The following is a 113,090-nucleotide window of genomic DNA, read 5'->3' as shown; positions in this document are numbered from 1 at the left end:
CCCCGGATTCAGCCGTTGGCTGGAGGGGTTGTCCGACGATGTTCTGGCCGGTTTGCCCGGCGGCGCGGTATGGCGGGACACCGGCAGCGCCGGGGCTCTGCTGGATCCTGAGCGGCTGGATCCCTTGCGTGCCGAGGCGCTGCGGCGGCTGATGGCCTGGTACCTGTGCCGTGAACAACGCCGGGGCCGCTACGCCCTGGATCCGGTGGCCCACTTCCATCTCAGTAACGGCGCTCAGGTGGCCCGGCTGAATTGGGCCGCGGACCTGTCCGAAAAAGGCCGGCGCCAGTCCGCCGGCATGATGGTCAATTATCGCTATGAGCTGCCGCGTATCGAAGCGCGCAGCCAGAGTTACACCGTCGATGGGGCCGTGGCCACGTCGGCATCCATGAAAAAACTGTTGAAGGCGTAAAGTTATGAGCGAGAAACGATTGGCGGTGGTGACCGGCGCCACCGGCGGCTTGGGCGTGGCCATGTGTCAGGCTCTGTGTGATCAGGGCCGCACCGTGGTGGGGACCTACTATCCGGACCCGCAACAGGAACAACAGGCGCGGCAATGGCAGGAAAGCATGGAGCAGCAGGGCTATTCCGTGCACGTCCGTCCCCTGGATGTCACCGACTATGACGCCTGCGCCGTCTTCGCCGCTGATGTGGAAGCGGAGCTCGGCCCCATCGATGTGCTGGTGAATAACGCCGGTATCACCCGGGACGCGCCGATCAAGCGCATGGAGCCGCACTTCTGGCAGGATGTGATCAACACCAACCTGACCTCCATGTACAACCTGTGCCGGGCGGTGTTCGATGGCATGTGCCAACGGGGCTTCGGCCGTATCGTCAACATCTCTTCCCTGAATGGGGAAAAGGGCCAGTTCGGCCAGTGCAACTACGCCGCCGCCAAGGCCGGTGTTTATGGATTCACCCGCTCCATCGCCCAGGAAGGCGCGCGCAAGGGCGTCACCGTCAATGCCGTCTCGCCGGGTTATATTGACACCCCGATGGTGCGGCAGGTGCCGGAGAACATTCTTGAAGGTATCATCGCCGGTATTCCCGTGGGCCGGTTGGGCCAGCCCGACGACATCGCCCGGGCGGTGGCCTTCCTGGCCGCCGACGAGGCGGGTTTCATCACCGGCACGAATCTGTCGGTGAATGGCGGTCAGTACATGAGCTGACGGCACCGCGAACCCCTTACGCGAACAACAAAGACAGAGGATGCCCCATGCCGGAATATAAAGCGCCGCTGCAGGACATGGCTTTCGTGCTCGGCGAGCTGACCGATATCGATGGTCTGGCGGCATTGCCGCCGTTTACCGAAGTGTCCCGTGATTTGGCCGAAGCCGTGCTGGACGAGGCCGGTAAATTGGCTTCGTCGGTGATCGCGCCGCTCAATGCCGACGGCGATCGCCATGGCGTGCGTCTGCAAGAGGATGGCGTGGTTGCCGCGCCCGGTTTCCGTGACGCTTACCAGCGCTACGTGGAAGGCGGCTGGGGCAGTCTGCAGTTCGATCCCGAGTACGGCGGCCAGGGGCTGCCTTTCTCGCTGGCGGTGGCGGTGCAGGAGATGTGGCACGCCGCCAACATGTCCTGGGGGCTTTGCCCTCTGTTGTCCCAGGGCGCGGTGGAAGCCATCGCCGCCAATGCCGACGAGTCTCTCAAGGCCCGCTATTTGCCTGCCATGGTCAGCGGTGCCTGGAGTGGCACGATGAATCTGACCGAGCCGCAGGCCGGTTCCGATCTGGCCGCGGTGAAGGCACGGGCGGTCCCGGAAGGCGATCACTTCCGCGTTACCGGGCAGAAAATTTTCATCACCTGGGGCGATCACGACATGGCCGATAACATCGTCCATCTGGTGCTGGCCCGTTTGCCCGATGCGCCGGAGGGCGTGAAGGGCATTTCCCTGTTCCTGGTGCCCAAGTATTTGCTCAACGAGGACGGCTCCCCGGGCGAACGCAATGATTGCCGGGCCATCTCGCTGGAACATAAGATCGGCATTCACGCCAGTCCCACCTGCGTCATGAGCTACGGCGACAATGGCGGCGCCATCGGTTACCTGGTCGGCAAGCCCAATCAGGGACTGGCCTGTATGTTCACGATGATGAACAACGCCCGTCTCACGGTGGGATTGCAGGGCGTGGCCGTCGCTGAACGGGCCTGTCAGCAGGCACGCGAATACTGCCGCGAAAGGGTGCAGGGTGTGGCTCCCGGACAACGTGAGGCGGGGCCGATCGTCGGTCACCCGGACGTGCGTCGTATGCTGATGACCATGAATGCGCTCACCGAGGCGGGGCGCGCGCTGGCCTACGTGGGCTGCGCCGAAGTGGATCGGGTGCACGGTGAAAGCGATCCGCAACGCCGGGCCCGTCATCAGCGGCGCCTGGATTTGCTCACGCCGCTGGTGAAAGGCTGGTGCACGGAGATGGCCCAGGAAGTCACGTCCCTGAACGTGCAGTGTCATGGCGGTATGGGGTTCATCGAGGAAACCGGTGCCGGGCAGTTGTTCCGGGATGCGCGCATCCTGCCGATCTACGAAGGCACCAACGGCATTCAGGCGATGGACCTGGTGGGGCGCAAGACCTTGCGTGATCGCGGTACCGCCATGTTTGAGATGCTGGAGGAGATGGATGCGTTTCTGGCCGAGCCGCACCTGGAGAGTGTGTTGGGCTCTGAACGCAAAGCGCTGTTGACGGATGCGGTGGTGGCGGTAGCCGACGCCACGGAATTCTTGCTGGGCGCCAGCGACAGTGCCACGCTGCCCGGCGCTATCGCTTTCCACTATTTGATGCTGAGCGCCACCGTGGTGGCTGCCTGGCAAATGGGCCGCGCGGCGCTGAGCGTGGCGGAAGACGATTCCCCGTTCGCTCGCCGCAAACGGCATCACGTCCACTTTTACCTTGAGCAGATATTGCCCCGTTATCTGCATCACGCCCGGGCTTTGCGTTTCGGTGACGATACACTGATGGCACTGCCCGAAGAGCTGCTATAGGGCCAGTTCACACTATTTCCATCGCGCCCGTTGCGGCTAAAACGTCACCAATCCAGGCCCCAGGAGAAAACCATGTACATCAACGGTGAATGGATCAACAAGGACAACACCTTCGCGGTGTTCAACCCCGCCACCAACGAGCAGATCGGTACCGTCGCCGACGCTGACGACGCTGATATCTCGGCGGCCATCGAAGCGGCCAATACCGCCTTCGCGTCCTGGTCCGCCACCACCGCCTATGAACGGGCGGCGCTGTTGTACAAGGCCCACGGGCTGATGCTGGCGCGCAAACGGGAGCTGGCGGAATTGATGACCCGCGAGCAGGGCAAACCCCTCAAGGCGGCGCTCAACGAAGTGGGTTACGGTGCCGACTTTCTGCTGTGGTTCGCCGAGGAAGCCAAGCGCATGTACGGCGAAACCATTCCATCCGCCCGCGCTAACCAGCGTTTCTGGGTACAGCAGCATCCGGTGGGCGTGGTCGGCGCGATCACGCCGTGGAATTACCCGATCTCGATGATCACCCGCAAGCTGGCGCCGGCGGTGGCGGCGGGCTGCACCATCGTGTTGAAACCGGCGGAAGCGACGCCGCTGTGCGCCCGGGCCATGTTCGAGATTTTCCACGAGGCCGGTTTCCCGCCAGGCGTGGTGAACCTGATCACCAAACAGGATCCGAAGCCGGTGGGCGAGGCATTCTGCACCCATCCGCTGGTGAAAAAAATTACTTTCACTGGTTCCACTCCCGTGGGCAAGTACCTGTCCGGGCTGGCCGGCGGCCATCTCAAACGGGTTTCCATGGAGCTGGGTGGTCATGCACCGGCCATTGTCTTCAATGATGTGGATCCGGTGCATGCGGCCAAAGGGTTGTCCCTGGTGAAATTCCTCAACACCGGGCAGGCCTGCATCAGTCCCAATCGCATCTTCGTTCAGCGCGACATCATCGAACCGTTCCTGGCGGAGATGAGCAACCGCATCGCCAAACTGAAGGCCGGCAACGGCATGGAAGAAGGTATCAGCATCGGCCCGTTGATCAATCAGGCGGCCATCGACAAGGTGGCCGGTCAGGTGGACGACGCGGTGGCCAAGGGCGCCCGCCTGATGCAGGGCGGCGAGCGTCTGTTCGCCGGTGAGGCGGATCGCGGCCATTTCTATGCGCCGACCCTGCTGGCGGACGTGACCCCGGACATGCGTATTTACCGCGAGGAGACGTTCGGCCCGGTGGCGCCGGTGATTCCCTTCGACAACGAAGAGGAAGTGCTGGCCATGGCCAACGACACCCATTACGGGCTGGCGGCCTACGTGTACACCGAGAAGCTGTCCCGGGCGATTCGCATGTTCGAAGGTCTGCGGTTCGGCATCATCGGCATCAATGACATCAATCCCACCAGCGCGGCGGCGCCGTTCGGTGGTATGAACGAAAGCGGTCTGGGGCGCGAGGGGGCCCGCGAAGGCTTGCTGGAATATCTGGAAACCAAGCTCGGTGGCGTGGCGGTCTGACCGCCGGACAGCTCCGGCTCCGTTGAAAGGCCCGCTTTGGCGGGCCTTTTTATTTTGGGTATTTTCGCTTGATTAAAAAGGTATATATACCTAGTATTCAGGGGAAAACCCCTGATTCAAAAAAACGGCATTGCCGCCGCATCGATAACGCCAATAAAACCGGATAACGGAGAACAACATGAGTCTGCGAAAGAGAGCGGACGGGGGCGAACAGCCCTCGACGCTGGGTTTCCTCAAGCTGCGCATTCCTTTTGTCCACTACAAGCTGGAATTGCCGGACATCCTGCAAGGGGCGATTCTGTGTGTGGTGCCCCTGAGTATTTCCGGCCTGATGACTTCGGTGCTGGGCATCCCCTTCGAAGTCGCCGTGGCCTTCGTGGTGATCAACAATTTTCTGTTCATGCTGCATGGCCATTTCGGCGACCCGGCGGTATCCGGCTGGATCACCGCGGGTATCCCTTTGTATGTGGCTTTTCTGTCCGGTTACCCGGAAGGCGACGCCCGGATTCTCGCCCTGGTGGCGTTACAACTGACTGTGGCGGCGGTGTTCTTCGCCATGGGGCTGTTCAAAGGGGCCGATGTGCTGGTGCGCAAGATGCCCATGTCGCTGAAAGCGGGGATTCTGATTGGCGCCGGTTTCTCCGCGGTGATGACCGAGTTTTCCGATACCGGCCGGGTCTGGTCCATGCCGATCACCATTCTGCTCGGGGCCACGCTCGGGTTTTTCATGCTGTTCTCCAGAACCGCGGCGCCGTTGCGCGAGCGCTACCCGATGTTTCGTTTCATTGCCCAGTACGGTATCGCCGTGCCATTCCTGATTGCCTATGTGTTCGGCATTCTGATTGGTGAGGTGCAGGCGCCGAGTCTGCAATGGGGCTGGGTCTCGCTGCCGTTTGGCGAGATGCTCGACAGCTATACCGTGTTTGGTCTCGGCTGGCCGTCTTATCAATACTTCCTGGATGCTCTGCCACTGGCGCTGGCCGCTTATGTGATCGCGTTTGGTGATGTGCTGGTGATCGATTCGCTGTTCAAGAACGCGGATAAGGTACGCAAGGACGAGAAGCTGGTATTCAGCCCGCGCCGCAACAGCATCATCGCCGGTATCCGTAATCTGTTTCACGGGCTGTGCGCGCCTTTCATCAGTCTGTCCGGGCCGTCCTGGACCGGTGGCCAGGCACTGGTGGTCAATCGCTACATGAACAACGATCGCAAGGCCATGGACAGCTATTGGGGTGGGGCCAACAGCATTTACTGGGGCATGAGCATCGCGCTGTTATTGCTGCCGGTGGTGTCCCTGTTCAAGCCGGGCTTGAACATCGGTCTGGCGCTGACGCTGCTGATCCAGGGCTATCTGTGCGGATACCTGGCGGTGGAGATGCTCGGCAAGGGCTCCAATCTGCAACGTGGCGTGGCGGTGATCGTCGGCGCCATTCTGGCCACTAAAGGCGCGGCCTGGGGGCTGGGTGCGGGTCTGATTCTGTGGCTGGTACTGGAACGTGATTGGCTCGCCGGTGACAGCCGCACGGCTTCCGGTGCCGCCGAGCCCGCCGGCTCCGAGTAAGCGTAATAATCCCGCGAAAACAACAAAGTGACACAACCATCCGGCGCCCCGTGAACGGCATGGGGCGCCCTCAATTCAGGAGATTCCGATCATGTCCAGCACCCTTGCTTTCGATGCGGACCTGACGCCCAATGCCGCCAATTTCTCGGCTCTGACGCCGCTCACCTTTCTGACCCGTACCGCGCTGGCGCATCCTTATCGCACCGCGGTGATTCATGGCCCGGTACGGCGCACCTGGGGCGAGACCCATCGGCGCTGCTTGCGGTTGGCCTCGGCGCTGCGAGCCATGGGGGTGGGGCCCGGTGACACGGTGGCGGCGTTGCTGCCCAATGTGCCGGAAATGCTGGAGCTGCATTTCGCCGTACCGATGCTGGGGGCGGTGCTCAACACCCAGAACACCCGCCTGGATGCGGCATCCATGGCGTTCATGCTGGATCACGGGCAAGCCAAGGTGTTCTTCACCGATCCGGAATTCCATGACCGCAGCCGGGAGGCATTGTCTCGCTGTTCGGTCTCCCCTCTGGTGGTGGATGTGGAAGACCCGACTTTCGAGGGCGGTGAACGGGTTGGGGAACTGACCTTCGATGAATTGATGGCGCGCGGAAGTGACGATTTCACTTGGCGGGAGCCGGCGGATGAATGGCAGGCAATCACGCTGAACTACACCTCCGGCACCACCGGCGATCCCAAAGGCGTGGTCTACCACCACCGCGGCGCCTACCTGAATGCCTTGAGCAACATCATCGGTCTGGGGCTGCCTCAGGGCGCGGCCTACCTTTGGACACTGCCCATGTTCCACTGCAATGGCTGGTGTTTTCCCTGGGCGGTGACCGCCGTGGCCGGCACCCACGTGTGTCTGCGCCAGCCGCACCCGGAGCCGATTTTCCGTGCCATCAGCGAGCACAAGGTGACCCATTTCTGTGCCGCCCCGGTGGTACTGAACATGATGATCAACGCGCCGGAAGAGCAACGACAGCCCTTCGATCACACCGTGACCGTGGCCACCGGCGGCGCCGCGCCGCCGGCCGCCACCATCGCCGCCATGGAAAAGCTGGGGATCAACATCGTCCATCTGTACGGGCTCACCGAAACCTATGGGCCCAGTCTGGTGTGTGAATTCCAGGACCCGTGGGCGACGCTGTCCCTGGAAGACAAGGCCGACAAGGTGGCGCGGCAGGGGATTCTGTCGCTGTCGATGACCGACATGATGGTGGCTGATCCGGAGACGATGACACCGGTACCCCGCAACGGCGTCAGCCTGGGTGAGCTGTTCGTGCGCGGGCACAGCGTCATGAAAGGCTATCTGAACAACCCCGGAGGCACTGAAAAAGCCTTCGCCGGCGGCTGGTTCCATACCGGTGACCTGGGAGTGTGGCATGAGGACGGTTACGTGGAGATCAAGGACCGCTCCAAGGACATTATCATCTCCGGTGGCGAGAACATTTCCACCCTGGAAGTGGAGAGCGTGCTGTACGCCCACCCCGCGGTGCTGGAAGCCGCGGTGGTGGCCGGCCCTGATCCGCATTGGGGAGAAATTCCCTGCGCCTTCATCGCCTTGAAGGGCGGGCTTTCGGTCAGCGAGGAGGACATCGTCAGCCATTGCCGAGAAGGGCTGGCCGGTTTCAAGTGCCCGAAAAAAGTGTTCTTCGTCGACGAGTTGCCGAAAACCTCCACCGGAAAATTCCAGAAACACGTGTTGCGCGAGCAACTCAGCGCCTGATTTTCCCTGCGTTCTTCCGGGGGGCGCTCCCCCGGAAGCTTTTTTGCCGCTCATCCTTTGGTCAGGCCATTGAAGGCCAAGGCCTCCAGTGCGTCTCTCCAAAGAACCCCGTCAGTCCGACTGAAACCTGTCCGCGAGCAATTCCTTATCCCCAATTTGGGGGATGCGGATGGATGGGGGCTAATGGTTTCCTGATGCCATAGAACGATTTCAATAGTACTGGAGGGGTTATGAAAGCATTCAAATATGGATCATTGGCACTGACGGTGATGCTCGCCGCTTGTGGAGGAGGAGGTTCGTCATCCAGCGGCGACGGTGGTGGTGAGCCCGACCCTTCCGTACAAACTGAAACCGGTGTATTCACCGATAGCGCGGTGGCTGGCATCAACTACCAGACCTCTCCCGGAAACAAGAGTGGCAAGACCAATGCTCAGGGGGAGTACGATTATGTCGAGGGAGACACTGTCACCTTCAGTATTGGTGACACCGAACTGCCCGCGGTAACGGCAACCGGGCGTGTGACACCGGCGGATATGGCCGATGGTAACGATCCGGACGTCGTGACCAATATATTGCGCTTATTGCAGACTCTGGACAGTGACGGCAATCCAGACAATGGCATTACCATTAGTCAGCAAACCCTTGATGACTTTATTGGCAAGGATGTGGAGGTTAATCAACCTGCTGCTGCCTTTGAAGCTGAGGCGGAAACCGCTATTGGGAAAACTCTGGTAACGGCGGAGGAGGCCGAGGCGCATTTCGCCGCTTCCCAGCAGGCCGATCTGCGTGGTAGCTGGTTGGTACTGGAAAATGGAGAAGCGTCAAAACGCAATGTCCTGACCTTCCTGGATTACAATCGTTACATCGTCTCTCATTCCTATAGCAATGAAGATCAGGGTGCCGCCACGGCTGAATGGGGCTCTTATGACTGGAATCCTGGCACCGGGAAAATCACCTTTGCCCTGGAAGAGGAATCCGATGGACAGGGCGGCCTCACCTGGGCTGGCGACGGGGTCGAGGACGATCAGGTTGTCACCGCTGATCTGGTATGGGCTGGTGATCAACTGCACTTTGATCTTGGTGACGGCGACTCGTTCAGTGCTTCCCCCATCAAGGATGCGGATAACCCCCTTGTCGGGGCCTGGTATCTGCCGGAAGAATACGGCTTCAATGTACTGACCATCCTGGACGATTCCCACTACACCGTTTCTCACAACAGGAATGAAGTGAATATTAACGGTGGTTCTCTGGTTTCCTCGGAATGGGGCACTTACAGTATCAGCGAAGACGTATTTCAGGTAACCGGCGTGGAGGTGGAAACTGATGGCCGTGGAGGTTTTTCCGATGCGGATTCAGATTCCGGAGCTCTGTCGACTCCCATTGAAGTAACGCCTTATGGCGATCTTCGGATGGAAATGGATATAGAAGCCTCCGCGTTTACCCGTATCGGTCGTTTCGCGGTCGATCTGGAGGACCTCGACGGGAATGTCAGCACTGTTGTTGTCGAGCGTGAGGAAGAAGGCTTCTTCGAAGGGATGGAAGTTGGTTTCAGCATTGATCTGGTTGGCGAAGATGACACGGCCAATATTTATCTCAACGCGGATGGTACAGGTACGGTCACCTTCTCTCCTGGTACCGAGGACGAAGAATCAAGCACCATTGATGCACCCTGGACAGCCACGGCAGGCGGCACTCTGATGTTTACTGAAACCATGTTGGACGATTCCACAGGCAGTTGGACGCTTGCGCCCATCAAGAATAGTGACTCGAGTTCTGTGCTCGTCGATTTCCGCCATATTGATGGTGGCAGCGAGAGCTTGCTCGGGTTTTTCATCAGTGACGTGGCAAATCCCGCCGCAGAAAATACTCCTCAGTAATGCCTTGTAATCAATAGCGTGGAAAGGGGAGCAATGTCTCCCCTTTCTTCCGTTGGCAGAGCATCAGGAAAAGCCGCGATGGTCTGATGGAGACTCGGGGGCAAGCCCAAGATGACGTGAGTTGGGGGCAAGACCGGAGTGACGGAGAGGCGTGTTAACGCAACAACGCCGCCAGAATCCGGCTGATCAGTTCCCCCTGCCGGGAGCAGCCGGTTTTCTGGAAGATATGTTTGATCTGCGTGCGTACGGTGGAGACCCCGCGGCCCAGTTGCCCGGCGATGGTCTGCACGTCATGCCCCGCCACTAACCGTTCACAAACCTGCGCTTCAGCCCGGGTCAAATCGAAATAGGTCGCGATATGTTCCGCGCTGGGAAGAAGGCGGTTGTCCGGTTCATAGACGCTGACCAGGGCACCTCCGGCAAGCAGTTCGCTGCTTTCGATGGGACGGATCACGAAGATCAGCGGCGTTCGCCCTGCACGTTTGAGAAACAGGGTCTCGCTGTAGTAGCCCTCCTTGCCCATGCTGGAGCGAACCACCTGGGCTGAGGTGCGAAAGAAGGCGGCCTGCACGTCCTCTTCGGCAAAGTTGAAGCGTTCGTCGCGGATGCGAAGGCAGCGCTCTCGGTTGATCAAAGCGCGGGCGGCCTTGTTGGAATACAGCACGGTGGCCAGGCTGTCGAGTACAAAGGTGGCATCGGGGAGAACATCAATGACCGCTGACAGGGATGACGCTGCCTTGCTGCGGGTTTCCAGTTGCCGATATAGCTGCACGGTCTGGCGGATATGAGGAACCAGCCGGTTGAGGGCACTCAGTTCCGCCTGCTGATAAGGTCCCTGACCCACTGTGCGCTGAATGGTCAGGACAAAGGTGTGGGTGCGGGTGCTGTCAACCACCAGCCAGGCGGAGTCCAGCATGTCTTGCTCGTTCTCCCATTTGGAGTAATCGGCGTCGGGTTGAAAATCCGGCAGCAGCGGCAGGGCTGACTGGAAGAGCCCTGGTGCCTGTTTGATTGCCTGATTGCTCACCACATCCTGGGCGATCATGTTGTTTTCCAGATACCAGTCAAGGAACTCTTCCGACAGGCCGTGATACCAAAGATGTTCCATGCGCAGGGGCTGACGGTGAATCACCAATAGCTGGGCGGCACAGCCGTTGATGGCGCCAGTCAGTTTTTCCAGAAAGGCGTGAAAGCCTTCCTGGTGAGTCAGCGAGCGGTACAGTGTTTGAAGCAGATCAGGCTCATTCTGTAGTACTGGTGCCATGGTTTTTCCTGGTTGTCATTGGGACATCCCCTACACAAATTCAGCTCTGCCATCCCGGGTCCGGTTCGCGATGACAGTGCGCGGGATGACATTGTCTTGTTTTCCGATTGGTGTGTATTTTTATCCCAACGCCCGCACCAGCATGGCCACCAGTTCGGTTTGCTTGCGATAGCCGTTTTTGGCCAGCAGGTTCTTGATGTGCTGGCGGGCGGTATGGATGGATATTTGTTTTTCTTCGGCGATCGCGCCGGCACCCAGGCCCTGGATCAATGCCGCCGCCACGGCGGCTTCCGCCGGGGTGCATTGAAACAGGGTTTGTATCCGTTCCAGGTCCGGCACCGGCTCTATATCGAAACTGAACAGTTCCGCGAGAACACCGTTGTTTTCGACACTTTCGGCGACCAGCGGTGTCAGGCAGATGGCAAGGCGCTCAGGTCCGTTGTGGATAAACAGGGTGGGGGTGTCCAGATGGCCCTTGTGGGAATGCACAATGCAGGTGCTGATGGCGTCGTGCAATTTGCGACTCAGGCGTTTGTCACTGCTGTGCAGACGCTGGTCTTCACCTATGAAGAGGTTGCCGGTGTGGGTCAGCAGGTTTCGGGCGGCATCATTGGCCTGGGCAATGCTGCCCAGCGCGTTGAATACCACCAGCGGCTTGTTTACATGGTTAAGCGCCATGGCCAGGTTTTCGTTGTCGCTGTTTGATTGGTACAGCTTCAGGTGCAGGGCAACGGCATTCTCGATATGCGGGGCCAGCAGGTTCATCTGCAGGAGTTCGTCATCGGTATAAGGCCCGAAATCCTGGTGGCGGTTGGCCATGAAGACCACATTGGTGCCGTTTTCCCGGGTCACCAGCATGCCGGCGCTGTCGCCCATGCCCACTGCTTCCGCCCAGGCCCTGCTTTCCGGGCCGAGGATATCGAGGATGGTGCGGCTGCTATCGCCGCCCAGAAAAGAATCGAACTGTCGCGGGGGGAGCTGCGCATAGCGGGTCAGGGCTTCGTCTTTTTCCGGCAAGTCGCTGTTGATATACCACTCCTCGAACCCTTCCGGGTAGCCGAAGGTCCAGCCGTACACCATGCGCTGCGGATTGGAGGTAACCCCGAGAACCCCTCCCTGTAAAGCCTTGAAGTGTTGTTGAAAGGCATCGAAGAAAGACTGAAAGCCGGTATTGTCGTGCAGGCATCGGTACAGGGTGCTTACCAATTTGTTGTACGCCTGAAGTGTGTTCCCATCCAGTGATGGAAAAGGCAGGCTGGCGTCCTGGTCCGACCGGGGAACCATCGTCAGGTCTTGCGTTTTCACTGTTTTAACTCCTGGCTAGCTGATCTGCACGACCCCGGACAACAGAGTGCGGATCACATCCTGCTGCTTATTAACACCCATTTTCAGGTAAATGCTTTTCAGTTGGCTGCGAATGGTCTCCACACTGACTCCATGCTGCTCACTGATCTGCATGGTGGACAGGCCGTTGACCAACCCCATGGCGACACTGGCTTCGGTGGGCGTCATGTCATACAGAGAGCGCAACGCCTCGGCCGGCAGATTGAAGGTGGAATCCGGGTCGCACAGGTACAATGCCACGCCGCCGGCGGACTGGTCCTCATGGTCCGGGGAGTTTTCCAGTGGCGCGAGCATCAGGTTGAGGGCGTGTTCCCGGTCAGGATGATGGAGACCAATAGCCTGATTACGAGTGGTGACGTCCCGTCGGTCGGTCGTGACCAGTTGGGCCAGCAAGGCCTGAAAGTGCTGGTTTTCCTGCGGATAGTGGGCATGTATCTGACCATTGCTATTGATGGTCAATGCCTTGTGCTGCGAGAGCAGGGCTTCGGCGACCGGATTGCGGTAGTTCACAAGACCATCCGGCCCGAGGATGATCAATCCGGTCATGAAACGCCCCAAAGCGGACTCGAGAGTCTGCTGCCGACAGCGCAGGCGGTGGAATTCCTTGTGAATGCGCAGTGCTCTTTTGAAATGGGGATAGAGTTGCTGCAAGGTCAGGCAGTCATCGTCGGAGAACGGCGCGGCCTGAAATGAGCGGTGCAGGCCGATCCCCACATGCCATTCATCGTCGTTGTAGACATTCATGGCAGCCAGAAAACCGATGTCATTGGGTTTGAGCACCAGCCGGTAATAGAAGGGATGCTCGGTGCGTACATCTTCCGCCCGGATAAGCTGGCGGGCTTTGCCCAGCGGCGCGCGGCGTTGCAGTTGAAACGTGTAGTCGTATCGGGATATGCCGAAGCGATAGGCCGCTCGTACCGGTTTGGGCAGGCCGTGGGCACCGATCATGCCGCGGGTTCGGCCCTCATGATCTTCCAGAAAGATGGCTCCGGAGCGGGCATTGAGCAGTTGGCACAGGCCAGTAGCCACTGCGTCCCAGTGCCCCGGATTGTAGGAGGCTTCGTAGATTTCCCCAACAAAACCAAGTAGCTCGTTGGTCAATGAACAATTCTCCGTGGTGCCGGCTTCAGTTGAGCTGGAAGCGCGGAGGTCGACGATACGTTTGGCCCTGATCGGAGATTCTTCTCTTATGAAAAGGGCGTGTTTTAAACAATATAGGCGACCAGATAAAAATGTGAAATATGTCACATGTTTCGTTCGGAGAGGCGGTCCCGGTAAACCGTCCGCGAAAGGGGCTGGGTTCTTGGCATTATCTCTAATGGAGATGTTACTCTCTTCAGTCATTGCGAAAAGAGATTTAAGGCATGCTGATCCGATCCTTGGAAATCTTTCAGGCCGTGGTGGAGAGCGGCAGTTTCAGTGCCGCCGCCGAGCGCCTGCACACGGTGCAGTCCAATGTCACCGCCCACATCAAGAAGCTGGAAAGCGAGTTGGGAGTGCGCGTGTTGGAGCGCCGCAATCCGGTGGCGCTCACTTCCGCGGGGCACCAGCTGCTGGGATACGCTCGCCGAATCGGCGATTTGCACAGTGAGGCGCTGAATCACTTCAAGGGAGGTGGCGAACCCACCGGAGAATTGCGCCTGGGCAGCATGGAAACCACCGCCGCCGTGCATTTGCCGAAAGTGCTGCCCGCCTTCAGCCGGCGCTGGCCGGCGGTCTCCTTGAATTTGCGCACCAGTCCTTCCGCCTGCTTGCTGGACGAACTTCGCGAGGGGCGCCTGGACGCCGCGTTCGTAATTGCCGGTAACGTCGGCGACGGTCTGATCATGAGGCCGGTGTTCCGTGAACGGTTGGTACTGGTGAGTGGGCGGCCGCTCGATGGCGTGCCGGGCGCGGCGGAGTTGTCTCGCACTTCCTTTTTGTCCTTCCGCCAGGGCTGTGGTTACCGGCAGACGGTGTCGGTGCTGCTGGCGGAGCAGGGCGCGCCCCCTGCGCCGATCCATGAATTGGGCAGCCTGGACGCCATTCTGGGCTGTGTCAGCTCGGGTATGGGGCTGGCGGTATTGCCGGAATCCACGGTGCGCCAGTACCGCCATCGCTATCCGTTGCACTCGGTGGCCCTGCCGGAAGCGTTGTCGGCGGTGACCACCGCCATCGCCACCGCCGAGGAGAATACCTGGAGCCGGCCGTTGCGGGCCTTCATGGAAGGGCCCTGGTTACCGGATCTGGACGAGCCGTCGCGGCCAGCGTTGGCTTCGGTATAGTCCGGTAATGATCGGTTTGGCCATGACAAAATAGTCGGTTCTGACGAATACCCGCCGTCTTCTCCCAGGCAACATCAAGGGTTGACGCCTGCCGGGCGACATCCAAAAAACAACAACACTAGGAGAGGTTCATGAACACGGAAGCCAGTCTGCGCCATCCGGGTCTGCACGCGCGGGTGAAACCCGATCATCCCGCCGTGATTCTGGCGGATACCGGTCGCAGTATGAGTTATGCGGAGCTGGACGCCTTCGCCAACCGCCTGGCCCGGGTGCTGCAGAACGAGGGGCTGGATTACGGCGATCACATCGCCTGTTTGCTGGAAAACCGCCTGGAGTGTCCGGCTGTCCAGTGGGGCGGCCATTATGCCGGTCTGTATTACACCTTCGTCAGCACCCGGCTGAAACCGGAAGAAGTGCTCTATATCCTTGAGGATTGCGAGGCCCGGGTGGTGATCCTCAGTGCGCAAACCGCCACCCCGGAACTGGTTGAAGCCATTGGTGAGCTGCCATTGGCGCCGAAGATCTTCATGCTGGATGAGCCGTTACCGGGATGTGAGTCCCTGGAACAGGCCATGGAAACGCAATCTCCGGAGGCGCTGCCCGGCGCCCGGGAAGGCAGCGACATGCTCTATTCTTCCGGCACCACCGGCCGTCCCAAGGGCGTGAAACCGGAAATCAGCGGCTTGCCGGTGGGCAGCACCGAAACCCTTGCGGGACTGATCGAGCTGGCGTTCGGTGGCAATGGTGACATGGTCTACCTGTCGCCGGCGCCGTATTACCATGCCGCGCCGCTGAAATGGACCCGTGGCGTGCTGGTGCTCGGCGGCACCGCGGTGATCATGGAGAAATTCGATCCTGAGCGGGCGCTGGAGAACATCCAGAAGTACAAGGTCACCCATAGTCAGTGGGTGCCGACCATGTTCCACCGCATGCTGCACCTGCCCGAGGAGGTGCGTAACCGCTATGACGTTTCCAGCCTGAAAATGGCGGTGCACGCGGCGGCGCCCTGTCCGGTGACCACCAAGCAGGCGATGATCGACTGGTGGGGCCCGGTGATTTATGAGTACTACGGCAGCACCGAGGGCGCCGGTCTGACCATGACCAACAGCGAGGACTGGAAGAGACACACCGGCACCGTGGGCAAGGCGATCTACGGTACCCTGCATATCGTCGACGAGGAAACCGGCGAGGAACTGCCCGTTGGCCAGGAAGGTGCCATCTACTTCTCCGGCGGCCATCCGTTCGAATACCACAAGGATCCGTCCAAGACCGCCGAGGCGCACAATGACAGGGGCTGGGCCTGTGTCGGTGATATCGGCTGGTTGGATGAGGACGGCTATCTGTATCTCACCGACCGCAAGAGCAACATGATCATTTCCGGCGGCGTCAACATCTACCCGCAGGAGGTGGAAAACACCCTGATGGGACATCGCGCCGTATTCGATGTGGCGGTGATCGGTATCCCCAATGAGGAGATGGGGGAATCCGTGCACGCCATCGTGCAGTCCCGGGAGGACAGGCCTGGCACCGCGGAACTGGCCGCGGAGCTGCTGAGTTTCTGCCGTGAGAAACTGTCGTCAATCAAGTGTCCGCGCACGCTGGAATTCCGTGACGCGCTGCCGCGTGAACCCAACGGCAAGCTGCTGAAGCGGTTGCTCAGGGATGAGTATCGAGAGGGTAAGAGGAAAGCGGAGGGCTTCTTCAGTCTTTAGATAAAGCGCGCAGGCGTGCCCGCGTGTCGCGGGCACGCCAAAAACGAGCAATAGGCGACTTAGTGGTCGTGGCCGTCCGGCCCGTGCACGTGGCCGTGCTGTTGCTCTTCTTCGCTGGATTCGCGGATATCGGTGATTTCCACGGCGAAGTTCAGGGTTTCCCCGGCCAGCGGATGGTTGCCGTCGATGGTGACCTGATCGCCATTCACCTCGGTGATGGTGAAGATGCGCGGGCCGGCTTCCGTTTGTGCCTGGAATTGCATGCCCGGTTGCAGCTCATCGCCGGCGCCTTCGAAGGCGGAGGCCGGAACCTGCTGAATCAGGCCGTCGTGACGCTCGCCGTAGCCTTCTTCCGGCGCCACGGTCACGTCCAGCTTGTCGCCCACTTCCTTGCCCACCAACGCCTTTTCCAGACCGGGGATGATGTTGCCGTGACCGTGCAGATAGGTCAGCGGCTCCTGCCGTTGGTGGGAGGAGTCGATGGTCTGACCGGCGTTGTTGGTCAGGGTGTAGTGGAACGCCACCACCTTGTTGTCTGCAATTTGCATGGGTGCCCTTTTCGGGTTGATGAATTTTGGGCGGGAACCGTTCCCGCGCCCGCATACCGGCATGGTAACAGGGCAGCGACGGCCGTGACCAATCGCCGGCTGGCTGCGTGCCAGCGCCCCGGACGTTATAATCGGCTCCGCTTGCCGTGTCACCGGCCTGTGCCATTGGTGCCTTGCCCCCGGGACCGGACGGGTCCGATACACTTTGAAAGGGTTTTCGCCGTTTCTTTACGGAGCTGTTCCGGCATCATGGGGGTCGGATATGGAGAATGCCCGACCATGAAAACCCTGCCGCAGCTTTTCACCAACAACGAACAGTGGCGCCATCAGGTGGAGGAAGAACACCCCGGTTTCTTCCGTACCCTGGTGGGCCAGCAAAACCCGGAATTCCTGTGGATCGGCTGTGCCGATTCCCGCGTCCCCGCCAATGAAATCGTCGGTCTGATGCCTGGCGAATTGTTCGTGCACCGCAATGTGGCCAATCTGGTGCATCACACCGATTTCAATCTGCTCTCGGTGCTGCAATTCGCCGTGGAAGTACTCAAGGTCAAGCATGTGATGGTGGTGGGCCATTACGGTTGTGGTGGCGTGCGTGCCGCCATGGAAGACCAGCCTCACGGGTTGATCGACAACTGGATCCGCCAAGTGCGGGAGCTGTATCTGCGCCACCGCAAACAGCTGGCGGACCTGGACCCCACCGCCCGCCTTGACCGCATGTGCGAGCTGAACGTGGCCCGTCAGGTGATCAACGTTTCCAATACCACGGTGGTGCAGGAAGCCTGGCGCCGCGAGCAGCCCCTGACCATCCACGGCTGGATTTACGGCATCGGTGATGGTCGTCTCGGTGATCTGGGCATCGAGGTGGACAACAATGCCCACCTGCGTGAATTGGAAAGCCAGGAATTCGAGGTATAGGAAATGGTGGCCCCATGCGGGGCCACTTCCCTTCTTAATGGTGATGGGTGTGACCGGTCTCCTCCGCTTGTTGCAGCAACGTCCGCCATTCCTCCTGGCTCAGTTCCGGCAAGACGCTGAGCAAAGCGACCTGGTCCCACAGGGCCTCGTCGTCATGACTTTGTCCCCAGGCCGGCATGCCGCTCATTTTTAGGCCATGTTTGATCACCCAGAACGCACCACCGGGATCGTGAATGCCGTGCCGGGTGAAATCCGGTGGCACGGGATAGAGCCCATCCCTCAAGGCGGTGCCCCCGGTTCCGGGAGCCAGATGGCAGCCACTGCACATCTCGTCATAGGAAGGTGCCGCTCGAAGCAGGCGTTCGCGGGACGACAGGTCGTCCGGAACGGTGATGTCGGCGCCGCGCCGTTCCACCGCTTGATGGCGGGCGACTGAAATCACCTTTTCCGTGAGCGACCAATGGGGTTGGTCCGCGGCGAAGTTATAGAACCCGCCGAAGACCATCAGGGCCACCGTGAAGGAAACGATGGCAATGGCCGCTAGGAGTGTATAAAGAACCGTTTTCATGGCGCCTCCTGGTGCCAGACCTGAATTAGTACCAGACCCGGATACCGGCCACCAGCATGGTATCACTGGTGTCCTCGCCGTGGTCACGGGCGAAGTCGGCGGTGTCGCCGAATTTCTTCTCCCAATGTACGCCAATGTAAGGGGCGAACTCGCGGCGGATTTCATAGCGCAACCGCAATCCCGCTTCCACCGTGGCGAGCCCCTGGCCGATACCGAGGTCCCGATCCTCCTTGCCGTACAGGCTGGCTTCCACTTCCGGAGTCAGGATCAGCCGCTGCGTGAACAGCAACTCGTATTCCGCTTCCAGACGCAGTTCGCTGTGGCCGGATTCGCCCAGGAACAGGTTGGCCTCGGTCTCGAAGAAGTAGGGAGCAACACCCATCACCCCGACACTGACCCAGTCCTGGTTGGGATCGTCCGGTTGCCAGTCCCGGCGTACACCCAGTTGCCAGTCCCAGTAAGGCGCGAAGGCACGGCTCCAGGCCAGCCGGGTTTCCAGACTCTCGGTTTCGCCGCCCCGGTCCATGAGCCGCTCGCCCTCGGTGGCGAAATACAGCTTGTTGATGTCACCGCCGTACCAGGCGTTGGCGGACCAGGCCGCCACCGTGCCGTCGTCGGCGTCGCGGGCTTCCAACTGGTCCACCAGGATTTGACCGAAGCGGGCGGGCACGCCCTCCATGGCCTGGGCGGAGGTGGTGGTAAACAGGGCGAAGAGGGCGAGCAGGGCGGAGAGGGCGCCGTTGGTGATTGTCAGTGATTTCATGAGTGGCCCTCCTGGTGCTGGTGCCGCGATTGCGGTGGCGGTACTACTCGAACCTCCCGGAACATGCCCGCCTCCATGTGATAGAGCAGGTGGCAATGGTAGGCCCAGCGTCCCAGGGCATCGGCGCGCACCAGATAGCTGAGTTTTTCTCCGGGTTTCACCAACAGGGTGTGTTTGCGCAGCAGGCGCCCGTCTCCCAGTTCCAGATCGCTCCACAGACCGTGCAGGTGGATCGGGTGGTGCATCATGGTGTCGTTCACCAGGGTCAGCCGCACCCGCTCGTTGTGATACAGCTCGAGCGGCTCGGCATCGGCGAACGGGATGCCGTTGAAACTCCACATGTAGCGTTCCATGTTGCCGGTGAGGTGCAACACGATTTCCCGCTCCGGCCGCGTGCTGTCGGGCAAACCGTGGGCGTATTCCAGGTCGGCGTAGGTGAGTACTTTCCAGTCCCGGTCGCGCAGGCCGATGCCGGGATCGTCGAGCATCGGCGCCGGAGACATGGCACGCATGTCCACGCCAGGACCGTATTCGCTGTCTGCGTGTTCCGTGGCGCTTTGTCGGGCCGGCAGATCCGGGTTGTCCGCCGAGACCGCGAAGGGCACGGCGGCGTTGGTGTCGTGGTTGGCGTGCCCCATGGCCGAGTGGTCCATCCCGCTCTGCGTGCCGTGGCTCATCCCTTGATGGTTCATGCTTCCATGATCCATGCCGCCGGACATATCGCCATGGTTCATATCCCCATGGTCCATGCCGCCATGATTCATGCGAGAGTGGTCCATGGTCTTCATGGCGCCACTGTCGTGTCCCATGACTCCGTGATCCATGGCGCCCATGCCCATTTCCCGGTGCCCGAGCAGCGGCACCGGGTCCAGCTCCGGCACTTCGGCACTGAGAGAGGGATCCGGCGTCAGGGTGCCGCGGGCGTAGCCGGACCGGTCGATGGTTTGCGCGAACAGGGTATAGGCGCGGTGATCCTTCGGCTCGACGATTACGTCCAGGGTTTCCGCCACGCCCAGGCGGCACTCGTGGAAGCGCACCGGTTTCACCGGTTGGCCGTCCATGGCCACCACGGTCATGTCCAGACCGGGGATGCGCAAGTCGAAGATGGTCATGGCGCTGGCGTTGATGAAGCGCAGCTTGATGCGCTCGCCGGGCTCGAAGCGGGCCTGCCAGTTGGCGGCCGGGGTATGGCCGTTGACCAGGAAGCTGTAGGTGTAACCGGTCACATCCGCCAGATCGGTCTCGCTCATGCGCATCCGGTTCCACATGTGGCGATCCTTGAGCGTCCGCACCACGCCTTTCTCACGGAAATCCCTCAGCGTGTCGAACAGCGTCCGTTCGCTGAAATTGTAGTAGTGGCTGAGTTTTTTCAGCGTGGCATAGATGCGCTTGGGGTCCTGGTCACTCCAGTCGGAAAGCACCACCGCGTAATCGCGATCCACCGTATGCGGGTCCGGTTCCGCCGGATCAATAATCAGGCCGCCGTACAGGCCGGTCTGCTCCTGAAAACCGGAATGGCTGTGATACCAGTAGGTTCCGCTCTGCCGCAGCGGAAACTGATAGGTGAAGGTCTCGCCGGGGGCGATGCCGTCGAAGGACAACCCCGGCACGCCGTCCATCTGGAACGGCAGCAGCAGGCCGTGCCAGTGGATCGAAGTGGTTTCCGGCAGATGGTTGGTTACTCTCAATGTCACCGTCTCGCCTTCGCGCCAGCGCAGGGTCGGCGCCGGCAGGCTGCCGTTGACCAGGGTGGCGGGCCGGTTGCGGCCGGTCAGATTCACATCGGCGGCGCCGATGTTCAGTTGGAATTGGTTGCCACGCAGCTCCGGCGCGCCGGTCTGGCCCTGGCGGGCGAACAATTGTGTCGGGGTTAGCCCCAGGCCCAGAGCGGTGCCGCCCAGGGCCAGCCCCTGCACGAAGCGACGGCGGGGCAGGGAAAAAGACGTCGTCATAAGACGTTCTCCTCAATAGAAAACTAAAGACGCCACCCGTATGCGGGGGCGTGTGTTTCGATGGGAAAACAGTCTAGATGGACGGCGGGCGCCACGGTGGCGTGGGGAAACCGGCGAACCGCTGGCCGGGGGAGGCGAGGCGATCCGAGGCGGGTCGTTGAGGTGCTCGGACCGAACTGGCCTCGGTGGTCAAGGCACCGCCCTGACAGGCCTGCAGGCAAGTGCAGCCTTCCGCGTCGCCGGCGTGGTGAGGGCAGGGATGATGCTCCCGCATCTCGCCGCTGGCGCAGGGGTGATCGCCGCCATGGTGGGAAGCCATGGCGGGGGCCGGGCTCAGCAGAACCCAGGCCATCAATAATCCGGCGAGCAGCGTTGCCACGGGCCGGAAGGCGGCGGAAACGGGAATCATGGTGTGCTTATACAACCCCGGGGTCACCCCCGGGTCAAGCCTTATTCAAGCCGGCGCAGGAACCGCTTTTTCGCTCTGGAGCAGGTCGTGATCGTCCGCTGTCCCGGTCCGTGGCGGGGTCTTGACCTGAAAGCGGGCCACATACAGGCGCAGTTGCTGGCTCTGGTCCGCCAGGCGCTGGGCGGCGGAGAAGCTTTCCTGCACCAGCCGGGCGTTTTGCTGGGTCATCATGTCCATTTGCGTGATGGCTTCGTTGGCCTGGCCGATGCCCTGGCTTTGCTCATTGGAGGCGGTGGAGATTTCGCTCACCAGGGTGCTGAGACGGCCAATGTCCGCCACCATGCCGGTGATGATCTCGCCGGTGCCGCGCACCTGCTGGCTGCCGGTGGCGACCAGGGCGCCGGCGCTTTCGATCAAGGTCTTGATCTCGCCGGCGGCCTCGGCACTGCGGCTGGCCAGATTGCGCACTTCTTCCGCCACCACCGCGAACCCGCGGCCCTGCTCGCCGGCGCGGGCCGCTTCCACGGAAGCGTTGAGAGCAAGAATATTGGTCTGGAACGCGATCTCGTCGATGGCATCGACGATGGTGCTCATCTGCTCGGCACTGTCGTGGATGCTGCCCATAGTCTGGATCACGGTATCCATGGCCTCGCTGCCGCGGCGGGCATCGCCGGCGGTACTGTTGGCCAGTTGCCGCGCCTGTTCGGCGTGGTCCGCGTTCTGCTGCACGGTGGTGGTGAGCTGTTCCATGCTGGCGGCGGTTTCGGTGAGTGAGGCGGCTTGCTGTTCGGTGCGAGTGGCCAACTCATCGTTGCCGGCCTTGATGTCTTCCACGGCGGTATTGACGATGTCGGCGCTGCGGTGAATGTCGCCCACGGTGGCGCCAAGGGACTGACGCATCCGTTCGATGTCGAACAGCAGGCTGCCGGTGTCACCGTCTTTCAACCGCGTGGGTTGGCTCAGGTCCCCTTCGCTGATATAGCGCACCGCTTCGGCGGCGTAACCGGGTTCGCCACCAAGCCGGCGCAGCACGCCGCGAATGATCGCGCCCATCAGCAGTGTCAGCGGAATCCCCAGGGCCAACAGGAACAGCAGCGATTGAGTGAGGCTGGCGTAGAAAGCGTCGTTGATGTCGTTGATGTAGACGCCGGCGCCCAGGTACCAGTCCCAGCGCGGGTAATGCACATGCAGGGACGACTTTTTCGCCAGGCCTTCCTGGCCGGGATGCACCCACAGGTAATCGACGAACCCGTCTCCGTTTTTCACCGCCTCCATGAACTCCCGGAACAGATAGCGCCCTTCCTCGTTCTGGTAGTCCCACATGTTGGTACCCTTGGCGAGACTGGGGTGGGTCAACATCCGGTGATTCTCATCGAAGGCGTACAGATAACCACGCCCTTCGTCATAGGTCATATCGCGAATCAGTTCCTCGGCGCGCTGCCGGGCCTCGGTTTCGCTGATGGCGCCGGAAGCGGCCAGCCGGGCCTGTCCGTCAATGGCATTGAGGGCTGAATCCACGTACTGGGACAGCCCGGTCTTGCGCTCGGTCAGAATGGTCTGGCGGTTTTCCCAGGCGGTCCAGCCCGCCAGGAGCAGCATCGCCAGCCATAGTAACCCGAGCATGCCCCACAGTTGTCGGGTCATGGTCCACTGCTTCATATCTGAGCCTCTTTATTGTTGTCTCCAAGAGAACTATCGGCAGAAGAGGCCGCAGGTTGATAGGCGCTATCCGGTCAAGGCGGTACCTCGCGAAACGCGCTGGCTGAGCAGCCAGCGCAGATCCTCGAAGCCGCGCCGCCACTCGCCGATACCGGAGGCACTGTTGATGTGACCCAGATCGCCGCCATTGCGAAACGCGCAGCCCCAATCCCGGGCCAGGCGGCGGGCTTCATCCAGGCTCATCCAGGGGTCGCTGGTGCTGGCCACCAGACGGGCCGGGACGGTCAGGGGGGCGGGCAGGCGTCGCGGCGAAGTCTCCGGCAGGGCCGGAGCCACCAACAACAATCCGGATACCCGCCGTGGCCGGGTTACGCTCCAGTGAGCCGCGGCCACACAGCCGAAGCCATGGGCAATAAGCACGAAGGGGGACGGTAAAGCGTCGGCGGCCAGGTCGAGGCGATCCAGCCAGAAGGCCAGCTCGGTGTTTTGCCAGTCCGGCAGGGTCAGGCTGTGCAGCCAGGGTAAATGGGTTTGCCAGCGCTGCTGCCAATGATCCGGATCGCTGCCATGCAGTCCGGGCACCAACAGTCCATGGAAGGGGGCGCTATCGCGGGCGGACATCGTCAATGCTCCCAGTGATAAGGAGAGGGAGCGTCAGCATAGGCAGGGGAGTTGTCGCTTTCTTTACCGGTGCGGGAAGAGGTGATGACAACCGCCCTTTCCAGTGTCGCCGGTGGGTGGAGGCGCCTTCAAGGGAAGGCGCCCCGCCGCCAGGTGGGGCCGGTTAGGCCTTCCGCTGGCGGTGCCAGCGCGCGCGCCTGCACGTGGCTGAGCCCGTGCCGCAGGGCGAGGTCAGTGGCCAGGCCCAGTTGCAGGGTGAACGGCGTGCCGAATCGTGCGGCGGCATCAAGCACGATGTCACGCCGTGACGCCTCCAGTTCGGGGGCCAGTTTCACCATGTTCGGGGCCAATGCGTCCCAAAGCGTGGCGGTCGGTGCCGAGGTCACGTTATCCAGGGCGATGCGATAGCCGTGGCGGCGATAGCTCTCCACTGCCTGGCGCGGGTCTCCGGTACCGGTGGGATCGTGACGGATCTCCAGGATCACCTGTTCCGGCGTCAGCCCGCACTGGCGCAGAATCTGTTCGAAGGCGAGGCCGTGATCCTGCCGTACGCTGGCCAGGTGGCGCGGGTGGATATTCAACGAGAGCAGGCCGCCCGTGTCCGGCTGCAGCAGAAAGTTCAACGCGTGCACCGTGCGGCACAGGCGGTCCAGATAGACAATCTCGTCGGCGCTGGTGGGAATCATGAACAGCGCCTGCGGTGATAACGGACCGCCCTTGCCGTGTACCGACAGCAACGCCTCATGACCGTAAACCCCTTCCTGGCAGAGAGGCAGGATCGGCTGGAAGCGGCTGCTCAGAACCAGGCCGGCGTAGTCGGCCACCACCGCATCACCCTGCATGCGCAGAGTGTCTCTAGGGGCAATGGCATCACCGTATTGGCGGCGTTGTTCACGATTGAAATAATCGACGAGGTCGTTCAAGGGCATGGCGGATCGATCCATGAAACGTCAATGGAATCGCCAGGATAAGGGGAAATCTTTTATGTTTAAAAAGAATAAATAAATAGAAATATATTACTTTTTGATCTTTTCGGTTTGTCGTTAGCATCGTCCCCATCATCGACAAAGGATGCCCACCCGACCTCGGGAGGCGTTGCTTTTCACTTCTGCGCAACGCTGTTTTGGAGAACACCGAATGAAACTCGGGAACGCACTGGGGATCGGCCTGTTGGGGGCACTGCCTTTGGTCGCGGGAGCCAACGGCCCGGCTTTGTACGGCAAGATCAATGTTTCGCTGGAGAACGTGGATTTCGAAGGCGCCAGCCTGGCCAGCGCTGGCGACAACGACCAGTGGGAACTGAATTCCAACGCCTCGCGCCTGGGGATCAAAGGGGATTTTGATCTTGAGGTGGGCGGCCTTAAAGCCCTCTACCTGGCGGAGTACGGCATCGACGTGGACGGCGACGATGACGACACCTTCAGCAAACGTAACATTTACGCCGGCCTGGCCGGGGCTTTCGGCACTCTGCGTGCCGGCAACATCGACAGCCCGCTGAAAAGCATCGAGGGCAAGGTCGATCAGTTCAATGACCTGTACGGTGACATTGACCATTTCCTTGGCGGGCAGACCCGTAACAAGAACAGCATCCAGTATCTGAGCCCGACGCTGCTGGGAGGCTTGTCGGTGCACGGCGCGTTCTCCCCGGGGGAACAGGAGGACACCGATGACGATGGCGAGCTGGACGATGATCTCGCCGATGTGGTGTCCCTGGCCCTGGCCTGGGAACGTAAAGGGTTCTATGCCGCTCTTGCCTACGAAAAAGATCAGGCGGCGCGGCGGGCGGTGGACGGGTTCAACCGGGCGGACATTCTGCGGGCGGTGACCACCTATCGCTGGCGGGCCCTGGAGCTGGGCGCGCTTTATCAGCAGGCCAAAGACACCGCGCCGGGCAGTGACCTGGAAGATCGTGGCTACCTGATCAGCGCCGCCTGGCATGTGGATGAGCGGCTTACGCTGAAAGCCCAGGGTGGTGAAAACCGTGGTGAAGAGACCGACGAAAAGCTGACGCTCTGGGCTCTCGGTGCCGACTACAGCCTGGGACGCAATACCGTGGCTTATCTGTATCTGTCGAATCTGGAGCGGGATGAGGCCGGCACCGAGGACCGTGCCGTTGGCACCGGTCTGGCCTTTAAATTCTGACATTCATTAACGAACGGAACCGAGGAGTACGCGACATGGCTCGGCCTGACACGCATCGCAACCCGGCGTCGGAAGAGGTGGATCTGGCCACACTGGTGACGTCGCTGATCAAGGATCTGCGCTTTGGCGCCGTGGAAATCATTGTCCACGAGGGCCGGGTAGTGCAGGTGGAACGCAAGGAAAAATACCGTTTCGACAAGCCGCGTTGAGCGGTTGAAACAACGCAATCCGGCTTGCGGCCGACCGGACCACCGGAGGTCTCCAACGCATTCGTGACACCCGATTTTTGTGGAGACTGCATCGTGAAGTTGACTCGCTTTTTTGCCGCGGCCGCGCTCGGCCTGGCTCTGTCCTCTCCGGCCCTGGCGGACCGGGAAATTCTCAACGTGTCCTACGACCCCACCCGGGAGTTGTACGAAGCGTTCAATAAAGAGTTTATCAATCACTGGAAGGAAGAAACCGGCGAAACGCTGGTGGTGCGCCAGTCCCACGGTGGCGCTGGCAAACAGACCCGCGCGGTCATCGATGGCCTGGAAGCGGACGTGGTGACCCTGGCGCTGGCCTACGACATTGACGCCATCGCCGAGAAGACCGGCAGGATTCCCGCCGACTGGCAGAAACGGTTGCCCAATAACAGCTCGCCTTATACGTCCACCATTGTGTTTCTGGTACGCAAGGGCAACCCGAAGGACCTCAAGGATTGGGACGACCTGGTGAAGCCAGGGGTCGAGGTGATCACGCCGAATCCGAAGACCTCCGGCGGCGCACGCTGGAATTACCTGGCCGGTTGGGCCTACGCCAAGGAGAAGTACGGTTCCGAGGACGCCGCCAGGGACTTCGTCACTAAACTCTACCAGCAGGTCCCGGTGCTGGACTCCGGCGCCCGTGGCTCCACCACCACCTTCGTGCAGCGGGGGATTGGCGATGTGCTGCTGGCCTGGGAAAACGAAGCACTGTTGGCGATCAACGAACTGGGCAAGGGTGAGTTCGAGATCGTGGTGCCTTCGGTGTCCATTCTGGCCGAACCGCCGGTGACGGTGGTCGACAAGAACGCCGAAAAGCATGGCACCACCGACGTGGCCAAAGCCTATTTGGAGTACCTCTATACCCCGGTTGGCCAGAAGCTGGCGGCGGAACACTACTACCGCCCCAGCGATCCGGAAGTGGCTCGTGAGTACGCCGACGCCTTCCCTGAAGTGAATCTGATCACCGTGGACAGCGCCTTTGGCGGCTGGCAGAAGGCGCAAGAGGCGCACTTCAACGACGGTGGCGTATTCGATCACATTTACCAACCCCGGTGAGCGGATAACCTCATGTCACGAAACCGAGTCATACCCGGCTTCGGGTTGTCCTTGGGATACGCCACGCTCTACACCAGTCTGATCGTGTTCATCCCGCTGGCGGCGCTGGCCGCCAGCGGGATCTCCCTGGGCGCGGAAACGTTCTGGGCGGTGGTCAGTCATCCGCAGGCGGTGGCGAGTTACAAACTGAGTTTTGGCGCTTCCCTGGTGGCGGCGCTGATCAACCTGGTGTTCGGTCTGCTGGTGGCCTGGGTGCTGGTGCGTTACACCTTTCCAGGCAAACGCATCGCCGACGCCCTGGTGGACTTGCCGTTTGCCTTGCCCACGGCGGTGGCCGGCATCGCCCTGACCGCGCTGTATGGCCGCAACGGCTGGTTCGGCCAGTACCTGGAAGGCTGGTGGGGATTCAAAGTGGCCTATGCCCCCGCCGGCATTGTCGTGGCGCTGACCTTCATCGGTCTGCCGTTCGTGGTGCGCACGGTGCAGCCGGTGCTCGAAGGGCTGGAGCGGGAGCTGGAAGAAGCCGCCGCCAGCCTCGGTGCCAACCGTTGGCAGACGTTCCGGCGGGTCCTGCTGCCGGCGCTGGTGCCGGCCTTGCTCACCGGGTTCGCGCTGTCCTTCGCCCGGGCCGTGGGGGAGTACGGCTCGGTGGTGTTCATCAGCGGCAACATGCCGTACCGCACCGAAATCACCCCGCTGCTGATCTACAGCAAACTGGAGCAGTACGATTATGCCGGTGCTTCGGCGCTGGGTGTGACGATGCTGGTGTTCTCGTTCATTCTGCTGCTCGCCATCAACGCATTGCAGTACTGGAATCTGCGCCGGCAGGGGGGAGGTTGAAATGAGTGGTGCGGTGTCTTCCCTGTCCACGCCGGCCAACGCGGCGGTCACCCGTCGGGCGGTGACCGAGGCCGCCTGGTTGCGAATCTTGCTGACCGCCCTGGCGCTGGCGTTTCTTGGTGTGTTTCTGGTGGTGCCTCTGGTTCTGGTGTTCCAGGAGGCGTTCTCCAAAGGCTGGCGGGCTTATCTGGCGGCGTTGACCGAGCCGGACGCCTGGCACGCGGTGAAGCTGACGTTGATCGCCGCCGGTCTGGCGGTACCTTTGAACGTGGTGTTCGGCCTCGCCGCCGCCTGGAGCCTGACCAAGTTCCAGTTTCGCGGCAAGCAGGTGCTGATCACCCTGGTCGACCTGCCGTTCGCGGTGTCGCCGGTGATCGCCGGTTTGATTTACGTGCTGGTGTTCGGCTCGCGGGGCTGGCTCGGCCCCTGGCTGGAAGAACACAACCTGTCGATCATTTACGCGGTGCCGGGCATCGTGCTGGCCACGGTGTTCGTGACCTTTCCGTTCGTGGCCCGGGAGCTGATCCCGTTGATGCAGGAGCAGGGCGTCAGTCAGGAGGAAGCGGCGTTGACGCTTGGGGCCAGCGGTTGGCAAACGTTCCGCCGCGTCACCCTGCCGTCGATCAAGTGGGGGCTGCTGTACGGCATCATTCTGTGTAATGCCCGCGCCATGGGCGAATTCGGTGCGGTCAGCGTGGTGTCGGGGCATATCCGCGGCAAGACCAATACGCTGCCCTTGCATGTGGAGATTCTCTACAACGAGTACCAGTTCGCCGCTGCGTTCGCCGTGGCGTCGCTGTTGGCGTTGCTGGCGGTGATCACTCTGGTGGCGAAATCCTTCCTTGAATTCAAGCATCAACGGGACCGCGAGCGTGCCGCGCGCGCCGCCGCCCGTCAGGAGGTCTCATGAGCATTCAGGTCCGTGATTTGCGGAAAACCTTTGGTCACTTCAAGGCGCTGGACGATGTCTCGCTGACTTTCAACAGCGGCGAGCTGGTGGCGCTGCTGGGGCCGTCCGGGTGCGGCAAGACCACCCTGCTGCGGATCATCGCCGGGCTTGAATACCCGGACAGCGGCGCGGTGCTGTTTTCCGGTGAGGACGCCACTTTCACCCATGTGCGCGAACGGGGCGTCGGCTTCGTATTTCAGCATTATGCGCTGTTCCGTCATATGACCGTGTTCGACAACGTCGCCTTCGGCCTGACCGTGCGCCCGCGCCGGCAAAGGCCTTCTCGGGGGGAGATCGCCGAACGCGTGCATCGGTTGCTGGAACTGGTGCAACTGGACTGGCTGGCGGACCGTTACCCGGATCAGTTATCCGGCGGGCAACGCCAGCGCATCGCTCTGGCCCGGGCGCTGGCGGTGGAGCCACAGGTGCTGTTACTTGACGAGCCGTTCGGGGCCCTGGATGCGCGCGTGCGCAAGGACCTGCGGGGCTGGTTACGGCGGTTGCACGATGAACTGCACGTGACCTCGATCTTCGTCACCCACGATCAGGAAGAGGCGATGGAAGTGGCGGACCGTATCGTGGTGATCAACCAGGGGCGGGTCGAGCAGGTGGGCACACCCCAGGAAATCTATAACGCGCCGGCGTCCCCGTTCGTATACGGCTTTATCGGTGATGCCAACCGGCTGTCCGGCCACGCCGCCGACGGCTGGGCGGAACTGGCCGGCCTGCGGGTGCCCGCTCCCGAGTTCGGTCAATCGGAACCGCGCCAGGTGACCGGCTATATCCGCCCCCACGATATCCAGTTGCAGGCCGGTGACCAGGGGGAAGGGGTGGCCGTACGGGTGGAAAGTGTGTCCCAGGTCGGCGCGGCGTTACGGGTCAGCGTACGGATACCGGACGGTGACACCTCGTTGCAGGTGGAATTGCCTCACAGTGGTGGTCGCTGGCCGTTTCAGGTTGGCGAGCCGGTGAAGGCACTGCCGCGTGCCGCGAGGGTGTTTGCGGGGTAACGCGTGAACTGAGCGCGAGCTGGCGCAATGCCTGCGCGCTCCATCGGCCATTGCTGTCCCGCCTTGCTCGGGCAGCAATGGCCGTTTAGCACTAAAAGACCTCGATTTGACGCTTACCAGCGCCACCCGGGACCTGCCCTGGTCCAATGGCGGATTCAGTGCTCACTTCTTCCTTGATTCAGGGCATCGTCTTGCCATTGTCACTGATGGTAATGAAGATGAAGCACGGACGACCGCTCATGGAGACCGTCTGCCCCAGGGGAGACCCGGGAGCCGGCGGTTATTTATATGAATAGGAAAAACCAATCGCGGCCATTCTGCCTATCCATTATGAATATCGCGTCGCCGGCGTTATGCTTCTCTCCGTCAAGTTGACAACCCTTCGAAAGGAGTAAGACATGTCTGTAATCAATACCGAAATCAAGCCGTTCAAAGCCCAGGCGTTCAAGGACGGTAAATTCATCGAAGTGACCGAAGCCGACCTGAAAGGCAAGTGGGGAGTGTTCTTCTTCTACCCGGCCGATTTCACCTTCGTTTGCCCCACCGAGCTGGGCGACGTGGCCGATCACTACGAAGAGTTCCAGAAAATGGGCGTGGAAATCTACTCCGTCTCCACCGACACCCACTTCACCCACAAAGCATGGCACGACAGCTCCGAGACCATCGCCAAGATCAAGTACACCATGATCGGCGATCCGACCATGCAGATCAGCCGTAACTTCGAAGTGCTGCGCGAAAACGAAGGCCTGGCCAACCGTGGCACCTTCATCGTTGACCCGGACGGCATCATTCAAGCCGTTGAAATCACCGCCGAAGGCATCGGCCGTGACGCCGAAGATCTGCTGCGCAAGGTGAAAGCCGCTCAGTACGTGCGTGCCCATCCTGGCGAAGTGTGCCCGGCCAAATGGAAAGAAGGCGAAGCCACCCTGGCTCCGTCCCTGGATCTGGTCGGCAAAATCTGATCCCGCCACGGGCATGGATCAATCCCGGGCCCACGGGCCCGGGTTTTAATCGACATCCTGTTAATCGTTCATGGAGACCGCCAGCATGCTGGACGCCAACCTGAAAACCCAATTGCAATCCTACATGGAGCGCATCGCGCAACCGTTTGAAATGGTCGCGTCCCTGGATGATGGCGACAAATCCCGGGAGCTGTCGGAGCTGCTGCGCGAAATCGAGGCGATGTCCGACAAGATCACCCTGCGTGAAGACGGCGATGACGAGCGCCGGCCCTCATTCAGTCTGAACCGCGTTGGTGGTGATATCAGCCTGCGATTCGCCGGTATTCCCATGGGCCATGAATTCACCTCGCTGGTGCTGGCGCTGTTGCAAGTGGGTGGCCATCCGCCCAAGGTCAGCGACGAGGTGATCGAGCAAGTGCAAGCGCTGCAAGGCGACTTTCGCTTCGAAACCTATTTTTCCCTGTCCTGCCAGAACTGCCCGGACGTGGTCCAGGCGTTGAACCTGATGGCGGTACTGAACCCGAACATCAAACACGTGGCCATCGACGGCGCCCTGTTCCAGGACGAAGTCGATCAGCGCCAGGTGATGGCGGTGCCCAGTGTGTTCCTGAACGGCGAAGAATTCGGCCAGGGCCGTATGGGGCTGGAGGAAATCCTCGCCAAACTGGATACCGGCGCCGCCGAGCGTGATGCCGAGAAACTGAACGCCAAGGAGGCCTTCGATGTGCTGGTGGTGGGCGGTGGACCCGCCGGTGCCGCCAGCGCCATCTACGCCGCCCGTAAAGGTATCCGCACCGGTGTCGCCGCCGAGCGCTTTGGCGGCCAGGTGCTGGACACCATGGCCATCGAGAACTTCATTTCGGTGAAGGAAACCGAGGGGCCGAAACTGGCCACGGCGCTGGAGCAGCATGTCCGTGAATACGACGTGGACATCATGAATCTGCAGCGCGCGGAGCAGCTGATTCCGGCGGACAGCGAAGGCGGCTTGCATGAAGTCCGTTTCGCCTCCGGTGCCAGCCTCAAAACGAAGACGCTGATTCTGGCCACTGGCGCCCGCTGGCGCGAAGTGAACGTGCCCGGAGAGAAAGAGTACCGGGGACGCGGCGTGGCCTACTGCCCGCACTGTGACGGCCCGCTGTTCAAAGGCAAGAGCGTGGCGGTGATCGGCGGCGGTAACTCCGGCGTGGAAGCGGCCATCGATCTGGCCGGCATCGTCGAGCATGTGACGCTGCTGGAATTCGACACCAAGTTGCGCGCCGATGCCGTGCTGCAGAAGAAACTGCACAGCCTGGCCAACGTCACCGTGCACGTGAATGCTCAGACCACCGAGATCACCGGTGACGGCGCCAAGGTGAACGGCCTGCTGTACAAGGACCGCGACAGTGGTGAAGAGCACCGCGTGGAGCTGGCTGGCGTGTTCGTGCAGATCGGTCTGGTGCCCAACACCGACTGGCTCAAGGGCACGGTGGAGTTGTCCCGCCACGGCGAGATCATCACCGACGCTCGCGGCGAGACGTCCATTCCCGGCATCTACGCCGCCGGTGACGTCACCACGGTGCCGTACAAGCAGATCGTCATCGCCATGGGCGAAGGGGCCAAGGCCGCGTTGAGCGCCTTCGACCACCTGATCCGCACCTCGGTGAGTGACGCCGCCTGATCCTTGGCGGGATAAAAGCTGCCCCACAATCGTGGGGCAGCCCCAGCCCTGTCCACACAACTGATATGCCCTATTCGCGGCCAAGGCCGCTTCCCACAGCGCTTAAGAGACTTCTGTGGGAAGCGGCCTTGGCCGCGAATGTAGTTGCCAATTCATCGCCCCTGGACCGCGATCCATCAATACGCCTGGGAGACAGCGGAAGGAGTGATGCGCGGCGCCGTCGGCATCGCAGGACGCTCCGCGGTCAGCCGCCGCAGATAACGGCGGCCCTCGTCCCAGTGGTGGTGACCGGAAGCCACGTTGATGTGCCCCACGCCTTCCAATAACTCGAAGTCACTGCCCCATTCCTCGGCGAAGTGCTCCGCCCGGGCGGCGCTGGCGGCACGGTCGTTGCTGGAACCGATCAGGATCGATCGGAACGGCAGCGGCTCCATGGGCACTGGGGCAAAACCGCGCAACGCCGCTGGTGCGGTATCCCGTTCCACGTCCGCTGGCGCCACCAGCAACGCCCCGGCCACTCGATGGGCCCATTGTTGGCCATGGCGGCGGGCCCAATGCGCGACGGTGACGCAGCCGAGACTGTGGGCGATCAGAATCACGCGGTCAGCAGTACTGGTACTGACCAGATGGTGCAGGGCTTCGATCCAGTCTTCCCGGTCCGGCAATTGCCAGTCGCGCACGCGGGTGCGGCGGCTCGTGGGTAATCGGGCCTGCCAATGGCTTTGCCAATGGTCCTGACCGGAGCCATGCCAACCGGGGATGATCAGATGTTCGAGGGACATGGATGGGTTCCTGCCGGAATGGATGTCCACACAGGGTATCGTTTGCTGAAAAACTTAAAAGTAATAAATAATTGAATACATATTCAAAATTGAAATATATGGGCGGGCCTGTCGAATGATCCGCGTGTCCATGCGGGCGCCGCCATTCTGGGGCGAATTTCATTAGTGTTTGCGATCGAGTATCATTTGCGGCATTCCATCAACCCGCGAACAGGATGCCCCCGGTGTCCCGGACAGGAAGACCATGAGCACCGCAATCGTGTCCCACGCGCAACGGCTTTCCCGCATTGCCGCCGCCCTGCTTGGCGGCTATGTGTTCGCCTGGGGCTTCATCGCGCTGGGCGTGGCCGCCGCCTTCGCCGCCGGCATGCCTTTCCATGACGCCGAGCATCTGTTCAGCCTGTTGGCCTTTATGCTCTACCTGGTGACCTTCTTGTGGAGCTTCGCCGCCCGTGATTCGCGCCGGGTATGGCTGGTTCTGGCCGGTGGTGGCGCCTTGATGGCGGCGCTGGCGTCTCTCATTCAACACGCGCTGGTGTGACCGGAAGAGGAGCTCCCCATGTTTCAGAATTTCCGTCTCGCCATGGCCTGGGTCCACACCTGGTTCGGGCTGTTCCTGGGCTTCGTGCTGATGATGGTGTTCTTCTTCGGTTCGCTGTCGGTGTTCGATCGGGAAATCGACCGCTGGGCGATTCCGGAGAGCCGCTTCGAGCCGCAGCCGATGCCGTCCTTTGACGAGATCCTGAAACCGGTGTTCGAGGACATGCAGCCCTCCAGGGAAAGCGTCGACCAGATGCGCTCCCGGGTGGATGGGCCGATGCCGGAACATTTCGACACGCCGGTGCGCTGGGGGGCCTACACCACGCACCGGGACCCGGTGCTGGGACTGTTCGCCGGCTACCAGGTGCCCAACGCCCACAACCCGGACGAGCTGGTGTGGGGCACCCGCACCATCGATCCGCGCACCGGCGAGTCCCTGCCGGACGATCAACTGAAGATCGGCAGCCGCTTCTTCTATCCGCTGCACTACAGCCTCAATCTGCATTGGAAGGATCTGGGCTACTGGATTGTCGGGCTGGCGGCGCTGATCATGCTGGTGGCACTGGTCACTGGAGTGATCATGCACCGCAAGCTGTTCCGCGAGCTGTTCACCTTCCGGCCGAACAAAAGCAATCAGCGCAGTATTCTCGATCTGCACAACCTGACCGGTGTGGTGGCGCTGCCATTCCATTTTATGTTCGCGTTCACCGGGCTGGTGATTTTCGCGGGCATCTATTTCCCGGTCACTCATACGCAGTTGGAACCTCTGCATGATCTGCACGAAGTGATGGAGTCCCAGGAAACCGGCTTACCCCACGAACGGGCCGGCGTCGCCGCGCCAATCGCTTCGGTGGACGCGATGGTGGCGGAGGCCCAGCGCCGCTGGGCGGCCAGGGACATGGCCGGTGATGTGGGCTTTCTGGCGTTGCAGCACGTTGGTGACGCCAATGGTTACGTGAGCATTTACCGCGCCGGTACCGACCGCATTGCCCTCACCGGGGAAGGCATTCACTTCAACGCCTCCACCGGTGAAGTGCTGCGCGAGGACCCGCCGCCATCGGCGGTGGAACGGATCGATGAGTTCCTCACCGGTCTGCATTTGCAGCATTTCCGCCATTGGTTGTTGCGCTGGCTTTACGTGCTTGGCGGTCTTACCGGCTGCGCCTGTATCGCCACCGGTTTCCTGTTCTTCGTGGAGAAACGCAAGCGCCAGCATGCCAAACGCGGCCAGATCGGTTCGCGGGTGGTGGACGCCCTGGCGGTGACCACGGTTACCGGCATGCTGATCGCCACGCTTGGCATTTTGATTGCCAACCGATTGCTGCCGGTGAGCCTGCCGGCCCGGGGCACCTGGGAACAGTATTGCTTCTGGGGCATATGGGGGCTGGCGATGGTGCACGCGTTCTGGCGCACAGCGCCGGTGGCCCGGGCCAGGCTGGCGCCGGCCTGGGGCGAGCAGTGCTGGGCCATCGCCGTGCTGGCGGTGAGCGCGGTGGTGCTCAACTGGATCACCACCGGCGACCATCTGTTGAAAACCCTGAGTGCCGGTTATTGGCCGGTGGCGGGGGTGGATCTGTTCATGTTGGTGAGTGCGCTGGTGGCGGTGCTTACCGCGCGGCGTCTGCAGCGCCGTGCCCGTCCGCAGCCGGCGGACAGCGGCGAGCTGTCCGGGGAGGCCGCCCATGCCTGAGAATGTTCTGTTGCTGGCGGCCTTGCTGCTCAGCGTGATTGGCCTGGGCTGGTTTGCCCTGGCGTTGGATGTGCATTGGAAACAGGCCTGCGGCAAGCAGGCCCGTGGCGTGGCTTCCGCCCGCGGGTTGAGGCTGTTTGGCGGTGTCGCGCTGGCGCTGTCGCTGATCCTGTGCCTGCAAGTGGATCATCCGACCATGGCGGCCCTGGTGTGGATCATGTCCCTGGCCGGCGCGGCCCTGATCGTGGCGTTCGCACTGTCCTGGCGTCCGCACTGGCTGGCGCTGCTGGCGGCACGGCCGCCACGGCGGCAGACCGGTTGATCGGCACCGGAAAGGCCGCGTAGGCCAGCAGTCCCAGACCGGGTTCCCTAGCGTTTTACGCCGCTGGCGTTGAGATGGCTGCCGCCGTCCACCAGCAATGCTTCGCCGGTGCTCAGGTCGCCGCCGATGACCAGGCCCAGTACCGCCTGCGCCACGGTTTCCGGTGACGCGGCGTCATTCAGCGCGGCGCCCCTTTTGGTTTGCTCCAACAGCGCGTCATAGCGCTCCTGGCCCAGGCCCTGGGCCAGCCATTCCCCTTGCACGAAGCCCGGACAGATGGCATTGACGCGCACCTGCGGGCCCATCACCCGCGCCAGGGATTTGGTCATGGTCAGCAGCGCGCCCTTGGAGGCGGCGTAGGCGATGGAGCTGCCGACCCCGGCCAGCCCGGCGATGGAGGCCATGTTGACGACGTGGGCAACGCCGCTGTCGCGCAGTGCTTTTTCCGCCGCCCGCACCATCTGATACGGGCCGACGGTGTTGACCCGGTAAATGTTGAGGAAGTCGTCGGCGCTGAGACCGTCCAGGTTTTCATGAGCGCAGAACAGGGTGGTGCCGGCGTTGTTGACGAGAATGTTGAGACGGCCGAACTGATCCAGCGTGGCCTGCACCAGTGCCCGGCAATCCTCATCGCGGCTGACGTCCGCCTGCACCACCAGGGCTTCCACGCCGAGGGCGCGGCAATCGTCGGCCACTTTCTGCGCCCCCGCCTCGTTACGGCTGTAGTTGATGACCACGTTGCAGCCGTATTCGGCGAACAGGCGGGCGGTGGCGGCGCCGATGCCGGAGGACGAGCCGGTGATCAGAGCGACGGCGTTTTTTATTTGCATGTGGAGCTCCCGAGTCAGGGCCGCCGGTGGCCCCGAAACGGGCTCACTCAGGCGGCGTCATGAAAGATCAGCCCGAGAGTATAGCGTTCACCACGGCGAAGTTCGCTGACGCCGTGGCGCAGAGTGACCCGGTAATCCCCACGTTGCCCGGCCACCGGTCTTTGATTGACCGCGAACACCAGGGCGTCGCCCTGTCGCAGCGGCGGCACTATGGCCCGGGATTGGCGGCGCGGACGCTGTTCGGTGAGCACGAACTCGCCGCCTTCGAACTGTTCGCCCGGTGCCGACAGCAACACCGCCACTTGCAGTGGAAACCAGTTCTCGCCGTAGAGATCCTGATGCAGACAGTTGTAATCGCCGGGCCGGTAACGCAGCAGCAGGGGCGTGGGGCGGCATTGGCCGCCGTCATGGCATTGAGCCAGGTAAGCGCGGTGCTGCGCTGGAAACCGCCGGGCCTTGCCCAGGCGGGCCTGCCAGCGATTGGCTATCGGTACCAGCCGTGGATAGAGGTCCTGACGCAAGGTGTCGACCAGCGTCGGCAGCGGATAGGCGAAGTACTGGTACTCGCCCCTGCCAAAGCCGTGACGGGCCATCACCACCCGCGAGCGGAAACGGTCCGTTTCCGCGTACAGCGCCGCCAGCCCGGTGCACTCGCCGGCGTCGAGCAGGCCGGGGATAACCGCGTGGCCCTGATCATCGAGGTGCTGTTCCAGTGCCGGCCAATCTACTTGTTCCAGACGTTGCCGTGGTGTCATGAACGGGCCTCTTGTGCACCGGTCTCCCGCTCCAGCAGCGCGCGTTTACGCTCCACGCCCCAGCGGTAGCCGGACACGTCGCCGTCGCTGCGCACCACGCGGTGACAGGGGATCACCACCGCCAGCGGATTATTGGCGCAGGCGCCGGCCACCGCGCGCACCGCCTTCGGCGAACCGATGCGTCTGGCCAGTTCGGCGTAGCTCAGGGTTTCTCCGGCCGGCACCCGGCGCAACGCTTGCCACACCTTTTGCTGGAAGGCGGTGCCGCGAATATCCAGCGGCAGGTCCGGTTCTTGTTCCGGGTGCTCCATCAAGGCCGCCACCCTGGCCACCAGGGCGTCGAACCGGTCGCCGCCGGGCCGCAGGTCGGCCTTGGGAAAATGATCCTGACATTCGCGCAGCAAGGTGTCGGCGTCATCGCCGAGGGCGATGGCGCAAATGCCCTGGCCACTGCGTGCCACCAGCAGGGCCCCGAGTGAGCACTGCCCCAAGGCCACCTCGATACGTTCACCGTTGCCGCCATCGCGGAAGCGGGCCGGCTCCATGCCCAGCAGAGCCCGGGCCTGGGTGTAAAAACGGCCGCTGCTGTTGTAGCCGGCGTCGAAGATGGCATCGGTGATACGGCCATCCCGTTGCAGACCCTCGCGCAGCTGGCGTGCCCGTATGGCGCTGGCGTAGCCCTTGGGAGTGACGCCGAGGATCCGTTTGAACACCCGATGAAAGTGATGGGGGCTGAGACCGGCCTGTTCCGCCAGCTGATTCAGGGTCGGCGGTGTTTCCGCCTGTTCCATATGGCGGCAGGCGTCGATGATCGCCGTCAGATGCGCCGGTGCCGTCTGATCCGGGCGGCAGCGCGCGCAGGGGCGAAAGCCGGCGGACTCGGCCTGCTCGCGGTTGTCGAAGAAGCGCACATTCTCCGGCCGCGCCCGCCGTGCCGCGCAGGACGGCAGGCAGTAAACCCCGGTGGTGATGACGGCGTAGTAGAAATGGCCGTCGGCGTTGGCATCGCGTGCTACCAGGGCCTGCCAGCGCGGATCGGCAAGGGTGGCCTCGGCCTGTTGCTGTTTGCTTGCTGCTCTGTTCATGGCTGCCTCCTGGGAAACCGGATCGCCGGGCATGCCGGCATGGACAGAGCCAGAGTAGGGCGGCGGGAGCGGCGTGACGCTCCGTTCCTTGCTTTCGAATCCGCCGCCCGGGAGAGGGTCAGAGGATCGGCAAACCGAAAGCCTTTTTCAGATCCTGCAGCACTACTCCGGTTTCTTCCCGTGCCGCCTGCGTGCCGGCCTGGAGGATACGCATCAATTCCCCCTTGTCGGCGATGAAACGTTCCCGGCGTTCGCGGATCGGCGCCAGCAGCTCCTGCAGACATTCTTCCAGAACTTTCTTCACCTGTCCGTCGCCCAGGCCACCGCGCTGATAGTGTTCCTTGAGGCCCGCCACCAGGGCTTCATCCGGATGGAAGGCGTCCAGATAGGTGAACACCACATTGCCTTCCACCTTACCCGGGTCCTCGATGCGCAGATGGCCGGGGTCGGTGTACATCTTCTTCACCGCCTTGGCGATGTCCTTTTCGCTGGCGCCCAGCACCAGCGCGTTGCCTAGTGATTTGGACATCTTCGCCTTGCCATCGACGCCGGGCAAACGGGAAGCCTTGCCGATCAGCGCGCGGCACTCCACCAGCAACTCCTGGCCGGCCACGTTATTGACCTTGCGTACCACCTCGTTGGTCTGCTCGATCATCGGCAACTGGTCATCGCCCACCGGTACCAGGGTGGCGCGGAAGGCGGTGATGTCGGCGGCCTGGCTGATCGGGTAGGTCAGGAAGCCGGCCGGAATGGAGGCGCCGAACTCCTTGCTGGCGATCTCCGCTTTCACCGTCGGGTTGCGTTCCAGCCGTGATACCGTCACCAGGTTGGCGTAGAACTGGGTCAGTTCGGCCAGCGCTGGCAGGCCGGATTGCAGGCACAGGGTGGTGCGTTGCGGATCGATGCCCACCGCCAGATAGTCGGCCAGCACATTGAGAATGTTCTCGGCCACCTTGGCCGGATTGTGGCCGTTGTCGGTGAGGCCCTGCATGTCGGCGATCAAAATGGTCTGCGGGTGTTGGTTCTGCAGTTCCACCCGGGTGCGCAGGGAGCCCACGTAATGGCCGAGATGCAATTGGCCGGTGGGGCGGTCGCCGGTGAGAATCTTGTCGGTCATCGGGTTTCCTCTGTATGGATATCAGCCTTTGGCCACCACCGCCTTGGTTACCGAGCCGGTGGCAATCAGCTTTTCGGTGCCGTCCGCGGCCTGGAAGAAGGCTTCGCCACGCATCGACGCCAGGGTACGGCCGAGCCGGTCCACACGCGTGCGGATCACGATCCTTCCTTCGCCGCTGGCGCCGCGCAGCAAGCTGGTATGGGTCTCGATGGATACCGCGTAGCGGTCCTCCGGCAACACCGAAAGCAGGGCGAGAAAACTGGCTACGTCAAAAAAGGCGTAGAGTATGCCGCCGTGCAGATCGCCGGTGGGGCCCAGCGTGAATTCATTCAGCTCCAGGGTGACCTCGCTCTCGCCATCGGCGCTGCGCACCAGGTTCAGGCCGCAGGCGCGGTGCAGAGGGCGGGCCAGGATAGTATCAATCAGGGTGCTTGTGTCCATGGTGACGGTGACCTCTCAGGCTCTCAACATGGCGGCTCACTATGCCGTGCCGGAAGGAAACTGCAAGAGGGCCAGGGAACTTGTCATGGTACACCGGTTCCAAGCATACTCAGGCGCGACCGCGCCTCGTGCGTGAATCGTGTTTCTTTGCCGGTATGGATCCGCCATGGTACTTCGACGTTATATGGCTTTGCTGCTGCTGTGCGTGACCAGCTTTCATGTGCTGGTGACGGACGTGGCCAGTCATGAGCGGGTGCCAGTGAGGGACGGCCAAGAACTGACCGCGGCCCTGGATCAACCGGACCAGAATGCCGGCGCCGAGCACCATGGTGGCGCCCAGCACTGCTGTCAGTGTCACGGCTTCATGGCCTCCCCCGCCGTCGAGCAGAGCGCCCGGGCGCCCTTGCCGGTACTGGCGGACAGCCGGGCACCTGCTCTGCCGGTGCCGCCCCCTTCCTCACCGTACCGGCCTCCCATCGTCTGACTCCTGACATCGCTTTTGTCCACGGGAACCGCTACCGGCGTTAAGCCGGAGGCTGCCCGTGTCCATTGATTCGGGCCCGCGAACCGATTCCGGCGGGCCCTGATTCGGAGTCATGATGATGCCTATCCTTTCTGCAAGGGCGCGGCCTCTGCGCGCCATGGGCGTTGCCTGCCTGGCGGTGCTGCTGGTGGCGCCCGCTGCCGCGGATACCCGCACCTGGGCGCGCTGGGTCAACCGCGAGATGGCGGAGCTGCCCGCCAGCCGCGCCATTGAAGCCCGCCTGCAGCGTGATCGGGCCGAGGCCCGCGCCCAGTCGCAGCCTCTGTACAACCCGGAACTGAATATCGGCTACGAAAACAGCGCCGAAACCACCCGCACCGTCGGTTTGGGGCAGACCCTGGACTGGTCCGGTAAGGGGCGCAGTAGTGCCCGCCTTGGTGACGTGCAGGCGCAGCTGGCGGAAGTCCGCGCCGAAAAGGCGCGGGCACGATTGGCGGTGGATGTGCTTTCCGCTTTGGCCGCCTATGACGCCGCCCAGGCCCGCCTGCAAGGCGTTCGCGAGCAGGAGCAGCGCCTGTCGGATCTGCTGGCGCTGGTACGCAAGCGCGAGCGCGCCGGTGATCTGGGGCGCATGAGCGCGCAGTTGTCGTATCTGGCCCTGGGCCGGACCCAGCAAGCTCTGGCCGACGCGGAAAGTGAAGCCACCGCCGCCGAGACCCGCTTGCGCGCCGTATTCAACCAGAACGTGCCGGACTACCCGTTGCCGGATGCCGGGCTATGGGAGGCGGACGGTTCCGTGGTGATGGATGCCGGCCGTGCGAAGGACAGTTATGACCTGCGTCTGGCTCGTCTGCAGGTGATGGCGGCGGAACGCCAAGTGGAACTGGCCGGCAAGCAACGCCGCACTGATCCCACTCTCGGTGTCACCGTCGGCCGGGAAGGTGAGGACAATCTGTGGGGGCTGGATTTCAGCCTGCCACTGCCGCTGTTCAATACCGGCAAGGCGGAGTACCAGGCGGCGCTGGCTGACGGCGACGCGCAACAGGCCCTGCTGGATCAGCAGCAGCGGGCGTTGAGCGCCGAAGTCGAAGGCGCGCTGATTGATTACCGGCAACGCCGCGCCCGCTGGTTGTCCTGGCGGGAACTGTCCGGCACTCGCCTGGCGGATTCCGCCGACTTGTTGCAGCGCACCTGGCAACTGGGAGAAATCACCACCCAGGACTATCTGCAAGGCCTCAACCAGCGTCAGGACGCGCTATTGGCCGGCATCGCTCTGCGCGAGTCGATGCAAAAGGCGTGGCTGGAATGGCTTTATCAAAGCGCGCAATTGGATAGCTGGATCGAGATGTTGGCCGCCGGTAACCGGGGGCAGGGAGGACAATCATGAAAAATGTGATCACGAGAAAAAGAGTGGGACTTTGCCTGTTGCTGCTGGCCTTTTCGTCGGTTTGGGCGGATCAAGGCGAAGGGCATGACGATGGTGCCGGTGCCGCCGAGCATGAGCATGGCCAGGAAGAGTCCGCCGGCGAAGCAAATGGGCATGGTGATGATCTGACGCTGACCGAGGCGCAGCGGCGCATGCTCGGGCTGCAAGTGATCACCCTGCAACCTGCCGCCAGCGCGACCCGTTCGCTGCGTTTGCCGGCGGAAATCACCAGTAATCTGTATCGCACCTGGGAAGTACCGGTGCGGGTGGATTCCCAGGTGCTGTCGCGCTCCGCCACCCTGGGTCAGCACCTGGAGAAAGGCGACCCTGTCGCCACCCTGTTTAGCGCCGAGATGGCTACCCTGCAGGCCGAGTTGCGAGCGGTGTCCGACGAATGGCGCCGGGTTCGTAGTCTTGGCCGTGCCACGGTGGGCAATCAGCGTTACCTGGATGTACAGGGCCGTTACCAGGACCTGAAGGCACGGGGGCGTGGTTACGGGCTTGCCGATGCGGATCTGGCGGACATCGAGAAGGGTAAAGGAGACGCCGGTGTTTATACGTTGCGTGCACCGGATGCCGGGCTGGTTCTCAGCGATGCCTTCCAGCAAGGCCAGTGGCTCGCCGCCGGCAGTCCGCTGATTACGCTGGTGGACGAGGCTGAATTGTGGGCGGAAGCGGCGTTGCCGCCGCAGCCGGGGCTCAGAGTCGATACCGGTACGCCGGCCCGGGTACGAGTCGGTGAGACCCTGGTGGACGGCGAGGTGATTCTCTCCGGTCACCGGCTCGATCCCGTGACCCGAACCATGGAAGTCCGTATTCGCGTTCCCAACGAAAACCATCTGCTCCATCCGGGGATGTTCGCTGATGTGGAATTGGTACTGCCGCTATCGGACAACGCCTTGGTGGTGCCGGAAGAGGCCCTGACCCGTGGTGGCGATGGCGACTGGCAAGTCTTCGTGGAGGAGAAGCCGGGTATTTACGAGGCCCGTGAAGTCTCTCCGGGACAAGCGCTGGAAGGGGCCCGTGTGGTCGAGGGGCTGCCGGCGGGCACCAGGATCGTTACCCGGGGGGCCTTCTTCCTCGCCAGCGAACAGGCCAAATCAGGCTTCGATGTGCACGCCCACTAACGGCCGCTCGGATCCAGCAAGGAGAACATGATGTTGAATCGCTGTATCGACTGGGCGGTGAACAACCGCCTGGTGGTGCTGCTTCTGCTGGTGATCACCGTGGGGGTGATTGCCTGGCAAATGCCGCGCCTGAAACTGGATGCCTTTCCCGACGTCACCAATGTGCAGGTGCAAGTGAACACCGAGGCCCCCGGGTTGGCGGCGGAGGAGGTGGAACAACTGATCAGCTATCCGATTGAAGCGGTGATGTATGCATTGCCACAGGTGGCGGAAGTCCGCTCGATCTCCAAGACCGGCTTGTCCATTGTCACCGTGGTGTTCGAGGACGACACCGACATCTACTTCGCCCGGCAACTGGTCTTTGAGCGCTTGCAGGCGGCGCGGGAAGATATTCCCGAAGGTGTGGGCACTCCGGAAATGGGCCCGAATACCTCCGGCCTCGGGCAGGTTTACCAATACCTGCTCACCGCTGAACCCGGCTCCGGTGTAGATGCCATGCAATTGCGCAGTCTTAACGACTGGGTGGTGAAACTGCTGCTGATGCCGGTGGGCGGCGTCACCGACGTGCTCAGTTACGGGGGCGAAGTGCGGCAGTATCAGGTCAACGTCAATCCGTCCCGCCTGCTGGCCTACGATCTGACGTTGCAACAGGTGATGGATGCCATCGCCGGCAATAATCGTAATGCCGGTGGCTGGTACCTGGATCGCGGCGCCGAGCAATTGGTGATCCGTGGCATGGGCTGGGTCGGTAACGGCGAGCAGGGTCTCCGGGACATCGCCGCCATTCCTCTCAGGGAAGTCAACGGCACCCAGGTTCGGGTGCGTGATGTGGCACGGGTGGAATTCGGCGGTGAGATCCGCCAGGGGGCCTTGACCATGACCCGTCGCGATGCCGAGGGAAACCCGGAATTTCTCGGTGAGGTGGTGGCGGGCATCGTCCTCAAACGCATGGGCGCCAACACCAAGGCCACCATTGATGGCATCGAAGAAAGGGTGGAACGCATTCAGCAGGCGTTGCCGGACGGGGTGCGCTTCGAGGTGTTCTACGATCAGGCGGATCTGGTGGAAAAGGCGGTGAGCACGGTGGTCAGCGCGTTGCTGCTGGCGTTCCTGTTTATCGTCATCGTTCTGGCCCTGTTTTTGATGAACCTGCGGGCCACCGTGCTGGTGCTGTTGTCGATTCCCCTGTCCATTGGCCTTGCGCTGCTGGTGATGGCGAGCCTGGGGATGTCCGCCAATCTGATGTCCCTGGGCGGCCTGGCGGTGGCCATCGGCATGCTGGTGGACGGTTCGGTGGTGATGGTGGAAAACATCTTCAAGCACCTGAGCCGCGGGGAAGGCGCTGATGACCCGGCCGGTGGCATTGCGTTGCGGGTCAAGGACGCGGCCCAGGAAGTGGCCCGGCCGGTGTTTTTCGCCGCCAGCATTATTCTGGTGGTGTTCATGCCGTTGTTCGCTTTCGAAGGCGTTGAAGCGAAGATGTTCGTGCCGATGGCGATCAGCATCATGCTGGCCATGGCCGCCGCCGTGCTGGTGGCGTTGATCGTGGTGCCTTCGCTGGCGTCTTTCCTGTTCCGGCATGGTGTGGAAGAAAAACCCAATAAACTGGTCGGCTGGCTGGAAGTTCGCTATCGCGCGCTACTGGCGAGGGCGCTGGCCGCGCGCAAGGCAGTGATCGGCGGCGCGGTTGGCCTGTTGGTATTGGCGGCGGCCACGGTGCCGTTTATCGGTACCGAGTTCGTGCCGGTATTGGAGGAAGGCACTCTGGCATTACGGGTCACGCTGGCGCCGTCTTCCAGCCTGGATACGGCGCTGGAAGTGGGAGAAAAACTGGAACGGGAAATCATGACCTTTCCGGAAGTGACCTACGCGCTGAGCCGGGTTGGCCGAGCGGAGATCGGCGGTGATCCGGAACCGGTAAGCAATGTGGAGATTTATATCGGCCTGAAACCGGTGGACGAATGGACCAGCGCCGGCAATCGGCTGGAGCTGCAGGAAAAAATCGAGAAGAAACTGCAGGTTCATCCCGGCCTGTTGCTCAACTTCTCGCAACCCATCGCCATGCGCGTTGACGAATTGCTGTCCGGTGTCAAAGCGCAATTGGCGATTAAGCTGTTTGGCCCGGATCTGAACGTATTGCAGGAGAAAGGCGATGCCATCACCCGGGCGGTACGGCAGGTCGAGGGCGCCACGGATGTGCAGTTGGAGCAGATCGCCGGAGAAGCGCAGCTGGTGGTGGAGCCTGACCGCAATGCACTGAGCCGCTATGGGCTCAGCGTTGATCAGGTGATGAGCCTGGTCAGCAACGGACTCGGCGGCGGTGCCGCCGGACAGGTGATCAACGGCAATGAACGCTACGATATCTATGTGCGTTTCGAACAGGATGCCCGCCGCGATGCGGAAGCCATCCGTAACCTGCGCCTGCAGGCCGCCAATGGCGCCTGGGTACGCCTGGCCGACGTGGCGCGGGTGGAGCTGGTCACCGGGCCGCCGCAGATCAGCCGCGATGATGTGCAGAGGAGAGTGGTGATCCAGGCCAATGTGGCCGGCCGTGACATGGGCTCGGTGGTGGCCGATATCCGCAGGGCGATCGCTACCGAAGTGGATCTGCCCGCTGGCTACAACGTCGATATCGGCGGTCAGTACGAGAACCAGCAAAGGGCGCAGCAACGACTGTCCATGGTGGTCCCGGTGGCCGTGGGCCTGATCGCTCTGTTGTTGTATTTCGCTTTCGGTTCCGTCGCTCAGGCGCTGTTGATCCTGGTCAATGTGCCATTGGCGTTGATCGGCGGCATCCTCTCCCTGGCGATCAGTGGCCAATACCTGTCGGTGCCGAGCTCGGTGGGCTTCATCACTCTGTTCGGGGTGGCGGTACTTAATGGCGTGGTCATGGTGGAGGCGATCAACGCACGCCTGCGTGATGGTGAAAGCGTTGACCGGGCTGTCTTCGAAGGCGCGGTATCGCGGCTGCGTCCGGTCCTGATGACCGCGTTGACCTCCATGCTCGGGTTGATGCCGATGCTGTTGGCCACTGGCGTCGGCAGCGAAGTGCAGCGACCGCTGGCGGTTGTGATCGTCGGTGGTTTGATCTCGGCGACGGGGCTGACGTTGCTGGTGTTGCCAAGTCTGTATCCGCTGTTCTCGAAGCGAAAAGTCGAAGAACTGCAACGTTAACCGGAAGCCTCGGCATCTCGTGCCGAGGCTTTTTTTATGAGGAATGTCTAATGCTTTATGAGACGCTTTGCGAGCAGGGCGAACGCGCCTTCCGATGGCGCGGTGCGGCGCCAGCTCTTCTGTTGGTGCCGGCGGTGTTGCTCACGCTGTTTGATACTCGCTATCTGTTTAACGACCATGATCTGGACTAGCTCTGGGACTGCTTTGCCTTGCTGTTGATGCTGGCTGGTCTCGGCATACGGGTCTGGACCACGGGGCATACACCCCGCCGCACCTCCGGTCGCAATACCAAAGGTCAGGTGGCCGACACACTCAATACCTCCGGCGCGTACTCGCTGGTTAGGAATCCCCTTTATGTCGGCAATTTTATCGGTGGTTTGGGGGCAGTGCTGTTACTGCATTCGTTTGGGTTGACGTTGTACTACGTGCTGGCGTTCGCAATCTACTTCGAGAGAGTGGTGTTGGCGGAAGAACGTTTCCTGACTGCGCGGTTTGGTGACGCCTATACGCGTTGGGCGCGAAAGACACCGGCCTTCCTGCCGGAATTTTCCGGTTACCTCCCCGCTGTCTTGCCATTCTCGTGGCGGGCGGTGGTTCGGCGGGAATACCTCACCGTGTTCATGGCCGTGTTTATCATCTTCATTATCGAGGTAGGTGAGGATACGGTTAATCAAGGGACTGTGGTGATCGACCAGCACTGGCTTTTGATCGCGGCGATCAATAGCGTACTGTTCATGGCGATTCGCTGGATTCGCAAGCGGACCCGATGGCTGTCGGCACAAGGGCGGTAGCGTTGAACAAAGACGGCCTCCATGTCATTAACTGCGTCCTCGCGGCTTCTCATCAAATGCAAGGCCTTGCAGCAGGGCTTCCAGCCTCGCGAATCCTTCCTCGCGGCTGAACGGGGCTTCCCGGGGAGGGTCGTACACTTCCGGGTTGGTACCCTGGAGGACCAGATCAATGGCGTAACAGGTGCCATGGTGTACGGCACGATAGGCGCGCAGATTTTGAAAGTGGTTCATGGCGGCGTCACCTCCCCGATAGGTGGTGAAGAGCGCGCCGTCCAGCTCGGTGGTGCCGGTCTTGCTTGATGTCGCCAGGGGGCCGGGCCGGGTGCAACGTTCCAGCTGGCCCGGATCCCGGCTGACACCGAGGCGCAGCTCGCCAGTGAGGATCTCGTCGGAATCGTTAAGGCGCAATACCAGCAACCGATCGCCAGGGGCATCCGTTTCGGCATCCAGCCGCCAGGCCGGGTCGCCGAAATAACCGCCGGTTTCCGTTACGGCGTGGGCCTGGTGGTTGTCATAGGCCAGGCCGATGCCGTACTCGTCGCTGTGAAAAGCGTTGGGAGACGCCTGGTCGCCGGTTTCTCCGGTGCTGTTGTCACAGCCGGCGAGAATGAGCAGCGCGAATAAGAGGGGGGTGGCTACCCGCCTGATCTTGTCCATGTCTTTTCCCTTCTTGATGTGCTGGCCCATGTCAGTGTGTGGTGCCCGGTTTGCCGGTGTGCCCCAAGCGGCGATCAGGTGCCGCAGAAGGTTTGCAGTACCCGCTCCGTCGGTTTCGGCGGTTGCCGATAGTCATCGATGTCATCGCGATCCTGGTAAGGGTGGGACAGCGCATCGAGCAGCCGGTGCGTGGGGCCCAAATCATCATCCCGCACCGCCGCGTTCAGGGCTTCCTCCACTTTGTGGTTGCGGGGGATCACCGCTGGATTGTTGTTGCGCATCAGACAGAACGAGGACTTGAGCGGTTTGGCGTTGCGGCTCAAGCGCGCTTGCCAGCGCTGATGCCAGTTTTCGAAGGCTTCGTCCTGATAGATCCCTTCCACCGGCGCGGTTTCGCCGATCAGATCGCGGAAAGTATTGGTGTAATCCGCCTGGCGTCGCTGCATCCAGTCCAGCAGATCCTGAATCAGCGTGGCGTCCACCGGGTCATCTCCGAACAGGCCCAGCTTGGCACGCATCATCGCCAGCCATTTGGCGTCATAGCGTCCGCTGAAGGACCTGATCACGTTGGTGGCTTTTTGCACCGCGGTGTCGGTGTCCGTGTCGATCAGCGGTAACAGGGTTTCAGCGAAGCGGGTCAGGTTCCACTGGGTAATCGCCGGCTGGTTGCCATAGGCGTAACGCCCCTGCTGGTCGATGGAACTGAATACCGTGTCCGGGTGGTACTGGTCCATGAAGGCGCAGGGGCCGTAGTCAATGGTCTCGCCGGAGAGCGTCACGTTATCGGTATTCATCACGCCGTGAATAAAACCGACTCGCATCCAGTGGACGATCAGATCCAGTTGCCGTTCCATTACCGAGTCCAGCAGCGCCAGGGCTTGGTTGTCGCTCTCCCTGAGTTCCGGATAATGGCGCTGCAGCGTGTAGTCCACCAGTGTTTCCAGTAGCTCGGGATCCCGCTGGCCGGCGGCGAACTGGAAGGTGCCCACGCGCAAATGCGAGGCCGCGACGCGGGTCAGGATGGCGCCGGGTAACGCGGTTTCGCGGTATACCGGCTCTCCGGTGGCAACCACCGCGAGGCTGCGGGTAGTGGCAATGCCGAGAGCGTGCATTGCTTCGCTGATCAGATATTCCCGCAGCATTGGCCCGAGAGCGGCACGCCCGTCGCCACCACGGGAGAAGGGCGTCCGGCCGGCGCCTTTGAGTTGGATGTCGCGACGCTGGCCATCGGGAGTAAGCTGCTCGCCGAGCAGGATGGCGCGGCCATCGCCGAGCATGTTCGGGTAGCCGAATTGGTGGCCGGCGTAAGCCTGGGCGATTGGCTCGCTGCCTTCGGCCAGAGTATTGCCCGCCAGCAGAGCGGCGCCGTCCGGACTGTCCAGAGTGGAGGCGTCCAGGCCCAACTGCCCGGCCAGCGCGGTGTTGAACAGGACCCCAACAGGGGCGGCCACCGGTGTCGGTTCACAGCGGGCGAACAGGCGCTCGGGCAGGCGGGCGTAGCCGTTGTCAAAATGGAAGCCGTGAGGACTGCTCATCGAATACTCCAGTCGGGAACTCCGGTGCGGGTTCTGACAGAGTAACAGACTGCGGCGGAGGAAAAGAGGCATGACCAAGTGGTCGAAAAGAGCGAATACCGGACTATCGCAATGCGCCGGCTTCCATGAAAAGATTAATGAATCCGGCCGGGGAGGTCCGTTTGACGTTCCTGCATGGGCCGATAATAACAAAATGGGGCTCTCCTTTTCAGGGACGGCCCTCCATGGGGTATTCCCCGGGAGTAGCGGAACATGAACAAAAAACCTCTATATCTGTTCTTCGTCATTTTCGCGCTGATGTTTTTCGCCAGCATGGCGCTGATGCTGTTCGCCGACCGTACTCTCTATCTGGCGCCGATCATCGGACTGGCGGGTATGATCTGGGCATTGTTACGCCTGCGCGGCGTGACCCGGATCGGTGGCATCACTATCGGCCGCAACGATTGATATCGTGGCCTCAAAAATCGCTGGGAGGCTTTGCTGTCCCACAATTCGCTTGCAGGCAAGCTCCCACAGCGGCTTCGTGATCTGGTCTGTGGGAAGTTGGCCAGGAGCCGTTTTTGACGTCGCTTGCGACGTCCCGGAGGGTGGCCGCCATGGACGGCAGGCCACAAAGAATCGTCGGGAACGATTTTTGACGTCGCTTGCGACGTCCCGGAGGGTGGCCGCCATGGACGGCAGGCCACAAAGAATCGTCGGGAACGATTTTTGACGTCGCTTGCGACGTCCCGGAGGGTGGCCGCCATGGACGGCAGGCCACAAAAAATCTGATCTAATCGCACCAATCGCTGAATCCCTTGCCTGGCGCCGATGCCGTACTCTGAACACAGTCCGTGTTGGGAGTGATCCATGTCATTCGTTGCTTATGTTACTCATGGTGGTGGCCCGCTGCCGTTGCTCGGCGATCCGGGGCACCGGGAACTGATCGCGTCGTTGCGTGAACTGGCCGGGGCGGCGCCGCGTCCCCAGGCGATCCTGTTGATCAGCGCTCATTGGGAGGCGCCGGTAGCGTCGTTTACCGGTGGTGCCCATCCACCACTGATCTACGACTATTACGGCTTTGCCGAGCCCGCCTACCACCTGCAATACCCTGCTCCCGGCGATCCGGCCCTGGCGGCCCGTGCCGCCAGCCTGCTGCACGAGGCGGGTATCGAGGCACGGGTGGATAGTGAGCGTGGCTTCGACCATGGCCTGTTCGTGCCGTTGTCGCTGATGTATCCGGAGGCGGATGTGCCGGTGGTGGAAATGTCGCTGTTGGATTCCCTGGACGCCGGGGCGCACTGGCGCCTGGGACGTGCTCTGGCGCCGCTGGTGGCCCGGGGCGTGGCGGTGATCGGCTCCGGCTCCTCGTTCCATAACATGGCGGTGTTGATGGGGCGTGGCGATCCGCCGGGGGCATTGAATGCCAACCGGGATTTCGAGCAGTGGCTGTGGCGGACCTGTCAGAACGGAGACTGGGATGAGGAAGAGCGGGGAAAACGGTTGTGTGCCTGGCGTCAGGCTCCCGGTGGAACGTTCAGTCACCCGCGCGAGGAGCATCTGCTCCCGGCACTGGTGTGCGCCGGCGCCGCCGGCAAGCCGGCGGACCGGGTGTTCTCGGGACGCATGGGCGAGATGAGCGTCAGTTCCCTGCTGTGGCAGCCAGGGAACTGATCGGACTCAAAGCATGACGCCGATGGCCAGTACGCCGAAGAAACCGACGGTGTAGGCGACGAACAGATAGCCGGCGTAGCGCAGGTAGCTGGCGAAGGTCAGCTCCTCGACCTTGCTCATGGCGACCACTCCGGCGGCGGAACCGATGATCAGCAGAGAGCCGCCCACGCCCACGGAGTAGGTCAGGGTCAGCCATTGCGGCAAGGTCATCTCGATACCGGATTTCAGCAGGGCGGCGGTCAACGGCACGTTGTCGAACAGCGCGGAGACCATGCCCACCACGTAGTTGGCGGCGAGGGTCGGCATGATGTCGTACAGTTTCGGGAAATAGGCAAGGATGCCCAGTTCCTTGAGCATGCCCACCAGCAGCAGCACACCGAGGAAGAACAGCAGAGTGTCGAACTCGATCTTGCGGATGTAATCGAGGACCGGCTCGTCCTTGTTCATGAACTGCACCACCATGAACATCAGTGACAGCCCGAACAGGAAGGTCAGCACCGGCGGAATACCAAAGGCCACGTTGGCGCCGATGGTGGTCAGGATGGTCATGAAGAACAGTGCCGCCACCGCTTTGTCGCCGTGACCGAAGGTGATGTCCCGTTTTTCCAGCTCCAGGTCGCCCTTGAGCCCCAGGGAGAGCATGAACGCCAGACTCATGACCGCGACGAAGGCCGGCAGACTCAGTACCAGCAGATCGACGATCTCCACCTTGTCGGCGAGGAAGATCATCAGCGTGGTAACGTCACCGGTGATCAGCGCGGTTCCGCCGGCGTTGACCGAGAACACCACCAGCACCACATAGCGCAGCAACTTCTTAGCCGGCAGCCGCAGGTTCATCAACACCGCGATGCACACCAGAGTAGCGGTGATGTTGTCGGCCATGGAGGAGAACAGGAAGGCGAACAGCCCGGTCATGATCATCAGCTTGCGCTCGGACATGCGCGAGGGCATCAGCTTGTTGACGATGCCGTCGATAATGCCTTTCCCGGACAGGTAAGCGACAAACGTCATCGCCGCCATCAGGAACAGCCACAGGGTGGCAATATCGAGGAGCTGGTCGTTCAACTGCTCCATCAGGGCGTCATGGGAGAGATGAGAGGGCGGGGCAATAAAGAACAGAACCCAAACCAGGGATCCGAAAAACAGAGTGGTCTTGGCCTTGTCGATGTGAACCACGTCTTCGACGACGATGGACAGGAAGCCGAGAGCCACCAGGATAAGTAGCAATGCGGTCATAGGGGACTTCCAAGGCAGGAATCAGCGGGGCGGATTCTAGCGCTTTTGGGTCAAGCATGCGACCTTTTGGCCAAGGCCGTGGTGCGGGCCTGGACTGTCCTCATCCGCCGGGGGGAAATCGGCGTGTTCAGGCCAACGGATGCCCGCTCTCACACAACCGGTGGTCGCGCAGAACCTCGATGATCCGGCACTGTCCCACCTCGCCGCCGCCGCATTCGCCGATCATCCGGTCCAGCTCCCGGCGTAACGTCATCAGTGACTCGATGCGGGCGGTGACCGCGTCCCGGTGGCGGCGGGCCAGGGCATCCACGGCGGAACAATCCCGATGCTCATCGTCGGACAGTGACAGCAACTCGCGGATATCATCAATGGTGAAACCGAGCGACCGGGCGTGGCGGATGAAATGCAGCCGGTCCCGGTGCCGCTGCGTGTAGCGTCGCTGGTTACCGGCGCTGCGGGCCGGTGCGGGCATCAGCCCGATCTGTTCGTAGTAACGGATGGTTTCCGCCTTGCAGCCGGTGTCCCGGGCCAAATCGCCGATGGAAAACATACTGTCTCCTCTTGAAGCTGTAGCCACTACAGGTATTCAAATAGGGGGACATCGCAGCCGTCAAGGACGGAACCGCAAGAATCGCGGTCTTGTAGCCCCGCCGGGGGATAACATGACCGCCACAAGCCAGAGGAGACGCGGATGCACGCGCACCATGGTCACGAACACGGCCACTCACACCAGGCGCCGGCCAGTTTCGGCAAGGCATTCGTCATTGCCATTTCACTGAACGTGGGCTTCACCGTGGTGGAGTTCATCTACGGGTTTCTGGCGCAATCCTCCGCGCTGATGGCGGACGCCGGCCACAATTTGTCCGATGTGCTGGGCCTGGTGGTGGCTTGGGTGGGCATGTTGCTGGCCCGCAAGATACCGGATCAGCGGTTTACCTACGGCCTGCGCGGCAGCTCGATTCTGGCCGCCCTGGCCAATGCCATGTTCCTGATGATCGCCTGTGGCGCCATCAGTTGGGATGCCATTCGTCGTCTTGCTGATCCGCCGGAAGTGTCGTCGATGACGGTGATCGTGGTCGCCGCCATCGGTATTCTGATCAACGCCGCTTCGGCCTGGTTGTTCGTCAAGGGCAGCAAGGGCGATCTCAATATTCGCGGCGCGTTTCTCCATTTGGTGGCGGATGCGGCGGTGTCCCTGGGCGTGGTGATCGCCGGCGTGGCGATCCTGATGACCGACTGGAACTGGCTGGATCCGGTGGTCAGCCTGCTGATCGTGGTGGTGATCGTGATCGGTACCTGGGGGCTGCTCAGGGAGTCGCTGAAACTGGCGTTGAACGCGGTGCCGGCGCACATCGATTTGAATGAAGTGGAGGCCTGGCTGCGCGATCAGCCCGGAGTGCTGGATATTCACGATCTGCACGTGTGGGGCATGAGCACCACGGAAAGCGCTCTCACCGCCCATCTGGTGATGCCCGGCGGTGCCGATGATGCCTTTGTCGATGGCGTGGCCGATGAATTGCACCATCGTTTCGGTATTGAGCACACGACGTTGCAGGTGGAGCGCGGCGACAGTGAGCACGTCTGCGTGCTGCATCGCTGACAGGGGGCGGTTTCATGGCATGTTGCGAACCGGAATTGAAAGCGGAGGCCCCGCCGGCTTACCGCCGCGTACTGATAGCGGTGCTGCTGATCAATATCACCCTGTTTCTGGTGGAAGCGCTGGTGGGGTGGTTCTCCGGTTCCCGGGCATTACGCGCCGACGCGCTGGATTTCCTTGGTGACAGCGCGACTTATGCTTTGACGTTGTGGGCACTGGGGCAGTCTCTGGCCTGGCGGTTGCGGGCGGCGCGGATCAAGGGGGCGTCGTTATTATTGCTGGGGTTACTGGTGCTGGCGGACAGTCTGCTGGCGATGACCAATGGCGCACCGCCGCCGGGGCACACCATGACCGGCATCGGCTTGCTGGCGCTGGCGGCCAACCTGACCAGTCTGGTGTTGTTGATGCGCTATCGCCAGGGAGACGCCAATATCCGTTCGGTATGGTTGTGTTCCCGCAATGACGCCATCGCCAATGTGGCGGTGATCGGCGCCGGTCTGGCGGTAATGGCCAGTGGCAGCCGCTGGCCGGATCTGGCGGTGGCGGTGGCGATCGCCGCGTTGTTTTGTCACAGCGCCATGGCGATCCTGCGTCAGGCCAACGCCGAGGGCCGGGGAGAAGGCAGCGGTTGTTCCTCGTGCTAGCCGGGGCCGGTATGTATGCTACCGGCACGGTTGGAACAGAGGGCGTCATGGAATTCAAACCCGAGGATCTCAAAGCGGTGTGCCAACGCACCATGCCGTTTGGTAAATACCAGAATTGTCCGGTCATCGATCTGCCGGAACCCTACTTGCTGTGGTTCGCCGACAAAGGCTTTCCCAAGGGCGAGCTGGGGCGGCTGATGGCCCTGGCGATGATCATCAAGGTGGAGGGCCTGGCCGAACTGGTGGCGCCGTTCCGGGGTGCCGGGCCGGGAGTGGTATCATAGTCGTCCCGAATCCGGAGAGCGTTATGAGCAAGGCACTGGTCGTCATGGCCCATGGCAGCCGCGCCGCGGCGGCCAACGATGAATTCCGCTCCCAGGTGGAACAACTGGCACGACGTTGCCCCGGGTTCGTGGCCGTGGTGCCTTGCTTCCTGGAGTTGGCGAGCCCGTCACTGAATGAAGCGATTCAGCAACTTGCCCACCAGCCGGTGGAACAGGTCTTCGTTTATCCGATGTTCTTCAATGGCGGCAAACATGTTGCCCGGGACATTCCCGCCCAAGTGCGCGAGGCGCGGGAGCGCTATCCCGAACTAAAGATCGAACTGCTGGAATATCTCGGTAGCACCCCGGATCTGGCGGACCTCATGGCCCGCCATGTGGGAGAGCAAACGGCTTCGTAGTCTTCTCTGAATTAACGAAGATCGGATCACAAGCCATATTGGCTTACATCTACCTTGGAATAGACTTCCTCCCAGTACCGATCCGCCAGGGCTTCGGCGCTGTCGATGTCCTCACCGGATCCTCCCAGCGTTCCAGAACCGGCCGGAATTCCGGCGCTGGCAACGGGAGAAGAGGCGGGTCTTGCGTGAACTGGCTGCCGGTTCGGATCAGAAGGTATGGGCGATGACCATGCCGCCCCACAGCAGGTGGCGGTCTCCGGGGCCGTCCTTCAGCTCGGAGCTCTGCGCGCGCAGCACATAACTGAGGCGCCAGCCGTTGTGCCAGGCCAGGGTATAGCCGAGCCAGGCTTCGCCCACCAGATGACGCACTTCATCATGGTCATAGCTAAGATCGCTGTCACGGAACTGGCCTTGCAGGAAGGCGTTGTAAGCTCGCGCGGCGGTACCGATGCCACCCCATACATAGTGCTCCTGAACGCCACCGGGCGGATTGGCGTAGCTGGCGCCTTCGCCGTAGCGGGCCAGTTCCGGGTTGAACCGCCACCAGGGACTGTGTAGCCGGCCGGCGCGGAAGCTGAGGCTCCAGCGCGCCTCGGTCAGATAGCCGACCGATCCTTGCAGCGTGCTTTTCACTTCCAGATTGGGGCGGCCTGGTGTCAGGTACTTTTGCCGGGCCACGGTGTAGCGGGCGGTGGGTTCGCCGCCGTCGCTGATCTGATGATCCCAACCCCGCGCCCGGTTGCTGCCGGTGATTCGATGCACGGTGTTCTGCGCCTCGCCCACCAGTGGCAGGCCGAGGGCGCCGAGGGTGAAGCTGGTGTGCCAGGCCAGGTCGCGGGCACGGTCGATCTGCTCCCGGTGGGAAGACAAATACACCAGGCTGGCGTAGGGGCGATCACCGGGCAGCAGGTCCTTTATCTTGACCTCTTCCGGAGTGAACGCCTGCATGCCGAACTCAATGCTGTGGCCGTCGATGCCTTCCGGTGATCGATCGTCCACCCCCACCAGCCGGTCCAGCCACCCCAGCGGCCGGTCCAGGGAGAACCAGGCATCGGCGGCCCGGGCGCCGGTATAGGAAAAGCTCAGCCCGTAGGTGTAGTCCTGATCCCGGGAGCCGGGCACCAGAATGTCGTTGTCCAGTGCCACCGACCAGGACGCGGCCGGGCGCTCCTGTTTGGGTTGCGGACGCGGGCGGCGTGGACGTTGTTCTTCGCCAGGCAACATGGCCAGGCGCGGCTCGCTATCAAGACCGGGCACGGACACGGCGGGTTTGGCGTGGGCGGCGGCGGTCAGCAGAGCAAGGCTGGACGCGGCGATAAGCAATAGAAGGCCTCGCCGCGTTGAAGGCAACACGGTCATGGCGTCGTTTCTCCAGGGTTCATGGCCGGACGATGCCGGCGACGGGCACTATAGGCGCTGGCCTGATACGGGCGGTAGAACGGATCCGGAAGATCATTGCCCGATTCTGCGCAGCACCATGCTCACTTCGGCAACGGAGTATGGTTACCGGGATGGCTATAAGATGGGGGCGGACAAGGATAAGAAAAATAGAAAAAACCCGACCGGTATGATCGGGTTTCTTAATCGATGCGCGCCCTCTTGGGAAAAAACCGGAAAGGAGGGCGTGTCGAACGGAGGTTAACGCAGGCGATAAGTGAGTGTGGCCATGACGCTGCGTTCGGCGCCCATGTAGCAGTAATCGAGGGAATAGCAGGACGCCACGTATTCCTTGTCCGTCAGGTTGTTGACGTTGACGCGCAGATCCATGCCGTGCAGGCCGATACGGCTAAGGTCGTAGCCCAGGGAAGCATCGAACAGGGTGTAGGAAGGCACCGTTCGAGTATTGGTGCGATCCGCCACGATGTCGGTGACGACCCGGGCGCCCAGCCCCACATCAAGACTTTCCAAAGCGCCGTCGTTGAAGCGGTATTGCCCCCACAAAGCAGCCTGGTGACGCGGTGCCTGGTTGACCCGGTTGCCCTCAATGTCCTGTTCCGCGTCCTGGTAGCGGATGTCCGTATAGGTGTAGCTGGCCTGCAGTGCCAGTTGGTCGGTGACCATGGTCTGGGCTTCCAGCTCCACGCCGCGGGAACGGATCTGGCCGATGGGCAGATAGATCGCCTCCTGCGGTTCGCGAATGGCGACGTTTTCCTGGTCGATATGGAACAGCGACAGGGTATAGATCCCGCGCCCGTCACGCGGCTGGTATTTCACCCCGGTTTCATACTGGGTGCCTTCGGTGGGTTTGAGCGGATTACCGTCTTCGTCGGTGTAGACGCTGGGATTGAACGACTCCGAATAACTGGCATAGGGTGCCAAGCCGTTGTCGAACAGATAGAGCACACCGGCACGGCCACTGAAACGGCTGCGGTTCTGACTGGAGCGGGCTCCGCTGGCGACATCCACATTGGCGGTCCGCACCCAGTCCTGACGGCCGCCCAGTGAGAAGCGCCAGTTATCGAGACTCATGGTGTCCTGCAAGTAAATACCGGTCTGGATCAACTTGCGGTCGTTGTCGGATGGGACGAAGTCCGCCACCGGCCCCGCGCCATAGACCGGATCGAAGGCGTCGATGGGCGGGAAAGCGCCACTCAGCCAGAGCGCGTCCACGTCACGGTGCTGGTAGTCGAAACCCAGCAGCACGGTATGGCGCAGCCCCCATTTATCGAAGTCCGCCTGCAACTGTGTATCCACGGCATGGGCACTGAGGTGCTCGTCGGCGCCGGAGAAATAGCGGTTCAACTCATTGCTGTCGCCGACCCAGCCATAGGCGTAGACCTGCTGCAATTGCACGTCGCTTTCCAGATAGCGGTAGTTCTGCCGGAACCGGAAGGTATCGTTGATCACGTGTTCCAGGCGGTAGCCGATCATTTTCTGGGTACGCTCATACTGTTCATAGCCCGGCTCACCTTCGAAGAAATGCCGGGAAACATAGCGCCCGTTGTGGCGGTACAGGGTGCCTTCCGCCGGCAGGCCGCTGTGACTGCCGCCTTCCGGGTCATCCTGGTAATAGGCCATCAGATCCAGAGTGGTGCGGTCGCTCAGATCAATGGTGAACGATGGCGCGATGGCGTGGCGCTTCTGTTCCACGTGATCAAACTGGGTATCGCCGCCTTCGGTGAGGCCGATGATGCGGTAAGCGGCACGGTCGCCGAGCGGTCCGGCGAAGTCGAAAGCGGCGCCGAGGTAATCGTTGCTGCCGGCACGGAACTGGATTTCCTGACGCGTCTCGAACAGCGGTTGCTTGCTGGTCAGGTTCACCAGGCCGCCGGGCGAGGCGCGGCCGTACAGCACCGAGGACGGGCCTTTGACCACTTCCACCCGCTCCAGGAAGTACGGGTCGACCTGGATCGAATTGAAGGTCCCCGGATCGCCCATGGTCTTGAGGCCGTCCAGGTAGATGTTGTCGATGCTGTCGTCGGAAAAGCCGCGCATCACCACATAGTCGTAGCGCTTGGAAGCGCCGATCTGATCAGTGAACACGCCGGGCGTATAGCGCAGGGCCTGTTGCACGGTTTCCGAGCCCTGGGACTCGATCTGTTCGCGGCGCACCACGGAGATGGACTGCGCTGTTTCCAACGTGGGCTGGTCGATCTTGGTGGCGGCCTGGGCGGTCACCGCCACCGGAGCCAGCACGTTGGACCGGGCCGGGGACTGGGCCCGGGAACTTTGGGCCGGGGCCGGTTCCAGGGTGTAGCTGCCGTCCTCGTTGCGCCGGTAGCGCAGGCCGCTGCCGGCCAGCAACTGGTCCAGCGCCGCCGTGGTGGAGTAATCGCCGCGCAGGGCCGGGCTTTGTTTGCCCCGGATCAGGGCGGTGTCGTAGATCAGCGTGACACCGGTGGCGTCGGCCAGATCCAGCAGTGCCTGATCCAGGGACTGGGCGGGCAGGTTCAACGATGCCGCCTGGGCGGCGGAAGTCAGAATGACCGCGCCGAACAGGGCGGCACGCAAGGGGTTCAGACTCATGGGCGGTTCGGTTTCCTGTGCTGTGGCAATTCTGCGAATGAAAATGATTTAGATTGCACTGCCGGAGAAGACGAAGCCGATCCGGATTTCTGAACCCGGGAGGGGAAATTTTTTCTTCATCGTGATTCAGAGGGGGCACCCTCCATTGAAGACATAAATGCGGAGGCCCGCGCTACAAGCTCCCACAGTGGCCTTGTGGCGCGGTTGGCGGAACCTGATCTGGTGTCAGCGCAGAATGATCAGACCTGGCAGCCGGTACTGGTGGATCGAAAGGCTGGCGGCGAGCGCGGTGAGCATGGCTGCCGGATCCCCGGTGTCGAAGACACCGCTGACCCGCCGGTGGCGGGCGTCGCCGAGTACCCAGATCGGGGTGTCCTGGTAGCGCTCCAGACGGCGGACCACCTCCTCCAGGGGAAGATCGCGCACGATCAGACGCCCGCGTGTCCAGGCCTCGGCCCATGCCGCGTCGACGCTGACCGGATCCTGCAGCCCGCCATCTTTCCAGCGTACCGCCTGACCAGGGTTGAGGGTTTCCCGGTGCCGTCGATCGCTGGCCAGTACCTGTCCCTCGATGACGGTGAGCAGGACGTCATCACCCTCGCGGGCGACATTGAAGCGGGTCCCGGTGACGCGAATACGGGCATCCCCGGCCTGGACGGTGAATGGCCGCTGGCGATCCGCGGCCACCTGGAACAGGGCTTCGCCGCGCAGCAGCTCTATGCGGCGGCTGACGTCATCCAGGTGCCAATTGGCGGCGCTGTTGCCATTAAGAACCAGGTGGCTGCCGTCGGCCAGGTCACGGGAAAGCTGTTCGCCGGCGGCGGTGCGCAGGTCCGCCCGCCACAGCCGCCATGGGGACTGACCCAGGAACACCAGAGCCAGCACCACGGCGGCGGCCAGCGCCAGCGGCAGGAGCCGCCGCTGGCGCCGTGGCGCGGCCATTTCCGCCCCGTTATCGAGGGATACGCCGTCGAGGGAGAGGGCGCCCAGGTGTCGCCACAAGGTTTGCGCGCGCTGGTAGGCCGCTTCGTGGGCCGGGCTGCGCCGGCGCCAGCGGTCCAGGTCCTGGTGATCCTGTTCCCGGGCCCGGCCGGAATGCAGGTGCGCGAGCCAGCGGTTGGCTTCCTGATCCAACGGTGGAGGGCGGTGTTCCTGCATTGGGCTCATCCTTGTGCTTCCCAGGCCAGGCGCGCCTGACAATGGTTGAGGGCGCGCAGAATATACTTGCCGACCATCCGTTCGGATACCCCGAGCCGGCCGGCGATCTCCTTTTGCGTGAGCCCTTCCAGCCGATTCCAGAGCAGGGCCTGGCGCACATGATGGGGTAATTCGCCGAGCGCTTCACGCAGGCTGTCGAGCACCTGGGCGTCGCTGGCGGCGGTCTCCGGGTCCGGGGCGGGGCTTTCCAGGTCCTCGGCGGCCTCCTGCAGGGTGATGGCGGTGGGTTGGCCGTTTTGCTGGCGCAGGTGATCGATGAGCAGGTTGCGGGCGATGCGGAACAGGAAGGCGCGGGGGTTGTCCAGTGCTTGGTGGCGTGGCACCCGCCGCAGGCGCAGATACACCTCCTGGCATAACTCGGCGGCCAGTTCCGGTGATTGCAGACGCCGGTTCAGATAGCCGGTGAGTTCCGCCGCATGCTGCTGGAACAGATGGTCGCGGGGATCCGCTTGCATGGAGGTCCGCCCGGATTACGTTAAATGATAATGATTCCGAATCAGGGCGCAATTATGCCGATATCCCCTCCCGGGCGCCAGCGGCACCCGAGCAGAGAAGAGCGGAGAGTGGAGAACATCAACGAGGGGCGTGATAGGTGCGGGAGCGCTGGCCGGGCTTGCTGAACACCCATTGCCACAGCTGAATGTGGCGGGCGCGGAAGCCGCCGGCGCAGACATTCAGGTAATAGTGCCACATGCGGAAGAAGCGATCGTCGTAGCGGTCCTTGAGCTGATCCCAGTTGGCCTGGAAGTTGGCGTCCCAGGCTTTCAGGGTCTTGGCGTAGTCGGGGCCGAAGTTCTGTATATCCTCCACCACATAGAAGGGCTCGGCGGCGCGGGCGATCTGTTTGATCGAGGGCAGCTCACCGTTGGGGAAAATATACTTGTCGATCCAGGCATCATGGGCGGCGCTGCTGAGGTTGTTGCCAATGGTATGCAGCAGCATCAGGCCGCGGTCCTTGAGCAGGTTGGCGGCGGTTTTCATGAAGGTGTGATAGTTGCGGCGTCCGACGTGCTCGAACATACCCACCGACACCACCCGATCGTAGTGCCCGGTGACGGTGCGGTAATCCTTGAGCATGATCTCAACCGGCAGTTCCTTGCAGCGCTCGCGGGCTAGGTCCGCCTGTTCGCTGGAGACGGTGACGCCATGGGCGCGCACGCCGTAATGGCGGGTGGCGTGCTCCACCAGTGAACCCCAGCCGCAACCGATGTCGAGCAGGGTCATGCCCGGTTCCAGCTCCAGCTTGCGGCAGATCAGATCAAGTTTGGCCTGCTGGGCTTCGTGCAGGGTGGCTGCGTCCTTCCAGTAGCCGCAACTGTAGGCCATGGTCGGATCCAGCATCAGCTGAAACAGATGGTTGTCCAGATCGTAGTGTTTCTCCGCCACTTGCCGGGAGCGGCGCAGGCTTTGCCGGTTGCGTAGCGCATAGCCCGCCAGCTGTACCGCCACCATCCAGCGCGGCTGACTGATGCCGTCGGCGCCGGCGCGCAGGATGCGGGTGATGAATTCATCAATGGCGTCACAGTCCCACCAGCCGTCCATGTACGATTCGCCAAGCCCGAGGGAACGTTGCGCGGCGAATCGGGACAAAGTATCGGGATGGTGAAGATGCAGATCCCAGGGACGCCGGCCATTGATCTGAATGTCGGCGTTGGCGAGGATCTCGGAAATCATCGCGTCGATGGAGCGGGAACCGGTGTGGGTGGTGTCGTCCCGGCTGCGTGAACCTAACATACAGTGCCTCCCTTCGGGTGATGAACTGCATGGGTCACGGGCTGCAGCTTGGCTGCCCATTGCCCTGATTATTGTGCGACGATGAAGCGTGTTTCCCTGCCGGATGTCACCGTCATCCGGGAACGGCGGATGCAGTACTACACGGCTCCGGCCTCCCCGGGGTCGTGCCAATCGTCGATTGGCGGTGGCCTCTCCCTGTGCCATGGCGCAATAATCCGATTCTTCGCACGGGCGGATTAAACGCGCGTTCCCCATTCTTTGACGGTCTGATCACGGGTGCAAGCCCTTCGTTATCGCTTCGCTGTTTGAGTGCCTGATTTTTTTCAAATTAATTCATGGGGTTATCGCCGTTATGTATCAAAACTATGGGATTCATAGGCGTGGCCGTCCGAGCCGGAAAAGGCAAGAGAGGAAGGAAAAGCAATGGATTCTCTGACTCAGGCGGTCCTGGGGGGAGCCTTGGGCGGCGCCGTTTTGGGGCGCCGTTTCCCGCGTGGCGCGATCCTCGGCGGGGCGCTTCTGGCGACCTTGCCGGATCTGGATGTGTTGATCGACTACGGCAGCGCGGTGGCGAATTTTTCCGAGCATCGCGGGTTCAGTCACTCCTTGCTGGTGCTGACGCCTTTTTCGCTGTTACTGGCGATCCTGTTGTCTCGCCGTTGGCGTGATGTGTCGCTGGCGCGCTGGTGGGCGTTCACCGCTCTGGTATTGCTTACCCATCCCCTGCTGGATGCTTTTACCACCTATGGCACCCAATTGTGGTGGCCCCTTGGTGAACCAGTGGCGTTGAGCAGTGTGTTCATTATCGATCCGTTGTACACCCTGCCATTGCTATTGGCGGTGTTGGTGGCGCTGTGGCGGCCGCCGTCGCGGCGGGCGTTGGCGTTGGGGCTGACGCTGTCCAGCGCCTATCTGATCTGGAGTCTGGCCGCCCAGCATTGGATGACACAGCGGGTGCGCGCCGAACTGGCCGGTATCGGCATCACGCCACAGCGGCTGCTGGTGCAGCCCATGCCGTTCTCGACTCTGCTTTGGCGGGCCACCGCACTGACCGACGATCAGCGTTTGGAAATGGTCACCGGTGTATTGGATCAACCCGGCAGCATGACGCTGGAGCGATTTCCTCGTCATCGGGAGCTTGAGGCGGTCGCCGCCGGGCTGCCGGAAGCGCGGCGGCTGGCCTGGTTTACCGGCGGTCTGCTGGATTATCAGCGCGAGCAGGAGCAACTGGTGGTGACGGACGTCCGCCTTGGGGTTCCGGGCGCGCATCCGTTCCGTTTTGTGCTGGCGGCATTTGATGGTCATGACTGGCGGCCATTGCCAAGCACTCGTCTGAGCGACGTCAGAATCCATGATGGAATGTGGTCGACATTGTGGCGGCGCACGTTCGCCATCAAGCCGGTGCTTTGTCTGCGTACCCTGCAACTGGGAGAGGCGCCGACGGATTGCCTGGACACGGCACTATAACGGTTTCAGCGTGGTCATGGCGCGATCCACCAACTGTTGGCAGGCGCGCGGGGTGAGGCCGGTCCAGCGTTTGAACGAGCGGCGGAAATTGGTGTTGTCGTTGAAGCGTAAATAGCGCGCCACCTGCTCACTGTTGTAGCCGTAAAACTGCAAGAGATGCAGAGCGGTATGCTTGCGCGCCCGATCCAGCAGATCCTGAAAGTGAGTGCCGTGGTGTTTGAGTTTGCGTTTTAACGTGGCTGGACTCAGGCCCAACTCCCGCGCGGCGGTATCCAGGGACGGTGGCTCGCGGATACGCTCGATCAGCGTCAGATAGAGTTGGTGAACCAGACTGGTGTCGCATCCCAGGGCCAGCTGTTGTTCGCGGCATTGTTGCTCGGAAACCGCCCGCGCGGTGTGCGAGCCCCTGGGCCAGGGCTGATTCAGATAATGGGCGGGAATCAGCATGGCATCCATTTGCGCTTCGAAGTACAGCTGGGAGCCGAGGTAGACCTGATAGTGCTCCGGATAGTCCGGTTGCGGGTAGCTGAATTGGAAGGTCCACGGCAACGGTCCGCCGCTGAGCCAGCGGGTCACCGAGGCCAGGGCCGACATCATGCTCTCCACCAGAAACCGGTACTCATTCCCCGCGCCACAGCTGTCCAGCCACTGCACGCAACAATATTCGCCGGTACGGATGATGCGGGGCGCCAGTAGTGGTGTGATCAAAGGCTGATAATCCTCCAGCGTGATGAGCGCCTGATCCAGATGGGCGGCGTTGCCGAGCAGCGTGCTGATCGCGCCATAGTGGCCGGGAAGCAGTGTCTGCCCATAGCGGAAGCCGAGCTCGGGATCAGGGTGCAGGCGGCGAATGTTATGCACCAGTTGCAGGTATTGGCGCGGCGACAAACGCGCGTTGGTATTCAGAAGATCTTCGGGAAACAGGCCGGTATGTCTGAGCGCCTTGTGATCGTCCAGCCCCGGTTCGCGCACCATCTCCAGCAACAGCGCCGGGTGATGGTGACAGGGGATGAAACGGTCGTCCCGCTGATAACCGATATGGTGGTGAGAGCCGCCGCGCATGATCAGGCCGCGACGTTCGTCGCCCGCCGCCGGCGGACTTCATCCAGATCCCGGTTGGCGCGTTCCAGCCAGGCCTCGGGGGTGTCCGCGCCGGCTTCGATGACGGCCGTCACCAGCCGTGAATAATGGGTGCCGCCCTGGCCGCTCTTGAAGGCGAAAGCCGCCACCGCCTGCTCCAGTTCCCGCGCCATATCCAGCGCCCGCCTAGCATCGATATCGGTCAGTAACGCCGCGAAACGGTGGCCGGCGTAGCGGCACAGCAGGTCGTTGCGGCGCAGGTTCAGCAACAGTAATTCGGCCACTTCCTGCAGCAGCCGTTGGCCGTCCCGCTCGCCGAGATGACGGCGAGCGGCATCGAAGTCCGGCAATTCCATCATCAACAGAACAGGAGGGGCGGCACAACGGGACGCGAGGGCCAGATGCTCGCGCAGATAACCGGCCCGGGTGAGCGGGGTCAGACGATCAAAATCCCGATGCTCCCGGAACAGCTTTTCCCGCTTGCGCAGTTGATCGCAGATCGCCTGTTGCTCCTTGTGCCAGTGATACAGACCCAGCGTCAGCAGCAACATGCCCACCGGCATGGCTCCGGATTCCAGCCAGTGATCCCAGACTATGGTGGCCGGCAGTTGAATGACCTCGTCCATGACATCCTGCCAGTAGGCCACGAAAATGCCGCTGAGCCCCAGTGCCAAAAGGTTGGTGACACGGCCGGCGGGCCGGCTGTTGAGCATCAGGGCCAGCCAGATCAGAACCAGCAGGGCGGCGCCGCCTTCGCCAGCGATATCCAGCCAGACCACCTCGGCCATCGGTTTCAGGGTGCCGGTCAATGTATTGAGCGCCAGAATCGCCGAGGCGATGGTCAGTAGACCGAACCACTTCCATCGATGCAGTGCGAATCCCCACATCCGTCATTACTCCTTTTTGAACTAGGGCCTGTTCACACTATTTCCACCGCGCCTGCTGGAGCCCTTTTTGCCTCCAGCTAGGCGGAGGGCGCGCGGTTTGGTCATTCCAAATGAGCAACCGACAACGACTCTGGAGGTAAAAAGGGCTCCAGCCCTTCGGGTTGCGGCTAAAACGTCACCACTCCGCGTTACTCGTCGTTCATTTGGAATGACCAAACTTCTCTCCTCGTGCCTGGATTGGTGACGTTTTAGCCGCAACAGGCGCGATGGAAATAGTGTGAACAGGCCCTACCACCCTTCCTACGCCGTGGGCATTGCACCGGCGTGACAGGATCGGTGCCGTCGACGCAGGGGGTCGGATCAGCTCATGGCATCGGTGTTTTCGCCGTGCTGGACCGAGCCTGAGACGGCGTCAATGCCGGTAAATCGTCCGGACGGGAGGGTGTGATCAGCTCAGCGCGGGCCGGAAATGCCGCTCGGAGCCCCGATAGCCAGGGGCCTGACCATGGGGTGTAACGGAAGTGACATGGCCTCTGCCTAGGTTCCGTGCAACGCGGATGACGTTGCTGACTGCCTTGGGGGACCCATGACCCGCTATCAACGGAATACACCTGTTTTGAAACGTACGTTACTGGCCTCGGTGATCGGTGCCCTGGCGCAGGGCGCCGGCGCTGAAGAGAGCGTGGAGAGCCACCGTCTGCAGGCGGTGGAAGTGGTCGGCCAAAGCGCCAGTGTGGAAGAGGCGCTGGCCAGCCAACGCGCGGCCGACAACATCCAGACCACGGTGAGCGCCGATGCCATCGGTCAATTGCCGGATACCAACGTGTCGGAATCACTGCAACGCCTGCCCGGTGTCTCCATCGAACGGGACCAGGGCGAGGGCCGCTTCGTGCGGGTGCGTGGTCTGGCGCCGGACTACAACGCGGTGGATGTGGATGGCGTGCGGATTCCGGCGCCGGAGGCGGGGCGCCGGGCGGTGGCTCTGGATGTGGTGCCGGCGGATCTGTTGGAATCGCTCACCGTGGTGAAGACGCTGACCCCGGACATGGACGCCAATTCCCTCGGCGGGACGGTACAGGTGCGCAGCCTGTCCGCCTTCGACCGCCCGGGCCTTTACTATTCGGTGACCGGAAAGGGCAGTTACAACGAACTGATGGATGAAACCAGCCCGGAATTGTCCGCCGCTTTCAGCAATCGCTTCAGTATCGGCTCCGGTCAGGATAATTTCGGCGTGGCGGCGGCGTTCAGCTGGTCCGAGCGCGACTTCGGTTCCGATAACGTGGAAACCGGTGGCGGCTGGGACTTTGATGACGGTGATGCGCGGCTGGAGGAATTCGAACAGCGGGATTACACCATCACTCGGGAACGGCTCGGTCTGGCGTTGAACTTCGATTACCTGCCCAACGACAACAGCCGCTATTACTTGCGTACCCTGCACAGCCGTTTCCGGGATGAGGAAATCCGTCAGGCCAACGTGTTCGGCTTCGAGGAAGCCATGGCGCCCAACGAAACCGGCGCCGTGGAAGTACAGAAAGAGCTGAAGAACCGCGAGGAAACCCAGAAGATCACCTCGGTGGTGTTCGGCGGTGAGCAACGCTGGAATGACTGGGCCATGGAGTACCGTATCGGTCACAGCCGGGCCAGCGAGGACGAGCCCCGCCATACCGGTGGCGCCGTGTTTGCCGCCGAGTTCGACGATGGTGGCTATTATGGTAGTCGTAAACCCCGCCCGGTTTTCCCGTCCGGTTTTTTCGACGATGCCTTGTATGAGCTGGACGAAGTGGAGGTCGCCCAGAGTGACACCAAGGACCGGCAAACCGACCTGAAGCTGGATTTCACCCGTGATCTGATGTGGAACCAGCACTTCGCCACCCTCAAGTTCGGCGGCAAGGTGGCCCGCCGGGACAAGGAATCGGACGCCGAAACCTGGATCTACGAGCCCGAGGGCAATCTGTCGGATTTTGCCAAGGACGTGGACTATGGGCTGGGTGAGATGGGATCGGGCATCGATACCAGCGTGGACAATCTACTCAGTGGACCTGGCGAGCGGGACGATGAGGCCTCCGCCATCGAGGACTACGACATCTCCGAGGACAGCCGGGCAGCCTATGTGATGGGCACCGTGGATGTGGGGGATCTGCGTGTCCTGGGTGGGGTGCGGTACCAGAGCACCGACTTTTCCGCCCGAGGGTACGGCGTGGAAGATGGCGATATCGTCGCCAATCGCTTCAACGAGGATGAACAGCACTGGCTGCCGGCGCTGCATCTGCGTTACCGGGTGGGGCCGGATACCCAGATCCGGGCGGCGTTCACCCAGAGTGTAGTGCGACCCACCTTCGAGCAATTATCGCCGGGTTATGAAATCGATGGTGACGAGGCCAGTTTCGGCAATCCGGGGCTCAAGTCCCTGGAAGCGGACAACTACGATCTGGGCATCGAGCATTACATGGGGCGCGCCGGCGTGGTCTCCGCCTTCCTGTTCTATAAGGATCTGAAGAATTTCGTTTATCGCACCGATGTGGGCGGCGCCAGCGGTTACGAAATGTACGATGAGGCGGAGACATTTGAAAATGGCGACAGTGCTTCCCTGTACGGTCTGGAGCTGGCCTACTCGAAAACCTTCAGCGGCTTGCCGGCGCCGTTCAATGGCCTGTTGGTCGGTGCCAACGCCACTCTGGTTGATTCCGAGGCGCGCATTCGCGCTTATGACGAGGATGCCGGGGGGTACCGGGATCGCACTATCGCCTTGCCGAGCCAGTCGGACCTTACCGCCAATCTTATGGTGGGGTACGAGACCCGCAAGCTCAGCCTGCGGCTGGCCGCCAACTACACCGGAAACTATCTTCAGGAAGTGCAGGATCCTTTGGACAAGCGCTACGACATTCACGTGGACGATCACGTTCAACTGGATTTCACCGGCCATTATTTCCTGACCGAACAGCTGCAACTGACCTTCGAGGCGATCAACCTGACCGACGAACCCTTCTATGCCTACACCGGCAGGGAACGCTACAACGCGCAGTACGAAGAGTACGGTGCCACCTACAAACTGGGCCTGTCCCTGAAGCATTACTGAGGAGCCGTTGAATGAAACGGATGGGAACGAGAAGACGGTTTGCGATATTGCTTTGTGGTGGTCTGGGATTGGCGGGTTGCGCCGTGGATAGTGTGGCGGAATCCGACTGGCGGAGCTGGGAGCCGGAGCGGCGATTTCAGGATCTTTGGTATGCGCCGGGCACCACGCAGTGGGCGGCGCTGGATCAACGGGGCGGTCTCTGGATCAACGGCGAACGGCAGTCAAGCGCCGCCCAGGGCTATCAGCATCTGGATGGCCGGGTTGTCGCTTCGGGAGATTGGCGCCTGGCGTTGGCGGAGCAGAGCAGCAATGAAGTGCATGTGCTGACCGTCCGCGATGGTCAGGTCATGGCAGGCAATACCATCCCCGCCCCGGACTATGAAGTGGCCGGTCTCTGTCTGTATCAGGACCGGGACGGCCTGTTGTCGGTGTTTTTGCTGGATGAGCGGGGCGGTGCCGACCAGTGGTTGATCAACGAGATGGTGGCGCCGCTGCGCCATCTGGTATTGCCGCCGGAGGTTCAGGCCTGCCGGGTGGACGACGACGATGGCGACCTCTACGTCAGTGAGGAGCGAGTTGGTGTCTGGCGTTATGCCGCCGATGCCGAGCGGGATCCCGAACGCCGGGTGGTGGATATGGTGGCGCCCCGAGGCGGGCTGCGGCTGGGCGCCGCCGGTCTGGCGGTGATTCCGGATGGGCTGGCGGTACTGGACAAGGACGCCGGGACCTTGCACCTGTATCGCGACGGCGAACCGGTGGGAGCGGCGATAACGGTGCCGGCTCAGAAGGAACCGGAAAAACTGGCGGCGCTTTGGCGGAACGGAGAGTTGACTCTGGTGGTATTGGACGACGAAGGAAGTGCCGCTCGGACCATGACGCTGCCCTGGCGGGCGGCGAACCCAACGTTCGGGGACACGGATATGGCGGTGGTGCACGCGGCGGCACAAACCGATCCGGTGGCCCGTTTCGGTGACGCCGCGGATGATCCGGCGATTTGGTTGCACCCGGAAAAACCGGAACATGGCCGTGTGCTCGGTACCGACAAAAAAGCGGGTTTGTACGTTTACGATCTGCTCGGCCGAACCCGGCAGTTTCTGCCCGTGGGGCGGCTCAACAATGTGGACGTGCGCGGTGACTGGGTGGTGGCCAGTAACCGGGATCATGACAGCCTCCAGGTGTTTCGTATCGACACCGAAGGCAACGTCTCCAACGCCGGTGAAATCGAAACCACGCTCAAGGACATTTACGGGGTGTGCCTTTATCAGGCCGGTGCCGATGAGCTGCATGCCATCGCCAACGGCAAGAATGGCGAGTTCGAACAATACCGCCTGGACCTCACCGGCGAGGCGCCCTCGGCGACCCTGGCGCGGCGTTTCCGGGTGGACAGCCAGCCGGAAGGGTGCGTGGCCGATGAAGTGACCGGCCAGTTGTTTGTCGGCGAGGAAGATCAGGCGGTGTGGACTCTGCCCGCCGACCCCGAAGTGCCCGCCACGCTGACCAAGGTCATGGCCGTGGGGGAGAAACTGGTGGCCGATATCGAAGGGCTGGCGATCTACGCCGGCGAGGACCACCGTTACCTGGTGATTTCCAGTCAGGGCAACGACAGCTATGTGGTCCTGGATGCCTTGCCGCCTTATGCCTACCGGGGACGATTCCGTATTGCTTTGGATTCACGGCGTGGCGTGGACGGGGTGTCGGAAACCGATGGTCTGGAAGTGACATCCGCCAACCTGGGAGGCGCTTACGAAGAAGGGCTGCTGGTGGTTCAGGATGGGCGCAACCGGTTGCCGCAGGCGCCGCAGAACTTCAAGTACGTGCCCTGGTCAGCGGTACGTAAGGCGTTGAACCTGACCAGGGAGGCGCGGCCATGAGCGGGGAATGGCGAACCGATCCCGAGGACTGGGAAGCACAGGACGATCATCCGGTGCTCCGGAGTAGCGAGGGCCACTGGCTCAGCCTGACCCGGCGCGGTGTGCTCAAGGGTGGCCTGGGGTTGGCGGCGGTCTTTGTCGGAGGCTGCGCGGTGACCGGTGGCGCGCGGCCACGCATCGGATTCACGCCGCTGCCGGCGCAAACCGATCCCGGCTTTGACGCGGTGCGGGTGCCGGCGGGATATCGCGCGGTGCCTTTCTACAGCTGGGGGGATCCGATTGATGCCGAGGCGCCACGGTGGCGCGCGGACGCCGGTAACGACTGGCGTGATCAACTGCGGCAGGCCGGAGATAACCATGACGGGATGCACTATTTCCCTTTTGCGGATAATCCCAACGGGCACGGCCTGCTGGTGATCAATCATGAAAAAGTGGCGACGGATTTTCTGCATCCACGGGGTGCCACGGTGCTGCATGACGAACAGGGCAGGCCGCGCCGGCCCGGCGAAGAAGTGAACAAAGAACTGGCCGCCCACGGTGTCAGCGTCATCGAGATCGCCAAGGACCGTGACGGCCAGTGGCGGCGAATCATGACGTCTTCCTATAACCGTCGCATCAGCGGTTTGACGCCGATGACACTGAGCGGTCCGGCGGCGGGGTCCGAAGCCATGCGCACCGCCTCGGATCCCACTGGGCGCCGGGTGATTGGCACGTTCGCCAATTGCGCGCTGGGCCACACCCCCTGGGGCACTTATCTGGCCTGTGAGGAAAACTGGCCGAACTACTTCGTCAATCGGGACGCGGAGGATTATCAGCGGCGTCCGCAGCAGGCCCGCTATCGGCTCAGTCAGGGAGAGCGCAGTAACTATTATTTATGGGAAACCGCGCAATCCCGCTTCGATGCCACACCGGACCGTTCCCTGCCTCACCAGGGGGAGGTCAATGAACCAAACCGGTTCGGCTGGGTGGTGGAAATCGATCCCTTCGACCCGGACAGTACGCCGGTGAAGCGTACCGCCATGGGACGGCTGGTGCGCGAATGCGCCACGCCTTCGCTGGCCGATGACGGGCGCATGGCGTTTTACTTCGGGGATGACACCCGCGGTGAGTACATCTACAAATTCGTGCCCCGTGATCGTTACCGCGCGGATGATCCCGCCGCCAACCGGGAGCTGCTTGATCACGGCACTTTGTACGTGGCGGTATTCCATGATGACGGCCGAGGTGAATGGCGGCCCTTACGGCACGGTCAGGGGCCGCTCAACGCCGCCAATGGCTTCCCGGATCAGGCGGCCGTGCTGATCAACGCGCGCGGCGCCGCGGATCTGCTCGGCGCCACCCGCATGGACCGGCCCGAATGGGTGGCGGTGCGGCCCGGCAGCCGCGAGGTTTACGTTACGCTGACCAATAACGATGAGCGCGGTGTCGATGACGGGCAACCGGTGAACGCCGCCAATCCCAGGCCCAGGAACCTGCACGGACAGATTCTGCGCTGGCGGGAACGGGACAATGATCCCGCCGCCACGGTTTTTGATTGGGAGCTGTTTTTATTGGCGGGTTACCCCGCCGGCGGCGAGGCGCCGGCCCATCAGTGGGGTACCATCCAGGGCGACGTGTTCTCTTCGCCGGATGGCCTCTGGTTCGATCCGGCGGGGCGCCTCTGGATCGAAACCGATTACGACGACGAAAGCCCGGACCATCAGGCCATGGGGACCAACCAGTTGTTGTGCGCGGACCCGGACAGCGGCGAGGTGCGTCGTTTTCTGGTCGGGCCACGGGGATGCGAAATCACCGGCATTACCGGTACGCCGGACGGGCGGACCTTGTGGGTCAACGTGCAGCATCCGGGGATCAGCTATCCGGCCAGCGATGGCCATACCCGCCCCCGTTCCACCACGGTGCTGATCACACGCGACGACGGCGGCGAGATCGGCACCTGACCAACACCTACTCGATGCCCATGTACCGAAACCACAGCGTGCGGCCGGTACTGATGAAGTGCGGCAACAGGCGGATCACCTCGCCACGCGGGGACGGACCGGTCCATTCTTCCGGCAATAACGGGTCGGTGTTGAGGATCTTGGTGGCGGCCCGGCCCACGCGCAAAAAACGCGCGCACAGGACTTTGTCGGGGGCGGTGCCGGCGGGGGCCTGGTCGAGCAGCCGGCACATTTCATCACGGACCTTCTCGAGCAGGGTGTGGCGGCGCCGAAAATCCCACAAACCGGGCCTGGGGGTGACCGATAACTGATCGGCCCGCAGCAGCACGGTTTGCGGGGCCATGCCCAGGGCCCGCAGTTCCTGCCGCAGGGCGGAAAAGGCCAGTGACAGGTTGGCGGGGCGGACGAACAGATCCCGTTGCACCTCGGCAAAACCCCTTTGCCAGAGGGCTCTCTCATGTTCCCGCCAGCCGCTGCGGTTGGAACGCGATACCTGATGGGTGACCGCCACCCACCAGTTTTCTCTCCAGGGGCACAGCAACTCGCTCAGACCCCGCCAGCGGCCCTGTTCCCGGGCCCAGGGGGCGTTTTCCGCCAATTGCCAGCTGCCGCGTTGAGGGCTGATGATGGCGCCCTGCGTGGACAGGCGGCTCACCGCCACGCGAATGGCGCCGGCCTTGAACCCCATGATGTCGCCACCCTGGGCCAGCGCCACCGAGGTCAGCGCGGTATCCGCGGCCACGGCGAGCATATCCAGGACCAGTGTTCTGGGAGTCAATTCCGCCAGTTTGGTGAGCGAGGGGATTGACGGTCGTCCCTGGGGAGTTACATCATCTTTCATCGATTCCACTTTTGAGTAACAAGTAGGGTGTGGCCAACGGGTATTATTCCATGAAATCCAGCCGTCTTACTTACCCGCATGAAGGCCCGCTTGCCAGTTGGAATTGAAACAAGACGCCGATGCTCGTGTTCCGGGTCGAAGGGGCAGGGGCGATGGGCGCGCGGTATTCGCCGAGGGAGCGTGAAAATAACAGGATGTGATGATGGAACCAGCTATCGCGAACACCAGTAGTGCGGTTCGGGCCTGTCTGGAGCGGGCGCCAACGCCGCTGCGCTTGCTGCGTCAGGCCGCGGCGCGCTATCCGGATCATCCGGCCCTGGTGTATCTGTGCGATGCCGATAGCGACCAGCCGGTGACGGTCAGTTATGCTCAATTGCTGGCCGAGACCGAAGCAGTGGCCCGTGCCCTGCGTGCCAGCGGGGTTACCCCGGAAGATGGCGTGGCGATGTTTTTGCCTCTGGTGCCGGAGGCGGTATCGGCCTTGATCGCCGCGTGTTCGGTGGGGGTGGCGTTTCCGGTGAATCTGCTGATGTCGGAACAGGCGATCGCCTCCCAACTGGCGCTGGCCCGCTGCAAAGTGGTGATCACCGTGGGATCCCATGCGGAGTCGGATTTGAGCGAACGGGTCAGCGCCGCCGCCGCGAGTCTGCCGCGACCACCCCATGTGGTGGTTTTGCCGTTGGGGGAAGCGGGGGACGCGGTGTTCGACGGCGAGCCCTGGCCGGCGTTCGTGGCGAAGGCGGGCGATGCCGGTCTGGCCGCGGACGATGATCCGGAGCGGGTGGCCGCTCTGCTGCATACCGGAGGCACCACCTACGCGCCGAAGCTGGCGGAATTGACCCTGGGTAATCTGGCCGCCGGCGGTGTGATGACCTGCGCCGGGTGCGGCTACAGTCAGAGCGACCGCCTCCTGAACGGTCTGCCCCTGTTCCATGTGGGCAGTTCGGTGGACGCCGTGCTGGCGATCATCGCCGCCGGTGCCACGCTGGTGCTGCCCACCGCTCTGGGGTTAAAGAATCCGGCGGTGATCCGGCGTTTCTGGTCGATGCTGGAGGCGTTGGAGGTGACGCTGGTGGGCGGCGTGCCGGCCACGCTTTCGACCCTGGCCGACGCCCCCCGCCAACAGCAACGATGCGCTTCCCTGAGAGCCTTTCTCACCGGTGGTTCGGCGCTCAATCCGCAGTTGGCCCGGCGTCTGGAAACCATCAGCGGCGCCCCGGTGTATCAGCTTTACGGCATGACCGAGTCCGCCGGTATCGTTACCGCCCAATTCATCGACGGGATGTTCCGGCCGCCGCTGGCCGGGCATCCGGTGCCGTTGGTGGAGGTGGCCATCGAGGAGCCGGGGCGGCCGCTCAGGGCCGGCCAGCGAGGCGAACTGTGGGTCCGGGGCCCCAATGTCTTCGCTGGCTATCGTACCGCCACGGGTACACAGGACCGGCCGCACAACGGCTGGATTCCGTCCGGTGATCTGGTGGCCGTCACCGATGACGGGCAATTGCGGATCGTCGGTCGTACCAAGGAAGTGATCATCCGCAGTGGCCACAACATCGATCCGCAAATGCTGGAGCAGGTGGCGGAAGAACACCCGGCGGTGCTGGAGGCGGCCGTGGTGGCGATGCCGGATCAGTATGCCGGGGAACTGCCGGTGCTGTACGTGACACTGCGAGCCGGGGCGGATGAGCGCAGTGTCGAAAGCATCAATGCCTTCGTGTGTGATCGCATTACCGTGCCGCAGGCCCGGCCCCGCCATGTGTTCGTGTTGCCTTCGATGCCAATGACTCCGCTGGGCAAGGTGGCGCGCTATCAATTGCGGCAAAAGGCGGTGAGCTACCGGGCCGGGCAATTGATCGCCGAGCTGGATACCGGTGCCCGGGTGAGCTGCCCGCAGCCGGACGCCAAATCAATCGTGATTGACTGGTCGTCGTCGTCGGCCGCGGCCATGCATGACCGGGCGCGGGAGCGGCTGGCGGAACTCGGGCTGGTGCTGATGTCGGCCTGACATGGCGGCTCGCGGTGCGTTCCTGCGGGTACAGTCATGCAGGAACGCGCCGCGAGTCCCTGGATTATTCCTCCCAGCCGGCCAGTACCAGCTTGCCGATGGTCTGGCCGTCCTCGATACGGCGGTGCGCCTGTTTCAGATTGGCGGCGTTGATCGGGCCCAGGGACTCGCCCAGAGTGGTTTGCAGTACGCCTTCATCCACCAGCTTGGCGGCCTGGGACAGAATTTCCCCCTGGCGTTCCATATCCACGCCGAACATGGCCCGGGTAAACATGAATTCCCAGGCGAAGCGGGCGCTTTTGGGCTTCAGCGCGTTCAGGTCCAGAGGGCCGCGGGCATCGACAATGGTAACGATGCCGCCCAGCGGTTTGACCAACTCGCAGGCTTCGGCCCAATACGGATCCGGTTCCTGGGCCAGCAGAATGGCATCCACGCCGTCGATACCGAGGGCTTTTACCGGTTCCACCAGCCCCTGGCGGTAATCGATGGTGTGGGCGGCGCCCATGGATTGACACCAGCGGGCGGATTCATCGCGGCCGGCGGTCGCGATCACGGTCATGCCAAAATGGCGGGCGGCCAGTTGAATACCGATGGAGCCGACACCACCGGCGCCGCCGACCACCAACAGGGTCTTGCCCTTGGCGGTGTCCGGGGTCAGACCGAGCTGGTCTTCGAGGGCTTCCCAGACCGTCAGCGTGGTCAGCGGCAAGGCGGCGGCTTCCTGCATGCCCAGACTGTCGGGTTTGTGTGCCACCAGCCTTTCATCAACGCATTGGAACTGGGCGTTGCTGCCCTGGCGTTGCATGGCGCCGGCATACCAGACCCGGTCGCCGGGTTTGAAACCCCGAACCTCGTCACCCACCGCCTGTACCCGGCCCGCGGCGTCGTAACCGAGCACCCGGAAACCGGGTTCAGCCAATGGTCGTTGGCGCACCTTGGTGTCCACCGGATTCACCGACACCGCTTCCACCGCGATCAGCAGATCACGGGGACCGGGAACCGGTGTCTCCAACTCGATATCCTGTAACGCGTGCAGGTCTTCAATGGCTCGGGGGCGGTCGAAACCGACAGCTTTCATCCTCTCCTCCTGGTAACGCAGTTTGGCGCAAAGTGAGCCCGCGCGAACCGGTCGCCGCCGTGTAGGATGACAAGCGGGCTTCGGGGCGGCACGGCAATGGGCCGCGGACTTCAGAGAACAAGGATACCATCATGGATTTCGACGAATACCGTAAGTTGGATGGCGTGGCCCTGGCCGGGCTGGTGGCCCGGGGAGAAGTCAGCGCGGCGGAATTGCTGGAACTGGCCATCACCCGGGCGGAACAGGTCAATCCCAGGCTCAACGGCCTGGTGATTCCGCTTTACGAGGAAGGACGGCGCACAGCGGCGGGACCGCTCTCCGGGCCGTTGGCGGGGGTGCCCATGCTGGCCAAGGATCTGTTCCAGGAGATGGCCGGAGCGCCCTGTTACATGGGTAACAAGGCGCTCAAGAACATGGGCTTCCGCGCTCCCCATGATTCGGAGTTGGTGAAGCGCTGGCGCCAGGCTGGTTTGGTGCTGTTCGGGCGCACCAATACGCCGGAGTTTGGCGCCAAGGGGATCACCGAACCGGATTCGTTCGGCCCCTGCCGCAACCCCTGGAATCCCGATCACACCCCCGGCGGCTCTTCCGGCGGTTCAGCGTCCCTGGTGGCCGCCGGGGTGGTGCCCTTCGCCGGCGCCAACGATGGCGGCGGCAGCATCCGTATTCCGGCGGCCTGCTGCGGCCTGTTCGGGCTCAAGCCCGGTCGTGGCCGTACCCCCTGGGGGCCGGATTTCGGTGAAGCCTTGCATGGACTGTCGGTGAATCACGCGGTCACCCGTTCGGTCCGTGATTGCGCGGTGTTGCTGGATGCGGTGGCCGGAGACGAGCTGGCCAGCCTCTATCCGCTGGCGCCGCCCGCGCGGCCTTACCGGGAGGAGACCGAACGTGACCCGGGGACTTTGCGTATCGCTTTCTCCAACCGCTCGCCCATTGGTACGGCGGTGGATCCCGAGGCGGTGCGGGCGGTGGAGAAGACGGCCCGTTTGCTGGAATCCCTCGGCCACCGGGTGGAAGAAGCGGAGCCGGATATCGATGTCATGGCCATGAGCATGGACTGGCTGATGGTGTGGTTCGCCAAGTGCGCCGACAGCGTCGACGAGATGCGCCGGCTCACCGGCGCCGGTGATGACGGCTTTGAATTGGATACTCTGGCGATGGCGGCGTTCGGGCGCAGCCTGAGCGCGCCGGATTATCTGCAGTGCTATCAGCGCTGGCAAACCTACACGCGTCAGTTGATGGCGTTCCTTCAGGGCTATGACTTTCTGATGACGCCGACCCTGGCCATGCCGCCGGCGCGCATCGGTGCCTTGGCGACACCATCCTTGCAGCAAGCGGCGCTGAAGCTGGTGCTGAAAGTTGGCGCGCAAAAGTTGCTGATGAAGACCGGGCTGGTGGAGCAGATGGCGCGGGAAAACCTGAAATACACGCCGTTCACGCAACTGGCCAATGTCACCGGCGTGCCGGCCATGTCGGTGCCGCTGCACTGGTGTGACAACGGCCTGCCGCTGGGCGTGCAGTTTGTCGGCGGCCATGGCGACGAAGGCAAGCTGTTGTCCCTGGCGGCACAATTGGAACGGGCGGAACCGTGGTTTGACCGGGTGCCGCCGGAGTTATAAGCGCTCCTTGCGCTTTGGTGGGGCACTCCCTCTATCACGGCTCCGCTACGAAGCTCCCACAGTGGCTTCGCGGCCATTTCTTTGCCTGTTAACAGGTTGCCCGGCAACATTCCGCGAGGATTCTCTTTAAAAGCCATAAAGGCGGGCGGGATTGTCGACCAGGATCTTGCGGATGATGGTCTCGTCATGCCCGGTCCACTGGAAAAATTCTTCCAGCAGGGTGGTGTCGTCCGGCATCGGTACGGAAATACACACGTGGGGCCAGTCGCTGGCCCACAGGATCTGATCGGGATTGGCTTTGATCAGCGCCTTGGCATACGGAGTGACATCGGAGTAGGGCGTGTCCGGCTGGTTGGTGAAGCGGTACGCGCCGGATAATTTCACCCAGGCCTTGCCGTCCCGGGCCAGGCGCAGCAGATCGCGGAATCCCGGATGCTTCACGCCGATGCTGGCCGGCATGTGTCCCATGTGATCGATCACCACCTCCACTGGCAGATTGGCCACGGTGTCGTAGAGATCGGCGAATTCCGAGATGTCGATCAGCAATTGCAGATGCCAGCCCAGCGGTGCGACCTTGCGTGCCAGATTGGTCACGTCCGAGACCTCGACACCGCTCTTGTAGATCAGATTGACGCGCACGCCGCGTACCCCGAGGGCGTCCATGTCCCGCAATTCCTGTTCGCTGGTCTGATCACTGATCACCACCACGCCGCGATAGTTGTCGCCGCCTTGACGCAGAGCTTCCAGTGCCACCCGGTTATCGTAGCCGTAGACGCTGGGCTGCACGATAACCCCCCGGCTCAGCCCCAGCGTGCCCTGCATTTTCCGGTAGTCGTCCAGTGACGCGGGCGGCGGTGTATAGGAACGATGTGGCGTGAAAGGGTGGACCGCGGCGTCACCGATAATATGGAAATGGCAATCGCAGGCGCCGTCGGGAAGCGGCAGCGACGGGGTGGCGCAGCTGGATACCGGCGGCGCACAGGGTGGGGCGTAGGTCTCGCCAAGCGAGGTCATGCGCGTGACCTCCCAGCCTTGCAGACCACGCAGACCGTTGCGCTCGGCGGAATTGATGATCTGGGTCCAGGCCGCGCGGCGGGCGAGGTCCGGGTCGCCCACGGTGATGGCCTCGAGGATCGACTCGTACTCGGTCAGCACGGTTTCGCGCAGCGCTCCGGAAGTGGCGATGCGCCGTTCGAAAGAGGCGGCCTCAAAGATATGGGCGGTCAGGAACAGCACGAAGTTCTTGAAGTATTCGTTGCCGGTGGCGTCGGCGATAGCGCGTTTGAAAGCCAGGCTGCTCTCGACCATGCCCTGACCGTTGGCAAGGGCGTCGCGTAACGCGGACAAGGCGGCCTGGATCGCCGCGAGCTGGCTGCGGGAGCGGCGGCGGGCAGCCATGCCGGCGGCGGAAACCTCGAGATCAAGACGCAACTCATAGAGCTGACGAAGTTTTGGCAAATGGCTCAGTTCATCGTGGTCGATGCGAAAGCTGTTGCGATGGGCTTTGCTGGATACGAAGGCACCGAGGCCCTGATGACTCTCCACCAGACCTTCCGATTTGAGCCGCGCTATCGCTTCCCGGACCACGTTGCGGCCGACACCGAACCGCGCCGTCAGTTGCGACTCACTGGGGATGCGGTCGCCGGGCTTGAGGCGGCCGGCGGAAATCTCCGCCTCCAGATGGCGGGAAATCTTGACGGAAAGCTGGCTGCGTCCTGCAGCGGCAGCTTGTTTCATAGGACTCATCCTGTTCGGTACAAACGGTGTTGGCTAAACGGCAGCGGTAATAGTACCTCTGCGGAGGGCTTGCCGCTCCATGTACGGGCCGGTTCCGGGCCTGGGCCGGAGATTACGGGCCTTGATGCGTGGCGTGATGACTGACTTTACAGCACTGGTAAAATTATGATCAACTTGTAGGACAAGTTTGGTGGGGCGCGCTTCGCCCCGCCTGCCTCCACGCCATCAACCCCATCAAAACAAACAGGAAAGCCGTGATGACGCCCTTACTCCGATCCGTCAAAACGTTGATGCCCGCTGCCATTTTGGCGGCGGCCCTGACCGCGGTGAGCGTGGCTCAGGCCGCCACCGTGATCCGCCTGGGATGGACCACCGCCGACAGCGAAGTGGATCCCTACGCCATCGCCGCCCACTACTTCCAGGAAGAGTTGGAAGCCGCCGCGCCGGGACAGTTCGAGATCAAGTTCTTCCCCAACAACCAGTTGGGGAACGACACGGATATGCTGCAAGGGATGCAGTTCGGCACGCTGGATGCTGGCGTTATCACCGGCACTCAGTTGGGTACCCTGGACAAGAGCTTCCAGCTCCTTGATCTGCCTTTCCTGTTCAAGGACCGGGCCCAGGCCCACGAGGTTCTGGATGGCGAGGTGGGGCAGGAGCTGTTCGCCCGATTGGAGAAACAGGGCCTGATCGGCCTGGGCTTCGGTGAAGCCGGTTTCCGCCATGTCATCAACAATAAGCGGCCGGTGCGGGCACCGGGCGATTTGCAGGGCGTGAAGCTGCGCGTGCAGCCGAGTGATCTGTTTATCGCCAGCTTCCGGGCTTTGGGCGCCAATCCGGTTCCCATGGCCTGGAGCGACGCCTACATGGCGGTGCAGCAAGGTACGGTGGACGGTCTCGAGATTCCGCTGGCGGTGATTTACGCCAACAAGTACGCCGACGTGGTGAAGTACCTTTCCCTGACCAATCACACCTATAACGCCTTGCCGCTGCTGATGTCCAAGCAGGCTTTCTCCCGTTTGTCGTCCGAACAGCAGAACGCGGTGCGTACCGCCGCGCGGAAAGCCATCGAGCGGCAACGCGCCGAGGTGGCGAAGAACGAGCAGGCGCTGATCGAGAAGATCAAGGCGAAGGGCATGGCGGTTACCGAGATTGCCGATACCGGCGCCTTCCGTGACGAGGTGCGCCCCGTCTATGAAGAATATCGGCCACGCATCGGCGAAGACCTGGTCGACCGCGCCATGGAACTGGTCACGGAATAACGCTGGCATGGGGCTCCGGCAAGGTCCCGGAGCCCTGTCCCTAGAGCCCTAGATACCGGTATGTACAGATATCTCGAAGCAGGCAGCAAACACCTTGCCGCCGTGACGGCCGCGCTTGGCGCGGCCAGCGCGTTGATCATGACCCTGGCCCTGCTGGCCGGGGTGTTCTGCCGCTATGTGCTGAACTCGTCCTTGTCCTGGAGTGATGAGGTCGCGCTGCTGGCGTTCAGTTGGACGGTGTTTTTGTTCGCCAGTGTTTTGACGCGGGAGTTCGGACATGTGCGCGTCTCCATCGTGGTGGACGCCTTGCCCGGCCTGCCCAGGCACCTGCTTGAACGGGGCAGCGTGATACTGATTCTGCTGTTTGGCGGATTGATGTTGTGGGCCGGCTGGCAATTCACCGCCTTTACCGCGCACCAGGTGTCACCGGCGCTGCGCTATCCCTTGTGGCTGCAAGGTGCGGCGGTGCCGGCGAGCGGCGCCTTGATCGTCTTCCATGCCCTGGTGTTGCTGTTCCGACCCGGGCAGCTTGGTGAACACGGAGGCGCCGTCGATGAGTGAGATTGGCGTTGTTCTGATTGTCGGGCTGTTCGTCCTGTTGCTGCTGGGGGTTCCCATCGCCTTTACCCTGGGCCTGCTCACCGCCGTGGGTATCTGGATGGCCGACTACAATCCGATGATCCTGGCCCAGCGCCTGATCGCGGGTAGCACCATCACCAGCCTGTTGGCGATTCCCGGTTTCATTCTGGTGGGGGATCTGATGAGCGCGGGTGGGCTGTCCAAACGCCTGGTCAGGGTGGCCTCGGTCTGTTTCGGCCATTTAACCGGCGGGCTTTCCATGTCCACCGTGGCGGCGGGTACGTTTTTTGGCGCCATTACCGGATCCGCGCCGGCCACCACAGCCGCGGTGGGATCGGTGATGATCGACGAACTGGAAAAGCGCGGTTACTCACGGGGCTACGGCGCGGCGCTGTCCACTTCCATCGGGCCGCTGGGGCAAATGATCCCGCCCTCCATTCCCATGATTATCTGGGGGGTGCTGGCGGAAGAGTCGATCTCCAAGCTGTTTCTGGCGGGGGTGGTTCCCGGCTTGATCGCGGCGGCGGGGTTCTGCGTTGTCAGTTATGTCTACGCCCGGCGCCTGGGTATCGCCAGGGAGAAGCGCCCCGGTGTCCGGGAGATCCTGGCGGCGATACGTGAAGGGATATGGGCGTTGTTGGCGCCGGTGGTGATCCTCGGAGGTATTTACGGGAGCGTGTTTACCCCCACCGAGGCGGCCATGGTGGGCGCCTTGTACAGCCTCGTCATTGGCCTGTTCATTTATAAGGATCTGCAATGGAAATCGCTGATCCCGTTGTTCATAAAGTCGATGCGTACCACCACGGTGATCATGTTCATTATCGTGGTGGCCTACGGCTTTGCCTGGATCATCGCCAGTGAGCAGATTCCCTCGCAGGTCACGCAAGTACTGCTGAGCATTACATCGAACCCGTTCCTGATCCTGCTGTTGCTGAACATCATGTTGCTGGTGCTCGGCGCGGTCATGGACACCGTGTCCGCGATGGTCATCCTCAGCGGGGTTCTGACCGCGGTGGGTACCCAGGTGGGCCTGGATCCGGTTCAACTGGGTGCCATGGTGGTGATCAATTTCGCCGTGGGCATGATCACCCCTCCGCTGGGCTATTCCCTGTTCGTCGCCTCCACCATCAGTGGTTTGAGTATTGAGAAAGTGGCCCGCAATCTTTGGCCGTTCTTCCTGGTCCTCATTGGCGTGGTGGCACTGACCGCCTATGTGCCGGCGGTGACGCTTTGGCTTCCGGGCCTGTTGGGCTAGGAGATGGTATGACCGTGAATCAGAAACCGACGTCCGGGATCAGTGAGCCGACGATCCCGGGACCGCACCCGGCGCCAAGCAAGCCCCTGAGCGCCTTGCCCCTGGGAGCGTGTGATACCCACGCCCATCTGTTTGGGCCGCAAAGTCGCTACCCGTATCAGCCCAATCGCAGTTACACACCGCCGGACGCTTCCGAGGAAGCCTATCGGGATCTGTTGCATACCCTGGGCTTTCAGCGCGCGGTGCTGGTGCAACCCAGTGTGTACGGCACCGATAACCGGCGCATGCTGGATGCACTGGCCCGTCGGCGCGCTGACGATGATATCCAATGGCGTGGTATCGCCGTGGTGGATAACCGCATCAGCGACGCCGAGCTCGAGCGGATGCATGAGGCCGGGGTACGCGGGGTGCGTGTCAATCTGGTATTTCCCGGCGGCCTGACGTTCGCGGACGTTGAACTGCTGTCCCGGCGAATCGCCGGTCTGGGATGGCATGTTCAGTTGCTGGTGGACGTATCGCGCTTCGAACGGCTGGTCGAGCGCCTGGACCGGCTGCCCACCGACAGCGTGGTCGACCACATGGGCCATATTCCCACCCACCGGGGAATCGAACATCCCGGATTCCGGGCTCTTCTGGAGTTGCTGCAAGGTGGGCGCACCTGGGTGAAGCTCACCGGACCGAACCGCATTACCGCCCTGGAACACGCGCCGTTTCACGATGTGGACCCGTTCTTTTCCACGCTGTTGGAGGCTCGGGCGGATCGCTGCCTGTTCGGGACGGATTGGCCTCACGTGCAACTGCCAGGGCCAATCCCGGACGATGGGGATCTGGTCAATGAGTTTCTGCGCCTGGTTCCGGACCCGTCGATCAGAAAACAGGTGCTGACCGATAACCCCGCCCGTCTTTACCAGTTCGACGGCTGAGCCGGGAAGCGCGGGGCTTCCCGCACTTCCTGGCCGTCCCGGGGCGGTCAGTCTTCCAGGGCGAAACGCAGCCCGGCGTTCTGTTCCAGGCGGCGGATCAGCTTGTCGCCCATGGCCGGCGCCGTGGTCCAGATGCCGCCGGGGGTGTCGGTGGCGTCCCGCAGCAGACACAGGGCGCTCTCGGTGATCATGCGCGAGGTGGAGCCGTAACCGGGATCCTTGTCGCCGGAGACACTGGCGGCGAGAGTCTGGCCGTCGGCGGTTTCACCCAGGAACAGTACATCGTAGAAACCGTTTTCCCGCTCCTCCTTGCCCGGTCCCTCGCCGGGCTTGGGCGCTTTGTCACCGGTCAGCGAACGGTCGTTGGCGACGGCCTGGGCGGTGGCCTCGCCTTTGTCGCCGGGGCCGGTGAGGATCATCTCATCGTAGACGAAGTCTTCGCCGTAGGGGTGACCGAGCAGGAAGTTGGAGCGGTGCACGTTGCGGGTGTTGATGGCCGCCATGATGAAAGGCGCCGCCCAGCTGCCGAGGGTCTGGTCATATTCGATCTCGGCGGCCGGTGGCTGCTTCGGGCCCTCGAAACCCGGGGTCAGCGCGAACGGGTTCACCAGCAGCTTACGGACTTCCGTGTCCCGCGCCGCGGCCAGGGTGGCCTGCAGGCTGGCGGCGGTGCCGCCGGAGAAAGTGCCCTTCATTCGCCGTACCCGTCCCTTGACGCGGGGCAGCGGCGCGCCCAGTTTGGCCCGCGCCTGCTCCTGCAGGAACCAGACGCCGAGGTCGAACGGGATGGAGTCGAAGCCGCAGGAGAAAACGATGCGGGCGCCGCTGTTTTGCGCCTGCTCCTGGTATTTATCGACCATCCGGCGCATCCACGCCACTTCGCCGCACAGATCCACGTAGTCGGTACCGGCGCCGGCACAGGCGGCCACCAGGGGCTCGCCATAGAGCTGATAAGGCCCGACGGTGGTCAGCACCAGCCGGGTCCGCCGCGCCAGGGCGCGCAGGCTGTCGGCGTCGGTGACGTCGGCCTTGAGGATCGCCACGCCGGGATCAATGCCGAGTTCGTCGCGTATCTGTTCCAGCTTGCTTTCGTTGCGGCCGGCCAGCGCCCAGCGCAGCCCGCCGTCTGCGCCATAGCGCTCCTGTACGTACTCCGCCACTAGGCGGCCAGTGAAACCACTGGCGCCGAATACAATCAGATCAAACTCCCGTGCCTCGCTCATGATTCTTCCCATTCTATTGTTTGCCAGCGGGCTCTCGGCCCTCGCGAGCCTCAACCGTAAGCCGTCAGCGGCGTTCAGGGCAACCGGTAGCGGTGTCGGTGGTATGATGGGCGCGATCCAGAGAAGGGGGTGCCCGGTGACGGAACACATTTTGATTGTCGATGATGAGCCTCGGGTGGCGGAGCCGCTGATCTTCGCTTTGCAACGGGAGCATTTTCAGGTCACCCATGTGGAACGTGGCGAACAGGCCTTGGCGCGGTTGGACGGCGACAGCCCGGCGCTGGTGGTGCTGGACGTGGGGCTGCCGGATCTCAATGGCTTCGAGGTTCTCAAACAATTACGCCGCTCCAGCGAAGTGCCGGTGTTGTTCCTTACCGCCCGCCAGGATGAGGTGGATCGCATCCTTGGTTTGGAACTGGGCGGTGACGACTATGTCACCAAACCATTCAGTCCGCGCGAAGTGGTGGCGCGCATCCGTGCCATTCTCAAACGTCTGGACAAAGGCGCGCCGGCGCCCGTGGCGGAAGGAAGGGAATGGCGGGTGGACGAACAGGCGGCAAAAGCCTGGTTTCGGGATCAGGCGTTGTCGTTGACGCGCTCCGAATTCCTTATTCTCGAAGCGCTGGTGAAACATCCGGGCCAGGTGTTCAGCCGCGCCCGGCTGCTGGATATCTGTGGCAGTGACGAGGACAGCTTCGAGCGGGCCGTGGATACCCATATCAAGACTCTGCGCGCCAAGCTGCGACCGCTGGGCGGGGACGCCTGGATCGTCACCCGGCGCGGTCTCGGCTACGTGCTGGAGCGGCCATGAAACTCAGCGGTCAGTTCCTGCTGATCTTCTTCCTGATCATGGGGCTGGTGAGCTGGTTCACCATGGATCTGGTGCTGGATGAGGCCCAGCCGCTGGTGCGCCAGTCCGCGGAGGAAACCCTGGTCGACGCCGCCAACCTGCTGGCGGAGGTGATCGCCATGGATACCCGGGGGGACGAACTGGCGGTTACCCCGGCGCTGCGCTCGGCGCTGAGGCGGTATGCTCAGCGGCTGCCGGGCGCCAAGATCTGGGGATTGAGCAAAAATCGCATCGATACCCACATCTATATCACCAGCGCCGATGGCATCGTGCTGTTCGACTCGCGCGGGGAAAACGAAGGTAAGGATTTTTCCCGCTGGAACGATGTGCATTTGACCTTGCAGGGCAAATACGGCGCCCGCACTACCCGCACCGACCCCAATGACCCGGCGTCCTCGGTGTTGTATGTGGCGGCGCCGGTGCGCCATGACGGGACGCTGATCGGTGTGGTGACCCTGGGCAAGCCGGGGGCGGCCATCGAGCCGTTCATCGAGCAGGCGGAGCAGCGTCTGATTGGTTACGGCTGGCAGGCGCTGGTTGCCTGTCTGTTGCTGGGTATCGGTCTGGCCTGGTGGATCAGCCACCGGGTCGGGCGGCTGCGCGGCTATGCCCTGGCGGTGGCCGATGGGCGCAGGCCATCGCCGCCCCGTTTCCGTGTGCATGATGAGATTCGCGAACTGGCCGATGCCGTTACCGCCATGCGCCGCCGCCTGGAGGAACGGGCGCGGCTGGAGAATCACATCACCATGCTGACCCACGAAATGAAGAGTCCGCTGGCGGCCATTCGGGGAGCCGGGGAGATTCTGGCCGAGGAGGTGAGCGAACCTGCCCTGAGCCGGCTGACCGGAAATGTGGTGCACGAGAGTCAGCGGCTCAGTGATCTGCTGGATCGCATGCTGGCGCTGGCGCGGCTGGAAAAACTGGAAAGCCTGCCGCCAAGGGAACAGCAGCGGCTGGCGTTGTTGCTGGAGGAATGGCAGCTCAGCCGCCAGGTGTTGTTGGATGAGAAACGGCTGAGTGTGGCGTTGAGCGGCGAGCCGGTGTTGCGGGTGGAACCAGATACTACCCGTCTGGCCCTGTTCAATCTGCTCGACAATGCCCTTCGGTTCGCCGAACCGGGCTCCACCATCGACGTCCGCGGCTGGCGGGAAGAGGGCCAGCAAGGTATCGACGTCAGCAATCGGGGGCCTTGTATTCCGGACTACGCGCTGGCCCGGGTCACCGAGCGATTTTACTCGCTGCCGGCGCCGGGGGAGGAAAAAAGCTCCGGGCTCGGACTGGCCATGGTGGAAGAAATCGGTGAGCTGCACGGCGGCTGGTTGCAGGTGGAAAACCTGGAGCAGGGCGTGCGGGTGCGGTTGTGCCTGGGGTAGCAGGAGGTCGCTACAAGGCCGCTGTGGGAGCTTGCCTGCAAGCGAATTGGGTTCCTGGGCCTAAAAGATTCGCTTGCAGGCAAGCTCCCACAGACAGGGCAAAGCTCCCACAGCAGCGAATCGGCGTGTAAGCACCCCATCCTCACAAAACCCCCACACTCCTCTCAAACGGCGCGGGCAAGCTGGGCACTCCAAAGAGGGGAGTGACCCATGGCTTCTTACAGTCCACTACGGAAAATCCTGATGATTTGCGGCCTGATGCTGGTGCTGGTTGGTCCGCTGCTGATGATTCAGGTGAAAATCGATGAGCGCCAGAACCGCGCGCGGCTGGTGAGCTACGAAATCAGCAACCAATTCGCCAAGGAACAGACGTTGGTCGGGCCGCTGTTGATGGTGCCGCGCGTGCGCGAGTACTGGGCGACGGAGAGCACCCGCGATGCCACCGAGGAAGAAGCGGTGAGCCCGCGCCGCAAGCTACGCCGTGATCTGGATCGTTATCTGCCGGATACCCTGGACATCCAAGGCAATCTGCAAAGCCGCATGCTGTACCGTGGCATTTACGGTACACCGGTGTATCAGAGCGTGATTGAACTGGAGGCGCGTTTCCCGGCGGAATGGCTGCAGGCCGCCAAAGCGGATGCCTCCATCGTATCGTCCGGCACGCCGCTGCTGGTGTTTCGGGTTGGTGACCTGCGCGGCCTGGTGGAGCGGCCGGCGTTACGTATCGGCGAGCGCACCTTGCCGTTGGTGGAGCCGGCGTCGATGCCCTCGGTGCTGCAGGGCGGTGGTGTGGTGGCGGCGCCTTTGCCGGAGGATCTGTCCGGCCCCTTCACGGTGCGTTTGCGTTTGAACCTGAATGGCAGCACCAGTCTGGCGGCGCTACCGATGGCCAAGGAAACCCGAATGACCCTGCGTGGCGACTGGCCCCATCCGAGCTTCTCCGGACTGATGCTGCCGGCGGAACGGGAGGTCAGCGAGGACGGTTTCATCGGCCGCTGGCAGACCAACAGCCTGGCGGCTTCCAGCGCCATCGACTGCCTGCAAAGCGATGGTCATTGCAGGGATGACAGCCAGCTTTTACGCGTTGACCTGGTGCAGCCGGTCACCGGTCTGCTTTCCAGTGAACGGGCCTTGAAGTACAGCTTTCTGATTGTTGGACTGACGTTCGCCGCCTTCTTCCTGTTCGAAGTGATGCGCCGGGTGGCCATGCACCCGATGCAGTATTTGCTGGTGGGGCTGGCGCTGGCGATGTTTTACCTGCTGCTGGTGGCGCTGGGTGAGCACGTGGACTTTGTCTGGGCCTATGTCTCGGGCGCGGTGGCCTGCGTGGGGCTGATCGGGGTGTACCTGAGCGCGGTGCTGAAGTCGAAACTGGCGGGCTGGGGATTCGCCCTGGCGCAGTTGATCGTATTGGGGTTGTTGTTCGGCATCCTGATGGCCGAGGACTACGCGCTGTTGATGGGGTCGTTGTTGCTGTTCGCGGCGCTGGCCGCGGTGATGATTCTGACTCGCCGGGTCGATTGGCACGGGCTGGCTCAACGGGGAGGGACATCATCATGAGCGTGCGATGCGAACACGCGCTGCGCCTGCGCGGCCTGATCGATGGCGGGGGCTGGCAACAGGCCGAGGAAGAGCTGCAGGGGTTGCGGCAACGTTACCCGGAGAACGCGGCCTTGTGCAGTATCGAGGGAATCTATTGGGCACGGCGCGGGGACTGGCCCCGCGCTCTGTGCCGCTTCCAACGCGCATTGGTATGGAACCGGGATGACGCCAACACCGTATTCAATCTGGGCGTGACCTGGTGCCAGCTGGGCGCGCCGCTCAGAGGACGGCTGCTGATGGACTATGCGGACCAGATGATGGCCGCTCAAATGCCGGCCGGTCAGTCGCTGCCCGCCGCGCTTACGTGGCGTCTGCCGCGCCCGTCCTTGCCGCAACCGGAGCGGTTTCCGGCTGTTGCGGGAAGGGCGGCCACCAAGCGTGTACCCGGCCTTGTTCGATAACCGCCAGGTCACCGAACTGCAGCAGCACGAACTCGCTCTGGGTGGGACGGAAAAAGATCTGGTCGTCCTCGCGCAGGGCGGTGGCGGGGGCGCCGTTGAACATCATCTGGTTGGTGCTGATGCCATACACTGGATTGGCGCGAATGCCTTGCGGGGAGGCGGGTTCGGCTTTCCAGGCACCGCCGTAGATAAAATAGGTTTGGCGCCGGTTCGGATCCCACCAGGACCAGATTTCGCCGAGGGGCAGCGGCCCAGGCAATTGCAGCCCCGGTAGTCTTTTCAGAACCGGAGCGGCGATGAAGGTGGCGGGCTGGAAGTCCTCCAGGGTATCCAGGTCGAAGTCGGTGGGCTTGAGCAGACAGGAACCGGCGGCCAGTTCGTTCAATGGCGTGTCGTCACCGTGCAAGCGCAGCGTCGGACTGCCGGCGCCGTTGAAGGTCAGCGATTGTTTCCGGTAGGCCGGTTCCAGCTGATACAGACGCTCGACGAAAGCACGATAGCGATCCTGGGATTTGCGCAGACTGGTGTCGCGGTCCTCGATCCAGCCGGGCAGTTTCCCCACCTGAGCGTCGTAACCCATGAAGCCGCTGAAGGCCAGGTGTTCGGGGTGGGCGTGGATCAACGCCAGCAACTCGTCCAGTTGTTCGGTTCCGGTGAGGCCGCCACGATGCAGGCCCACGTCGATTTCCACATTGATCAGCAGCCGCCGGTTCAAGCGCCGGGCCAGAGCGAGATACTGTTCCAGGCGCTCGCGGCTGTCGATCAGCCACTGCAATTGCCGGTCCGGATCAAAACCGTTTGCGGGCAACGTCTGATAAAACAGAGCGGCGGCGCTCACGGGCATGGGCTTGCCCAGCAGCAGATCACAGTCCGGCTCCGCCGCCGCCATGGCGGTGATGAACGGTTGGTGAAACACCATCACCCGGCGTGTTCCGGTCAGCGCCATGACTTCGCGTACCAGCGGGACACTGGGCAGAGACTTGGCAACGATGCGGTAGTGGCGGCCCGCCGGCAGTCCGGCCATCAGTTGCGCGCAGTTGGCGGCCAGTCGTTCCCGGTCAATCAGCAGTAGCGGCCGCCCCGGGCCTTCGCGCAGAGTATCGTTGAGCGTCTGAAAGTAGGGCGCGTGGGGGTGGCCCTGATCACCGGGTTTGAGCCACCAGGCCAGCGCCGCGCCGCCGGCCAGGGCAAGCAGGAAATGGCGTCGTTTCATTGGCGGCCTCCGGTTTCGATACCCAATACCCGGCGCAGATAGGGGTTGAGCATTCTGCCCTCGGGGTCGAACTCACGACGCAACGCCAGGAAATCGTCGAAGCGCGGGTAGAGGGAGCGCAGGCGCGTCGCGTCGAGGCTGTGCAACTTACCCCAGTGAGGCCGTCCGGCGAAGCGCTGAAAGATCGGTTCCACCGCGTCGAACAGCGGCTGGTAGTCCTGTTTGTAGTACTGATGCACGGAAATACTGGCGCCGGCACGTTCGCTGAACATGGACAGCAGGGTGTCGTCGGCGGCGGTGTAGCGGTATTCGATGGGAAAGAACACGTTGATGTCCTGATCGCGGATCCGCTCACAGACCTCGCGCAGGCAGTCCAGGCCATCATCGGCGGGCACCGTGTATTCCATTTCATTGAAGCGGACCGTGCGGCGATTGGCGTAAATTCGATGGGCCGGTCCCTGGCGTTCCTCATCGCTGACGAACAGCGTCACCAGTTTCTGCAGGGTGCTGGTGAGCCAGGGGGCCCGCAGACTCAGCTCACAGACCTTTTCCAGCAAGTCGTTGCTGTCGTCCTGCTCCAATGCCTCCTCCGCGCTGTCAGTAAGTTCCATGGTTTTGATAATGGCGGTGCGCCCCAGAGGGAACGCAAAGAATTCGATGTTGCGATAGCGGTGCCGGTTGGCGTTGACGAAGTCGATGGCCTCATCCAGCGGCAGGGTCCAGGTGTGCTCGCGGAGACGGTAGGCGGGGTCGGCGCGCAGCGTCACCGCGGTTATCACGCCCAGGGCGCCAAGACCACAACAGGCGGCGAGGAAAGCGTCGCCGTCGGCGGCCGTAAGCGTGACTTCCTCGCCATCCGGACGCATCAGCTGCAGCCCCGCCACTTGCCCGCTGAGGCAGGGCAGAGTGATGCCGGTGCCATGGGTGCCGGTGGCGATGGCGCCGGCCAGGGACTGCAGATTGATGTCCGGCTCGTTGCGAAAGCTGTAACCCGCCTGCCAGGCCTGGGCGGACGCCGCGCCCAGGCGGGTGCCGGCGCCGAAGGTCAGATTGCCGTTGTCATCCTGGTCGCGCAGACCGTTGAACGCCTCCAGTGAGATCAGGGTGTCCTCGGTGGGGACGATCGGACTGAAGGAATGACTGCCACCGAAGGGCCGCACGGTGCCGGTACTGTTGACCAACAGCTGGGACAGCTCGCTCGCCTTGGAGGGGTAATGGAGTTGTTTCGGTGCGGCGCTCTGGTTGCCGGACCAGTTGTGCCAGGAGGCGGCTGATCCGGCCAGGGCACGGGAGCTGAAGGGCAGTACGGCGGCGCCAGTGGTGGCCAGCAGAGCTTGTAGCAGGGTGCGTCGTGACAGTGTTGGCAACATGGATAATCCTTGTTTTTCTTTTTAATGGTACTAACGTGCCATAAAAGAAAAAAGGAAGCCAGCACCAGCAGCTGCGTGGCACGCACGCCCACCTGCCAATTCGTTGCACGGTTTCCCTCGGACGGGCCGCGGGACCGCGATAGGCGCCGGTCACCAATAATGCGGTTCTGATCAGGGGTAGCGGACGCCGGTGAGGGCCTCGGATTGCTCCCACAGGCGGGCCGCGACGTCGGCGTCACGGGCGCGGCGGCTGGGGTGCACCAGTGTTGGCGGGCCCACCGCTTCCTTAAGGTAAGCGGGGCCGTAATAACCGCCGCCCTGCACTTGCGGACTGGTGGCGGCATAGAGTGTGGGCGCGGCGCCGCGGGCGGCGTTCTGGGTGAAGAAGGGCCACAGCCAGCGAGCGATATAGCCCACCCCGAACGGGCTTTCCCGGGCAACGCCGGATTCCGCCAGATTGGTATTGGCGAAGCCAGGGTGGCAAGCCACGGAGAGCGTCGAGGCCTCCGCCGCGCGCAGCCGTCTTTCCAGTTCCAGGGAGAACAACAGATTGGCCAGTTTGGACTGGGCATAGGCCCGTTGCCGGCCATAGCGGCCATCCAACTGCAGGTTATCCAAATGCAGCCGGCCGGCTTTGTGGGCCAGGCTGCTGACAGTGACGATGCGGGAATCCGGCACGTCGCGCAGCGCCGGCAACAGCAGACCGGTCAAGGCGAAGTGGCCGAGGTGATTGACGCCGAACTGGCGCTCGAAGCCATCCTCGGTGCGGCCTTGACGCAGCCACATGACACCGGCGTTATTGATCAGCAAATCCAGCCGGGGATAGCGTTCGCGCAGCGTATCGGCGGCACGTCGCACGCTGTTCAAGCTGGCCAGGTCCAGTTCCACGATCTGTATTTCGCCGCGTCCGCCGGTCTTCTCATGGATCCTTTCCCGGGCCGCTTCCGCCTTGGCCAGGTCGCGGCACGCCAGAACCACCCGGGCGCCCTTATCGGCCAGCGCCAGGGCGGTTTCGAAGCCGATGCCGCTGTTGGCGCCGGTCACCACGGCGGTGCGGGATTGTTGCTCCGGCATGTCTTGCGGGTTCCAGCTCATCGTCGCGTCCTCCTCGGTGCCGGGCAACGGGCAAATCGCGGCTTATGAGCCGCGATCTCCGAGGACAGACCGCTAATCGATGCCGAGGCTGTCCCAGATCTCGTCCACCCGCGTCTTCACGGTTTCGCTCATGGTAATGGCTCGCCCCCATTCGCGGTCGGTCTCGCCGGGCCATTTGCTGGTGGCGTCCAGTCCCATCTTCGAGCCCAGTCCCGCCACCGGGGAGGCGAAATCGAGATAGTCGATTGGGGTATTGTCCACCAGCACGGTGTCACGTCGCGGGTCCATGCGGGTGGTAATGGCCCAGATCACGTCCTTCCAGTCGCGGGCGTTGACGTCGTCGTCGCAGACAATGACGAATTTGGTGTACATGAACTGCCGCAGGAACGACCACACCCCCATCATTACCCTTTTGGCATGGCCGGGGTATTGCTTCTTCATGGTCACCACCGCCATACGATAGGAGCAGCCCTCCGGCGGCAGGTAGAAATCCTCGATCTCCGGGAACTGCTTTTTCAGGATCGGAACGAAGATCTCGTTCATCGCCAGACCCAGTACCGCCGGCTCATCCGGGGGGCGGCCAGTGTAGGTGCTGTGGTAGATCGGGGCGCGGCGGTGAGTGATGCGCTCCACCGTGAAGACCGGGAAACGCTCCACCTCATTGTAATAGCCGGTATGGTCGCCGAAGGGGCCCTCGTCGGCGTATTCATTGGGATAAATATGCCCTTCCAGCACGAATTCGGCGCTGGCGGGAACCTGCAGGTCGGAGCCGATGGCCTTGATCAGTTCGGTCTTGCCGCCGCGCAGCAGCCCGGCGAAAGCGTATTCGCTGAGGGTATCCGGCACCGGCGTCACCGCGCCCAGAATAGTGGCGGGATCAGCGCCCAGCGCCACCGCCACCGGGAACGGCTCCCCGGGATGGGCTTGACGCCATTCCTGGAAGTCCAGGGCGCCGCCGCGGTGGCTCAGCCAGCGCATGATCAGTTTGTTGCGGCCGATCAGTTGCTGGCGGTAAATCCCCAGATTCTGACGCTCCTTGTTGGGGCCACGGGTAATCACCAACGGCCAGGTCACCAAGGGGCCGGCGTCCTCCGGCCAGCAGGTCTGGATCGGCAGTTGGAACAGGTCCACGTCGCCGCCTTCGAGGACCTGTTCCTGACAGGGCGCGCTGCTCAGCAGCTTCGGCCCCATACTCAGGACTTTGCGGAAGATGGGCAGCTTGCTCCAGGCGTCACGGAATCCCTTGGGCGGCTCCGGCTCCTTGAGAAACGCCAATAACTCTCCCAATTCTCTCAGTTCGTCAATGGAGTCCCGGCCCATGCCCAGCGCCACCCGGCGTTCGGTGCCGAACAGATTGCCCAAAACCGGAATGGAAAAGCCCTTGGGGTTTTCGAACAACAACGCCGGGCCGCCGGCCTTGAGGGTGCGGTCGCAGATTTCCGTCATTTCCAGGCGCGGGTCCACGGCGGCTTTGATCCGTTTTAATTCGCCTTGCTGTTCCAGTTGCTGAATGAAGTCGCGCAGATCGCGGTATTTCATGGGCGATTTACTTTCCCGGTCAAGGTGATAGAAAAATGTGAACACTATGTTGCCACAGTCCGGGTGTACAATACCCGTTCGTACGCCGCCACCAACCCAGGGGAGGATGACTCGTGGCATGGTTATGGTCAGGGAAGATGCTGGTGCTGTACACCTTCATTGTGTGCGGGACCTATGTGCACTTCCGCGGTCGGATCCGGCATTCATTCAGCCGCCAGTTATTGGATCATTCCACCATCATGGGGCCCTATAACTGCTTCGTATACGCCACCAGCGATGTGGAAAACACGCCGCTGCTGGATCGCTCCGCCTTTCCCGATCTGGATCTACTGCGCGACAACTGGGAAGTATTCCGCGACGAGGCCATGAGGCTGTTCGACGAGGGCTATATTCGCCAGGCCGCCAGCGATAATGACCTGGCGTTTCATTCGTTTTTCCGTACCGGCTGGAAACGCTTCTATCTCAAATGGTACGACGATTCCCAGCCTTCCGCCGAAGCGCTCTGCCCCCGTTCGGTGGCGCTGGTCAACCAGGTGCCCAGCGTCAACGCCGCCATGTTCGCCATGCTGCCCGCCGGCGCCAAGCTGGGAAAACACCGTGACCCGTTCGCGGGCTCCCTGCGTTATCACCTGGGCCTGGTGACCCCCAACGACGACCGTTGCGCCATCTACGTCGACGGTGAGCGGCATGTCTGGCACGACGGTGAGGACGTGGTGTTCGATGAAACCTTCATCCATTGGGCGGAAAACAACACCGATCAGGATCGGCTGATCCTGTTCTGCGATGTGGAACGGCCATTGCGTTACCGTTTTGCCACGGCCATCAATCGGGTCTTCAAGACCGTGGTGGTGCGTGCCACCAGCACGGAAAATGTGGCAGGCGACCGTGTCGGCTTGCTCAATAAGGTGTTCGATGTGGTCTACAAGGCCCGGGCCAGAGCCAAGGATCTGAAAAAGCGCAACCGACGCCTCTACTACATTCTCAAGTGGCTGATGATCGGCGCGCTGTTCTACTGGCTGTTTATCCGCTGATTCCGTCCGCGGGTTGTGATGTCACGGCCGGCCATTCGCTCAGCGTTCCTCGAAGGACTGGTAAAACAGAGCCAGCTCGTCGATCAGGGTCCGCACCGCGGGTAGCAGCCCCCGTCGTGATGGAAACACGGCGTGGATGATATCCCGGCGCGGTGCCCAGTCCGGCAGCAGATGGATCAGGCTGCCGTCATCCAACTGCCGGCGCACGGCCAGTAACGGTAATTGCACCACGCCGACTCCCGCCACCGCGGCCCGACGCAGGGCGATCATATCGGTGGTGACGAAGCGGGGATGGTGGGGCACGGTGGCCTGGTGCTCATTGGGACCGTACAGAACCCAGACATAGCTGGATTGCGGATTGCTCAGCGCCAGGCTCGGCCATTCGCTCAGCGCCTCCGGCGTCGCCGGCAGACCGTGACGCGCCACCATTGCCGGGCTGGCCACCATTGCAGGGTGGCGGTCCGAGAGCACCTTCAGCACCAGATCGCTGTCTTCCAAAGGCGGGGGACGCACGCGAATCGCCACATCAATGCCCTCGTTGATCACATCCACGCGCCGATTGGTGGCTTCCAGATGCACGGTGACTTCCGGGTAGCGGGTCATGAAATCCGCCAGAAAGGCGCCGATATGCACATGCAGCAGGGTTACCGGGCAGGTCAGCCGGATGACGCCTTTGGGACTGGCGCGTACGCTATCTATGGCGTCCTGGGCGGCTTCGGCTTCCACCAGCATTGCCTTGCAGTGATCGTAGTAGGTGCGTCCGATCTCCGTGACGGAGAAATGCCGGGTGGAGCGGTGTAACAGGCGCACGCCCAGGCGTTCCTCCAGCGCCGCCACACGCCGGCTGAGTTTGGACTTGGGCAGGCCAAGGGCGCGACCGGCGGGGGCGAAACCGCCGTGCTCCACGGTTTTCACGTAGTAATAGAGGTCGTTGAGGTTTTCCAAGATCAACCCTGTTATCGTTCCATTAATGGAACACTGAGTGGCAAATTTGCTATCTACACGACTCGGAGTCCTATTAATAACATGATCATCAAGATGTTCGCATCCGCGACATCTTGATCCTTCGACGAGGTTGTCGGCAGCGATAACCCAACGGGCAAGGCAAACCAATTGAGGAGATTGATCATGGGTAAGCAATACAACCGTTTGAATAAAGACGATGCCGCCGTGTTATTAGTTGATCATCAGGCGGGCTTGTTGTCGCTGGTTCGGGACATCGAGCCGGACAAGTTCAACAACAACGTGCTGGCACTGGCGGACCTGGCCAAGTACTTCAATCTGCCCACCATTCTGACCACCAGCTTCGAGGATGGTCCCAACGGCCCGCTGATCCCGGAGCTGAAAGCACTGTTCCCCGATGCGCCCTATATTGCCCGGCCGGGGCAGATCAACGCCTGGGATAACGAGGACTTCGTCAAGGCGGTGAAAGCCACCGGCAAGAAGCAGCTGATCATCGCGGGTGTGGTGACGGAAGTGTGCGTGGCCTTTCCGGCGCTGTCGGCACTGGAGGAGGATTTCGATGTATTCGTGGTTACCGATGCCTCCGGTACCTTCGATCCGCTTACCCGGGATGCCGCCTGGGACCGGATGTCCGCCGCCGGCGCCCAACTGATGACCTGGTTCGGTACCGCCTGCGAATTGCACCGTGATTGGCGTAACGACGTTGAAGGCCTGGCAGCGTTGTTCTCGAAGCATATCCCGGATTACCGGAATCTGATGACCAGCTACAACACGCTCACCGCCGGCAAATAAGCCGGTGTAAAAACGCGAAAGGCCCGTCTCCGGCATCCGGGACGGGCCTTTCGTCGTCTTCTTCGAGGTGAGCGCGGGTTATTTGCGCTTCATGGACTCGAAGAATTCCAGATTGGTCTTGGTCTGTTTCATGCGATCCAGCAGGAACTCCATGGCACCGATCTCATCCATCGGATGCAGCACTTTGCGCAGGATCCACATCTTCTGTAATTCGTCTTCGCTGACCAGCCGCTCTTCGCGACGGGTACCGGACTTCCTGATGTTGATGGCCGGGAATACACGCTTTTCGGATACCTTGCGGTCCAGGTGCAGTTCCATGTTGCCGGTGCCCTTGAACTCCTCGTAGATCACCTCGTCCATTTTGGAACCGGTTTCCACCAGCGCGGTGGCGAGAATGGTCAGGCTGCCTCCTTCCTCGATGTTCCGGGCGGCGCCGAAGAAACGTTTCGGTTTCTCCAGGGCGTGGGCATCCACGCCGCCGGTCAGAACCTTGCCGGAGCTGGGCTGCACGGTGTTGTAGGCGCGCGCCAGGCGAGTGATGGAATCCAGCAGGATGATTACGTCCTGCTTGTGCTCGACCAGACGCTTGGCCTTTTCGATCACCATTTCCGCCACCTGCACGTGGCGAGCGGGCGGTTCGTCGAAGGTGGAGGCCACGACCTCACCGCGCACCGTGCGCGACATCTCCGTCACCTCTTCGGGACGTTCGTCGATCAGCAGCACGATCATGTGGGATTCGGGGTTGTTGCGGGCGATGGAGTGGGCGATGTTCTGCAGGAGCATGGTTTTACCGGCTTTCGGCGGGGCCACGATCAGGCCGCGTTGGCCTTTGCCGATCGGTGCCACCAGATCGATCACCCGGGCGGTGATGTCCTCGGTGGAGCCGTTGCCCACTTCCATGACCAACCGCTCGGTGGGAAACAGCGGCGTCAGGTTTTCAAACAGAATCTTGTTCTTGGCGTTTTCCGGCTTGTCGAAGTTGATCTCGTTGACCTTGAGCATGGCGAAATAGCGTTCGCCATCCTTGGGAGGCCGGATCTTCCCGGAAATGGTATCGCCGGTGCGCAGATTGAAGCGGCGAATCTGGCTTGGAGACACATAGATGTCATCCGGTCCCGCCAGATAGGAGCCTTCGGCGGAACGTAGAAAGCCAAAGCCATCCTGAAGAATCTCCAAGACGCCGTCGCCGTAAATGTCCGAGCCGTTTTTGGCGGCTCTCTTCAGAATCGAGAAGATGACGTCTTGTTTGCGGGTACGGGCCAGGTTTTCCAGGCCCAGTTCCTTGGCGATGTCCAGGAGTTCGCCAATAGGCTTCTGCTTCAGTTCGGTCAGATTCATTGGTGTGTTGGGTGTCTAGAGAATGAATGATTGGAAAACACCTGGGGACGGTGTTGTTTTATGAAAGTCCGGTTACCGGATTCGTTGTCCCTACGATGAGGGCACGTCGTTCTGGAGCGCTTAGCCGGCAAAGCCGTGGAAATCTCTAATTGATTGGTTCGTGAGGTTTCGGTGGGAAATATCAGGACATCCGGCCGGCGTGCTCAGGCCTGTTGTCGAATCATGGGTAATGAAGGGATGTCCCCCTGCCGAAAATCACCCACCGATGCCGCCCCTGACGCGAGGCCATGGGTGAATCTTAACTCAAGAACAAATGAATTAGAGATCCCCTGCTTGAGGGTGCGAAAACGCTGGTTTTGGAATGTACCACCGTGGGTCGGCGCCTGTCCAGCCCATAATCAAACGGATAGGGGACGAATTGATTACGGGCTGGCCGGGACTGACAGCGTACTACAGGGTGCTGTCCAGGAAAGCGGAGAGCTGGGACTTGGACAGCGCGCCCACTTTGGTGGCTTCGACGTCGCCGTTCTTGAACACGGTGAGGGTCGGGATGCCCCGTACGCCGTATTTGCGCGGGGTATCCGGGTTCTCATCAATGTTCAGCTTGGCGATGGTCAGCTTGTCGGCGTATTCCTTGGACAGGTCTTCCAGGATCGGCGCCACCATCTTGCACGGGCCGCACCACGGTGCCCAGTAGTCCACCAGAACCGGACCGTCCGCCTTGAGGACCTTGTCCTCGAAGTCGGCGTCGGTCACGTTGATAATCTCGCCGCTCATGAATATCTCCTGCTTAAGGGTTTCGCGGGATTGATACTATCGGGCCGCCAACGTGGGATTTCAAGCGTGAAGGTCGATTACGCTGACAGCCGGACCCTATGACGGGGGCGATTGCTGGTTGCGGCGCGCCGTTGCGGCGCCGAAAATCAAACCACGGGGCGCGCCGGTGACGGTCGCCATTTCCGCAGCTTGGCAGAGAGGGAACAATTTGCGACAAGGCGAGCAACTGGCGGCCATCGATCTGGGCTCCAATAGCTTTCATATGGTGGTGGCGCGTCAGGATCAGGGAGAAGTACGCCTGCTGGAAGGTCTCTCGGAAAAGGTGCAGCTGGGCAGCGGTCTGGACAGGGACAACCGACTGGATGAGGAAACCCAACAGCGGGCACTGGAGTGTCTGGCCCGGTTTGCTCAGCGGATCACCGGAGTGCGCCGGGGCAATGTCCGGGTAGTGGGCACCAACACCCTGCGCATGGCGCGTAACGCCAAGGCGTTTATCGCCCGTGCCGAGCAGGTTCTTGGCCATGACATCGAGGTGGTGGCCGGCCGTGAAGAAGCTCGCCTGATTTACCTGGGGGTGGCTCACAGTCTCGCCGCCAATGGCGGCAGCCGGCTGGTGGTGGACATCGGCGGCGGTTCCAGTGAACTGATTATCGGCGAAGGGTTCGAGGCGGTGGAGACCGAGTCCCTGCATATGGGCTGTGTCAGTTTCCGCCAACGCTTCTTCGCCGATGGCCGTATCACCGAGGCGGGCATGGCCAGAGCGGTCACCGCCGCTCGCCAGGAAGTGCTGTCGATCGAGGCCAATTACCGGCGGATGGGATGGACTCAGGCGGTGGGTGCCTCCGGCACTATCAAAGCCATTGCCCAGGTGTGTGAGGAAGGAGGCCTCACTGATCATGGCATTACCCTGGAAGCGCTGGAGAAAATCGCTCGCAAAGTGGTGAAAGCCGGGTCCGCGGACGCCTTGTCCCTGAAAGGTTTACGCGAGGACCGCAAGCCGATTTTTGCCTCCGGGCTGGCCATCCTGCTGGGGATCTTCCGGCAGCTGGGCATTACCCATATGACGGTATCCGCCGGCGCCCTGCGCGAAGGGTTGCTCTATGACCTGCTGGGGCGTTTTACCCATGAGGATGTCCGTGAGCGCAGCGTGCAGGCGGTAATGGACCGCTACCGGGTGGAGCCGGCCCAGGCGCGCCGGGTACACGACACCGTGATGGCGTTGCATCGGTCGGTGGCGGAGGCGTGGTCGCTGGATGATGAGGCGCTGCTGGATACCCTGCGCTGGGCGGCGTTATTGCATGAAGTGGGCCTGACCGTCTCTCACAGCCAGTTCCACAAGCATGGCGCTTATATGCTTTCCAACGCCGACCTGCCCGGTTTCTCGCGTCAGGAACAGGCGGCGGTGGCGCTGCTGGTGCGCGGCCACCGCCGCAAGTTGCCGCTGTCGGCGCTGTCGGAATGGGACGATGAAGAACGGGAACCGCTGCTGCGCTTGTGCCTGCTGCTGCGTCTGGCCTGTCGCCTGCATCATGCACGCAGCGCCGAGCCGCTGCCGCCGTTAAGCCTGGTCGCCGACGGCAAGGTGTTGACGCTGAGCTTCCCGCAAGGCTGGCTGGAGGAACACCCGCTGACCCAGGCGGATCTGGAACAGGAGCAGGAGTTCTTCCAGAGCAGCGACTACCGTCTTGTGGTGATCTGATCCACCGGGGCGCGCGCCCCGGTTTTTCCCCGAAACTCAGCAATTTCGGTCAGGATGCCGCCGCCGCCCGCGGGCATAGTGGCCGCGTGTTGAGGAGGTGCGGTATGGCTGAAAGTAAAGCGGTGAAGTATGACGACCGCTTCGGGCTGGTGTTTGATTACATCAATGACCATTTGTCCGAGGATCTTTCGGTCGATCATTTGAGCCGCGTGGCGAACTTTTCCAAGTTCCACTTTCACCGCCAGTTTTCCCTGTACGCCGGAATCAGCGTATGCCGCTATATCCAACTGATGCGGTTGCGCCGGGCTTCTTACCAACTGGCCTTTGAAGATGATACCCGCGTTATTGATATAGCCCTGGAGGCGGGCTTCGAAAATCCGGAGTCGTTTTCACGGGCGTTCAAGCAGGCCTTCGGGCAAACACCGACTCAATTCCGTCAAGACCCGGCCTGGGAGCCGTGGAATCAACAGTATCGTTTCCCGATTCGAACAAGGACAGCCAATATGCAAGTGAAGATCGTTCATTTCCCCGAGACCCGCGTCGCGGCTCTGGAGCACATAGGGCCCCCGGAGACCGTCAACGACACCGCCAAACGGTTTATGCAGTGGCGCAAGGAAACCGGTCTGTCGCCGGTAAAAACCAGTGCCACCTATGGCCTGGCGCACGATGATCCCGCTTTGGCGGCGCCAGAGCAGTTCCGCTTCGAGGTGTGCGGGACGGTGGGCGCGGAAGTGCCGGAAAACCCTCAGGGCGTGAGGAACAAAGTGATTCCCGCCGGCCGTTGCGCCGTGGTACGGCATTTCGGTTCCCATGATCGTATCGGCGATGGCGCGTACTTCCTTTACCGGGAATGGCTGCCGGAAAGCGGCGAGGAGCTAAGGGATTTTCCGTTGTTCTTTCACTATCTGAATCTGATGCCGGAAACCCCGGAGCACGAGCTGATAACGGATCTCTATCTGCCGTTACGAGATTGACTCGGGTACTAATGGCGCGGCGGAGGCAGAGTCTCCGCCGCGCTCCACCAAGGAAGCAAGGGTGGTTTCAACCGTTGCTGAGTGCTTCCAGCAAGGCCTGTTGAGCCAGGAACGGCTCCTCGCCGGGGGCGGGTTCGGCCCGCCGGTAGCTGCCGTCCGCGCTCAGCAACCAGGCCTGGGTATTGTCGCGCAGATAGAAGTGCAGGCCTTCCTCCAATATCTGTTTCTTGAGTTTGGGGTCATTGACCGGGAAGCAGGTTTCCACCCGGTTGAACAGATTGCGGTCCATCCAGTCGGCACTGGCGCAGTACACAAGATCCTCGCCAGCGTGGTGAAAATGATAAATACGGGTGTGTTCCAGGAAGCGGCCGATGATGGAGCGGACCCGGATATTTTCCGACAGGCCGGGAATGCCCGGTCGCAGACAGCAGATCCCGCGCACGATCAAATCGATCTCCACCCCTGCCTGACTGGCCCGGTACAGCGCCTGCATGATGTGCTCTTCGGTGAGGGAGTTGAACTTGGCGATGATCCGCGCCGGTTTGCCGGCACGGGCCTGCTCGGTCTCGAACTCGATCCATTCCATCAGGCTTGGATGCAGGGTGAACGGCGCATGCTTGAGTTGCTTGAGCCGTGCCGCCTTACCCATGCCGGTGAGTTCCTGGAAGATCTTGTGCACGTCCTGGCAGATTCCCGGCTCGGCGGTGAGCAGCCCGTAGTCAGTGTAGAACTTGGTGGTCTTGGTGTGATAGTTGCCGGTGCCCAGATGCGCGTAGCGTTTCATGCCGTCGCCGTCCCGGCGCAGCACCAGCAGCATTTTTGAGTGGGTTTTATAGCCCACCACGCCGTATACCACGATGGCGCCGGCCTCCTGCAGGCGGCGGGCCCCCTCGATGTTGGACTCCTCATCGAAGCGGGCGCGCAGTTCCACCACCGCGATGACTTCCTTGCCATTACGGGCGGCGGTCTCCAGATGATCGAGAATCTCCGAGTTGGTACCGGTGCGATACAGGGTTTGTTTGATCGCCAGAACCTTGGGATCCCGGGCCGCTTCGGCCAACAGATTGACCACCGGGCTGAAGCTCTCGAACGGGTGATGCAGCAGGATATCGCCCTGGTCGATGGCATCGAAAATGCTTTCGTATTTGCGCACCGGTGCCGGCACCCGGGGCGTGAATGGCGGGTAGTGCAGGCGCGGCCGGTTGACGCTGGTGAACATGCGCGCCAGGTTCACCGGCCCATTGGCCTTATAGGCATCCACCTGGCCCAGTTCGAACTGTTCCAGCAGATAGTCGATCAGATGCTGAGGGCAGTTATCCGCCACTTCCAACCTTACCTCGTCGCCGTAGCGCCGGGACAGTAACTCCCCTTTGAGCGCGCTGGCCAGATCCTCCACGTCCTCGTCCACCTCCAGATCCGCGTTGCGGGTGACGCGGAACTGGTAGCAGCCGGTGGCTTTCATGCCTGGAAACAGATCGCTGACGTGGGCATGGATCATGGAAGAGAGGAAGATGAAATTATCGTCGCCGTTTTCGCACACCTCATCGGGCAGCCGGATCAGGCGAGGCAATGATCGTGGTGCCGGCACGATGGCCAGACCGGTGGAACGGCCGAAGGCGTCCTTGCCGTCCAGTGGCACGATGAAATTGAGGCTCTTGTTGACCAGTCGCGGGAACGGGTGGGCCGGGTCCAGGGCGATGGGCGTGAGCACGGGGTAGACCTGGTCACGGAAGTATTTCTTGACCCACTCGGCCTGGGCTTCCGTCCAATGCTCGCGGCGCAGGAAGTGGACGCCTTCCTCGGCCAGGGCCGGCAGCAGGATGTCCTGCAGGATGTGGTATTGGCGCTGCACCGCTTCGTGGGTAATGCGCGAGATCTCCGCCAGCACCTCTTGAGGCAGCATACCGTCCGGTCCCGGCGTGCCGGTGCCGGTTTCCATCTGATTGCGCAACCCCGCGACCCGGATCTCGAAGAACTCATCCATGTTGGAAGAGAAAATCAGCAGGAAGTTGAGGCGCTCCATCAGGGGATGGCGCTCATCCATGGCCTGCTCCAGCACCCGCAGGTTGAACTGCAGCAGACTAAGTTCGCGGTTGATGTAGTTGTCGGGGTTGCTCAAGTCCATGGACGGCTGATTGGCGTTGGCGTTCATGATGACATCCTGGCCCGGGGAGAGGCCCTCTATTGGATGACACTAATATGACATGGCAATGACAGCCACCAAATAGATTTTCGTTCAGACCATGGATTGTGGTGGTCACGCCCGGGGTAGGTGGCAGGGGGCATCGCCAGCAGCGTCAAGAAGGATTAATGCAAGTTTGTGAAATTAATATACTAATGCTTATCGTATTGATAATTGTTATCATTTGATGATCTTGCCAATGTCCATGCAGTATGGGAGTCATCATGAATCATCACACAGTGACCGGGGTGCGCGGTGGGGGCCGTCCCCTTGGTTTGACCGGGGTATTGCTGCCCCTTTGGGCTTTTTCACCATCCCTGGCCCTGGCCGAGGCGGCCACCAATGTACTCGACCCGGTGGAGGTGAGCACGGACGCTCCCGAGCGCGAAAACTACATTACGCTGGACCGGCCCGCCGCGGGCGGCAAACTGCCGGTGGCGGTGGAACGCCAGCCGTTCGCCATCGAGGTGGTGGACCGGGCAACCATGGAAGATACCGGCGCCAAGAATATCCAGGATGCCTTGCTGTATTCGCCCGGTGTGCATAGCGGTAACTTCGGCTTCGATACCCGGATCGACTCGGCCAAGGTGCGTGGGATGGAGCCGTCGTTCTATGTCGACGGGCTGCGTTATCTGTACGGTTCCTACAATACGGTGCGCCCCAACCTGTACGCCCTGGAAAGTATCGAGGTTCTCAAGGGGCCTTCTTCGGTCCTGTATGGACAATCGGAACTGGGCGGTATCATCAATGCCGTTTCCAAATTGCCGAAGGCGGAAAAGCAGGGGGAGCTGTGGGCGCAGGTGGGCTCGTTCGATCGCAAGCAGATCGCCGCGGATGTCACCGGCCCTCTGTCGGAAGATGGCAGGCTGCTGTATCGACTGGTGGCCCTCAAGCGTGACAGCGGCACGCAGGTGGACCACGTCGACGACGATGGCTATTTGTTCGCGCCGTCCATCACCTGGCTGCCCACCGATGACACCACCATCAGCCTGTTGTTCAACAGTCAGGAGGATAACGGGGCGGTGTCCGCCCAGTTTCTGCCGTCCGAGGGCACCATCGATCCCGGTCCGTTGGGTGATATCGGGTCCGAAACCTTTGTCGGTGAGCCCGACTGGGACCGCTATGACCGCCGCCGGGATGAGGTTTCGCTGCTGGTCGATCAGCGTCTTGACGAGCAATGGTCCATCGGCCTGACCGCACGTTATTCGGAGAGTGACACCGAGACCCGGGAGCATTGGGCCGCCATCGGCTCCCCGCCGGATGCCGACGGCATGATCAACCGGGCCATCTACATGTCCGACAAGGGCACGGAGGTGTTGAACTTCGACGTCCGCCTCAAAGGTAACATCGACGTGGGCGTTACCCACCACAACATCGTAATCGGAGTGGATCGGCAGGACGCGCTCTGGACCGAGGACAACACCTTCTCCGGGGTGGGTACGCCGATCAACGTCTACGATCCGGTCTACGGCGACGTCAATTACGCGGCCCTTGATCCTCAGGACATGAACGACAATGAGCTGAAACAGACGGGCGTTTACCTGGTCGATCACATGGAAGTGGGCCGCGTGGTGGTGTCCGGCGCCCTGCGTTATGACGACACCACCAGCACCACGCTGGTGGTGAATGGCGCGGACACCGACAAGGACGATCACGCCACCACCGGCCGTCTCGGCCTGATGTACCGGTTCGATTTTGGTTTGTCACCCTACATCAGCTATTCGGAATCGTTTGTTCCCAATCTGGGGACCTCCGGTGGTCAGTCGCTCGATCCCACCACCGGTGAACAGCGCGAGGCGGGCATCAAGTACCTTTCACCCGCCAAGGATTGGGAAGTCACCGCCGCCTGGTTCGATATCGAGGAAACCAACCGGGTCATGACGTCGGGGACCAACCCCCAGGAGGTGGATCAAACCGGTGCCACCGCCGACGGCTGGGAAGTCGGTATCAAGAAGCGGTGGCGCAACCTCAGCCTGTTGGCGAGCTACACCAAACTGGACGCCAAGCAGGATACCAGCGGGGAGCGGCTGCCCTTCGTCGCCGAGGAAGTTGCCTCCGCCTGGGGTAAATACGAAATGGAGAACGGCTTGCGCTTCGGTGCCGGTGTCCGCTACCAGGGCACGACCGTTGGCTACGATTACGGAAATGGTGTTGGGCCCGAGGTGCCGTCGGTGACGTTGTATGACGCCATGATCGGTTACACCACCGGGCCCTGGGATTTCACTCTTACCGGCAAGAATCTGGCGGACAAGGAATACGTTTCCTGGTGCCGGGGCGAGGGCTATGACTGCGGTTATGGAGAGCGGCGGATGATCCTGGGGGATGTGCGTTACCGGTTCTGATATGGAGAAGGGGAAGGCCGGCGTGTTTCCGGCCTTCCTTCACCAGAGTCTCAGTTGCGTTCCGCCAGTTTTTGCGCCGCGCGTTTGGCGAAATAAGTCAGGATGCCGCTGGCGCCGGCCCGCTTGAACGCCAGCAGGGACTCCATCATGACCTTGTCCTCGTCCAGCCAGCCGTTCTGGAAGGCGGCCATGTGCATGGCGTACTCACCGCTCACCTGGTAGGCGAACACCGGCACCTTGAACTCGTCCTTGACCCGCCGGATGACGTCCAGATAAGGCATGCCCGGTTTCACCATCACCACGTCGGCGCCCTCGGCCAGATCCAGGGCGATTTCGTGCAGCGCCTCGTCGGAGTTGCCCGGATCCATTTGGTAGGTGTTCTTGTCCGCTTTGCCCAGATTGCCGGCGGAGCCCACCGCGTCGCGGAACGGACCATAGTAGGCGGAAGCGTACTTGGCGGAGTAAGCCATGATGCGGGTGAGGATATAGTGGTTGTCTTCCAGTGCCTGGCGGATCTCGCCGATGCGGCCGTCCATCATGTCCGATGGCGCGACGAAATCGGCGCCGGCCTCGGCATGGGACAAAGCCTGGCGCACCAGCGCTTGCACCGTTTCCTCGTTGAGTACATAACCGTCTTCGTCGAGGATGCCGTCCTGGCCGTGGATGGTGAACGGATCCAGGGCGACGTCGGTGATCACCGCCATTTCCGGCACCGCCTTCTTGATCGCGCGGGTGCAGCGCTGCACCAGGCCGTCCGGGTTCCAGGCTTCCGCCGCGTCCAGGCTTTTGGCTTCCGCCGGAGTGGACGGGAACAGCGCCATTGCCGGTACTCCCAGGGCCGCCAGTTGCTCCGCCTCACGGCACAGCAGATCGATACTCATGCGTTCCACGCCGGGCATGGAAGCCACCGTTTCTGTACGGTTCTCGCCTTCGATGATGAACACGGGGTAGATCAGGTCGCTGGGAGTGAGCACGGACTCGCGCATCATGCGGCGGGAAAAATCGTCTTTGCGCATGCGACGCATGCGGGTGTGCGGCCAGGGTGCACGGGGAAAGGACATAGGGCGTTACCTTACAGTGAGAGTCGTGTTTGAAAGCCTTGGTTCATCAGCCTCGATGGGGACTCGGTAAGCCGATCGGCGCCAGGGCGGCGGGGCGCCGCTGGCTGTGACGTAACAATCGCGAGATGATAGCGCGATGTGCGCCGGGCAGTTTACCAATGCCGGCAAGGTTGATCCATTGAGGAAGGCTATGGGACGTTGGCGACCCCGGGGCACCCCGGGTTCCAAATACATCACGCCCGAGGGCTATCAGGCCATGAACCGGGAATTGCAGACCCTGTGGAAAGAAACCCGTCCCCAGGTGACGCAGGCGGTACAGGAGGCCGCCGCCCAGGGGGATCGTTCGGAGAACGCCGAGTATATCTACGGCAAGAAGCAGTTGCGCGAGATCGATCGCCGGATCCGCTTTCTCAGCAAACGCCTGGACGGCATGGTGGTGGTGGACCGGCCGCCGGAGGATACCGGCAAGGTTTTCTTTGGCGCCTGGGTGGAAGTGGAGGACGAGGATGGCAACACTCATCGGTACCGTCTGGTCGGGCCGGATGAGGCCGACGGTGGACAGGGTTACATCAGCGTCGACGCGCCCCTGGCCCGCGCTTTGCTTGGTAAACGGGAGGATGACGAAGCCTGGGTGAGAACCCCCGCCGGGGAACGTTGTCTTTACGTCAACAAAATCTGGTATCAGTTTCCGGAAGCAGCCCCATGAAAGCGGATCGAGGTTTCTGGTTTTTCGTGCGCAAATCGTTGATCGGCGGCGTCATCATTCTGCTGCCGATCTCGATCATCGCGTTCTTCTTCAAGTGGCTTTACGATGCGGTCACCAGCCTGATCGCGCCGTTCACCCGGTTCGTGGTGCATACCTTCGGATTGCCGAAGTTCGCCGCTGATTGGGTGGTGGTGGCGGTGCTGGTAGTGTTCTGTTTCCTGGTGGGCACCCTGGTGGCGACCCGCCTGGGAAGCTGGTTGTGGCAGCGCTTCGAGGCGCGCACCATGATCCGGCTGCCGGGCTACCGGCTGGTCAAGGAAATCATTCTTCAGGTTTTCGGCAAGGATGAGGACAGTCCTTTTCATCGGGGCGAAGTGGCCCAGATATGGCTGTACGGACGTCAGGCGGACGTCTCGGTGATGGGTTTGATAACCTCGCACCATGGCAATGGCCGGGTGACCGTGTTCGTGCCCACCGGGCCCAATCCCACCACCGGTTTTATATATCATGTGCACGAAGATCTGGTGACCCGGCACCCGCAAGTGGGTGTCGAGCAGATGATGAAATCCGTGGTGGCCTGCGGCGCTGGCAGTGGTCAGTTGTTGCGGGGTGACAGTGACGGATCCGAAATACGAGGAGAGCAATCATGAAAGTGGCCGTATTACTGGCAGGCTGTGGCGTCTATGACGGCAGCGAAATCTATGAGACCACCATTACCCTGCTGGCCCTGGACCGGGCCGGTGTGGCCTATCAATGCATCGCACCGGACATCGATCAGGCGCATGTGATCAATCACCTCACCGGTGAAGTGGATGAGGGCGAGACCCGCAATGTGCTCAAGGAAGCGGCGCGGCTGGCGCGTGGTGAAGTGATCGAGCTGGGTCAGGCGAAAGCGGAAGACTATGACGCCCTGATCGTGCCTGGCGGTTTCGGGGTCGCCAAGAACCTGTGTGACTTCGCCTTCAAAGGGGCGGAGATGAGTATCCACCCGCCGGTGAAGGACTTCATCCAGGCCGTGCACAAGGCCGGCAAGCCCGTGGGCCTGATCTGCATTTCTCCGACCATGACCGGTCTGCTGTTTGGTGATGCCACCTGTACCATCGGCTCCAACACCGAAGTGGCCGCCGCCATTGAACAGATGGGCGGGCGTCATCAGCCGTGTCCGGTGGACGATTTTGTCGTTGATGAGGAAAACCGTTTGGTGACCACGCCGGCCTACATGGAAGCCGGCAGCATCAAGGAAGCCGCCGCGGGGATCGAGAAGCTGGTGGACAAGATTCTGTCCATGGCGGGTTAGCCCCGGGAGTGGCTCCCGCATTGATGCGAAGCCGCTGTGGGAAGCTTGCTCGCAAGCGAAGTCCTTCCAGCATTTTGGAAACGCCTTCGCCGGCAAGCCGGCCTCCCACAGTGGCTTCGTCGCCATGCTGAGGGATCGGAGAAAGTGGGGATTCTACCCCGGAAAGTGGTCGTCGAATTCCTTCAGCACCGTCACCAGCGCCTCGGTGTCCTGAGGCAGATCCTTTAGCGCTTCCTCCGCCATCGGTGCCACGTCGCACTGCGCCGGCAGCGGGTATTCCCCTTCCAGCAGGGCCCGGAACCGGGCAATGAACACCCATTGCAGCCACTGGCTGAATACCATGGTATCGGCGAAGAACGGGGCGACGCTGTCGAACGCCTCGGGGGCCGGTGGCTGTGTTTCCCACAGATCCAGCCGTTGCAGTTCCCGTTGCAGTTGGTCGAGCAGGGTGGTGAGGCGTTGCGTTTGATCAGTCATCGAACAGGGGCAGCAGGTCGGTAAGTTCGTGAAGGTTGTGAATGTAATGGCTCGGTTGATCCAGGTCCGAAGGCCAGGACAGATCGATCAGATTGGCCCACACCGCATGGAAACCATGCTGGCGCGCCGCGTCCACATCCTCCAATGGATGGTCGCCCACGTGCACCGCCTGGGTGGCGCTGACGCCGGCGCTGTGCAGGGCGGCATGGAACATGTCCGCTTCCGGTTTGCGTTTGCCGATGCTTTCCGCGGAATGATGGAAAGCAAACAAATCACGAATGCCGATTTGCTTCAGGTCGGCGTTGCCATTGCTGAGCGCGCCCAGGGTGTAGCTGTCCGCCAGGGTTTCCAGCACTTCCAGCGCGCCGGGGAAAAAACTGACTTTATTGCGTGCTTCGTGGAATACCAGAAAGGCATCCTGGGCAATGTGGCGGGCCTCGCGCTCGGCGAAGCCGGCCTCGATAAAGGCCTGGGCCATGGCGTCCCGGCGCAGCCGGGTCAGATTATTGAGATAGTCCGGTTGCTCGCCGATCAGCCGGTCACGTACCGAGCGGATGCGCTCGGCGGTCAGAGCCGCGGACGCCTCCGGATGATGCTCGGCGATCCAGGCACTGCAGGTGCGTTCCGCCTGACGAATCACCTCATCCACCGGCCAGAGGGTATTGTCCAGGTCGAAGGTGATCAGTTTCAGTCCAGTCATAGGGAATCGGAGAGCAGCGGGTTGATCGGGGCAGCAGGCTATCCACTATCCCCGATCAACCCGCCGTGATCAATCGTCTTTCTTGCGCTGGGCGCGTGGATGGGCGTCGTCGTAGATCCGTGCCAGATGCTGGAAATCCAGGTGGGTATAGACCTGGGTGGTGCTGAGATTGGCGTGGCCGAGCAACTCCTGCACCGCGCGCAGGTCGCCGGAGGATTCGAGCAGGTGGGTGGCGTAGGAATGGCGCAGCTTATGCGGGTGCAGATGCTCGCCAAGGCCCCGCTTAACCGCCGCCTGACGCAGGCGCTGCTGCACCGTGGCCGGTGACACCCGCCGTCCGCGCTGGCTGACGAACAAAGCCGGCTGGTCCGGTGAGGTGAGCTGGCCTCGCACCGACAGCCAGCGGCGCAGGGCGGCCAGGGCCGGCTTGCCCACCGGCAGCAGGCGGGTCTTGTTGCCCTTGCCGGTGACCCGTACCTGGCCGGCGGTGATGTCGATGCTGTCCAGATTCAGGCTGATCAGTTCCGCCAGCCGCAGGCCACAGCCATAGAGCAGCTCCATCATCGCCTGGTCGCGCCGGTCCAGCGGCGTGCCGCTGGCCTCTTCGCTATCGAGCAAATGGCGGGTTTGGTCGGCGTCCAGGGCCTTGGGCAGCCGTTTGCCGCTTTTCGGAGCACGAATATCCAGGGCGGGATTGTCGCTGACCCTGCCTTCCCGGATCAGGAAATGAAAAAAAGTGCGCAAAGTGGACAGCAGACGCTGCAGGCTTCGCCCGCCGAGACCATCCCGGTGCAGCCGCGCCACCAGGGCGCGCAGATCGTGCACCGTGACGTGGCGCCAGTGGAGGCCGTCCAGGGCCTGACGGGCGCGTTCGAGATCGCGGCGGTAATGTTTGACGGTGTTGGCGGAAAGCCGCCGTTCGCTGTCCAGATGACGGATAAAATCCGCCACCCAATCAGCGTCGCTGGCGGCGGTCATGGGGTCAGGCCCGTTGCGCCTGGCGGGCGGTACTGGAACGGCCCACTTCGCTGAGACGGCGCGCCAGGATATCGCCCAGGTGGTTGATGAACAGAGTGTCCATGCCGCTGCGGAAGTGCATGGCGTCACGGCTGCCGATGGCCAGCAGACCGACCGGGCCATGGAAATCCAGCGGGATCAGGGCGGCGGATTGCACCTGCTCGCTCTGCTCCTGGAACAGCGCTTTCAGTTCTTCCTGGCGGAACACGCCGCACACCGACTTGCCCGGACGCAGCATCGGCGCCAGGCCGGAGGGCAGCGCTTCATCGTCGATCAGCCGTACCTGCTTGCGCAATTCGCCGAGAATCGGGATCTCGCGGTCGTGCAGCAGCAAAGCCACGGCGTCGCAATGGAAGTCGTCTTCCAGGGTACGCACCAGGCCCCGGAACAGCTTGTCGGGGGTGCGTGCTTCCAGCAGGGCCAGGGTCAGGCTTCGCGTCAGTTCGAACAGACGGTCATTTTCCCGCGCCACGTCAAGCAGGCCGTTCAGGCGTTCGCGTAACTCCTGATTGCGTTCGCGCAGGATCGCCGCCTGGCGTTCCAGCAAGGAAACCGCCTGGCCGCGGGCGTCCGGCAGACGCAGCAGTTCCAGCAGCTCCGGCCGTTGCTGAAAATAGTCCGGGTGCTGGCGCAGGAAAGCGGCGACCTGGTCGGCGCTGGTGGGCTTTTGCTCGCTCATGAAATTATCCCCGTGGGTTGGCTCAACGGGCTTTGCTCGGCTGCGGAATGTCGATGGCGCCATCATAGACACGGCTTGCCGGGCCTGTCATCAATACGCCGCTCTGGCCGTCCTGGCTGCTGTAAGGATAGTGGACCTGCAGGGTGCCGCCGAGCAGGTGCACGGTGACGGTGTCGTCGAGCAGGCCGCGGCGCTGGCCGCACAAAACCGCGGCGCAGGCACCGGAGCCGCAGGCCAGGGTTTCACCGGCGCCGCGCTCGTAGACCCGCAGCCGGATCTCATTACGGCCGATCACCTGCATGAATCCCACGTTGACCCGCTCGGGAAACTGCTCGTGGCTTTCCAGCAACGGCCCGACGGTGTCCACCGGGGCGTTGTCCACATTTTCCACCAACAGGACACAATGGGGATTACCCAGCCCCACGGCGGAGACTTCATAGCCGTTGTTGCCGGCCACAAGAAAATAGCTGTCCGCTTCCGCCTTGGCGGTGAAGGGAATGGCTTGCGGAGCCCAGCGCGGCGCGCCCATGTCCACGGTCACCAGGCCATCGTCGGTGACCCGCAAGGTCATTTCGCCGGCGGCGGTCTCCACGCGGATCTCGTGTTTGTCGGTGAGTTCCTCGTCACGGACGAAGCGGGCGAAGCAGCGGGCGCCGTTGCCGCACTGGCTCACTTCGGAACCATCGCTGTTGAAAATGCGGTAGCGAAAGTCCACGCCCTCTTTACGGGCCGGTTGCACCACCAGCATCTGATCGAAGCCAATGCCGAAATGCC

At 62.1% G+C, this 113,090-nt stretch carries 101 protein-coding genes (2 of these 101 running past the window's edge); 55 read left to right on the top strand and 46 right to left on the bottom strand.

All coding sequences use genetic code 11. From position 1 onward, the window contains the following. The 7 genes from RYH70_RS19245 to RYH70_RS19215 form a co-directional block, all read left to right on the top strand. On the top strand, window positions 1-412 hold the 3' end of the coding sequence (locus RYH70_RS19245; RefSeq protein ID WP_097057626.1) for a malonyl-CoA decarboxylase. It extends 962 nt beyond the left edge of the window; 412 of the gene's 1,374 nt are visible here — the last part of the coding sequence; its start codon lies beyond the left edge, outside the window; the stop codon is at window positions 410-412. A 4-nt stretch (window positions 413-416) separates the two neighbouring features. Further along, the gene (gene phbB / locus RYH70_RS19240; RefSeq protein ID WP_022994821.1) at window positions 417-1,169 is read left to right on the top strand and encodes an acetoacetyl-CoA reductase; all 753 of its coding nucleotides are present in this window, start codon (window positions 417-419) and stop codon (window positions 1,167-1,169) included. Window positions 1,170-1,216: 47 nt separating this feature from the next. Next, window positions 1,217-2,980, top strand: a complete 1,764-nt coding sequence (locus tag RYH70_RS19235; protein WP_317009530.1) for an acyl-CoA dehydrogenase — start codon at window positions 1,217-1,219, stop codon at window positions 2,978-2,980. Between the two features lie 72 nt (window positions 2,981-3,052). Continuing rightward, window positions 3,053-4,474, top strand: a complete 1,422-nt coding sequence (locus RYH70_RS19230; protein WP_055100440.1) for an NAD-dependent succinate-semialdehyde dehydrogenase — start codon at window positions 3,053-3,055, stop codon at window positions 4,472-4,474. Window positions 4,475-4,652: 178 nt separating this feature from the next. After that, the gene (locus RYH70_RS19225) at window positions 4,653-6,035 is read left to right on the top strand and encodes a hypothetical protein (RefSeq protein ID WP_022994824.1); all 1,383 of its coding nucleotides are present in this window, start codon (window positions 4,653-4,655) and stop codon (window positions 6,033-6,035) included. A 91-nt stretch (window positions 6,036-6,126) separates the two neighbouring features. Further along, window positions 6,127-7,755 (top strand): AMP-binding protein, encoded by a 1,629-nt coding sequence (locus tag RYH70_RS19220; RefSeq protein ID WP_317009529.1) that lies wholly within the window; start codon window positions 6,127-6,129, stop codon window positions 7,753-7,755. 230 nt (window positions 7,756-7,985) lie between these two features. Continuing rightward, a complete protein-coding gene (locus RYH70_RS19215) occupies window positions 7,986-9,632 on the top strand; it encodes a hypothetical protein (RefSeq protein WP_063141084.1) in 1,647 nt (548 codons plus the stop codon). Window positions 9,633-9,786: 154 nt separating this feature from the next. On the opposite strand, the gene RYH70_RS19210 is transcribed toward RYH70_RS19215, so the two are convergent. From RYH70_RS19210 to RYH70_RS19200, 3 genes are all read right to left on the bottom strand, one after another. Further along, window positions 9,787-10,896, bottom strand: coding sequence for a helix-turn-helix transcriptional regulator (locus tag RYH70_RS19210; RefSeq protein WP_116027827.1), 1,110 nt, complete (start codon window positions 10,894-10,896; stop codon window positions 9,787-9,789). A 120-nt stretch (window positions 10,897-11,016) separates the two neighbouring features. Continuing rightward, the gene (locus RYH70_RS19205; RefSeq protein WP_116027828.1) at window positions 11,017-12,201 is read right to left on the bottom strand and encodes a helix-turn-helix transcriptional regulator; all 1,185 of its coding nucleotides are present in this window, start codon (window positions 12,199-12,201) and stop codon (window positions 11,017-11,019) included. 15 nt (window positions 12,202-12,216) lie between these two features. Further along, a complete protein-coding gene (locus tag RYH70_RS19200; protein WP_116027829.1) occupies window positions 12,217-13,341 on the bottom strand; it encodes a helix-turn-helix transcriptional regulator in 1,125 nt (374 codons plus the stop codon). A 263-nt stretch (window positions 13,342-13,604) separates the two neighbouring features. Here RYH70_RS19200 and RYH70_RS19195 point away from each other — a divergent pair, with 263 nt between their 5' ends. After that, on the top strand, window positions 13,605-14,504 hold the full coding sequence (locus RYH70_RS19195) for a LysR substrate-binding domain-containing protein (protein WP_317009528.1): 900 nt from the start codon (window positions 13,605-13,607) through the stop codon (window positions 14,502-14,504). A 131-nt stretch (window positions 14,505-14,635) separates the two neighbouring features. After that, window positions 14,636-16,216, top strand: coding sequence for an acyl-CoA synthetase (locus RYH70_RS19190; protein ID WP_022994831.1), 1,581 nt, complete (start codon window positions 14,636-14,638; stop codon window positions 16,214-16,216). 59 nt (window positions 16,217-16,275) lie between these two features. Here the strand turns inward: RYH70_RS19190 and RYH70_RS19185 are convergent, their stop codons facing one another. Beyond that, a complete protein-coding gene (locus RYH70_RS19185) occupies window positions 16,276-16,764 on the bottom strand; it encodes an FKBP-type peptidyl-prolyl cis-trans isomerase (protein WP_022994832.1) in 489 nt (162 codons plus the stop codon). Between the two features lie 279 nt (window positions 16,765-17,043). Between RYH70_RS19185 and can the strand changes: the two genes are divergently transcribed. Further along, entirely contained in the window at window positions 17,044-17,679 is a 636-nt protein-coding gene (can, locus tag RYH70_RS19180; RefSeq protein ID WP_022994833.1) for a carbonate dehydratase, read from the top strand. Window positions 17,680-17,713: 34 nt separating this feature from the next. Here the strand turns inward: can and RYH70_RS19175 are convergent, their stop codons facing one another. The 7 genes from RYH70_RS19175 to RYH70_RS19145 form a co-directional block, all read right to left on the bottom strand. Then, window positions 17,714-18,247, bottom strand: a complete 534-nt coding sequence (locus tag RYH70_RS19175) for a c-type cytochrome (protein ID WP_233917368.1) — start codon at window positions 18,245-18,247, stop codon at window positions 17,714-17,716. 25 nt (window positions 18,248-18,272) lie between these two features. Then, window positions 18,273-19,010 (bottom strand): copper resistance protein B, encoded by a 738-nt coding sequence (locus RYH70_RS19170; RefSeq protein WP_317009527.1) that lies wholly within the window; start codon window positions 19,008-19,010, stop codon window positions 18,273-18,275. Continuing rightward, complete coding sequence (locus RYH70_RS19165) at window positions 19,007-20,962, bottom strand: copper resistance system multicopper oxidase (RefSeq protein ID WP_317009526.1); 1,956 nt, start codon at window positions 20,960-20,962, stop codon at window positions 19,007-19,009. The genes RYH70_RS19170 and RYH70_RS19165 overlap by 4 nt, the downstream gene beginning before the upstream one ends. Before the next feature lie 73 nt (window positions 20,963-21,035). After that, on the bottom strand, window positions 21,036-21,371 hold the full coding sequence (locus tag RYH70_RS19160) for a hypothetical protein (RefSeq protein ID WP_316308938.1): 336 nt from the start codon (window positions 21,369-21,371) through the stop codon (window positions 21,036-21,038). Window positions 21,372-21,416: 45 nt separating this feature from the next. Continuing rightward, on the bottom strand, window positions 21,417-23,030 hold the full coding sequence (locus RYH70_RS19155) for a methyl-accepting chemotaxis protein (protein ID WP_317009525.1): 1,614 nt from the start codon (window positions 23,028-23,030) through the stop codon (window positions 21,417-21,419). 66 nt (window positions 23,031-23,096) lie between these two features. Then, the gene (locus RYH70_RS19150) at window positions 23,097-23,651 is read right to left on the bottom strand and encodes an RBBP9/YdeN family alpha/beta hydrolase (protein ID WP_022994838.1); all 555 of its coding nucleotides are present in this window, start codon (window positions 23,649-23,651) and stop codon (window positions 23,097-23,099) included. A 128-nt stretch (window positions 23,652-23,779) separates the two neighbouring features. Further along, the gene (locus tag RYH70_RS19145; protein WP_063141067.1) at window positions 23,780-24,580 is read right to left on the bottom strand and encodes an EAL domain-containing protein; all 801 of its coding nucleotides are present in this window, start codon (window positions 24,578-24,580) and stop codon (window positions 23,780-23,782) included. 208 nt (window positions 24,581-24,788) lie between these two features. Here RYH70_RS19145 and RYH70_RS19140 point away from each other — a divergent pair, with 208 nt between their 5' ends. The 8 genes from RYH70_RS19140 to ahpF all read left to right on the top strand — a co-directional run bounded on the left by RYH70_RS19140 (window position 24,789) and on the right by ahpF (window position 32,512). Then, window positions 24,789-25,793 carry a porin gene (locus RYH70_RS19140; protein WP_317009524.1) on the top strand — a complete coding sequence of 335 codons (1,005 nt, stop codon included), beginning with the start codon at window positions 24,789-24,791 and terminating at the stop codon, window positions 25,791-25,793. Window positions 25,794-25,828: 35 nt separating this feature from the next. Continuing rightward, the gene (locus tag RYH70_RS19135; protein ID WP_080531678.1) at window positions 25,829-26,002 is read left to right on the top strand and encodes a YezD family protein; all 174 of its coding nucleotides are present in this window, start codon (window positions 25,829-25,831) and stop codon (window positions 26,000-26,002) included. A 99-nt stretch (window positions 26,003-26,101) separates the two neighbouring features. Continuing rightward, window positions 26,102-27,094, top strand: a complete 993-nt coding sequence (locus RYH70_RS19130; RefSeq protein WP_449355851.1) for a sulfate ABC transporter substrate-binding protein — start codon at window positions 26,102-26,104, stop codon at window positions 27,092-27,094. Between the two features lie 12 nt (window positions 27,095-27,106). Further along, on the top strand, window positions 27,107-27,934 hold the full coding sequence (gene cysT / locus RYH70_RS19125) for a sulfate ABC transporter permease subunit CysT (protein ID WP_317009522.1): 828 nt from the start codon (window positions 27,107-27,109) through the stop codon (window positions 27,932-27,934). 1 nt (window position 27,935) lies between these two features. Continuing rightward, complete coding sequence (gene cysW, locus RYH70_RS19120) at window positions 27,936-28,844, top strand: sulfate ABC transporter permease subunit CysW (protein WP_317009521.1); 909 nt, start codon at window positions 27,936-27,938, stop codon at window positions 28,842-28,844. Next, window positions 28,841-29,893 carry a sulfate/molybdate ABC transporter ATP-binding protein gene (locus tag RYH70_RS19115; RefSeq protein ID WP_317009520.1) on the top strand — a complete coding sequence of 351 codons (1,053 nt, stop codon included), beginning with the start codon at window positions 28,841-28,843 and terminating at the stop codon, window positions 29,891-29,893. Before cysW ends, RYH70_RS19115 begins: the two co-directional genes overlap by 4 nt. Before the next feature lie 398 nt (window positions 29,894-30,291). After that, on the top strand, window positions 30,292-30,855 hold the full coding sequence (ahpC, locus tag RYH70_RS19110) for an alkyl hydroperoxide reductase subunit C (protein ID WP_317009519.1): 564 nt from the start codon (window positions 30,292-30,294) through the stop codon (window positions 30,853-30,855). A gap of 85 nt (window positions 30,856-30,940) precedes the next feature. Next, window positions 30,941-32,512 (top strand): alkyl hydroperoxide reductase subunit F, encoded by a 1,572-nt coding sequence (gene ahpF / locus RYH70_RS19105; protein ID WP_317009518.1) that lies wholly within the window; start codon window positions 30,941-30,943, stop codon window positions 32,510-32,512. A gap of 176 nt (window positions 32,513-32,688) precedes the next feature. On the opposite strand, the gene RYH70_RS19100 is transcribed toward ahpF, so the two are convergent. After that, a complete protein-coding gene (locus tag RYH70_RS19100; RefSeq protein ID WP_080531673.1) occupies window positions 32,689-33,294 on the bottom strand; it encodes an RBBP9/YdeN family alpha/beta hydrolase in 606 nt (201 codons plus the stop codon). Window positions 33,295-33,538: 244 nt separating this feature from the next. Between RYH70_RS19100 and RYH70_RS19095 the strand changes: the two genes are divergently transcribed. The 3 genes from RYH70_RS19095 to RYH70_RS19085 are packed head-to-tail and all read left to right on the top strand — an operon-like array spanning window position 33,539 to window position 35,846. After that, on the top strand, window positions 33,539-33,835 hold the full coding sequence (locus tag RYH70_RS19095; RefSeq protein ID WP_055100460.1) for a hypothetical protein: 297 nt from the start codon (window positions 33,539-33,541) through the stop codon (window positions 33,833-33,835). A gap of 18 nt (window positions 33,836-33,853) precedes the next feature. After that, on the top strand, window positions 33,854-35,524 hold the full coding sequence (locus RYH70_RS19090) for a PepSY-associated TM helix domain-containing protein (RefSeq protein WP_233925399.1): 1,671 nt from the start codon (window positions 33,854-33,856) through the stop codon (window positions 35,522-35,524). Then, complete coding sequence (locus RYH70_RS19085) at window positions 35,517-35,846, top strand: DUF3325 domain-containing protein (protein ID WP_022994844.1); 330 nt, start codon at window positions 35,517-35,519, stop codon at window positions 35,844-35,846. Before RYH70_RS19090 ends, RYH70_RS19085 begins: the two co-directional genes overlap by 8 nt. Window positions 35,847-35,893: 47 nt before the next feature. On the opposite strand, the gene RYH70_RS19080 is transcribed toward RYH70_RS19085, so the two are convergent. From RYH70_RS19080 to RYH70_RS19060, 5 genes are all read right to left on the bottom strand, one after another. Beyond that, window positions 35,894-36,676 carry an SDR family NAD(P)-dependent oxidoreductase gene (locus tag RYH70_RS19080; protein WP_014996405.1) on the bottom strand — a complete coding sequence of 261 codons (783 nt, stop codon included), beginning with the start codon at window positions 36,674-36,676 and terminating at the stop codon, window positions 35,894-35,896. A 47-nt stretch (window positions 36,677-36,723) separates the two neighbouring features. Next, the gene (locus RYH70_RS19075; RefSeq protein WP_317009517.1) at window positions 36,724-37,431 is read right to left on the bottom strand and encodes a 2OG-Fe(II) oxygenase; all 708 of its coding nucleotides are present in this window, start codon (window positions 37,429-37,431) and stop codon (window positions 36,724-36,726) included. After that, the gene (gene ada / locus RYH70_RS19070) at window positions 37,428-38,516 is read right to left on the bottom strand and encodes a bifunctional DNA-binding transcriptional regulator/O6-methylguanine-DNA methyltransferase Ada (RefSeq protein ID WP_022994846.1); all 1,089 of its coding nucleotides are present in this window, start codon (window positions 38,514-38,516) and stop codon (window positions 37,428-37,430) included. The genes RYH70_RS19075 and ada overlap by 4 nt, the downstream gene beginning before the upstream one ends. A 118-nt stretch (window positions 38,517-38,634) precedes the next feature. Beyond that, window positions 38,635-39,633 (bottom strand): tryptophan--tRNA ligase, encoded by a 999-nt coding sequence (gene trpS / locus RYH70_RS19065; RefSeq protein WP_284455407.1) that lies wholly within the window; start codon window positions 39,631-39,633, stop codon window positions 38,635-38,637. A 21-nt stretch (window positions 39,634-39,654) separates the two neighbouring features. Beyond that, a complete protein-coding gene (locus RYH70_RS19060; protein ID WP_022994848.1) occupies window positions 39,655-40,074 on the bottom strand; it encodes a PaaI family thioesterase in 420 nt (139 codons plus the stop codon). A 166-nt stretch (window positions 40,075-40,240) separates the two neighbouring features. Here RYH70_RS19060 and RYH70_RS19055 point away from each other — a divergent pair, with 166 nt between their 5' ends. The 6 genes from RYH70_RS19055 to RYH70_RS19030 all read left to right on the top strand — a co-directional run bounded on the left by RYH70_RS19055 (window position 40,241) and on the right by RYH70_RS19030 (window position 47,076). Beyond that, on the top strand, window positions 40,241-40,558 hold the full coding sequence (locus RYH70_RS19055; RefSeq protein ID WP_317009516.1) for a hypothetical protein: 318 nt from the start codon (window positions 40,241-40,243) through the stop codon (window positions 40,556-40,558). Window positions 40,559-40,670: 112 nt separating this feature from the next. Further along, window positions 40,671-41,945, top strand: coding sequence for a TolC family protein (locus RYH70_RS19050; protein ID WP_317009515.1), 1,275 nt, complete (start codon window positions 40,671-40,673; stop codon window positions 41,943-41,945). Next, window positions 41,942-43,111, top strand: coding sequence for an efflux RND transporter periplasmic adaptor subunit (locus RYH70_RS19045; protein WP_022994851.1), 1,170 nt, complete (start codon window positions 41,942-41,944; stop codon window positions 43,109-43,111). The genes RYH70_RS19050 and RYH70_RS19045 overlap by 4 nt, the downstream gene beginning before the upstream one ends. A gap of 27 nt (window positions 43,112-43,138) precedes the next feature. Beyond that, window positions 43,139-46,285: an efflux RND transporter permease subunit gene (locus RYH70_RS19040; protein WP_449355842.1), complete on the top strand. Its 3,147-nt coding sequence runs from the start codon at window positions 43,139-43,141 to the stop codon at window positions 46,283-46,285. Between the two features lie 50 nt (window positions 46,286-46,335). Next, on the top strand, window positions 46,336-46,476 hold the full coding sequence (locus RYH70_RS19035) for a hypothetical protein (RefSeq protein ID WP_317009514.1): 141 nt from the start codon (window positions 46,336-46,338) through the stop codon (window positions 46,474-46,476). Window positions 46,477-46,494: 18 nt separating this feature from the next. Continuing rightward, a complete protein-coding gene (locus RYH70_RS19030) occupies window positions 46,495-47,076 on the top strand; it encodes a methyltransferase family protein (RefSeq protein ID WP_317009513.1) in 582 nt (193 codons plus the stop codon). A gap of 27 nt (window positions 47,077-47,103) precedes the next feature. Here the strand turns inward: RYH70_RS19030 and RYH70_RS19025 are convergent, their stop codons facing one another. Both RYH70_RS19025 and RYH70_RS19020 read right to left on the bottom strand, forming a co-directional pair. Then, a complete protein-coding gene (locus tag RYH70_RS19025) occupies window positions 47,104-47,733 on the bottom strand; it encodes a hypothetical protein (protein WP_022994854.1) in 630 nt (209 codons plus the stop codon). Between the two features lie 74 nt (window positions 47,734-47,807). Further along, the gene (locus tag RYH70_RS19020; RefSeq protein ID WP_317009512.1) at window positions 47,808-49,268 is read right to left on the bottom strand and encodes a protein adenylyltransferase SelO; all 1,461 of its coding nucleotides are present in this window, start codon (window positions 49,266-49,268) and stop codon (window positions 47,808-47,810) included. 252 nt (window positions 49,269-49,520) lie between these two features. On the opposite strand from RYH70_RS19020, the gene RYH70_RS19015 reads away from it, so the two are divergent. Both RYH70_RS19015 and RYH70_RS19010 read left to right on the top strand, forming a co-directional pair. Continuing rightward, complete coding sequence (locus RYH70_RS19015) at window positions 49,521-49,715, top strand: hypothetical protein (protein ID WP_022994856.1); 195 nt, start codon at window positions 49,521-49,523, stop codon at window positions 49,713-49,715. Window positions 49,716-50,117: 402 nt separating this feature from the next. Beyond that, complete coding sequence (locus RYH70_RS19010; RefSeq protein WP_063141031.1) at window positions 50,118-50,921, top strand: DODA-type extradiol aromatic ring-opening family dioxygenase; 804 nt, start codon at window positions 50,118-50,120, stop codon at window positions 50,919-50,921. A gap of 6 nt (window positions 50,922-50,927) precedes the next feature. Here RYH70_RS19010 and nhaD read toward each other — a convergent pair whose 3' ends face one another. Then, window positions 50,928-52,157, bottom strand: coding sequence for a sodium:proton antiporter NhaD (gene nhaD, locus RYH70_RS19005; RefSeq protein ID WP_022994858.1), 1,230 nt, complete (start codon window positions 52,155-52,157; stop codon window positions 50,928-50,930). A gap of 127 nt (window positions 52,158-52,284) precedes the next feature. Continuing rightward, on the bottom strand, window positions 52,285-52,707 hold the full coding sequence (locus RYH70_RS19000; RefSeq protein WP_022994859.1) for a MerR family transcriptional regulator: 423 nt from the start codon (window positions 52,705-52,707) through the stop codon (window positions 52,285-52,287). Between the two features lie 141 nt (window positions 52,708-52,848). On the opposite strand from RYH70_RS19000, the gene RYH70_RS18995 reads away from it, so the two are divergent. From RYH70_RS18995 to RYH70_RS18980, 4 genes are read left to right on the top strand one after another with little or no spacing between them, the layout of a single operon-like run. Further along, window positions 52,849-53,757 (top strand): cation diffusion facilitator family transporter, encoded by a 909-nt coding sequence (locus tag RYH70_RS18995; protein ID WP_022994860.1) that lies wholly within the window; start codon window positions 52,849-52,851, stop codon window positions 53,755-53,757. 14 nt (window positions 53,758-53,771) lie between these two features. Next, a complete protein-coding gene (locus tag RYH70_RS18990) occupies window positions 53,772-54,398 on the top strand; it encodes a cation transporter (RefSeq protein WP_063141029.1) in 627 nt (208 codons plus the stop codon). 47 nt (window positions 54,399-54,445) lie between these two features. Beyond that, window positions 54,446-54,682, top strand: a complete 237-nt coding sequence (locus RYH70_RS18985) for a DUF3820 family protein (protein ID WP_022994862.1) — start codon at window positions 54,446-54,448, stop codon at window positions 54,680-54,682. A 23-nt stretch (window positions 54,683-54,705) separates the two neighbouring features. After that, complete coding sequence (locus RYH70_RS18980; protein ID WP_022994863.1) at window positions 54,706-55,080, top strand: sirohydrochlorin chelatase; 375 nt, start codon at window positions 54,706-54,708, stop codon at window positions 55,078-55,080. Window positions 55,081-55,287: 207 nt separating this feature from the next. On the opposite strand, the gene RYH70_RS18975 is transcribed toward RYH70_RS18980, so the two are convergent. The 5 genes from RYH70_RS18975 to cfa all read right to left on the bottom strand — a co-directional run bounded on the left by RYH70_RS18975 (window position 55,288) and on the right by cfa (window position 61,998). Then, on the bottom strand, window positions 55,288-56,439 hold the full coding sequence (locus tag RYH70_RS18975; RefSeq protein ID WP_317009511.1) for a lipid A deacylase LpxR family protein: 1,152 nt from the start codon (window positions 56,437-56,439) through the stop codon (window positions 55,288-55,290). Between the two features lie 279 nt (window positions 56,440-56,718). Beyond that, complete coding sequence (locus RYH70_RS18970; protein WP_317009510.1) at window positions 56,719-59,046, bottom strand: TonB-dependent siderophore receptor; 2,328 nt, start codon at window positions 59,044-59,046, stop codon at window positions 56,719-56,721. Between the two features lie 225 nt (window positions 59,047-59,271). After that, window positions 59,272-60,204 carry a FecR family protein gene (locus RYH70_RS18965; RefSeq protein WP_317009509.1) on the bottom strand — a complete coding sequence of 311 codons (933 nt, stop codon included), beginning with the start codon at window positions 60,202-60,204 and terminating at the stop codon, window positions 59,272-59,274. A 5-nt stretch (window positions 60,205-60,209) separates the two neighbouring features. Next, a complete protein-coding gene (locus RYH70_RS18960; RefSeq protein WP_022994868.1) occupies window positions 60,210-60,719 on the bottom strand; it encodes an RNA polymerase sigma factor in 510 nt (169 codons plus the stop codon). 118 nt (window positions 60,720-60,837) lie between these two features. After that, entirely contained in the window at window positions 60,838-61,998 is a 1,161-nt protein-coding gene (cfa, locus tag RYH70_RS18955; protein ID WP_022994869.1) for a cyclopropane fatty acyl phospholipid synthase, read from the bottom strand. Window positions 61,999-62,421: 423 nt separating this feature from the next. On the opposite strand from cfa, the gene RYH70_RS18950 reads away from it, so the two are divergent. Continuing rightward, window positions 62,422-63,465 (top strand): metal-dependent hydrolase, encoded by a 1,044-nt coding sequence (locus RYH70_RS18950; RefSeq protein ID WP_317009508.1) that lies wholly within the window; start codon window positions 62,422-62,424, stop codon window positions 63,463-63,465. On the opposite strand, the gene RYH70_RS18945 is transcribed toward RYH70_RS18950, so the two are convergent. Beyond that, complete coding sequence (locus RYH70_RS18945; protein WP_233917390.1) at window positions 63,460-64,527, bottom strand: AraC family transcriptional regulator; 1,068 nt, start codon at window positions 64,525-64,527, stop codon at window positions 63,460-63,462. The genes RYH70_RS18950 and RYH70_RS18945 overlap by 6 nt on opposite strands. A gap of 2 nt (window positions 64,528-64,529) precedes the next feature. After that, on the bottom strand, window positions 64,530-65,432 hold the full coding sequence (locus tag RYH70_RS18940) for a GGDEF domain-containing protein (protein ID WP_317009507.1): 903 nt from the start codon (window positions 65,430-65,432) through the stop codon (window positions 64,530-64,532). A 616-nt stretch (window positions 65,433-66,048) separates the two neighbouring features. Between RYH70_RS18940 and RYH70_RS18935 the strand changes: the two genes are divergently transcribed. The 3 genes from RYH70_RS18935 to RYH70_RS18925 are packed head-to-tail and all read left to right on the top strand — an operon-like array spanning window position 66,049 to window position 72,319. Further along, the gene (locus tag RYH70_RS18935) at window positions 66,049-68,508 is read left to right on the top strand and encodes a TonB-dependent receptor (RefSeq protein ID WP_233918310.1); all 2,460 of its coding nucleotides are present in this window, start codon (window positions 66,049-66,051) and stop codon (window positions 68,506-68,508) included. A gap of 11 nt (window positions 68,509-68,519) precedes the next feature. Then, the gene (locus tag RYH70_RS18930; protein ID WP_317009506.1) at window positions 68,520-70,379 is read left to right on the top strand and encodes a phytase; all 1,860 of its coding nucleotides are present in this window, start codon (window positions 68,520-68,522) and stop codon (window positions 70,377-70,379) included. Beyond that, window positions 70,376-72,319, top strand: a complete 1,944-nt coding sequence (locus RYH70_RS18925; protein WP_317009505.1) for a PhoX family protein — start codon at window positions 70,376-70,378, stop codon at window positions 72,317-72,319. Before RYH70_RS18930 ends, RYH70_RS18925 begins: the two co-directional genes overlap by 4 nt. Before the next feature lie 7 nt (window positions 72,320-72,326). Here the strand turns inward: RYH70_RS18925 and RYH70_RS18920 are convergent, their stop codons facing one another. Beyond that, the gene (locus RYH70_RS18920; protein ID WP_143247703.1) at window positions 72,327-73,160 is read right to left on the bottom strand and encodes a hypothetical protein; all 834 of its coding nucleotides are present in this window, start codon (window positions 73,158-73,160) and stop codon (window positions 72,327-72,329) included. A 199-nt stretch (window positions 73,161-73,359) separates the two neighbouring features. Here RYH70_RS18920 and RYH70_RS18915 point away from each other — a divergent pair, with 199 nt between their 5' ends. Continuing rightward, the gene (locus tag RYH70_RS18915) at window positions 73,360-75,162 is read left to right on the top strand and encodes an AMP-binding protein (RefSeq protein WP_317009504.1); all 1,803 of its coding nucleotides are present in this window, start codon (window positions 73,360-73,362) and stop codon (window positions 75,160-75,162) included. Window positions 75,163-75,226: 64 nt separating this feature from the next. Here RYH70_RS18915 and RYH70_RS18910 read toward each other — a convergent pair whose 3' ends face one another. Continuing rightward, on the bottom strand, window positions 75,227-76,240 hold the full coding sequence (locus RYH70_RS18910; protein ID WP_022994878.1) for a zinc-binding alcohol dehydrogenase family protein: 1,014 nt from the start codon (window positions 76,238-76,240) through the stop codon (window positions 75,227-75,229). Window positions 76,241-76,371: 131 nt separating this feature from the next. Here RYH70_RS18910 and RYH70_RS18905 point away from each other — a divergent pair, with 131 nt between their 5' ends. Then, window positions 76,372-77,859 (top strand): amidase, encoded by a 1,488-nt coding sequence (locus RYH70_RS18905; RefSeq protein WP_317009503.1) that lies wholly within the window; start codon window positions 76,372-76,374, stop codon window positions 77,857-77,859. A gap of 126 nt (window positions 77,860-77,985) precedes the next feature. Here the strand turns inward: RYH70_RS18905 and RYH70_RS18900 are convergent, their stop codons facing one another. Then, window positions 77,986-79,596, bottom strand: a complete 1,611-nt coding sequence (locus tag RYH70_RS18900; RefSeq protein WP_317009502.1) for an amidohydrolase family protein — start codon at window positions 79,594-79,596, stop codon at window positions 77,986-77,988. A 257-nt stretch (window positions 79,597-79,853) separates the two neighbouring features. On the opposite strand from RYH70_RS18900, the gene RYH70_RS18895 reads away from it, so the two are divergent. Genes RYH70_RS18895 through RYH70_RS18880 form a run of 4 tightly spaced genes read left to right on the top strand, consistent with a single transcriptional unit; the run spans window position 79,854 to window position 83,615 of the window. After that, window positions 79,854-80,858 carry a TRAP transporter substrate-binding protein gene (locus tag RYH70_RS18895; RefSeq protein ID WP_233918314.1) on the top strand — a complete coding sequence of 335 codons (1,005 nt, stop codon included), beginning with the start codon at window positions 79,854-79,856 and terminating at the stop codon, window positions 80,856-80,858. Window positions 80,859-80,918: 60 nt separating this feature from the next. Then, entirely contained in the window at window positions 80,919-81,419 is a 501-nt protein-coding gene (locus tag RYH70_RS18890; protein WP_022994882.1) for a TRAP transporter small permease, read from the top strand. After that, window positions 81,412-82,692, top strand: coding sequence for a TRAP transporter large permease (locus RYH70_RS18885; RefSeq protein WP_055100491.1), 1,281 nt, complete (start codon window positions 81,412-81,414; stop codon window positions 82,690-82,692). Before RYH70_RS18890 ends, RYH70_RS18885 begins: the two co-directional genes overlap by 8 nt. Before the next feature lie 8 nt (window positions 82,693-82,700). Then, on the top strand, window positions 82,701-83,615 hold the full coding sequence (locus RYH70_RS18880) for an amidohydrolase family protein (RefSeq protein WP_317009501.1): 915 nt from the start codon (window positions 82,701-82,703) through the stop codon (window positions 83,613-83,615). A gap of 47 nt (window positions 83,616-83,662) precedes the next feature. Here the strand turns inward: RYH70_RS18880 and RYH70_RS18875 are convergent, their stop codons facing one another. Continuing rightward, window positions 83,663-84,838, bottom strand: a complete 1,176-nt coding sequence (locus RYH70_RS18875; RefSeq protein WP_317009500.1) for a saccharopine dehydrogenase family protein — start codon at window positions 84,836-84,838, stop codon at window positions 83,663-83,665. Window positions 84,839-84,974: 136 nt separating this feature from the next. Here RYH70_RS18875 and creB point away from each other — a divergent pair, with 136 nt between their 5' ends. The 4 genes from creB to RYH70_RS18855 all read left to right on the top strand — a co-directional run bounded on the left by creB (window position 84,975) and on the right by RYH70_RS18855 (window position 89,064). After that, on the top strand, window positions 84,975-85,649 hold the full coding sequence (creB, locus tag RYH70_RS18870; RefSeq protein WP_316308897.1) for a two-component system response regulator CreB: 675 nt from the start codon (window positions 84,975-84,977) through the stop codon (window positions 85,647-85,649). Beyond that, window positions 85,646-87,061 carry a two-component system sensor histidine kinase CreC gene (creC, locus tag RYH70_RS18865; protein WP_284454967.1) on the top strand — a complete coding sequence of 472 codons (1,416 nt, stop codon included), beginning with the start codon at window positions 85,646-85,648 and terminating at the stop codon, window positions 87,059-87,061. The genes creB and creC overlap by 4 nt, the downstream gene beginning before the upstream one ends. A gap of 210 nt (window positions 87,062-87,271) precedes the next feature. After that, the gene (creD, locus tag RYH70_RS18860) at window positions 87,272-88,621 is read left to right on the top strand and encodes a cell envelope integrity protein CreD (protein ID WP_026948265.1); all 1,350 of its coding nucleotides are present in this window, start codon (window positions 87,272-87,274) and stop codon (window positions 88,619-88,621) included. Next, window positions 88,618-89,064, top strand: coding sequence for a tetratricopeptide repeat protein (locus RYH70_RS18855; RefSeq protein WP_317009499.1), 447 nt, complete (start codon window positions 88,618-88,620; stop codon window positions 89,062-89,064). The genes creD and RYH70_RS18855 overlap by 4 nt, the downstream gene beginning before the upstream one ends. On the opposite strand, the gene RYH70_RS18850 is transcribed toward RYH70_RS18855, so the two are convergent. The 4 genes from RYH70_RS18850 to ubiD all read right to left on the bottom strand — a co-directional run bounded on the left by RYH70_RS18850 (window position 88,964) and on the right by ubiD (window position 94,281). Beyond that, the gene (locus tag RYH70_RS18850) at window positions 88,964-90,277 is read right to left on the bottom strand and encodes an alanine racemase (RefSeq protein WP_063140997.1); all 1,314 of its coding nucleotides are present in this window, start codon (window positions 90,275-90,277) and stop codon (window positions 88,964-88,966) included. The genes RYH70_RS18855 and RYH70_RS18850 overlap by 101 nt on opposite strands. Next, window positions 90,274-91,647 (bottom strand): D-arabinono-1,4-lactone oxidase, encoded by a 1,374-nt coding sequence (locus tag RYH70_RS18845; protein ID WP_063140995.1) that lies wholly within the window; start codon window positions 91,645-91,647, stop codon window positions 90,274-90,276. The genes RYH70_RS18850 and RYH70_RS18845 overlap by 4 nt, the downstream gene beginning before the upstream one ends. 171 nt (window positions 91,648-91,818) lie before the next feature. Next, window positions 91,819-92,742, bottom strand: coding sequence for an oxidoreductase (locus tag RYH70_RS18840; protein ID WP_022994891.1), 924 nt, complete (start codon window positions 92,740-92,742; stop codon window positions 91,819-91,821). A 72-nt stretch (window positions 92,743-92,814) separates the two neighbouring features. Next, the gene (gene ubiD, locus RYH70_RS18835) at window positions 92,815-94,281 is read right to left on the bottom strand and encodes a 4-hydroxy-3-polyprenylbenzoate decarboxylase (protein ID WP_022994892.1); all 1,467 of its coding nucleotides are present in this window, start codon (window positions 94,279-94,281) and stop codon (window positions 92,815-92,817) included. Between the two features lie 113 nt (window positions 94,282-94,394). Here ubiD and RYH70_RS18830 point away from each other — a divergent pair, with 113 nt between their 5' ends. Continuing rightward, a complete protein-coding gene (locus RYH70_RS18830; RefSeq protein ID WP_233918318.1) occupies window positions 94,395-95,312 on the top strand; it encodes an aspartyl/asparaginyl beta-hydroxylase domain-containing protein in 918 nt (305 codons plus the stop codon). Between the two features lie 39 nt (window positions 95,313-95,351). Here RYH70_RS18830 and RYH70_RS18825 read toward each other — a convergent pair whose 3' ends face one another. Further along, a complete protein-coding gene (locus tag RYH70_RS18825; protein WP_022994894.1) occupies window positions 95,352-96,263 on the bottom strand; it encodes a LysR family transcriptional regulator in 912 nt (303 codons plus the stop codon). A 177-nt stretch (window positions 96,264-96,440) separates the two neighbouring features. Here RYH70_RS18825 and ycaC point away from each other — a divergent pair, with 177 nt between their 5' ends. Continuing rightward, a complete protein-coding gene (gene ycaC, locus RYH70_RS18820; RefSeq protein ID WP_022994895.1) occupies window positions 96,441-97,067 on the top strand; it encodes an isochorismate family cysteine hydrolase YcaC in 627 nt (208 codons plus the stop codon). 78 nt (window positions 97,068-97,145) lie between these two features. On the opposite strand, the gene rho is transcribed toward ycaC, so the two are convergent. Next, window positions 97,146-98,405 carry a transcription termination factor Rho gene (gene rho / locus RYH70_RS18815; protein WP_014996355.1) on the bottom strand — a complete coding sequence of 420 codons (1,260 nt, stop codon included), beginning with the start codon at window positions 98,403-98,405 and terminating at the stop codon, window positions 97,146-97,148. A gap of 450 nt (window positions 98,406-98,855) precedes the next feature. Further along, on the bottom strand, window positions 98,856-99,182 hold the full coding sequence (trxA, locus tag RYH70_RS18810) for a thioredoxin TrxA (protein ID WP_014996354.1): 327 nt from the start codon (window positions 99,180-99,182) through the stop codon (window positions 98,856-98,858). Window positions 99,183-99,390: 208 nt separating this feature from the next. On the opposite strand from trxA, the gene ppx reads away from it, so the two are divergent. Both ppx and RYH70_RS18800 read left to right on the top strand, forming a co-directional pair. After that, on the top strand, window positions 99,391-100,881 hold the full coding sequence (gene ppx / locus RYH70_RS18805; RefSeq protein ID WP_022994896.1) for an exopolyphosphatase: 1,491 nt from the start codon (window positions 99,391-99,393) through the stop codon (window positions 100,879-100,881). 104 nt (window positions 100,882-100,985) lie between these two features. Continuing rightward, window positions 100,986-101,855, top strand: coding sequence for an AraC family transcriptional regulator (locus RYH70_RS18800; RefSeq protein WP_233925510.1), 870 nt, complete (start codon window positions 100,986-100,988; stop codon window positions 101,853-101,855). Window positions 101,856-101,922: 67 nt separating this feature from the next. On the opposite strand, the gene ppk1 is transcribed toward RYH70_RS18800, so the two are convergent. Then, window positions 101,923-104,007: a polyphosphate kinase 1 gene (gene ppk1 / locus RYH70_RS18795; RefSeq protein WP_022994898.1), complete on the bottom strand. Its 2,085-nt coding sequence runs from the start codon at window positions 104,005-104,007 to the stop codon at window positions 101,923-101,925. 254 nt (window positions 104,008-104,261) lie between these two features. On the opposite strand from ppk1, the gene RYH70_RS18790 reads away from it, so the two are divergent. After that, complete coding sequence (locus RYH70_RS18790; protein WP_233925509.1) at window positions 104,262-106,379, top strand: TonB-dependent siderophore receptor; 2,118 nt, start codon at window positions 104,262-104,264, stop codon at window positions 106,377-106,379. 50 nt (window positions 106,380-106,429) lie between these two features. Here the strand turns inward: RYH70_RS18790 and hemB are convergent, their stop codons facing one another. After that, the gene (gene hemB / locus RYH70_RS18785) at window positions 106,430-107,440 is read right to left on the bottom strand and encodes a porphobilinogen synthase (protein ID WP_026948260.1); all 1,011 of its coding nucleotides are present in this window, start codon (window positions 107,438-107,440) and stop codon (window positions 106,430-106,432) included. 190 nt (window positions 107,441-107,630) lie between these two features. Between hemB and greB the strand changes: the two genes are divergently transcribed. The 3 genes from greB to elbB are packed head-to-tail and all read left to right on the top strand — an operon-like array spanning window position 107,631 to window position 109,443. Continuing rightward, window positions 107,631-108,146, top strand: coding sequence for a transcription elongation factor GreB (gene greB, locus RYH70_RS18780; RefSeq protein WP_022994901.1), 516 nt, complete (start codon window positions 107,631-107,633; stop codon window positions 108,144-108,146). Beyond that, window positions 108,143-108,796 (top strand): DUF502 domain-containing protein, encoded by a 654-nt coding sequence (locus RYH70_RS18775; RefSeq protein WP_022994902.1) that lies wholly within the window; start codon window positions 108,143-108,145, stop codon window positions 108,794-108,796. Before greB ends, RYH70_RS18775 begins: the two co-directional genes overlap by 4 nt. Next, window positions 108,793-109,443, top strand: a complete 651-nt coding sequence (elbB, locus tag RYH70_RS18770) for an isoprenoid biosynthesis glyoxalase ElbB (RefSeq protein WP_022994903.1) — start codon at window positions 108,793-108,795, stop codon at window positions 109,441-109,443. Before RYH70_RS18775 ends, elbB begins: the two co-directional genes overlap by 4 nt. Window positions 109,444-109,596: 153 nt before the next feature. Here the strand turns inward: elbB and RYH70_RS18765 are convergent, their stop codons facing one another. The 5 genes from RYH70_RS18765 to dapF form a co-directional block, all read right to left on the bottom strand. Next, window positions 109,597-109,920, bottom strand: coding sequence for a YqcC family protein (locus RYH70_RS18765; RefSeq protein ID WP_080531655.1), 324 nt, complete (start codon window positions 109,918-109,920; stop codon window positions 109,597-109,599). Next, a complete protein-coding gene (locus RYH70_RS18760) occupies window positions 109,913-110,620 on the bottom strand; it encodes an HAD family hydrolase (protein WP_022994905.1) in 708 nt (235 codons plus the stop codon). Before RYH70_RS18760 ends, RYH70_RS18765 begins: the two co-directional genes overlap by 8 nt. A gap of 69 nt (window positions 110,621-110,689) precedes the next feature. Further along, window positions 110,690-111,598 carry a tyrosine recombinase XerC gene (xerC, locus tag RYH70_RS18755; protein WP_317009498.1) on the bottom strand — a complete coding sequence of 303 codons (909 nt, stop codon included), beginning with the start codon at window positions 111,596-111,598 and terminating at the stop codon, window positions 110,690-110,692. 4 nt (window positions 111,599-111,602) lie between these two features. Continuing rightward, the gene (locus RYH70_RS18750) at window positions 111,603-112,316 is read right to left on the bottom strand and encodes a DUF484 family protein (RefSeq protein WP_063140985.1); all 714 of its coding nucleotides are present in this window, start codon (window positions 112,314-112,316) and stop codon (window positions 111,603-111,605) included. A gap of 22 nt (window positions 112,317-112,338) precedes the next feature. Then, window positions 112,339-113,090, bottom strand: partial view of a diaminopimelate epimerase gene (gene dapF / locus RYH70_RS18745; RefSeq protein WP_063140983.1) — the 3' portion only. 127 nt of this gene lie beyond the right edge of the window; 752 of the gene's 879 nt are visible here — the last part of the coding sequence; its start codon lies off the right edge, out of view; the stop codon is at window positions 112,339-112,341.

This window comes from Alloalcanivorax xenomutans (assembly GCF_032810065.1).
In the GTDB taxonomy this organism is placed as follows: domain Bacteria; phylum Pseudomonadota; class Gammaproteobacteria; order Pseudomonadales; family Alcanivoracaceae; genus Alloalcanivorax; species Alloalcanivorax xenomutans.
The sequence above is the reverse complement of the archived record's forward strand: the minus strand, read 5'-3'. Positions and strand labels throughout refer to the sequence as shown.

Excerpts from the sequence above, each read along its gene's own strand:
- RYH70_RS18970 (WP_317009510.1), bottom strand. The coding sequence starts at position 59,046 with ATGAGTCTGAACCCCTTGCGTGCCGCCCTGTTCGGCGCGGTCATTCTG.
- ahpF (WP_317009518.1), top strand. The coding sequence starts at position 30,941 with ATGCTGGACGCCAACCTGAAAACCCAATTGCAATCCTACATGGAGCGC.
- cfa (WP_022994869.1), bottom strand. The coding sequence starts at position 61,998 with ATGTTAGGTTCACGCAGCCGGGACGACACCACCCACACCGGTTCCCGC.
- ada (WP_022994846.1), bottom strand. The coding sequence starts at position 38,516 with ATGAACAGAGCAGCAAGCAAACAGCAACAGGCCGAGGCCACCCTTGCC.
- ppk1 (WP_022994898.1), bottom strand. The coding sequence starts at position 104,007 with ATGAACGCCAACGCCAATCAGCCGTCCATGGACTTGAGCAACCCCGAC.
- RYH70_RS19000 (WP_022994859.1), bottom strand. The coding sequence starts at position 52,707 with ATGTTTTCCATCGGCGATTTGGCCCGGGACACCGGCTGCAAGGCGGAA.
- RYH70_RS19075 (WP_317009517.1), bottom strand. The coding sequence starts at position 37,431 with ATGACACCACGGCAACGTCTGGAACAAGTAGATTGGCCGGCACTGGAA.
- RYH70_RS19145 (WP_063141067.1), bottom strand. The coding sequence starts at position 24,580 with ATGCCCTTGAACGACCTCGTCGATTATTTCAATCGTGAACAACGCCGC.
- RYH70_RS19050 (WP_317009515.1), top strand. The coding sequence starts at position 40,671 with ATGATGATGCCTATCCTTTCTGCAAGGGCGCGGCCTCTGCGCGCCATG.
- RYH70_RS18875 (WP_317009500.1), bottom strand. The coding sequence starts at position 84,838 with ATGAGCGAGGCACGGGAGTTTGATCTGATTGTATTCGGCGCCAGTGGT.
- creC (WP_284454967.1), top strand. The coding sequence starts at position 85,646 with ATGAAACTCAGCGGTCAGTTCCTGCTGATCTTCTTCCTGATCATGGGG.
- RYH70_RS18940 (WP_317009507.1), bottom strand. The coding sequence starts at position 65,432 with ATGTGGGGATTCGCACTGCATCGATGGAAGTGGTTCGGTCTACTGACC.
- RYH70_RS18985 (WP_022994862.1), top strand. The coding sequence starts at position 54,446 with ATGGAATTCAAACCCGAGGATCTCAAAGCGGTGTGCCAACGCACCATG.
- RYH70_RS19140 (WP_317009524.1), top strand. The coding sequence starts at position 24,789 with ATGAAACTCGGGAACGCACTGGGGATCGGCCTGTTGGGGGCACTGCCT.
- RYH70_RS19160 (WP_316308938.1), bottom strand. The coding sequence starts at position 21,371 with ATGATTCCCGTTTCCGCCGCCTTCCGGCCCGTGGCAACGCTGCTCGCC.
- creD (WP_026948265.1), top strand. The coding sequence starts at position 87,272 with ATGGCTTCTTACAGTCCACTACGGAAAATCCTGATGATTTGCGGCCTG.
- RYH70_RS18765 (WP_080531655.1), bottom strand. The coding sequence starts at position 109,920 with ATGACTGATCAAACGCAACGCCTCACCACCCTGCTCGACCAACTGCAA.
- RYH70_RS19055 (WP_317009516.1), top strand. The coding sequence starts at position 40,241 with ATGGTACTTCGACGTTATATGGCTTTGCTGCTGCTGTGCGTGACCAGC.
- RYH70_RS18890 (WP_022994882.1), top strand. The coding sequence starts at position 80,919 with ATGTACAGATATCTCGAAGCAGGCAGCAAACACCTTGCCGCCGTGACG.
- RYH70_RS19080 (WP_014996405.1), bottom strand. The coding sequence starts at position 36,676 with ATGCAAATAAAAAACGCCGTCGCTCTGATCACCGGCTCGTCCTCCGGC.
- xerC (WP_317009498.1), bottom strand. The coding sequence starts at position 111,598 with ATGACCGCCGCCAGCGACGCTGATTGGGTGGCGGATTTTATCCGTCAT.
- cysW (WP_317009521.1), top strand. The coding sequence starts at position 27,936 with ATGAGTGGTGCGGTGTCTTCCCTGTCCACGCCGGCCAACGCGGCGGTC.
- RYH70_RS19040 (WP_449355842.1), top strand. The coding sequence starts at position 43,139 with ATGATGTTGAATCGCTGTATCGACTGGGCGGTGAACAACCGCCTGGTG.
- RYH70_RS19165 (WP_317009526.1), bottom strand. The coding sequence starts at position 20,962 with ATGACGACGTCTTTTTCCCTGCCCCGCCGTCGCTTCGTGCAGGGGCTG.
- RYH70_RS18905 (WP_317009503.1), top strand. The coding sequence starts at position 76,372 with ATGGATTTCGACGAATACCGTAAGTTGGATGGCGTGGCCCTGGCCGGG.
- RYH70_RS18775 (WP_022994902.1), top strand. The coding sequence starts at position 108,143 with ATGAAAGCGGATCGAGGTTTCTGGTTTTTCGTGCGCAAATCGTTGATC.
- RYH70_RS19220 (WP_317009529.1), top strand. The coding sequence starts at position 6,127 with ATGTCCAGCACCCTTGCTTTCGATGCGGACCTGACGCCCAATGCCGCC.
- RYH70_RS18850 (WP_063140997.1), bottom strand. The coding sequence starts at position 90,277 with ATGAAACGACGCCATTTCCTGCTTGCCCTGGCCGGCGGCGCGGCGCTG.
- RYH70_RS18960 (WP_022994868.1), bottom strand. The coding sequence starts at position 60,719 with ATGCAAGCGGATCCCCGCGACCATCTGTTCCAGCAGCATGCGGCGGAA.
- RYH70_RS19100 (WP_080531673.1), bottom strand. The coding sequence starts at position 33,294 with ATGTCCCTCGAACATCTGATCATCCCCGGTTGGCATGGCTCCGGTCAG.
- RYH70_RS19225 (WP_022994824.1), top strand. The coding sequence starts at position 4,653 with ATGAGTCTGCGAAAGAGAGCGGACGGGGGCGAACAGCCCTCGACGCTG.
- RYH70_RS19135 (WP_080531678.1), top strand. The coding sequence starts at position 25,829 with ATGGCTCGGCCTGACACGCATCGCAACCCGGCGTCGGAAGAGGTGGAT.
- RYH70_RS19020 (WP_317009512.1), bottom strand. The coding sequence starts at position 49,268 with ATGAGCAGTCCTCACGGCTTCCATTTTGACAACGGCTACGCCCGCCTG.
- RYH70_RS19085 (WP_022994844.1), top strand. The coding sequence starts at position 35,517 with ATGCCTGAGAATGTTCTGTTGCTGGCGGCCTTGCTGCTCAGCGTGATT.
- RYH70_RS19015 (WP_022994856.1), top strand. The coding sequence starts at position 49,521 with ATGAACAAAAAACCTCTATATCTGTTCTTCGTCATTTTCGCGCTGATG.
- hemB (WP_026948260.1), bottom strand. The coding sequence starts at position 107,440 with ATGTCCTTTCCCCGTGCACCCTGGCCGCACACCCGCATGCGTCGCATG.
- RYH70_RS18840 (WP_022994891.1), bottom strand. The coding sequence starts at position 92,742 with ATGAGCTGGAACCCGCAAGACATGCCGGAGCAACAATCCCGCACCGCC.
- ubiD (WP_022994892.1), bottom strand. The coding sequence starts at position 94,281 with ATGAAATACCGCGATCTGCGCGACTTCATTCAGCAACTGGAACAGCAA.
- RYH70_RS19150 (WP_022994838.1), bottom strand. The coding sequence starts at position 23,651 with ATGTCCGCCCGCGATAGCGCCCCCTTCCATGGACTGTTGGTGCCCGGA.
- RYH70_RS19025 (WP_022994854.1), bottom strand. The coding sequence starts at position 47,733 with ATGGACAAGATCAGGCGGGTAGCCACCCCCCTCTTATTCGCGCTGCTC.
- RYH70_RS18980 (WP_022994863.1), top strand. The coding sequence starts at position 54,706 with ATGAGCAAGGCACTGGTCGTCATGGCCCATGGCAGCCGCGCCGCGGCG.
- RYH70_RS18945 (WP_233917390.1), bottom strand. The coding sequence starts at position 64,527 with ATGCGCGGCGGCTCTCACCACCATATCGGTTATCAGCGGGACGACCGT.
- RYH70_RS18990 (WP_063141029.1), top strand. The coding sequence starts at position 53,772 with ATGGCATGTTGCGAACCGGAATTGAAAGCGGAGGCCCCGCCGGCTTAC.
- ahpC (WP_317009519.1), top strand. The coding sequence starts at position 30,292 with ATGTCTGTAATCAATACCGAAATCAAGCCGTTCAAAGCCCAGGCGTTC.
- trxA (WP_014996354.1), bottom strand. The coding sequence starts at position 99,182 with ATGAGCGGCGAGATTATCAACGTGACCGACGCCGACTTCGAGGACAAG.
- greB (WP_022994901.1), top strand. The coding sequence starts at position 107,631 with ATGGGACGTTGGCGACCCCGGGGCACCCCGGGTTCCAAATACATCACG.
- RYH70_RS19175 (WP_233917368.1), bottom strand. The coding sequence starts at position 18,247 with ATGAAAACGGTTCTTTATACACTCCTAGCGGCCATTGCCATCGTTTCC.
- RYH70_RS18900 (WP_317009502.1), bottom strand. The coding sequence starts at position 79,596 with ATGAAACAAGCTGCCGCTGCAGGACGCAGCCAGCTTTCCGTCAAGATT.
- RYH70_RS18895 (WP_233918314.1), top strand. The coding sequence starts at position 79,854 with ATGACGCCCTTACTCCGATCCGTCAAAACGTTGATGCCCGCTGCCATT.
- phbB (WP_022994821.1), top strand. The coding sequence starts at position 417 with ATGAGCGAGAAACGATTGGCGGTGGTGACCGGCGCCACCGGCGGCTTG.
- RYH70_RS18975 (WP_317009511.1), bottom strand. The coding sequence starts at position 56,439 with ATGACCGTGTTGCCTTCAACGCGGCGAGGCCTTCTATTGCTTATCGCC.
- RYH70_RS19235 (WP_317009530.1), top strand. The coding sequence starts at position 1,217 with ATGCCGGAATATAAAGCGCCGCTGCAGGACATGGCTTTCGTGCTCGGC.
- RYH70_RS18885 (WP_055100491.1), top strand. The coding sequence starts at position 81,412 with ATGAGTGAGATTGGCGTTGTTCTGATTGTCGGGCTGTTCGTCCTGTTG.
- elbB (WP_022994903.1), top strand. The coding sequence starts at position 108,793 with ATGAAAGTGGCCGTATTACTGGCAGGCTGTGGCGTCTATGACGGCAGC.
- RYH70_RS18915 (WP_317009504.1), top strand. The coding sequence starts at position 73,360 with ATGATGGAACCAGCTATCGCGAACACCAGTAGTGCGGTTCGGGCCTGT.
- ycaC (WP_022994895.1), top strand. The coding sequence starts at position 96,441 with ATGGGTAAGCAATACAACCGTTTGAATAAAGACGATGCCGCCGTGTTA.
- RYH70_RS19090 (WP_233925399.1), top strand. The coding sequence starts at position 33,854 with ATGTTTCAGAATTTCCGTCTCGCCATGGCCTGGGTCCACACCTGGTTC.
- RYH70_RS18750 (WP_063140985.1), bottom strand. The coding sequence starts at position 112,316 with ATGAGCGAGCAAAAGCCCACCAGCGCCGACCAGGTCGCCGCTTTCCTG.
- RYH70_RS18925 (WP_317009505.1), top strand. The coding sequence starts at position 70,376 with ATGAGCGGGGAATGGCGAACCGATCCCGAGGACTGGGAAGCACAGGAC.
- RYH70_RS18845 (WP_063140995.1), bottom strand. The coding sequence starts at position 91,647 with ATGTTGCCAACACTGTCACGACGCACCCTGCTACAAGCTCTGCTGGCC.
- cysT (WP_317009522.1), top strand. The coding sequence starts at position 27,107 with ATGTCACGAAACCGAGTCATACCCGGCTTCGGGTTGTCCTTGGGATAC.
- RYH70_RS19115 (WP_317009520.1), top strand. The coding sequence starts at position 28,841 with ATGAGCATTCAGGTCCGTGATTTGCGGAAAACCTTTGGTCACTTCAAG.
- RYH70_RS19170 (WP_317009527.1), bottom strand. The coding sequence starts at position 19,010 with ATGAAATCACTGACAATCACCAACGGCGCCCTCTCCGCCCTGCTCGCC.
- RYH70_RS18790 (WP_233925509.1), top strand. The coding sequence starts at position 104,262 with ATGAATCATCACACAGTGACCGGGGTGCGCGGTGGGGGCCGTCCCCTT.
- RYH70_RS18965 (WP_317009509.1), bottom strand. The coding sequence starts at position 60,204 with ATGCAGGAACACCGCCCTCCACCGTTGGATCAGGAAGCCAACCGCTGG.
- RYH70_RS18800 (WP_233925510.1), top strand. The coding sequence starts at position 100,986 with ATGGCTGAAAGTAAAGCGGTGAAGTATGACGACCGCTTCGGGCTGGTG.
- RYH70_RS19035 (WP_317009514.1), top strand. The coding sequence starts at position 46,336 with ATGCTTTATGAGACGCTTTGCGAGCAGGGCGAACGCGCCTTCCGATGG.
- RYH70_RS19060 (WP_022994848.1), bottom strand. The coding sequence starts at position 40,074 with ATGGACACAAGCACCCTGATTGATACTATCCTGGCCCGCCCTCTGCAC.
- trpS (WP_284455407.1), bottom strand. The coding sequence starts at position 39,633 with ATGACCGACAAGATTCTCACCGGCGACCGCCCCACCGGCCAATTGCAT.
- RYH70_RS19190 (WP_022994831.1), top strand. The coding sequence starts at position 14,636 with ATGAACACGGAAGCCAGTCTGCGCCATCCGGGTCTGCACGCGCGGGTG.
- RYH70_RS18760 (WP_022994905.1), bottom strand. The coding sequence starts at position 110,620 with ATGACTGGACTGAAACTGATCACCTTCGACCTGGACAATACCCTCTGG.
- RYH70_RS18930 (WP_317009506.1), top strand. The coding sequence starts at position 68,520 with ATGAAACGGATGGGAACGAGAAGACGGTTTGCGATATTGCTTTGTGGT.
- RYH70_RS19045 (WP_022994851.1), top strand. The coding sequence starts at position 41,942 with ATGAAAAATGTGATCACGAGAAAAAGAGTGGGACTTTGCCTGTTGCTG.
- RYH70_RS18910 (WP_022994878.1), bottom strand. The coding sequence starts at position 76,240 with ATGAAAGCTGTCGGTTTCGACCGCCCCCGAGCCATTGAAGACCTGCAC.
- RYH70_RS19095 (WP_055100460.1), top strand. The coding sequence starts at position 33,539 with ATGAGCACCGCAATCGTGTCCCACGCGCAACGGCTTTCCCGCATTGCC.
- RYH70_RS18880 (WP_317009501.1), top strand. The coding sequence starts at position 82,701 with ATGACCGTGAATCAGAAACCGACGTCCGGGATCAGTGAGCCGACGATC.
- RYH70_RS19185 (WP_022994832.1), bottom strand. The coding sequence starts at position 16,764 with ATGCAAATTGCAGACAACAAGGTGGTGGCGTTCCACTACACCCTGACC.
- can (WP_022994833.1), top strand. The coding sequence starts at position 17,044 with ATGAAAACCCTGCCGCAGCTTTTCACCAACAACGAACAGTGGCGCCAT.
- RYH70_RS18950 (WP_317009508.1), top strand. The coding sequence starts at position 62,422 with ATGGATTCTCTGACTCAGGCGGTCCTGGGGGGAGCCTTGGGCGGCGCC.
- RYH70_RS19155 (WP_317009525.1), bottom strand. The coding sequence starts at position 23,030 with ATGAAGCAGTGGACCATGACCCGACAACTGTGGGGCATGCTCGGGTTA.
- RYH70_RS19215 (WP_063141084.1), top strand. The coding sequence starts at position 7,986 with ATGAAAGCATTCAAATATGGATCATTGGCACTGACGGTGATGCTCGCC.
- RYH70_RS19210 (WP_116027827.1), bottom strand. The coding sequence starts at position 10,896 with ATGGCACCAGTACTACAGAATGAGCCTGATCTGCTTCAAACACTGTAC.
- RYH70_RS18995 (WP_022994860.1), top strand. The coding sequence starts at position 52,849 with ATGCACGCGCACCATGGTCACGAACACGGCCACTCACACCAGGCGCCG.
- RYH70_RS19230 (WP_055100440.1), top strand. The coding sequence starts at position 3,053 with ATGTACATCAACGGTGAATGGATCAACAAGGACAACACCTTCGCGGTG.
- RYH70_RS19195 (WP_317009528.1), top strand. The coding sequence starts at position 13,605 with ATGCTGATCCGATCCTTGGAAATCTTTCAGGCCGTGGTGGAGAGCGGC.
- RYH70_RS18855 (WP_317009499.1), top strand. The coding sequence starts at position 88,618 with ATGAGCGTGCGATGCGAACACGCGCTGCGCCTGCGCGGCCTGATCGAT.
- RYH70_RS19010 (WP_063141031.1), top strand. The coding sequence starts at position 50,118 with ATGTCATTCGTTGCTTATGTTACTCATGGTGGTGGCCCGCTGCCGTTG.
- rho (WP_014996355.1), bottom strand. The coding sequence starts at position 98,405 with ATGAATCTGACCGAACTGAAGCAGAAGCCTATTGGCGAACTCCTGGAC.
- RYH70_RS18920 (WP_143247703.1), bottom strand. The coding sequence starts at position 73,160 with ATGAAAGATGATGTAACTCCCCAGGGACGACCGTCAATCCCCTCGCTC.
- nhaD (WP_022994858.1), bottom strand. The coding sequence starts at position 52,157 with ATGACCGCATTGCTACTTATCCTGGTGGCTCTCGGCTTCCTGTCCATC.